The following is a 115,343-nucleotide window of genomic DNA, read 5'->3' on the forward strand; positions in this document are numbered from 1 at the left end:
TTCAAGACTTTGAAATATTGCCCTCAATTCCCCAGCCGATTTGGGTCAATTGAAGATGCCAGGGTGTTTTGCCAGGATTTCTTTGAATATTACAATAAAGAGCATCATCATTCTGGGATCGGATTGGTAACTCCTGAGCAACTTCACTATGGATTAGCACAAGACGTTTATGACCGGCGTTGTATTATTCTTGAAAATGCTTTTAAGAAAAATCCTGAACGATTCAGAAAGAAAAAACCCCTACCACCGGCTTTACCGGATGCGGCTTGGATCAATAAACCAAAACAGGAAAAAATTGATGTGATTAGAGCTTAATTTATTGCAAATGGTGTCTCATTTCTATTGACACATTCCGTCAATGCTTTAAGTATTTCAACTAAGGTATAGGTTTTTCCGCTTCCGGCACCACCACTTAATAGAAAATTTTTACCTTGTTTTATTAATTCAATGACCTGTTGGGCTTCTATACTATTTTTTGAAAAATTCAATTTTTTCTCAACCATTCCAGCCCCTCTTTGATATATTCAGGTGTTTGCCAATTTGAAAACTCCATTCCATTTTCTGTTAAACTGTTTAATAATATTTCAATGGCAAGAGAGGGCTTACTACCGACCGCCTTTTCTGAAAAAATAAAGGCGTCCACTTCAGGATCATCTTCAATGTATTTATCAAACCATTTTTTAGTTAAAGATGGGAATAATGAGGCATCCTCACCGAGCAAAGTTTTATTCAAATTGAAGAAGGAATCTTCAAAGCTGCGACCATGATATCCGTTTTCATTCGTTTGATAAACTAATAAAAGAGAACCATTTTCATCAGACTGCCAGCACCCTTCTGACTTTTTGAGCGTTTTTTTGTTAATCGTTAAGTCTTTGAAAAACTGCAATTCGTCAGTTGGCTTTCCATGAAAGAATAAAAGAGAATTATTGGTTGTCTTTTGTGCTTTGTCATTATCAGGTCGGCATTTGATTTCTTCGGTCTTTACGTTTCCATTACCATATTTTTTAGGAGTTTCACCATCCTCTTCATACTGAACTTCATCATACGAACTGTCGATATCAGTGATAATTAAAGTTTTTACCCCAATAAAAGATATAAACCTCTCGAAGGTCTGAGAATGAGCGCCAACCTCCACAATCGATATATTTTGAGATAACAATGGAACATAATCACTCTCACTATCTTCCTGATCGACCTTTTTCATCATTGCAGGTATCAAAATTCTTTCAGTATCACCTTCTATGAGGATCACTTTATCAGCAAAAAAGAGTTCTGCTCTATTCAGAGTAAGATACTGTTTAAGAAATTTAAAATGCTGTTTATATAATTTATCTTCATCATCATTTTTAGAACTGTACTCGTCTTTAAGAGATTTTAAGTTTTTGGATTCAACTTCATTGGTCTCAATACTTTTTTTCAAGAATTTAACATCATCAAAATCACATTCCGCAACAATGTGCGAAGAGTGAGTACTGATAGCTGTTTGTAATTGAATTTCAACACCATCATCTCGCATGCGACTTTCTTTTAATAACGATTTGATGTTTTTAATAAAAATATATTGCATTTGAGGATGCGTGTGGGCTTCTGGTTCTTCAATAAATAGTAAGTTTATTGCAGCCGGTTTTTCCTGGGGGGATCGTCTGAAGTCACTAAGCAAAACCTCAATATCAAAAATCATGCTTATCAAGTTCATATATCCTAAACCATTATAATGTTCAGGTAGATCATAATTTTCATGTGAATAAAGGACTGTAGTATTCCCTTCTAACAATTCTCGGTGTTGAAGAGTAGATGCTATTTTTATATCGGTCTCATTTTCTTTAATGCCGCCGAATTTGGCAACTTTAGCAAGTAAAGAAGCAAACATACTGCCATATATACTGCTCAGATCTTTGTCAGTATCACGTAATTTTTTCTTGAAGTCATCAACAGCGTTTTCCTGATCATCGTTTTTTGATGTTTTTCGATATATACGTGATGTTTGTGCAGAAAGTGTTTTGTCATTATCCTTATTCGTAACATTACGTTTTGCACTAATAAATCTAAATGATATCACGTCTTTTAAATTAATGCCGTCCTTCACTAAATCTGTGAAAATTTCCTCATTTTCAAAAGATAGGCTTCTCTTTTTGATAGGATCAAAATATTTTGTTTGGTTCTCACTGAGGAATGCAATGGGATCATTACTATATTTTTCTTTATCCTTCTGATAGGCAGACTTCATATCAATTAATTTTGAGTAGCTAATATTATACTCAAAAGATAAGATGATATTATCATCTTTAGGGTCTAAGCTCATTATCAAAGAGCTAACTTGCGACAAATCATCTAAGTCATCATATTTTATGAAAATCTTAAGACTAATACCTATCGGGACATAGTCTTTTTCGCTTGCGAGTTCTTTGCTCCCTTGTATCAATTCTGCTAATTGCTTTTTTAGCTCGACATTGAAATCATTGATGGTAATTTTTTTATTATCCGAAGCGTTTATGAATTTATCTAACGCAGTAAGAATTGATGTTTTGCCTGTGTTATTTTTACCAATGATTAATGAAATTTCTTTCTCTAAATCCAGTGAGAACTTTTTCAACAACCTGAAATTTTTAATTTCAATCTTATCTATCTTCATAAATGCTATCCTTTGGTTTTTACATCAACCTTATACTAGGAGGGTTACAGAATTTTACTGTGGGTCTGCATCAATAATTAGTGTCTTATTCCCTTGCTCTGCGAGAACAAGTAAATGTACAGATCTGGATATCATGTAAAAATGGATGGTATCCTACTCAAACCGATTGAAAACTTTGACCGTAATTCAGTACTAATATTTATGATAGATGTAAAGAAATATTCAAATAAAATTATCAAAAGTTTTTCTTATTACGCTGCACTTGTCACAGCAGACAATTATCACAAATTCCAGCACCCAGAAAAAAAAGCACAGACAGATTAATGGAGGCAAAGGCAAACGGCAGATTCCATTTGCCGGATTTAATTACCATTATTGAAACAAGCAAAGGAATCATAACGGCATTCAACCCGGAAAGATTTGATAACAAAGGATTTTTTATGGAGCCGTTCAGCAAAAACAGCAGGATTGCAAGGCTGTAGAGGCTTGTCCAGATCAGGATTTGCAGCTTTATTTCGTTTGGAGAAAAGATTTTTGTAAAACAGGGGAACCGGTTGTAACCGGCCATTCCGGATGGGGACGGTTTGGTTTTTAACAGAATGATGAAAAAATGAGGTATCTGCCATAGTCCCATAACCACCATGATCATCAGGATATGGGGATCAGACAAAGGCTTTCCTGCGGCAGCCCATCCGATCAGCAGCGGAAGCATGCCGCACAGGGTTCCGGGAACAATGGCCAGCAAAGATTGTTTTTTTAAAGGGGTATACAGACCATTGTAAGCGATCACGGCCATGCCCCCCCAGAAAAAACAAAAAAGTCCTGTAAACAGCAAAAGTCCCAAAAGCCCGAACCCGATCATCACTATGGCAATAAATGCTGCATGTAAGACGGGTACTTTTTTTTGGGGCAAGCTTCTGCGGCGTGTTCTGAAAAAAAATCCATCATATACCCTGTCCTGGATATTGTTCAAAACAGCAGATCCACAGGCCAGTACCAGCACTAAAATGCCTACCAAAAGCGACTCAAAGGAAAAACTTTGACAGGCCATAACATGGCCGAACACGGCGGAAAGACCGATATAGAGACACAGATGCAGTTTAAACAATTCCAGGTAATGCGTTATCGCATGAAAGGAACCTGAACCCCCTGCCTGCACAACCAGGTCGGTTTTGTTACCACTCATCTTCCTGGTTGACCCATTTTTCATATTCTTCTTGAGAAACCACCCGGACCACCCCTGTCATGTCGGAATGGCCCGTGCCGCAAAACTCGGTACACTGGAAAAAGTATTCCCCTGTCTTTTCCGGCAAAAACCAGGCATAGGTATGAAGACCTTTCACCGCATCCACCTTGACCCTGAAGGCGGGAATAAAAATGCTGTGGATCACATCAGCCGAGGTAATGTTTAATTTCACGGGCGTGTTCACCGGCACCACGATTTCGCTTTCCGTCTCTTTGTCGTTGGGATAATAAAACAGCCATGAAAATGACTGGCCGATCACTTCTATTTCAAGGGCGCCTTCGGGAACATTTCTCAAGCCGGTATAGGATCTCCACCCGGACACAAACATGGACAGTGCGATAATGGTAGGCAGGACAATCCAGACCGTTTCCAAGAGCAGATTTCCACGAATATCCGACGGGCTTGGATGTTTGCTGCGCCGATACCGGATCACAAACCAGATCATCACAAGGGTGATGGCAAACAAAAAAACAAACGAAAAACCGATAATAAAATAAAAAGACCGGTCCACCAAAGCAACCGGATTTACAATATCATTCATCTCCACCTCATCTGAATGCAACATCCCAGAATGTAAAACTGATCATGATGCCGAGAAAAAAAATAGTTCCGAGAAAAGAAAGTAAAAGTACCCTGCCTTCAAATTTCATGTGCATGAAAAAAAGCAGCACAAAGGACGCTTTGACGGATGCAATCAAAAGGGTGATCCAGACATTGAGCTTTCCCAGATCCATAAAAGACACGGCCACAGTGATACCGGTAAACATCAATAATACCAGAAGAACATTAAAAAGCGTTTTATATTCAAAAAAATGCTGTAACGGTTTATTTTCCATGGACTGTCTCCTGTATAATCTTCCAAATAACGGCCATGTCAGATTGATCTGCCACAACAAGAGATGAAAGAGATTGATTCCAACAGATTATAAGTTCTTTCATATAAAACGTCATAATCGCTTCCTAAATCACCAAATAAAATAAAGGAAAAATAAAAATCCAGATCAAATCCACCAGATGCCAGTAAAGCCCTGAATTTTCAAGCATGGCAAACCGGTCATGAGTAATTTTTTTTCTTATAACCATCACAAGACTGATCAACAAAAGTGTCATGCCGATAACAATATGAACACCGTGCAGCCCTGTTATCACATAATAAAGCCCGAAAAACATATTCTGACCGGGAGGACCATCCACCAATTTTTCCGAATTGGGAAAAATTCCATATTCTATTTTGTGACTCCATTCAAAATACTTGTTGACCAGAAATACAAGGCCGCACAAAAGGGCCGTCAAAATCCCGGCCATGACCCATTTTTTTTCTTTTTTTTGAATCGCCGTAATGGATGCTGCCACGGCAAAACTTGAAACCAGCAAAATGACGGTATTTACAACGCCGAAAAGGCGGTTCAATTCTTTGCCGCCATCCACAAAATCACTGGTGTACCTTGCAAAATATACGGCATACAGAACAAAAAGGCCGCCAAAAAGGATGATCTCCGTATAAAGGAAAAGCCACATGCCCAGCTTTTTACCGGATTCATCAAGAGAAGAGGACATTTATGCTCCTTTATTTTTCATTTCATTTTTTTCATTCTTTTCATTTTTTTTGGGAGGCATATCGTTCCACAACCCCTGTAAAATCATAGGGGTAAGCCAACACCTCGGGTTCTGTTATAAAGTTATGAAGCGGCGGCGGAGAGGGTGTCTGCCACTCAAGAGTTGTGCCTCCCCATGGATCAGAAACCGCATCCCGTTGTTTTCTAAAGGAAAGCATCAGGTTGGTCATCATTAAAAAGATCCCGATAATCATGAAAAAAGCACCAAATCCTGCAAAAAAATTACCGGTTGCATATTGCGGCAGATAATCAAAATAGCGCCTGGGCATTCCCTGCAGCCCCAGAATGAACATGGGCACATAGTGAAGCACAAACCCGCCCGTAACAAGGATGGCACCGATATAGGCCCGTTTAAAATCATACATGCGCCCGAACATTTTGGGCCACCAATAATGCAGTGCTGCGAAAAATGCAAACCCGGTTCCGCCGAACATGGTGAAATGGAAATGGGCCACCACAAAATGGGTATCATGGACATGAATATCTGTTCCGGCGGCTCCCAGGACAAGGCCGGTCAACCCGCCCACTGAAAACAGATAAATAAAGCATAAGGCTAAAAACAGGGGCGGTGCCATCTGTATCGAACCTTTATACAGGGTGGACACCCATGAAAACACCTTGATGGCCGAAGGGATTGCCACCACAAAAGTCAGCAGAGAAAATACGAAAATAGCCGTATCGCTCATCCCGCTGGTATACATATGATGAGCCCAGACAAGGGAGCCTGCAATGGCAATGGCCATGGAGGAAGCCACAATGGCTTTGTATCCGAATATGGATTTGCGTGAAAACACGGGAATAATTTCCGAGATAACCCCCATACCAGGCAGGATCATGATATAAACAGCCGGATGGGAATACATCCAGAACAGGTGCTGGTATAAAATCGGGTCCCCTCCCCTGTACGGATCAAAAAGCCCTACTCCGACATAACGTTCAATGATTACCAGCAACAGTGTGATGGAAACCACGGGCGTTGCCAGCAGCTGAACCCAGGATGTGGCATACAAGGTCCAGGTGAACAAAGGGATCTGCATCCAGCCCATATCTTTTCTTTTCATCTTGTGTACTGTGGTGATAAAATTCAAGCCCGTTAGCATGGAGGCCATCCCCAGGACAAATGCGGCAAAAACCGCCGTGGAAACATTGGTGTTGGTTGAAATGGAGAACGGCACATAAAAGGTCCATCCAGTGTCGGCAAATCCGTCTGAAAAAAGAGATATGATGGCAATGGCCCCGCCGCTCATATACAGATACCAGGACAAAAGATTCAGTTTTGGAAAAAAAACGTCATCAGTTCCGATCTGCATGGGCAAAAAAAAATTTCCAAAAATAGCAGGTATACCAGGAATGATGAACAGAAAAATCATGATAACCCCGTGAAGGGTAAACATTGAATTGTATATTTCAGAGCCTATAACCGTTTCACCGGGAAACATGAGTTCCAGACGAAGAAGCCCCCCCAAAAGGACGGCCAGCAAAAACCAGAAAAGGATTGAAAACATATACATCAATCCAATGCGCTTGTGATCAGTTGTGATCAGCCAGGACCACACACCCTTATACCTTGCCGGTGAAGGGGTTTCAAAAAAAGATGTTGCACCTTCCATAAACTCCTCACAAACTCTTACGAATTTTCATTTTTAAATACTGTTTTATCTTTTTTACTCTTGTCTCTTTTTGACGGATACAGCAAAAATATAATAAATCCAAGCACAAGTATCAGGATAGCTGTTCCAACAATCCGAAACATCTTAAAAACATAGGTCTTCTTCTGGGGGTCATAATCAAAACAAAATGACAACACACCTCTTTTGATTGAAATACCGGGTTCTCCCCTGTCGGCTTCGCTGATTGCCATCCCAAGATCAAAAGGCAAAAAATTGGGTCCGTACAGATACCGGATAATTTTCCCGTCCTTAGCAAGAACCACAAGCACGGAGGGATGGACATAAAAATGGGGTTTTGTCTTGATAAAATAATATCCCAGGGAATCGGTCAGTTTATGGATATTCTCATTATCCCCGGTCAGATAAAACCAGTTTTCCAGGGGAAAATCCCGTTTTATCAGGTTGCTGTAATTTGTTTTGGCGATATTTGCATGTGTATGATCTTCATCATCGGCAAAACCCAGGGTAACCACATTAAATTCCTTGCCCGGTATCTGATCCACAAAGTTCAGGGCATTTGCCAGGTCTGCCTGCAAAAAATCACAGACAGAGGGGCACATAAAATAAACTGGAAGCAATACAACCGGCTTGTCAAAAATAGTTTCAAGCTTGATCGGATTGCCATTATCATCTTTAAAACGGGTGTCCAGGGCCGCATATTTCCCCAATTGTTCTTCAACCTTAATCTGCTGGGTGAGTGCGGGTTCCTGTTTTTCGGTTTCCATGACCATTTGGGTGTGATCATGAATGCTTTGATCAGGTTCTCCCTCGCCGACCATTACATCCTGACGGGGTGTTGCCGTCCCGTGATCAGGATGCATTTGCTCGTGATTGGTTTCTGCCTGAGCCACCGGCAAAAAGGTCAGCCAGACGGCCAGAAAAAAGGCAAAAAATATGGGGCTGGATCTTACGGGTATCATTTAATCTTCTTGTTTTCACCAGTTGAAAAATTAATTTCATAAATGGTACGAAAGGGATGGCGGTTTCTGAAAGAATCTTTTCCCGCACCATAAGCCAGCATCACTTTTGTTGTTCCTTCCTGTTTAATGGGTTTATCATAGGCGTCACCCGTATCCAGGGGCAATGAAAATGAAATGGTTGTGATCCCGTCTGCTTCTGAGCCTGCAGGATTCAGTACATCATTTTTCCCTCCCATTTCCTCATCACTTTTGTGCCCTCTTTTCCTGTTGCCATAATGATCTTCAACTTTGAACTTACCCTCCTTGACCGCGCCAATAATAATATTGGCTCCCTGCATGGCCTTTTCCGGATCAAATCCAACCGCTACCCAGCCGGTTGTCTTTGCTGACATTTGGACATGGATCTGTTCTCCTTCAATGGTCCATGAAAATTGCATATCTTTTACTTCAAGGGTATGCTGGTAGTCCATTGCGTACAACGGCAACAAACTTAAAAAAAATACAGTTGCCGCAATTGAAATAATAAAATAATTTTTCGTCATGAGTATTACTCCTTATTATCCATATTGAAGTTCACCGCCTGAAAATCCAAGACCGACGGCCAAAAAAACGATAACAATATAAAAAAGCGTCTTTTTATCAAACTTAGGGTTTTCAGGATCATCTGTAATGACAATAATCGCAAGGACAACAGTCAGAATAACTGCAAGAATCATTTTCAAAACAATCAAAAATTCCCACTGCCCCATATAGGTATGCTGCCAGTCCAGGTAACCTGTAAAAGCGGTTGGAAACACCCCTAAAAGCCCTAACACAACACAATGATACCCCGTTTTTGCCAGAAATCTCAATTTGGGCAGAAAAGAGGCCAGCCGGAAAATGACCGCTCCCATTACCATTCCCATGGGAATATGAGTTAATGCAGGATGAAGAGGATGAGTGAATCCGATTTTGTTTAGAAACTCAAAAATAATTTCCGTCATGTTGTCACCTTTGATTTTAGTTTCTCAATATTAAAGACAAATCAAATCCCGTATCAGGATTTTATTTTATCTTCGGTATTTGCTTTTTTCGATAAATAAAAATAGTTTTTGTCTGCGCTTAAGAACACCCACACTGTGTCGGGCTGTTCTTAAAAGATACGTTTAAGGAAGAAACAAGTCAAGGAAATTAACCGTTTCAAAAGAGAAATTTCCAACAGAAAAAACATTAATCATACATAACTTTTTTTATTGACAACTCATAATATGGCGACTGCTTTTTTTATATTTTAAGCATTACTCTTTTATTTTCCTGTATTTTGAAATCTGCCTGGAAACAGCTACAAGTTCACCATGGGTATTCCACAATTCCCCGTCTTCCTCCACAAGACCGCCACTGACAAAACGGCTTTTAAATATGCCTTTCAATATCTGGGTATCGGGAACTTTCCTGATATTAACGGATAACTCAATGGTAGGAACCCATGTCGAAGGACCAAATTTTGCAAAAACCGGAGGCGGATAGGTATCGGCAAACAATAAAATTGCCGGGATATCAATTTTACGCTTCTCTTTAAAGCGGACCCACCCCTTGAATTCAGATCGCCCGGAACGCTCTCCTGTAAGCCATCCCGCACAGGACGGGTCCAGCCTCAGGTCAACATTGTCAAACAATGCATTGTCCGGCGTCACCGGAACCTGGAAACATTCTTCAAAAGAGGCTATGACCGGCGGACCGGTTTCATATTCGCACAAGACATCTTCGTTAACATCCGAAGAAAATGTCCCCATGGCACGAATTTTTTCCTTCCCCTGCTGTACCAGCCTGACCATGAGTCTTGTAAAATTACCGGATTCAAAAATAACCTCAACATGAGCCAATGCCTTTCCTGGAACGCATTTTGAAATATAGTTTGCCGTAATGACGGGAGTGGCCTTTTGAGTGGAACAATGTTCCATGGCCCTTGCAATCACGGCCATAAGATATCCCCCATTTAACGTACTGCCGGCAATATTCCATTTATCCGACAAGGTTAGAGCAAAAACCTTGGGCCCCGTATCCACCATTTCCAGATCCCTGTCAAACACATGCAGATTTTTCTTGATCATATTATCTTCCAATCAGTATCTCTTTTTTTCTTTAGCACTTGAATTATTAAAAAATTATGAAATAATCATCCCCAAATTAAATATAGCAAGGTACATACATTAAAATGTATTTGGGTTCAATAAATTACCATTTATATGGGAGTAACAATTAATTTTATTTATGATGACAACTTCATTAATTGAAACATTAGGGCTAAAACATCAGGGGCTTATCAGCATTATCGGCGCAGGCGGGAAAACCACCCTGATGTTCCGGCTGGCAAGAGAACTTGCGGATTCCGGCAAAACCGTTCTGACAACAACCACCACCAAAATTTTCATGCCCGGCCCGGACACGTCACCGAAAACCATCATAGCCGGTTCCATTGAAGAACTGATTAAAAAATCAAAATCCGGGCTTAACCGCCACTCTCATTTCTCAGCAGGAAGCAGTCATGATCCTGGCTCTGGAAAATTGAACGGATTTGATCCGGACATCATTGATCAATTGCGGCAGACCAACCTTTTTGACTGGATTATTGTTGAAGCGGACGGTGCCAAACGAAAACCCATGAAAGCCACAGACACACATGAACCCGTGATCCCAACTGCCACAACCCACCTGGTTCTTGTCACAGGGCTTGATGCGGTAGGCCTCCCCCTGGACGAAAACCATGTTCACAGGGCAAACTTATTTTCCAATAACACAGGACTTTGCATGGGAGCCGCCATTGATGAACAGGCCATTGCAACATCCATTGCCATTGAGATAAACAAAGCCGGGGCTTTGGGATGCCCTCAGGTAATGATTGTCTTCCTCAATAAAGCCGATACCCCGGACCGAATAGATGCAGGCCGGAAAATCGGGATGCTTTTGCAGGATAAGACCCAGCTTGACAGAATTATTACAGCCGCACTAAAAGACAATAACCCTGTAAAAGACTGCTTGCCCCCATCAAATAAAAAAAAGGAAAAAAAATAATGGGAAAAAACTTATATCTAAAAGCCTATGACCTGCTTTCATCCGGGAAAAAAATTATCCTTGCCAGAACCATTCGGCGTTCTGGATCAACTCCCAGGGATGTGGGGTCCATGTGCATCATTACGGAAGACGGCGACCTTATCGGAACGGTTGGCGGCGGACTTCTGGAATACAAGGTACAGCAAAAGGCCAAGACCCTGTTAAAGGAAAAAGAATCATTCGTCTACCAGTTTCGCCTGAGCGGTGAGGATCTGGCAGCCGGCGGCATGATCTGCGGAGGAGATGTTGACCTTTACCTGGAACCGCTTTTCCCGGAAAACACTGGCATGGTATCCTTATATAAAGCCATACAGGAACACATTATAAAAAATCGACCTGGCATACTGGTGACCCGGATTAAAGACGGCATACCTGCAATTGATACCGAAGCAAGGCTGTTTTTGGAAACGGACGGCCAAACCCTTGGGAGCATTTCCGGATTGAATCCAAAGCAATTGGCCTTTGACAAAAATATCCCCTATGAACTGATCTCTTCCGGAGACAAAGGGGAGGCTTTTTTTGTGGAAAAAATTGCCCTCAAGCCCCAGGTCTTTATTTTCGGGGCAGGTCACGTCTCGTTGTTTGTGGCGCAATTGGCAAAAATGGTGGGGTTCAGCATCACCGTAATTGATGACAGGCCCGAGTTTGCCAATGAACAACGATTCCCTGAAGCGGATAATATCCTTGTCACGGATCTGAACCAGGCATTTGAACAACTGGAAATTTCTCCGACTTCATATATCCTGATTATCACGCGGGGCCACCTCCATGACAAGGTTGTCCTGCAGCAGGCTCTTTCCACTGCTGCAGGCTATATCGGCATGATCGGCAGTAAAAAGAAGAAAAACACCATATACAAAGCACTGATGGAGGAGGGGTTTTCCAAAGAGCAACTTGAAACGGTTTATTCCCCCATTGGCCTTGAGATCAACGCGGAAACCCCTGAAGAAATTGCCGTCAGCATTGTGGGAGAACTGATTAAAAAACGGGCACCCAAAAAAAAGGCAAAGCAACTTATTTTATGAGTGGCCCGGACAAAAAAATTTCCGGGATCATCCTGGCTGCAGGATCTGCCTCCCGCATGGGAAAAACCAAGCAGCTGCTCCCATTTGGAGAAACCACTCTCCTGGGCCGGGTGATCCAAAATGCCCGGGACTCCCGGCTGCATGAAATCATTGTTGTACTGGGTCACAATGCTGGCAAAATAAGCCGGAGCATTGATTTTGAAGGGACCAGAGTCACCCGGAATACGGCCTATGCCAATGGGCAGAGTACATCCCTTATCAAGGGAGTCGAAGCGGTCTCGTCTGACTGTGATGCCGCCATGTTCCTTCTGGCTGACCAGCCCCTTGTAACTGCCGCCATTATCAACAGACTGGCTGATGCCTTTGAAACCGGCACCGCCCCGATTGTCATCCCCTATTGCAACGGCAAACGGGGCAACCCGGTCATTATTGCCAGGCCGCTGTTTTATCGCCTGGCATCATTATCCGCAGACACCGGGGCAAGGGTCTTGTTTGAAGAATTTAAAGACGTCATATTAAAAGTATCGGTTCCTGACAAGGCCATTCTGGTTGACGTGGATACACCGGCTGATTATCAAACCTTAATATCAAAAAAATGAACATCCAAATCCGAACCACCCGGTGAGACCCAACAACGCTATTTATTGCGGGCAAACCCGGATAAAAGACCAGGTCTGTCCGTAGCAGTTATTTTGACCCAAAAGAGACATCAAGGATATCTTCCACACAAGAGTCACCTTCCAGAATGGCATCCATTTTCCCATAAGCTGCCGGCAGAAGGGTATGAATAAAAAACCTGGCCGATTCAATCTGGCCTGCATAAAAGGCTGCATCCTTATTTTTCTCAGCTTTTGCGGCAACCGCTTTCTTTTCAAGACTGCCAACTTTTTCAACAAGCCTGGGTGCGGCAACAGATGCCCGCCACAAATGCATCCATGCAAAGGTTACATCCCCTGTCACCTCAAGGAAGGGATGAGCAAAGGCATAGGCATTCAGAACTTTCTCGGACCTGGCTCTCTGTCCGATTTTTTGAGCAAGTGCTTCAAGCCTGGATACGGCATGGTCAACTTTTTCAACCAGTGCTTCAATACCCTCAATTGCTTTTGCCTCTTCAATGGTCTTTCTCATCTGGTCAATAAAGTATTTAAAACTTTTGCCTTTGTTCATGCCAAGTTTTCTGCCGATAAGATCCATAGCCTGGATGCCGTTGGTGCCTTCGTAAATCATAAAAATCCTTGAATCCCTCATCAGCTGTTCAACCGGGTATTCACTGATATAACCATAGCCGCCATAGACCTGGACGCCATGGGAGCATACTTCCAGGGCCTTGTCCGTGACATACCCTTTTACAACGGGGGTCAACACTTCAATCAATGCACTGGTATCTGCCCTGAGCCGTTCATCATCCGTGATGCGGACAATGTCGGAACATTTGCCATAATAATAGATCAACGACCGCATCCCTTCCGTGTAAACCTTCATGTTCAACAGCTGGCGTTTCACATCGGGATGCCGAATAATGGTTACATTTTTTGCAGCCGGGTCTTTGCCAGCAAGCAGATATTTTCCCTGAACCCTGTTCCGGGAATAATCAAGGGCATACATATACGCGGCAGACGCCACGGCAAACCCCTGCATGCCGACAAAGGCACGCGCTTCATTCATCATCCGGAACATGGCCGCCATGCCTTTGTTCTCTTCTCCCAGGAGGGTGCCTATACATTCGCCTTTTTCTCCCAGAGAAAGAGAGGCTGTGGCATTGCCGTGAATGCCCATTTTATGTTCCAGGCCCGTACACACGATATTGTTGAAATCCCCCAGATTGCCGTCGTCATTGACATGGTATTTGGGAACCAGGAACAGTGAGATCCCCCTGGTGCCGGCAGGTGCGCCGTCAATCCTGGCCAAAACCGGATGAATAATATTCTCGCACAGATCATGGTCGCCGGCTGAGATAAAAATTTTTGATCCCTGGATGGAATAGGTGCCGTCCGCTTTTTTCGTTGCCGTGGTGGTCAAGGCCCCGACGTCTGATCCTGCCTCGGATTCGGTCAAAAGCATTGTGCCGCCCCAGACACCGGCAAACATTTTTTTCATGTACCGCTTTTTCTGGTCTTCAGTGCCAAAGGCTTCCACCAGCTTTGCCGCACCGTGGGTCATGCCGTAATAGAGCATGAATGCTGAGTTGGCACCCACCATGTATTCCAGGGCAGCACACCCGACAAGTTTCGGCATTCCCTGCCCCCCGACCTCGGGGTCGTCACACATGGCAAGCCATTCGCCTTCACAATAGAGGTTCCAGGCCCGTTTAAAGGATTCGGGCACCGTTACCTTTCCGTTTTCAAGTTTACATCCGATCTCATCCCCGTCCTTAAAAGTGGGAAGAATTTCTTTTATGGCCAGGTTCCTTGCCTCGGAAACGATCAGGTCTATTGTCTTTTTGTTGAATTCATCAAATGATTCATGGTCCACCATCCCGATCTGTTCATGCAGGACAAAATCAACATCCCGTCTGTCAGCGATAAGCTGTGCCATATGTTTTACTCCTTTTATATAATTTTATATGAAAGAACTTCTAACCTGCTGGAATTAGATCTCTTTCATTTTTTTATTGTGGCAGCTTGATCTGCCATGGCCGTTATTACCAGTTTATTTTGGACGCCTGGTCAGAATATTTTACGATAACAAACAGTTACAATTTATCCACCTGAGTTCGTCCTGTGGTGTACCCCTGAGTAATGGCCCCTCCCGGTCCCGGCAAGGGCCGTTACCCAGACAATTGATTTATGTGGTTTCGATTTCAACCACCACTTTTTTTGAAGCCTTGAATTTACTTTCCAAAAAGATATGCAGCACAACACCTACCCCAAGGCCCCATGCAGCCCCATGCATTGCAAGGACAACCGCCATGGTGCCGGCCACACCCAGTTCCAATGGCTCCTTGATCTGCTTGAATGCTGTAATGATGCACAGATATCCGGTAACTACCATGGTCAAAGAAAGTCCAAGGGGCAGAAACGGCTTGAAAAAGCTGACAAGGGGCAAGATGAACAAGGCGATGAATCCTGAAATCCAAAAGGTCCCGCTGCCGCTGAAAATTGAATCCATGGCTTTCCGGCCATGGCGATACCGGTCGGCAACGGTTGCCGTAACGGCAGTCCAGATGGGACCGGCAAGGCCCGGATAAGGCGCAAAAAAAGCATGGAGCAGGTTTCTCATGCCGGTTACCAGATGAATTCTGTCAATATCAATCTCCACCTTTTCATCAGGCCGGCTTTCTTCACAGCTTGCCTTAACCAGAGCCGTCCCCACGATCACATCTCCAAAGGCAATGATATATGCAATAATTGCTGTGGGAATTGCTTTGATAAACATGTCAGCGCTGGGAAAACCCACTGTAAAGGGAAGATATGCCCACATCTGTCTGAAATGCGGGATGGTGATTCCCCATTCAATATCCGGTATGGGATATTCATTGACCAGGATACCGATAAATATGGCAAGTACCATGGCAGGCACCATGCCGTACTTACCCAACATTTGTGCGATTTTATTTTTATTTTTCAATTTTAAAAAGGATACCGAAAAGAGCATATAAAAACAGATCAAACTGCCCAGGCCGATGGCAATGGGCGTTTTGGGAATGCGACCACCCAGTTTCAATTCTCCCATATAAGCGGCAACACCGGCTCCCAGAAGAATTCCCGCCTTGATGGAGGCAGGAACCTTTGTCACCACTTTACTGCTGAGTCTGGTGATTCCCAACAAAAGGAAAATGGCTGCCACAAGAAGCTGAAGGGCAACCAGGGCCTGAATCGCTTCAGGCCCCGGTGTAAATTGCCCCAGATAGAGGAGAACCACAGGAATAGCAGGGGTAATCCAGCCCGGCACCATAGAGACACCCAGAAAAGCCGGCATCATAAAACCAATCCCGCAGACAAAAGTATAGGCAAGCGCGATCTCATAGGGAAGGCCCAGGTATTTTTGCAAAAGCGGTATCATTGCAAGACTTACAACAAAAAGAATAAGGGCCTGTACAAATTCCACCGGCTCCCATCGATAATGAACAAGGGGCAGTCTTATTTTGAAAGGACCAAAGGGCCAGTAAGGTTGTTCTTCACCATTTTGGCGTTTATAAATGGACATGTTGACTTCCTTTCTAATCTTTAAAATAGAATATTTGCTTCAAATCTGCAGCAGGACTGCTAATTCACCATGCGATCATGGCCCTCCCATTCCTTTTCCCGAAGTTTGAATTTCTGAGTCTTGCCGGTAGCGGTTTTCGGCAATTCTCCGAATTCAACGTATTTTGGTGCTTTAAACCGTGCCAGTTTTGTTCTGCAAAATTCAATAATATCCTCTGCAGCAGGCTGGGTTCCGTTCTGCAGTGCAATAAAGGCCTTGGGCACTTCGCCCCATTTCGGATCCGGCACAGGAATCACAGCCACCTCAAGAACGTCGGGATGGGTGAACAGAACATTTTCTATTTCAACGGTTGAAATATTTTCCCCGCCGCTGATAATGATATCTTTTTGGCGGTCCATGATCTGAATGTAATTATCCGGATGCATTACAGCCAGATCCCCGCTGTGAAACCAGCCTCCCCGGAATGCATCATTGGTAGACTCAATATCTTTGTAATACCCCAACATGACATTGTTGCCCCGCATGACGATTTCGCCCATTGTTTTCCCATCCCTTGGAACAGGTTCCATTGTTTCAGAGTCTACAACATCCATATGTTGAGCAACAATATACGGAACGCCCTGGCGTGCTTTAAGCCGGGCTTTTTCAAAGGGATCAAGGTCATCCCACCTGGGTTGCCAGCGGCAGATACTGTGAGGCCCAAATACTTCTGTGAGACCATAGCTCTGGAGAATATTTGCGCCAATACTCTCCATGTTCTGAATGACCGTGGGTGCCGGTGGTGCCCCGGCTGTCATGATTTCAAGGTTGCCTGACAGCGTTAACCGGTTTTCCCTGGCATAGGCCGACATTGAGATAAGAATGGTGGGAGCGGCACACAGATGGGTGATCCCCTTAGAATCAATAATATTGTAAATTTCTTCCGGGACCACTTTGCGCAGACACACATGGGTGGCTCCCATAGCAGTTATGGCCCAGGTGAAACACCACCCGTTGCAGTGAAACATGGGAAGTGTCCAGAGATAAACGGAGTCGGGGCTGATCTTGAACTCAAGCAGCTCACCAATGGCATTCAAATATGCCCCGCGGTGATGATACATAACTCCTTTTGGCTGTCCGGTTGTTCCGCTGGTGTAGTTGATGGTTATGACATCTCTCTCATCGGTTACAGCAAGTTCAACTGGTTCCTCTGACCCGGAAGCAAGGAAGGTTTCATAATCCGGTCCATCAAGGGGCTTTGAATCGTCAAGATCACAGATATTGACATAAGTGCCAACCTTGGGCAGCGAAGACGAAATAGAGGCAACCGTGCTGCCGAACTCATTGTCCGCAAACACAGCCTTTGCATCTGAGTGATCAATAATATAGGCGATTTCATTGGCAGACAACCTGATATTGATGGATACCAGGACCGCCCCGATCAGGGGAACAGCATAATGGGCCTCCAGCATGGGCGGGGTATTGGGGCAGATGAATGCAACTTTGTCACCCTTGCCTATATTGTTTTTTTTCAGGGCATTGGCCAGGCGAAATACCCTTTCCTGGAATTGGGCATAGGTGAAGTGCCGGTCCCCATAAATCACTGCCGCCTTGTTGGGATAAACCTCGACACTGCGGCTGAGAAATTTCACCGGACTCAGCAAATCATAATTTACACTCTGCTCAGGCATTTTTGTTCCTCCTTGTACCTTTTTGTTGTCAATAAACAATGGTCGCTAAACCTTAATCAGGATTTGAATATAATTTAGCAATAAGGCATAAGGGTTTCAATCGGTCAACAGCGGATAATCATACTGCCGATAATCTTAGGCGGGATAGGTTTAGAACCTAGAAAAGTTATTTTTCCATTTTCCGGGACCAGTGGACGGCGGATTTGACAAGCTCTGTGTAGTGTTTGAGGTTCAGCTTTGTTTTGATATTCTCGCGATGGGTGCCGATGGTTTTGATGCTTAAATTCAACCGAGCAGCAATCTCCTTTGAATCAAGACCGTCTCCGATAAGACGGAATACTTCGAGTTCCCGGTTGGTTAAAATGTCCAGGGAAATTTTTTCGCCGGCCGTCTTGCGGGAAACCAGCCGGCTGAATATCTTGTCCTTAATCTTTTGACTTGCATAAATCTCACCTGACAGCACCTGGCGAATGGCCTTGACAACATGGCTGATGGCCTTCTGCTTCATGATATATCCGCGGGCACCGGCCATCAGCGCCCTTTCTGCATAAAGGGTTTCGTCATACATAGAAAGCACCAGTACCGGCAGATCCGGATATTCCCTGTTGATGTCCTCCACAAGGTCGATCCCGTTACTCTCCTTGAGCGAAATATCAACAATAACAAGATCGGGACAATGGTGTTTAATGGCGGTCCATGCTTTGTCTGCGGTATCTTCACTGGTGCTGACCGTCAAATCAGGTTCCCTGCCGATCAGTTCTGTCATGCCAAGGCAAAAAACAGGATGATCATCCACAATCATTATTTTAAAGGTGTTTTCAAGTTCCATCAGACGATTTCCTCCTTTTGAGCATTTGACAAGGTATTTTTGATGTAAACATGCACCATGGTTCCGTTCTGCCCGGTTTCAATATCAAACCTCGCATCAATAATTTTTGCACGATATGCCATTATCTGCAACCCCATGCCATGCTGAATGCCTGTATTCTTTATCCCCCTGCCGTTATCTTTGATACACATATGGATTAATTCATTTTCCCTGGACAAGCAGAGTTCAATCCTTCCTGCGTCTGAATGTTTTACGGCATTGGTTACCGCCTCCCTGGCAATATAATAAAGATGGGTGGCCACACTATTATCCTGAAACACCACGGTTTTGTCCACATCAAACCTGAACTTTATCCCGGAAGCGTGTCCCAGAGTATCGGCTATTTCCTCAAGTGAGGCCTGGAGGCCGTGGGAAACCAGGTGGACGGGACACAAGCCCCTTGCCAGGGACCGGGCCTTGCCAATGGCATCCTCGATCAACACCAAGATTTTATCTGCAAGGCCTTCGCCCGCATGGCCCTGGACGGCCAGATCGCCTTTTAATACCGTGGCCAGACCTGCGATGCCGATCAGGTGAGGGCACAGATCATCATGGAGATCCTGTCCGATTTTCCGGCGCTCCCGGTCCCCCACATGAATCAACTGCTTTTCCAGCTGTTTTGATTTGGTGATATCCCTGAGAATGATGATACTGCCGGACGGATTCCCTTTTCGATCCCTGGTAATGGCACCACTTATACTGACATCAACCGTGTGGCCCTGTTTTGAATACCGCCGGGTTTCTACATTATTGATGGCATTACCTGAAATAACCTGATTTATCATTATTTTTGTTTCGTTCCAATTATCTTCAGGCACATAATGACCCATTCTCTTTCCGACACATTCCTCAAGGGACCATCCAAAGACCCTGGTAAATGCCGGGTTGATATAAATAACATTGCCTTTCATATCATAGGTAACAATGGGGTCTGCCGCCGCCTCCATCAACAGGAAATACCTTTCCTGGCTTTTCCTTTGCGCCTCTTGGGCAATGCGCCGCTCCTGGATCTGGTTCTGCAGGCTCTGGTGATAGGTTTCCAGCCGGTCCATGAACCGGTTAAAATAAACCACCAGCTGCCCGACTTCGCCTGTGGAATCATTTTTCATTCGGGCCGTAAAGTCGCCCTCTCTTACACAGTCAAACCGCCCCATCAATTCGCGCAGGGGATTTGTGATGGATGAGCTGATCTTGAATGTAATTGCCAGCATGAGCAAAAAAAAAGCAATGGAAACGCCAAAAATAAAATTACGGATGGTATCAAGTGGGCTGTAAAACTCATCCAGGTAACACGAAGACGCAACAATCCACTGATATTCATCAATATAATTGAACATAACCATCTTCTGCCTGGCTTTGGGTTCATCAGGATTTTTCCAATAATAAACGGATTTTCCCTTTTTACGTTTCATCATATCTTCGAGATACTTGTTGGGAAGCTCTTCTGCATCAAAAATATTGATGCCCTGAAGTTTTGGATGGATAACGGCGGTTCCCCTGCTGTCAATCACAAAGGAATACCCTGTTTTTCCAAATTTAAGGGAAAGTATGCTTTTACGAAAATCCTCCACATTTACCAGCTTGGTAAATTCAGTACGATAAGCACTGGCGGAAATAATCCAGTCCCAGGGTTCAAAATACACCATATAAAGGGCCTTTGGCCGGGGAACGGTTTCTCCCGGATTCTTCCATTCATATTCCAGGTATCCCTGAGGAGACCTCATTTGCCGGGATACAAAATCATGGTGGGCAACATTGGAACCGATCAGGGTGGGCTGCGGATGGACTACTACCATGCCATTGCTGTTCACACCATAAATATATCCTGATGTGCCGATTGTCTGGCAGAGCATCAATTCAGATGCCCTCTCTTTGGCCTCAGCTTCACTGATCCTGTTGTCCAGGGCCTGATTGTAGAGACTGCGAACGATTTCTTCATTTTTTTCAGCAACGGCTCTTAAATGATTTTTTATGGAAACCGTCACAGATGTTTTTACCAGGTTGAAAATCATCTGGGTCGTATTGTTCAGTTCGCTTTCAATGCTTGTCTCTATATTATTTCTTACGAATACATAAATAAAAAGGCTGCATAACAGCATGGAGAGGAAAAAAACAATGGAAAAACTGACAAGAAATTTATAGCGGATCTCAAGAGACTTGAACAAAGACCTCATTGCCTTGAGACGGTTATTGATTGTTTTCAGTAACCGGCTGTACAGATGCAGCATATTCACATTATAACCCCATTAAAAATTATTCATTCATAATGATACGGACACAATAAGCGCCCTCTCCTTTACTTATGAATGGTAAGCTGGGGAAAGGGAATTTCCCATTTATTCAGGGTGCAGGCATCCACGCACCAGCGCTGGATGGCCCTGGACAACCGCTGGTACAAAGGGGCCATATCACCTTTAAAATCCGCAATCACAACCATGTCAAGGGATGATCCGCCAGCCTGACAAAACTCCACCTTTAGATTCAACAGGCTCTTTTTGTACCCTTCCGCATCAATTTGGGTCTCAATATATGATTTTAAAATTTCAAGTATACTTCCTGTGGATTCTTTCTGAAGATCATAGCTGATGCCGAAAGGGATTTTAAGCCTGAAATTGACAGAGATGTTCAATGGGGACAATGCCAGAAAATCGCTCGTCTGGTAGGTTTTATGGGAACCGCCCCGCTGAACCAGTTCCACCATCTCGTGAGAGAGACTTGTAACAACCCCCCTGGTGCCGTCGGAAAGAATAACCCAGTCGCTTCGTTTACAGGGAAACCATGGTTCTTTTTTATGAAACGGCCTGGAGGTTTTACCAAGAAGCTCTTCAATGGGCAGACGAAGCTTGACCCCAAGATAGGGATTTTCAAGCTCACTGAAAACATTGATGCTCTTTACAAGCCAGGGCACGCCATGATGAACCATGCGCTCGCCTTCCCTGACAGCGCCGATATTCAGCATAAGCCGACTCTGGTGCCAGTACTGGGGAAGGGTATGTTTGGCAGCCCAGCCCACTCCCATGATAAAGATAATGGTTAAACTGAGCAACACCCAGTCTTCCACCACATAAAAAACAAACACAAGGACAAACAGGGTTAAAAACAAGGCAAATATTTTAAAGAAAAGATTTAATACCCGGACATGAAAAGGCCTGTATTTGGCCGTATATCCGGGAACAAACCGTACCAAAGCCCTGGAAGATAAGCGTAAAAACAAAACCACCCCCAGGCATGCCATCACAGCAATAAACAGGAATAATCCCCGGGTGCGAAAAAAATTCTTCACAGAGGTCCGGGAGGTTTCAATAATGGATTTTTCTTCGCTCTCCATTTCAGCCAAACGCATGCTCACGATTTCCAGTTTATTCTGAATCTGATTTTCAACCCCCTTCCATTCCGGCAGCAGCTTTTTTAATTTGTTTTTCATTTCCCTGTTTTCCGACCGGGATATCAGAGTGTTAATATTGCCCACTGCCTGCTGGGCAACCGGTAACAGATTCTGGTAATAGGAAAGCTCATCCTTTAATTTTGTTTTATATCTTGCCTTAACCGTCAAACGCTTGATTTCTTTAATACCGGGCTCAACCAGACCAACCAACTCATTTTTCCAATCAAACTCTTCGACTTTTTTTTCAGCAAACAGCCCGACATCTATGCCTGTGGCAATCCGCTCAAAATCCACGGTATAATCATTGAGCTGCTTGTCAAGTTTTTTCAATTCAAAAATCAACGATTCTTTTTCAGTATCTGAACTGCTTTTTTTCAGGACTTTGTTTTTCTCATTTATCCGCTGATTCAGACCTTTTTTCAATTCTGTAATAGAGTGAAGCATTTTCAAAGAGGTTTCATTCTTGTCCAGTTCCGGCTGGGGTTTCAGTGCTTGTTGCTCCAGATTTGAAGAGGGTTCATCAGCTTTGGTATCCTCGGGCAGCGTGGTCTCAACGGCAAGAACCGCACTGCAAGAACAAAAATACAAAAAAAGAACCATAAAAATAAAACGGTGAATCATAAATAACCTCTCGAAATTAAAGTATTTATCGTTTACAAACTCAATTGTCTTTTATGAGTTTCAAGCCGATTCAGCATCTGTTTTATGCTGTAATTGGCTCCAGCCAAGCGTTTTCTGACTTTTATAACCCTTATAAGGTTTAAGAATGATATTCAAGTCAAAACTGTGTATTTAAAAATTCTATCGTGAGCAAACCTGGATTAAAAACCAAGTCTGCCCTTTGCAGTTTACATGAAAGAACTTCTAAATTATTGGAATCAGATCTCTTTGTTTTTGTAATATCCACATACCGTGATATCAAACGTTTAAAGTTTTTATCGATGTTTGAATTATGTCAAACATCTTTTCTATCCAGTAATCATGTTCAGGTTTCATTAAACAGGATCTAAGACATGCAAGATCATCACTATCCCATTGGATGTCACAATGATGACTTGCGATTGATTGTGGAATATTTACCAAAGCCAGATGAAGATTTAATTGGGCAGCCTTTTGAAAAAACCTTCTGTTTCGCTTAGAAATCTCTTTGGAAGAAACCCCTTTCAGGCTCCAGACAATAATATCAAGGTCTGGTTTAAAAAAGGTGAAAAATTCATCAGCACTGTTTATCAGCTCAAATAATTTAATCGCGGCATGTCTTGATTTCTCAAGATTTTTTGCAAACTCACCGCCTTTTTTCATTGGGAAATATTGCTGAGTGGCCCATAAAGCCACGGAAGATGCCCCTGCCCTTGAACATTCAAGGCTGATTTCCCCAAGATGAAGTTCATCTGATGTAAAATAGGTATAAGGTGACTCATGCTTGTAAAATTTCCCAACATGAGGATCTTTGAACAAGATACAGCCGCATCCATAGGGCTGGAGGCCGTGTTTGTGAGGGTCCACGACAATTGAATCTGCTTTATGCATTTGCTCAAATGCCAAAGTGGTTTCTGCGGACAAATTTGTTGCCAGTTTAAAATATCCGCCGTAGGCTGCATCGATATGGATTCTGAATTTATATTGTTTTTGCAGGTCAAGAATTTTCGTTAACGGATCAATTTTTCCACATCCTGTTGTCCCCATTGTCACAACGACTGTTCCGACATCAAAATCTTTTAAAATTTTTTCCAGGGCAACCGTATCCATGACACCATCATGATCAGCAGGAACCGGTTTAAAAGCAATTTTTAAAACATCACATATTCTATTATGAGTATAATGGGCCTGTTCGGAAGCCACAATGACTTTTCCGGGATTCATTTTTTCACAAATCCAGAGTGCTTCAAGGTTGGCAAAGGTGCCTCCGCTGGTCAAATGACCGAGAAAATCATCCCACCCAAACATATAGGCAATGTTTGAGACCGCTTCTTTTTCTAATTTTGAACTGGCGATTCCCCCGTCAATGGCATGATTATTGGGATTCATCAACATTGCCAGGGTATAGGACAACAAGGCAACCGGATGAGGTGGTTTCAGCATCTGGCCTGCATACAAGGGGTGATGATAAGGGTAGTTGCTTTTTAATTTTTCAGCAACCAGGTTCAAAATAGTATTGATTTTTCCCATATCTTTTTCTTGCTCAAAACAAGGCAGGTGATCAAAACCTGACAACAATTGAGTCATTGCCTCGTGAAGATGTATGATCAATTCTTTTTCCATTTTTATCTCTCCGGCTTGAATTCATTGTCCATGGTTTCTTCTATTGTTTGGAAGCCACTATGTTTTTTAATTCTATGTTTAAAATAAATCCTTTGAATAGTAAAGACTCTTAAATCATGGAAATTATCTTGGCTTAAATGCAAGAGTATAACCCCTAAATTTAGGGCTTGACTTGGCCGGTTTATTCCCATAAATGAATTAAAATAATGTTAAACCTGTTCAATTTTTTGCATTACGAATTAAACAAAATGGATACATAAATGAATAAAAATACTGATACCTTTCAGATAGATCCTCCGGCAAATCCTCCGAAAGATGATTTCACCATCCGATGTCCAAGACTTGGACATCAGATCAATTTTTCCTATTGCCGGTCTGAAAATAGCGGAGATCCCTGTTTTAAAACCCTTGATTGCTGGTATCCCCATTTTGATGTTCACGCCTACCTCAAAAACAGCTTAAAAAAAGATGAATTCAAAAAAATCTTCTTAAACAAGGCAAAACCAAAAGTCCTGTCATTGTTTGAATTAATTGAACAGGCAAAAAAAAGGAAAGAAAAGCAGGATTAATCTTTTTAAATCAGACAACCATCCATTTAAAAAAAACAAACTATGAGCAGGACTGATAGGATGTGAATGGCATTTAAATAATGGCTGACCCTGCCGCCTTTGTTATACCGGAGACAGGGTCATAAAATTTTCATTTTACCATAATGTTCTATTTTACACTGTCAAAGGCTTTTTTGAATCCATCAAAAGATCCGGTAATGGTTTTGTCCGGAACTGCATACGAAAGCCTGAAATGGCCTGGGCCGCCAAACGCTGTTCCCGGGACTGCAAGAATATTATTTTCCTGTAATATGCCCGCAAACTTAATATCATCCTCAATGGGACTTTTGGGAAACAGGTAAAAAGCACCCTCTGGCACATCAAATTCATACCCGGCAGCTTGAAGTCCTTCACAGAACATATCACGACGTCTTTTATAAATACCGATATCCACAGAAACGCCCTGAAGTTGTCCCACGACCTGCTGAAAAAGTGCAGGTGCATTCACATACATCATGGTATTTGCCACTCCTGCCGCTCCTGCAATCATTGCTGCGTCCTCGGCTTTAGGATGAATGGCAAGATACCCGATTCGCTCTCCAGCCAGAGAGAGCTCCTTGGAATAAGAAGTCAGAACAATGGTATGAGGATAAACATCAAAAACAGACGGCACATCAACACCATAAGAAATCTTTCTATACGGCTCATCTGAAATCAGATAAATCCGTTTTCCAAACTTTTCGCTGGCAGCGTCTAACACCTTTCCCAACCCCAAAAGTTCTGCTTTGTTATATACGATACCGGTTGGATTGTTTGGAGAATTTATCAACATAACCCTTGTCTTTTCAGTAATGGCAGCCTGAATCGCATCCAAATCCAGATGAAAATCAGATTGAGAGGCAACGGTTTTTAAATTTGCACCGACCACAAAGGCATACTGGTTATACCCTACGAAATAAGGTGCTGGCACCAGGATATCCTCACCCGGATTCATCAGGGCCCGCAACACATCATTCAAGGCCCCTGCCGCACCCGCCGTCATGACAACCAGATCAGATGTCAGTCCCACCTCATATTCTTTATTCAGGTAATCGGCAACGGCCTGGCGAACATGAGGATAGCCCGGATTTGGCATATATCCATGAGATATTGCCTCGTTGTTAATCAAATTTAGCAGGGTTTCTTTAACAACTGCGGGTGGGGGAACATCGGGATTCCCAAGAGAGAAGTCAAATACATTATCTGCACCGTATTTTTCTCTCATCCGTATCCCTTCTTCAAACATTTTCCGGATCATAGATGCTGATTCAACCATTTTAACCATTTTATCTGCAATAGGCATTTGATTTTCCTCCGAAATTAAAATTAAAAGCTATACCATACATCAAATTTTTTAAGATGCAAACACTCCTTTAAAAAAGGTATTGCTTTTTTTCAAAGCCGCTCTTTCATTTCAAAAACATATTGAGACCTTAGATAGTCTTTCCAGCCCTTTCCTGCGTGATATCCATATTACATGCCTTTGCCTCCTGTCGGAATCTTCAGGCCTTAGCCATAGCGACACATATTCAAAAAACTCCATTTGCTTTTTTCTTTAATTTGACAGTCATCTGTAATGAGAACAAGGAAAAATACAATCGCTGAGTCAGACTAAAAAAAAGAGTGAATCTGACACAGGGGAATATAGACCTTAAAAAGACTTCCTTTTCCAGGCTCACTGGAAAAATCAATACCCCCCCCATATTTTTTTACGATACTTGAAATAACGGATAGCCCTAAGCCAGTGCCATTTTTCTTGGTTGTAAAACAAGGGTCAAATATCTTATCTTTAATGGCACTGTCTATACCATACCCGGTATCAGCAACACTTAAGCATGCATAAATACCTGGATTCAAGATCAATTTTCCTGAAAAATTCCTGGCAACTTCAATTTCTTTGAGTGTGACATCAAGAATCCCGCCATCCTTTCCCATGGCATGACAGGCATTGGTAATCAGATTCATGACAATCTGATAAACATGGATGGGATCTGCTAAAATCTTTCCACACTCATTATCAATGGACTGAATCACCTTAATTCCAGTTGACATGCTCGAGCGGCTCAATTTTAATATTTCCCGAATAATGGGCTGAATTTTTACAGGACTGGCCTCAAGGGATGAGGTATGAGTGAAACTGAGAATCTGTTTCACAAGACTGCATGCCCTTTTTGCACCGTTAAGAACATTCTCAAGGGTTTCCAGGCGTTTCCTGTCATTGGCCGTATCATCTATGAGTAACTCAAGATTACCGATTATGGGGTGAAGAATATTGTTAAAATCGTGAACAATACCACTGGAAAGATTACCAATGACTTCCATTTTCTGTGCTTGCAGAAGCTGATGTTGCAATTTTGATTTTTCCAGTTCAACATGTTTCAAATCGTTTATATCCGTAATCATCAACCCCAAAGGACTGCCGCAGGAGCAAAATTCCTCATCCATCATAAAATTTACCCGGACCCAGACAAGGGATTGTTTTTTTTTCAGCCGAATATCGAAAGGTTTAAAAACAGTACCAAAAAGGCTTTCTTTGTCTATCTTAATTTTTTTTTTATCTTCCTTGTAAATATAATCAATAAAATTTGTATTGATCAAATGGCGTTTTTCAACACTCAGCATTTTAACTGCAGCCTGATTGGCAATTTTAACAACTCCTTTTTCATTAAGTGCCACATAGGCTAAAGGAAGAGAATCATAAAACATGGATTGGCCATCTCTGAGAAAATCAAAATAATCCGGCATTACATGAACACTTTCATATAAATCAGAACCATGAATAGGATCATCATATATTATCCTTTCAGACGCTTTCCCAAATATTTTTTTGTTCTTTTTTTCTGAAGTAAAATTTTCCAATAGCTTTATGTCCATTATATTATTCTTAAAATAAGTCCGCCTGTCTGACATTTTCAATTAAGAATCTGCCCGGAGGAGATGTAAACCTTTAGACTAATCGCCCTGTTTTTTTCTTTATGCACGACCTTTTACAAGCCCGTCTTTTCAAAACACCTGCATTGAAGGCAATGATTGTGCCAGATCACAACAAGACACAAAAACCTATTAACAATCTTAATTTATTAGCAAAAACATACATACGAAAACCAGTCCGCCACCCGGTGGATTTAAAAGGAATGCACATATTTCAGGGCTTGTTTGTGAGATTAAGGGATAAAAACAGCATAAGTATTTTAAATTTATATATAAAAAGTAGTGCCTGTAAACAAAGACAATTTGCACACTAATATGTGCAAATTGTCTCAAAGCATATCCCCACAAGGCTAAAAACAATACCCAAAACAACAAGAATTCTATTTTTTTATTTTTACCTTTTCGTCTGCACAGAGCCATGTGCATTTTTTAGGAATTATTTTTCAAACTCAGAATAAAAACTAGAGCAATAATCCTTTTATTTCAAATAGTTGTAAAATTATTTTCCAAGAAAAAAATGAGTGGTCCCTGCCTTGCTCTTAATTAAGTTCAACATGATGAACGTTGCACAAAACAATTAACCAACAAAAGGAGATCTAAAATGAAAGAATTAATGGTAAAAGTATTTGTAATTGGTGTTTTGCTTGCTGGATATGCAATGCCTGTTCTTGCTTCTGGTGGCGGCGGTCCCGGCTAATATTTAAAGGAAAGACATCCCTTCATCAAAAAAAAACACGGTTAAATTTGAACCGTGTTTTTTTGTTTCTTATCAATAAGCTTTGGCTTAGAAAAAACCTTGGGTTTCATTTTTGTACTGAGCTTGAAATACTTGCATTCCCCCTCCCCATATGGTAATTTTTTTCTCCTTTAAACCATTGTTAATTAGGAAGAAAAAAATGAATATGTCAGGCCTGTTTTCAATCTTTTGTGTCCCCTTTTTTTTCTTGAACCTAATTTTTCTGCCAGGCTGCACCAACCAAGACAAAAAAGAACAGACACAAAGTGCCTTATCATCATCAGTACCCATCCAGGGTGGTATTTATCGGGCTTCTTTGCGAAGCAACCCGCCCACTCTTGATCCTGCACTTGTTCAAGACAACTATGGAGAAACGATTGTCCACCAGATTTTTGACGGTCTTGTCCGGTATGATTCCTATCTGTCGGTTTTACCGGCCCTGGCTGAAACCTGGCAAGTCAAAGAAGACGGCAAGGTGTACCAGTTTAAACTGAAAAAAACCGCCCGGTTTCACAACCTTGATCCTGTTACCTCCCAAGATGTCATTTTTTCTTTTAAAAGGCTTTTACGGGCGGAACACCCTTCTGCAGTGCTGCCACATCTGCTTAAAATTGTCGGTGCAAAAGAATACAGAGCAGGAACCCTGGAAAATATTCCGGGGTTAAAAATAGAAAATGAACAAATTTTCACTGTACACCTTCGAGAATCCCATGTGCCTTTTTTAACTGCCCTGGGCATGTACCAGGCATCAATTGTTTCACAAAAAGAGGTAATCCTGCTCAAAGAAGACTTTGGAAAAAATCCCGTGGGAAGCGGCCCCTTCAGCTTTATATCCTGGGAAGAAGGCAAATCAATTCAACTTAAGCGATTTGAAGAGTATTATGCCGAACCTGCTTTTCTGGATGAAATTCACTATAAAATTTATCCAGGAGGACAGGACCCCATTATATTCGCTGATTTTCAAAACAACAATCTTGAAGAGATGGAAGTCTACGGGGACGTTAAAAAAAAACTGTCAGAAAATAAAGAGCTTCAATGGTTTCACAGGCCTTCCCTGAGCCTCTTTTTTTACGGCATGAACCTGAAACATCCAAATCTTGCAAACCCAGACCTTCGAAAAGCTCTTTCCATAGCTGTTGACCGCAAGGCATTGGTCAATCAAGTCTACAAAGGCCAGTTTGACATCGCAACAAATATTTTACCCTTGGGCATGCCTGGGCGTACTCCTTTGAGCCAGATGGAGGACAACAACCCTGACTTGGCCCGGCAACATTTGAAACAGGCGTTTAGCACAACCTTAGATAAGCAACCTGAACTGGAGATCGTTTCCGCTATACAAACCCCCAGGGTAGAACAGGAGATAACAATCATAAAAAACGCTTGGAGCAAACTGGGTATTAAAATCAGGGCAAAATACATCACTGACTGGGAAGAATTCGAAACCTATTTAAATTCAGATGCTGTTCAGATTTACCGGTATGTCTGGTTTGCCGACATGCCCGATCCTGACAGTTTTTTATATTCTCTTTTTGCCTCTGAATCACCCACCAATTTCATGAACTTAGAGGATAAAAATATAGACCGGATGCTGTTGGCTGCCAGGGCAATCGTGGACCCTGTTGAACGGGCTGGCATGTACCAGAAAACCGAAGCTGCCATCATGGAGTCTGCTCCCCTGATCCCGCTTTTTTACATGAGTGTGGACCGGGTATACCAGCCCTATGTCAAATCCGTGAACGTAAGTGCCCTGGGAGCCCATAACCTGCAACTCAACAAAATATGGCTGGACAAACACCATCAAAATGACTGAATACAATCAACAAAAAGAACTATACCCGGTAGAACAAAACCATGGCGCACCCAGCAGGAAAAAGCAAACCTTAAAAAAAAAACGCTTTGTTTCCCTGCGCTACAGGTTTATTCTTATCACCTCAATTATGCTTCTGGTGTTGCTGGGGACTCTTGCCGCAGTCCTGGCAGTACTCCAGACTCGAACCATTCGGGGCAGAATTGAAAAACAGGGTATGGCCATTGCAAAAAACCTTGCCGCAATATCAATTGACCACCTGGTTACATATAATTATGTTGCCTTGGAAAAACTTGCAAACCAGGCCGTCAATAATCCTGAAATCATTTATGTAATTGTCCATGACAAAGAAGGAAAAGTGGCTGGTTACAGCCGGCGACCCGATCTGCAGAACCGTTATATGGCAGATGATATCAGCCGGAATGCCATTGCGGCGACAATACCCCTGATAAGTGTCAGGGGTACTGAATCCGGCACCACCCCGGTCATGGATGTGGCTGTGCCGGTTTATATTTCCAATGACCAGGACCGGTGGGGAACCATACGGGTCTGCCTGTCCCTTGATCTGATGTATCAGCAGATCCGTCAAACCCTGTGGAGTATTCTCATTGTGGGGTCTGTGGCCCTTGCCATTGGCATCTTGATATCCAACTGGGCGGCCCAGCGAGTCACCAGACCCCTGGGAACCCTTGTAAATGCAACTGTTGAAGCGGCTCAAGGCAATTTAGATCAAAAACTTTCCATCCGCACCCGGGATGAAGTTGAGATTCTGGCCGATAATTTTTCCGTTATGATACGGGAAATCCTGGCCCATAAACAGCAGTTGGAACACCAGATCAACGAAATAAAACAATTGCAGCAATATGCGGAAAAAATATTGGCCACAATGACAGACGGGCTTTTGGCTGTTGATATGAAGGGAATTGTCACAGCCGTCAATCCGGCTGCCCATGCTATTTTGAGCATTCCCCTGGACCATGCTGCAAAAGACCGCCATGTTTTAAAACTTTTTGATAAAAATAACCCGTTTGCAGCCTATATTCAAGACTCCCTTGAAAATCCTTCCGCCAGAAACCAGCGGGAAATACACCTGCAAAACGGCAAAGAGACCAGGATAATCCTGGCAGGTGCCGGGGTTCTCCAGTCGGATAAAAAAATGCCCCGGCAGATCATATTCAACATTAACGACATTACTGATCTTAAACAGCTTGAGGCTGAAATCCGCCAGAACCAGCGGCTTGCAGACTTAGGAACCCTGGCGGCCGGGATGGCCCACGAAATCAGGAACCCCTTATCCGCCATAAAAACCTATGTGGCGCTGCTGCCGAAAAAGATTGAAAAACCAGGATTTTTAGAAAAATTCCAGAGAACCGTTCCCAGGGAAATCAACCGGTTAAACACCCTCACTGAAGAACTTTTGGAACTGTCAAGGCCCCCTAAATACAATTTTAATCAGACAGATATTAGCCAATTGCTCAGGCAATGCATTGAATTGCTGGAAGCGGATTTTACAGATAGGGGCATCGACTGCCAAAGCGACTTTGCACATGACCTGCCTCAAATCATGGCAGATGCAGACCAGCTTGAAAAAGTATTTATTAATCTCATGCAAAATGGTGCCCAAGCCATGCAAGATGGCGGGATAATGATAATTCATGCATCCTTTAAAGACAACCTGTTGGCAATAGATTTCAGAGATACAGGGCATGGATTTTCTTCCGAACTTGCAGAAAACATTTTTAATCCATTTTTTACAACCAAGGCCAAGGGAACAGGACTGGGGCTGGCCATCACCCATAAGGTGATCTCTGAACACGGAGGTCAGATAAAGGCAAAAAGCCAACAAGGAAAGGGCTGCTGTTTTTCAATCAGCCTGCCCAGGGGAACCCATTAGAGATCATCCTGGTTTCGTGTAAGATTTAAGGATTTCATTTTCTGAATAAGGGTATTTCTGTGAATACCCAGAAGACTTGCAGCCAGGGTCTGGTTCCATCTGCAGTTCTTAAGTGCCCTGAGAATATAAAGACGTTCAAAGGACTGCCGTGCCTGGACAAGCCCCTTGTTTTCCCTGGCCCCTTTTTCCGCACCTTGTGTGGGGTCTCCATGCAACAAAAGGTCAAAAGGCAGATCTTTTTCATCGATAAATTGATTTTCAGGCCCCAGCACTACCATCCGTTCGACAAGATTTTCCAGTTCACGGATATTTCCGGGCCATGGGTAGGCCTCCAGAACAATAATTGCATCCGGGGTAAAGCCTTTGACACTTTTATTCATCCGGCGGTTGAATCTGTCCAGAAAAAAATCCGCCAGAAGCGGTACATCCCCTTTGCGGCTGCGAAGAGGCGGCAGCAATATCGGAACCACATTTAGCCTGAAATACAGATCATCCCTGAACGTACCTTCCTTAACCATCTCATCCAGACTGGTATTGGTGGCGGCAATAATTCGAACATCCACTTTAATTGTACGATGGTTGCCAACCCGTGCAAATTCCCTTTCCTGAATAAATCTCAACAACTTTGCCTGGAATTCGGATTTAAGGCTGGAGATTTCATCCAGAAAAATCGTACCTTGATGAGCAAACTCAAATTTACCAATGGTCTGTTTATGGGCGCCGGTGAAAGCGCCTTTTTCATGACCGAACAACTCGGCTTCCATGAGTTCTGCCGGTATGGCAGCACAATTAATGGCAACAAAAGGTTTGTCATGACGAGGACTTGCATTGTGAACAGCCTTTGCAATCAATTCTTTTCCGGTTCCACTCTCTCCTGTGATCAGGACACTGCTTGACGTATCGGCGACTTTTGACACCAGATCAAGTACCGCAGTCATTTTTTTTGATTTGCTGACGATGGTGTCTCTCCATGAACCTGATGCAGCCTGGGCCCTGTGAAAACTGATTTCTTTTATAAGACTTCTATTTTGCAGAACCTTTTTGAGCCTGTTCAATATGATTTCATGATCAAATGGTTTTGTAATATAATCATAGGCACCGAGTTTGATGGAATCCGTGGCTTCCTGGGCACGGTCCACGGCGGAAATCATGATAATATCCAGCACCTTGTCATGGACCTTGAGACGTCTTAGGGTTTCAATCCCGTCTATTTCCGGCATGATAATATCCAGGAAAACAAGGTCAAACACCTGGTTTTTAACCATTTCAACGGCTTTTAGTCCGTTGTCCACGCAGACAACATCATAATCATCCTCAAGGATCTCTCTTAAGGCATCCCTTATGGCTTCATCATCATCCACCACCAGAATCCGCGCCGGCATCACAACCCCGTTGTTCTCGGTCAAAACTATACTATCCTTTCTATAGTCCCATCACCCCACCCATACTCAAGGGCTGTCATTTCACCATCCGAATACTGCAAATTCCTTTTTTTAGCATAAGTGCAAAGGATTTTTCAACGGTATGCCATACCCGGGCAAATCATCCCTCAGGATGTTAAAATTTCTTAAGAAGAAACATTTTCCATGATCCAGAATTTTTTATTTCAAACCAAGATTATCAAAAAAATTTTGATGTTTCATGCGGTATAATTTTTTATCCTCCTTAACCAGATAAAAAAAATTTTTATTATTATCATCACAGCACTCAAACAGACCGGTATAATCTTTCTGGTCTGTGATATCACAAATCCTGGAAACATCATCATTAAATTTTTTGCATACCGCAAACCAGTCTTCCTCTTTGGCATCTTTTTTAAAGGTTATTTTTTTTGAAGCCTTTTCAAATTCCACCTGAATAGATTTCATAGTTTTTCCTCCCAACATATATGAAATTTGAATAACTGCCACGGGCAGATTTGGTATTTCATTTAAGATCTGCCCACGACAAAGATTAAAAGTCTCTGTATGATTTTTTAAGATTTTCATATAAAAAAAATAAAACTGACTGGAACAATCCTAACAAAAGACAATAGAGGAAGTAAAATAAAAAAATAATGCGGTCAATAATATTAATTTAAGCGCCTGTTTTAAAATTATTCCCCAGAGGATTAAATGGGCTAATTTCAGCAAATTCATATCTATATCAGAGCAGAATCCTACCTGTTCAGTGGGGTTTCCGGCACAATGTGGTATTTTAAAAACCGACTCTAACAAAAACGAAACTTTATACAATATATAAAAAATATTGATTAAAATTAAAAGCCATTTAACTCTTGACTTTTACAGATGTTCCTATATTATATTTTGACTTGCGCTGCTGTATGTAAAGCGCAAAGGTTTCATCCGAAAGGTGTATATTCCCCCCAACTATGGAAGTGGCATTACCCCCAAAGTTAGAAACTGGAATTTTTTATTTTTTATTACAGGAGATTGCCAATATGGCTACTGGTATCGTAAAATGGTTTAACGACTCAAAAGGTTTTGGATTTATTGAACAGGAAAATGGAAAAGATGTATTCGTACATCATAGCGGCATCAATGCAACAGGATTTAAATCCCTTAATGAAGGGGATCGTGTTTCATTTGATGTTGAAGAAGGACAAAAAGGCCCTGCTGCAACAAATGTAACCGTTCTATAGTTAACCGTTTTATTTGCTCTGACAAAGTCATTTTGGTGACTTGAAAAAATAAAGACCCTTGACAGTATTCTGTTAAGGGTTTTTTTTGCTTTTACACCTCTGTTTCATGTACTCACTTATAATATTACCCGATAACCTTGTGAATGATATTAAGCGCATGGTCTATATCTTCTTTTTTTACCACCAGTGGCGGAGCAAACCTGATAATGTTACCATGTGTCTCTTTGCAAAGAATGCCATTGTCTTTCAAACTTTCACAATAGTTTCTTGCGTTTATCTTGTCAGGAATAAATTCAAGCCCAATCATCAGCCCCCTGCCCCGAACTTCTTTTATCAAAGGATTTTTCAGCATTTTTAATCCACTTAAAAAATAATCTCCCATGACAGCGGAATTTTCAATCATATTTTCTTTTATCAATACTTTAAGAGCAGCAACTGCAACAGCGCAGGCCAAAGGATTTCCGCCAAATGTACTGCCGTGTTCACCCGGATTGAGTACATCCATAATCTGTGTATTGGACAAAACAGCAGACACCGGATAAAGCCCGCCTGACAATGCCTTGCCGATAAGGGTCATGTCAGCCTCAATGCCTTCATGCTCTTCGGCCAGCAATTTGCCTGTGCGGCCAAGTCCCGTCTGAATTTCATCAAGAATCAGAACAATATTATTATCATCACAGATCTGCCTGACATCTTTTAAATAGCCTTTGGGAGGAATGATAACACCAGCTTCTCCCTGGATGGGTTCAACCATAAATGCAATGGTATTTTCGTTAATGGCATTTTTCAATGCGGTTGCATCACCAAACGGGATGCTTTTAAATCCCGGGGTAAAAGGCCCGAAACCATCTCTTGCACAAGGGTCTGAACTGAAGCTAATAATGGTAATAGTCCTGCCGTGAAAATTATTATCACAGACAATTATCTGAGCTTTATTTTCAGCAATGCCTTTGATTTTATACCCCCATTTTCGAACAGTCTTGATCGCTGTCTCCACAGCTTCGGCACCACTGTTCATGGGCAGCACCTTATGAGAATTGGTCAGTTCGCATACGGTTTTGTAAAACAAACCCAATTGATCATTTCTAAAGGCCCTTGATGTCAAAGAAAGTTTGCCTGCCTGATCGGTCAATGCCTTGACAATCTCAGGATGACAATGCCCCTGATTCACTGCAGAATAAGCAGACAGGCAATCCATGTAACGATTACCATCCACATCCCATACCCAGATGCCTTCTCCCCTGTTTAAAACAACATCCAGGGGTTTATAGTTTTTTGCTCCCAGCTTTCGCTCAATTTCAAGATAATCCATATTTTTTCATCCTATTCCGTATTAAATCAAAAACTCAATTTTCGAGCTTAAGCGCTGGCAAACCCCGACAAATTTTGCCGACGCTGAAAGTTGAGTCAAAAATCATCTGTTTTATCAGCAACCCCAATCCTTTGGCAGCATACCTTATAACGATGATTAAGGAAATTGAATAAACGATTGTATACAGTTTAAAATTTATCGAAAAAAATCATGTCATCTTCCACGCCGAGATCGTAAAGCATATTGATAATGGCATTGATCATGGGGGGCGGACCGCAAAGGTAATATTCTATTTGCGTGGGATCTTCGTGTTTGCACAGATAGGACTCGCACAGATGGGTGTGGATAAACCCTGTCATGCCTGTCCATCGGTCTTCTTCATCCGGGCTTGAAAGCGCAACATGATAAGCAAAATTATCATGCCGCTGTTCAAGACCTTTGAAAACATCATCATAAAACATCTCTTTTAAGGATCTGGCTCCATACCAAAAAGATATGTTTCGTTTGGTATGAATTCCGTCCAGCTGATGAAGAATATGGCTTCTTAAAGGAGCCATACCTGCACCGCCGCCGACAAAACACATCTCATTGTCCGTCTCCTTTGCCATAAAATCGCCGTATGGACCACTGACCGTTAACTTGTCCCCGGGTTTCAGACCAAAAACATATGAAGAGCCAAACCCGGGAGGGATGCCTTCCGTACCCGGCGGTGGTGTTGCAATTCTGACATTCATCATCATTATTTCATTATCATGGGGAGGATTGGCCAGAGAGTAAGCCCTGAATCCCTGTTTAATACCCTTTGCAGTTAGTTCCAGGAAATTATATTTTTTCCATTCACTCACATATTTGCTTTCAATATGAAAATCCTTGAAAGTCAAGTCATACTCGGGCACGTCAATCTGGACATAGGCACCAGCCTTGAAATCAATGGGGATTTCGGGTTTAATGACCAGCTCTTTGATAAAGGTGGCTACATTATTATTTGAAATGACCGTGGCATCCACTTTTTTAATGCCGAATATGGACTCGGGCACTTTAATTTTAAGATTATTCTTTATTTTCAACTGGCAGGACAAGCGCTTTCCGGCAAGCTTGTCTTTCCTTGTCAGGTGGGCCAACTCCGTGGGAAGAATACTGCCCCCGCCGTCAGTGACCTCACACTTGCACATGCCACAGGAGCCTGAGCCGCCACAGGCTGACGGCAAAAAAATCTCTTTTTGGGACAAAGCAGATAAAAGTGACGGGTTACCTGAAATCTTGATTGGCTCATCTGTATTGTCATTAATTGTGATTTCAAACTCACCCTTGCTGGTCACTTTTGATTCAACAAATAGCAGCACAGAGACAAGAATAAAAATAACACCTGAAAAAACCAATATGCTTAAAAAATACAACACTTTTCGCCCTCCTTTTTCGCCCTGTCTGCTAAAGGGTGATCCCTGAAAACATCATAAAAGTCATGGCCATGAGTCCAGCAATAATCATGGTGATGCCGAATCCGTCAAGCCCTTTGGGAACATCTGAGTATTTGACCTTGTTTCTGATAGCGGCCATTGAGACAATGGCCAGCATCCAGCCGGTTCCCGAACCTGCCCCGAATACAATTGATTCTACAAAAGTATAATTTCTTTCCACCATGAACAACGAGGTTCCAAGGATGGCACAATTCACTGCGATCAAAGGCAAAAACACTCCCAGGGTGACGTAAAGCAGTGGAGAATACTTGTCGATTATCATCTCAACAGCCTGAACAAATGCGGCAATAACGGCAATAAAGGTGATAAATTTTAAAAAACTCAAGTCAAGATCGGGAAAACCTGCCCATGCCAATGCGCCAGGGGCCAGAAGCCCGTGATAAACAATCCAGTTAATGGGGCTTGTCAGCGTCAAAACAAAAATAACTGCAAATCCAAGGCCTGTTGCGGTATCAACATTCTTTGAAACCGCGATAAAAGAACACATCCCCAGAAAATAAGCCAGAAGAATATTACCGATAAATACGGAATTGATAAACAGACTGAATAGATCACCCATAGCTGATTCCTACCTTTCTTCCTTTGATATTCCGGGCAGACTGTTTTTCAGCCATACCAGCAAACCGATAATAAAAAAAGCACCGGGTGCCAGCACCATCAAACCCATGTTCTGATATCCGGCATCAAATATGAATTGCGGAATAACATTGAATCCGAAAAATTTACCCGACCCTAAAAGCTCTCTTAAAAACGCTACACAGACAAGAACCAGGCTGTAGCCCAGTCCGTTTCCAAGCCCGTCAACAAAAGAATCAAACGGTTTATTGGCAAGGGCAAACGACTCTGCTCTTCCAAGAACAATACAATTGGTAATGATAAGCCCTACAAAAATCGACAATTGCTTGGAAATATCATAGAAAAAAGCCTTCAAAATCTGATCGGTGACAATAACAAGGGACGCAATAATGGCAAGCTCTGCAATGATCCTGATATTGGACGGAATTTTTTTTCTTAAAAGAGAAATCAGCAGGCTCGAAAAGGCTGTGACCAGTGTCAAGGCAATTCCCATGACAATAGAAGTCGACATTTTGACGGTAACGGCAAGTGCGGAACAAATACCTAATATCTGGTAGCCAACTGGATTCTCCTTCCATATGCCTTTTGCCAGGATTTCCTTATAGTTTGTTTTTTCTTCCGACATTGATACTATCCTTTTGAGTTATTTTAGATCCTTTGGGTTCATATCCTTTGGGTTTGTATTTTCCGATTGCGCGTCTTTTTTGGCTTTAAGCTGTCTTTGCCTGAAGGTAATGGATACGGGATCATAAGAAACCAGGGTCTTTTTTATGCCTTCCGACAAATATTTACCGGTCAGCGTCGCCCCTGAAATCCCATCCACATAATGCTCCTGCAGATCCCTTGGAAGATCTTGCGCCTTTCCTTTGGCAATACCCACGGAAACAAATTGATTCTGCGCGTTTAATATTTTTTTGCCTTTAAAATTTTTCCTGAACCATGCGCTTTCTATCTCGCCGCCAAGGCCTGGAGTTTCCGAATGGCTGAAAACCGAAAATCCCGACACGGTTCGGCCATCGGTTTCAAAGGCAAGATATCCTTGTATTTTTCCCCATAACCCCCGGGTGTTGATGGGAAGGATATAGCCCTTTATCGCCTCGTTATCCACATAAAGATACAGGCTCAAGGAATTTGAAACATAAGTTTCAATGATCTGTCCTTGTTTGTCCACCATAACCTCTTTGATGTGGGCATCATAAAGACTGTTGATCTTTTCTTTAGAGATTTTTTTTGTGCCGATCAAATCAACGGATTTAAGGATATTGGTTTTTCGATCCAGTTCCATGTTGACCATTTGAAATCCTTTTAACCCGACTGCGGCAGCCGTGATCATCAGACTGCAGATGACAGAAAGCAGCAGGGCAAACAAAATAACATTCTTTTTGCTGTTTTTATCTGTTTTCTCAGACATTTGGTATCCTTTTTGATGCAATATATTTAATCACGATATGATCCAGCAAAGGAGCAAACACATTCATAAAAATAATGGCAAGCATTATGCCTTCGACAAATGCCGGATTGGCAACCCTTATGGTAACGGTCAAAAAACCGATAAGAAATCCGAATATCCATCTTCCAGGATTCGTGCCGGGCGCACTGACAGGGTCTGTGGCCATAAACGAGATACCGAAAAGAAATCCGCCTGCACAAAGATGGTACAGCGGACCGGCATCAGCCCAGGAATTACTGCCTCCCGGAATCAAATGAAAAATAACGGCTGTCACAATTAATCCGGCAATGCCGCCTATAATAATTCTAAAGTTGGCAATCCTGGTGATGATAAGAAACAGGGCACCGACAAGACAGCATGCAGCTGACGTTCCGCCGATACTTCCCGGTATCAGGCCCCAGAAAAGACTGGATAATGTGTATCCTGAACCAGCCAGAGCAGTTGTTATTTTTTCACCTTCCGGGGCTAAAATTGCCAGGGGGGTCGCCCTGCTGATACCATCTACAGAATTTGCAGCCGCCACCCAGACATCACCGGAAATGGAGATTGGGTATGAAAAATACAAAAAAGCTCTCCCGGTCAAGGCTGGATTTAATATGTTCCTGCCTGTACCGCCAAAAACCTCTTTGCCGATCACAACACCGAATGAAATCCCTAATGCCACCTGCCATAAAGGAATGGTGGCCGGCAGGGTCAGTGGAAACAAAAGCCCAGTTACAAGAAGCCCTTCACTGATCGAATGCTTGCGGATGGAAGCAAACAGGGTCTCCCAGAAAAATCCCACAGCATAACTGACAAGGATAATGGGAACTACATATCGGGCTCCTAAAAGAAACGCATGGAGAATTGTGTAGGATTCTCCGTTGGCAATACCGATCTGATACCCTGTATTGTACATACCAAACAAGGTGACCGGAAGCAGGGACAAAATAACAAAACTCATATACCGTTTCAGGTCAAGGCTGTCCCTGACAAACGGCGTATGCTTGTTTTTGGATGACGGTAAAAAAAAGAAGGTTTTTGTGGCATCAAAAAGCGGTTCCAGCCGGTTGAATTTTCCCGAACCTGTAAAATGCTTTGCGCTGGAATCTATCAGTTTTCTTAACGGATTCATAACCTATTGTTTATCCTTGTAATGAGAGTCCATTCCATCGGACAAAATTTTTGTCAATTCTATTTTTGAGGGACAGGCATAGGAACACAGGCCACACCGGCAGCAATCCAGAAGCCCGTAACTCAAGGCATCTTCAATATCATCGCTCATCAAAGCCTTCATGATAAAATTGGGCATCAGGTCAACCGGACAGATTTTGGTGCAATACCCGCAATTAATACAGGCTCTTTGCTCACCATGAAGGGTGCAGTCAAGATCTTTAGGAGTACGGGTCAGACAGGATAAAAATGTTTTGGACACCGTGGGTTTGGTTAACCCGGGTTGAATAAACCCTAAGAACTGCTCTTTTTGAGGGTCAGGAATAAGGTTCAAGGTAGTGTCAAAAAAACCAATGTGGGATTGGGGATCAACTGATCTGCCGTTGAACCGGCCCGTTGTTATAATATTGTTATCCTCTATGCGCCCCACAAGATTTTTAACGGATGTACCCTGACGAATAATGATATGGGGTTTTTTATCCTTTGGCCGGGTAACGGTTACCACCCTTTTAACAGGATATGTACCGGTTAAAAGAAATTTTACCACCAGTATAAGGTGTTCTGCTGAAATGCACCAGGAAAGGTTATCTTCTTGGGATGTTTTCAAATGATAAAGAACCACACCCGGATCCCATGCAGGATAAAAATCGGGAACCGTATGGGTGATATGTTTTTTAAATCCATTCAATCTTTCCAGGCTGCTTTGCCTTGAAGTCACTATGATCTGTTTTGAAAACCGTTTTAAAAGTTTTATACCCAGTTCAAAGGTGGCTGTTTCATTTTCAAGCACCGCCCAAGGCTCAGGGGAAAAAGGATCATTCCCGTTTAAAGAAACAATAATCATGGGTGGTTCATTGGTTTGACCGGCTGTATCTTTTGAGGGAAATTCCCGGAAACACTGCCAGAGACCGCCTTGCTGAAGCTGCTCTATGATTTGGGGTATACCAATTTTTTGAATACTATCTGAAGACAAGGGGTCAAACCGGATAAACTCATCTTTTTTTTCAAGACAAATGACAACTTCTTTTAATCGCCGTCTTTCCCCGAAAACAATCTGCTTGACAGTTCCTGTTCCAGGTGACACATAAACAACACTCGTATTGCGTTTATCGCAAAAAAGTGGCGTCCCTGTTTTTACAGGATCATTTTCCTTTACCAGAAGTTTTGGACGGATATACGGGATATCCATTGCTGATACAGCTATGGTTTCAGGTTCCGGCATATGAATAATACTCAGATCCGGTATCCCGGCAAGCTGTGTTTTAAATCCTTTTGAGAGTTTGATATGTTTCATGAATCAGAATTCCGTTAATAAAAAATTACGTGATTGTAAAATGATTCACCATTTTGTACTATTTGAAACGATGCAATGCCGGAATGTTGCAGTCACAACCTCTGACGCAGCCGTAAAACTTGATCTATAATCCGGACACCTTAGTTTGACAGCCATTTCAACATCCTTATCCCGACCGATTGGGCGACATGGATTTTAATTTAGCACAAATGACTTCAGGGTACAATCCGAATAATGCATGTACAGATCCGGCATTAATTTTTAATCTTGATTTTCCCCTTAAGGTTTTATAAAAAAGTCTTACAATTTCACACAAAGATTTTCAATCTTTGTTGTAGGCAAATCTTAAATAAAATATCGGATCTGCCCGTAGCCGTCATTAAAAAATGATGGCTTATTATTTTTTGAAACAATTAGCCCAAAAAGGATTAAAATTATAATGAATCAAGCTGTATTAAAACAATTATTTACACAAGATTATCTTGACACGCTTCTACCAAAAGAAACCAGTGACAAGTTTTTTGAGGCACTTTATGGGGATGCATCAGATGGTGCATATGATATCCGGCTTGAATTCATCTCTGCCCATAACAAACGGATTGTTTTAGCATTCAACCTTATCAAGAGACCTGGAAAATGCCTGGTGTGCAGCCTTACATACGGTCTTCCCAATGTTTTTATCCGCCATCCTTTGATCAATATAAAGGGTATGATAAAAAAAATTGAAGACAAAGGAATTAAGATAAAAAACTGGCAATTGGGCGATACTGAAGAAAACAGCAACTCACTTCATATCATCCCTTTTTTTCTGGACATGGAATAACGATCATTTTTTGACAAAAAAAGCCGGAACTGTGATGCACAGATCCGGCTTTTTTTTATACAGTGTAACCCTGTTGATTTGTGACAGGATTTTTTTCAGGCTTTGGGCAGTTTGGGAAATTGTTTTGTGATAATTTTATTCCATTCATCCAACTGAGGTTTCACCTGTTTGAACAGTGAACCTACATTTCCTTTAATGGTTATTTTATCAATGGTATCACCCTGGGCAATGCTGTCCACAACTTTCTGGTCTTCATCACTTTCAACCACACCAAACACCGTGTGCATGCCGTCAAGATGAGGAGTTGGGCCATGAGTGATAAAAAACTGGCTGCCGTTTGTTCCAGGACCTGCATTTGCCATTGAAAGAATGCCGGGTTTGTCATGCTTGAGGTCTTTTTTAAATTCATCTTTAAATTTATAACCAGGATCACCCATTCCTGTTCCGTATGGGCATCCACCCTGGATCATGAAGTCGGCAATAACACGATGAAATTTAAGGCCGTTATAATATTCTCTTTTTGCAAGATTTGCAAAGTTACTGCAGGTAAGGGGGGTCTGGTCGGCAAATAATTTTATATTTATCGTACCTTTGCTTGTTTCCATAATCGCTGTTAAGTCAGGCATATTTTCTCCTTTTTAATAACTGCCACAGGCAAATCCGGTTTTTTATTTAAGATTTGCCTGCAACGAAAATTGAAAGTCTTCTTATGATTTTTTCAAGACTTTCTTATAAAAAAATAAATCTGGCTGAAAATTAAGGATTTGTTTTTGTTTGTCAAATAAAAAAAGAGCGAATTAACCGGACAGGCGAATCCTCCTGCATCTTGTTGCAGTTTTTAAAAAGAACTTTAAAACTTTTGCTAAACGCATAAACTAATCATCAAAAACAATATATGTTATTATATATTTCTATAATTACGACTTAAATGATTTATATTATCAATTTGCTAAATCCAAAGCTTTTTTATATTCAAACGAGGATATTAATGTGCAACATACTGGCTGTGCCATTCAAACGAAAGAATTTGGCAGGCCACACAATTTTAACGGAGAAAAAAATGCGCCACTTTCCCAAAAGACACTGAGTGTTTGAAAAAAGCACTGCCCGTGCCTGGCAGATGCAATTGTGTTTTGGGGAAGCTGTGACTGCCTTCTGATCCATATTCGGCATACAATTGGTTCCCCCCTTACAGGTTCATGGGTTTTAAATTGAATTTAATTCATCCTTGGAGGGATATATTATGCTGGATATACTGCAACTCAATAAAAATAATAATGGAATCAGGCAAAAGGTCAAAGAACTGATCCCTGACGGCAATTTAAGTGCCTGCCTGACCTGTGGTGCCTGCTCAAGCGGCTGTCCTGCCACGGGCCTGATGAGTATGGACCCCAGAAAATTTTTGCGTATGGCTGTTTTAGGCATGGATACAGAACTGGAACGCCATCCCTGGTTATGGGCTTGCACCATGTGCAACCGGTGCTATGATGTCTGCCCCATGAAACTCAACATTCCCCAGCTTGTTTTTTACCTGCGCTCCCAGTGGCCCAGGCAAGAGCGGCCAAAAGGAATTTTAGCCTCCTGCGATCACCATATCAATTCAGGGGGCGGTGCCATGGGTGTTCCGCTTGAGGATTTTAAATTCACCGTGGATGACTTGGCCGAAGAGTGCCGGGAGCAGGAAGGATTTGAAGATCTTGAGGTGAATATCGACCGGGAAGGCGCCTATTTTGCCCTGAACCAGAACTCAAGAGAGCCTGTAACAGAACCGGACGAACTGCTCCCCTTATGGAAAATCCTTCACAAAGCAGGTGCTGACTGGACCTATTACTCAGAGTACTGGGGCGGTGAAAATTATTGCATGTTTCTTGCCGATGACCCGTCCTGGGAAAAAATCATCCGTGCCCAGGCTGAACATATCGACAACCTGGGGTGCAAAGTCTTTGTAAACACCGAGTGCGGACATTCCTTTTATGCTGTCTGGAGCGGACTTCAACGCTTTAACATCCCCCACAAATTCGAATTTCGACACATTGTTGAATACTATGCCCAATGGATTAGGGAAGGCAAACTTGATGTCAATTCAGACTGGAACAAAACCGGCATCAAATTTACGGCCCAGGACCCGTGTAATGTGGTGAGAAAATCCCTTGGCGACCGATTTGCAGATGACTTGAGATTTGTTGTCAAACAAGTTGTGGGAGAAGAAAATTTTGTTGAAATGATGCCGGGCAAATCCAACAACTACTGCTGCGGTGGCGGTGGCGGTGCCCTACAGGCCGGATATACCGATGAGCGAAGGCAATACGGAAGAACAAAATTCGAGCAGATCATGGCAACAGGTGCCACTTATGTGGTTACCCCCTGCCATAATTGTCATGCACAGATTGAAGACTTAGCCCATGCCCATGACGGAAACTACCACACGGTTCACTTGTGGACCCTGATCTGTCTTTCCATGGGGATTCTTGGTGAAAACGAACGAATCTATCTGGGACCTGACCTGGCAGAATACGGACTGTAAAAACAAAAAACAATTTTTCCAAGGAGAATTTCATATGAACTCCAAACATCCCCTTGGGTCGGTCCTTGTTGCCGGAGGCGGCATTGCCGGAATCCAGGCCGCCCTTGACCTTGCCGACTCGGGATTTTATGTATACATGGTTGAACAAAGCCCTGCCATAGGCGGGGTCATGGCCCAACTGGACAAAACCTTTCCCACTAACGACTGTTCCATGTGCATCATGTCACCCAAGCTTGTGGAAGTGGGAAGGCATATCAATATCGAACTTGTCACTCTGGCATCCATTCTGGATATCCGCGGTGAAAAAGGCGATTTTATGGTGGATATCTTCCAGAAAGCCAGGTATGTCGACATGGACAAATGCTTGGGCTGCGGTGCCTGCGTGGAAAAGTGCCCCAAAAAAGTGGACGACATTTACAACGAAGGGCTGATCAAACGCAAGGCGATTTATGTTCCTTATGCCCAGGCTGTCCCGTTGAAATATGTTATTGATCCTGAGAACTGCATCAAACTGACCCGGGATAAATGCGGTAACTGCGAGAAAGTCTGCCCGGCGGATGCCATCAATTATGAAGACACGGACAAGACCCATACCATCAATGTGGGTTCTGTGATACTGGCACCCGGTTTTAAACCTTTTCATCCGCAAGATTCTCTTGTTTATGGATGGGCTGCCTCAAAAAATGTGGTGACCTCCCTTGAATTTGAGCGCCTGCTTTCAGCATCCGGCCCCAACCAGGGCCACATTGTGCGCATGTCCGACCACGAAACCCCAAAAAGCATTGCCTGGCTGCAATGTGTTGGGTCCCGTGACGTCAATCAATGCGATAATGCACATTGTTCATCTGTTTGCTGCATGTATGCCATCAAGCAGGCCATCATCGCCAAAGAGCATGACCCGGCATTATCATGCACCATTTTCTATATGGACATGCGAACCCACGGCAAAGGATTTGAGGCCTGCTTCAATGAAGCAAAAGACAAGCATGATATCCGGTTTGTCCGTTGCAGGGTCCATTCGGTCAACCAGTCCCTGGACAACCCAATGCAAACACTTGTCTATTTTGATGATGAAACAGGCGAATTATCAAGAGAAGAAGTGGATATAGTCGTCTTGTCCGTGGGCATGGAAATTGATAAGAAAACCAAAACCTTTGCCGAAAAAATCGGAATTGAACTTACCGACCAGGGATTTTGCAAAACCCAATCTTTTACTCCCACTGCCACAAGCCGGGACGGTATTTATGTGTGCGGGGCCTTCCAGGGGCCCAAAGACATTCCGCAATCAGTGATCGAAGCCGGTTCAGCCGCCCTGTGTGCCGGAACTGCCGTGTCCGAAGCCCGGGGCAGCCTTGTGAAAACCATTGAAGAAATCCCGGAAAGGGATATCACAGGTGAGGTGCCCAGAATCGGTGTATTTGTCTGCCATTGCGGCATTAATATAAGCGGCGTGGTGGATGTACCTGCTGTTCGGGACTATGCTGCTGCCCTGCCCTTTGTGGAATTTGCCGATGACAACCTTTATTCCTGCTCACAGGACGCTCAGGAGATTATCTCCGGTATCATCCGGGACAAAAATCTTAACCGGGTGGTCGTGGCCGCCTGCAGCCCCAGAACCCATGAACCGCTTTTCCAGGAGACACTTGCCTGTGCAGGCTTGAACAAATACCTGTTTGAAATGGTGAACATCAGGAACCACAACTCCTGGGTTCACAAAGATAACCCTGAGCAAGCAACCCAAAAAGCCATGGACAGCGTTGCAATGGCCGTATCCAAGGTGGCGCTTTTTACGCCACTCAAAGAAGAAAGCCTTTCCATCAACAAAGGGCTTCTGGTCATTGGCGGCGGTATTTCCGGCATGACGGCAGCATTGTCCATGGCAAACCAGGGCTTTAGCGTGGATCTTGTGGAAAAAGAAAACCGGCTGGGAGGACAAGCCCTCCATATTTTTAAAACCTCAACCGGTGCTGATGTTCAAGAGGCTTTAGAGACCATGCGTTGTTCCGTTATGACCCATACAAATATTCAAGTACACCTTGAAACCCAGTTGTCCGAAGTCAAGGGCTTTGTGGGAAATTTTACAACCACGTTGACCACGGATTCAGGCGAAACCGTTGTGGAACACGGAGCCGCCATAATTGCCACAGGAGCGGCCGAATACAAACCCGACGAATACATGTACAAAAAAGATCCCAGAGTAATGACCGGTCTGGAGCTGGACAACGGAATCATGCAGGAAAATCCCTGCATCATGACTGCAAAAACAGCGGTATTCATCCAATGCGTGGGATCAAGACAACCGGACAGGCCCTATTGTTCAAGGATATGCTGCACCCATTCCATTACATCCGCTCTTCATTTAAAACAAATCAACCCAAAAATGGACGTATATGTTCTGTACAGGGATATCCGCACCTATGGCGAAAAGGAACTGCTATACCAGGAGGCCAGAGAAAAAGGCGTTATTTTTATCCGGTATGATCAGAACAACAAACCCATGGTCACAAAAGGCGGCAAACACCTTGATATTGTTGTAACCGACCACATCCTCAAATCCCCTGTTCTGATCAAAACCGATCTTCTGGTATTAGCCAGTGCTGTTGTGTCCCGCCGGGACGACGCCCTTGCACAAATGTTCAAGGTGCCCATGGACAGTGACGGTTTTTTTGCAGAAGCCCATGTCAAACTGGCCCCGTCAAATTTTGCCGTGGACGGGGTATTTTTGTGCGGGCTTGCCCATTATCCCAAACCCATTGACGAATCCATTGCCCAGGCCCAGGCAGCTGCTGCCGGAGTAAGCCGGCTTTTTGCCAAAACACAGATCAAAACCCTTGGCAACACCGCTGCCGTAGACACAACCATCTGTAGTTCCTGCGGAGTCTGCATTGAGGTGTGCCCCTACAATGCCCCCTTCTTTATTGAAGAAGGTCGGGACCAGGGAAAAGCCGCTGTAAATTCCGTGCTTTGCAAAGGATGCGGAGTGTGTGTGGCCTCCTGCCGCTCGGGAGCTGCAGGGCTCAAGGGATTTGAAGAAGAACAGATCATGGCCATGATTGATCATGCCTTTTAACCGGAGCTATTAATATGAAAGAATTTGAACCCAAAATCATCACTTTTCTGTGCAACTGGTGCAGCTATGGCGCTGCCGACTTAGCCGGTGTCAGCCGGTTCCAATACCCCGCTAACATGAGAATCGTCAGGGTTCCCTGCTCCGGCCGGGTATCTGCAAAAATGATCCTCCATGCAATCCGCAACGGTGCGGACGGCGTCTGGATATCAGGATGCCATCCAGGAGACTGCCACTATATTGAAGGCAACTATTATGCCCGGCGCAAATTTACCCTGCTCAAGGAACTGCTGGAATATACCGGACTTGAACCCGGACGGCTGCAGTTTTCATGGATTTCCTCGGCCGAAGGAGTCAAGTTTGCAGACATAGCCCGGCAGGTGATTGAAGAGATCACACAATTAGGCCCTGCCTGCCACCTTGTCAAAACACTTCCCGAGGTGGCCTGATGAACAAGATAACCCAGAATATCAGAACCCTGGCAAAACAATTGCTGGAAGAAAAAACCGTGGACAGTGTCATCGGATTTCAACAGGCAAGTCTTGCCCACATGACCCGGCCTTTTATGGCAAAAACCATTGAAGACGCTCAAGAGCTTGTGTTTAACTGCAACTGCCGCATGAACCTGACCAACTATCTTTCCGGCTTGAAAAACAAGGTAGGTATTGTTGTCAAAGGGTGTGACAGCAGAAACCTGGTCACCCAGCTTATTGAAAACAGAATCAACAGGGATCAGGTGTATATCATCGGAGTTCCATGCACCGGGCTTGCAGATAAAACAAAGCTGCTCAATACGGCAAAAGGCCTGGATATCGTATCTGTGGAAGATGACGATGATACCATTGTGATAAAAACAGACAATTGTTCAATGTCCATTGAGAAAGAAGAGATACTGCAAGACAATTGCAGAACATGTATCCGGCACAACCCGGTTATCCATGATGTACTGGCAGGCCCGGCTGTCCCGGAATCCGAAATTCAAGACCGGTTCAAAGATGTCGAAAAAATTGAAGCTTTAAACCCTGATGATAAAAAAGCATTTTTTACAGATTTGCTTGATACTTGTATCCGCTGTTATGCATGCCGGGACGCATGCCCCCTGTGCTATTGTCCCACCTGTTTTGTGGATGAATCCCGGCCCCAGTGGGTGGGCAAGACAACAGACCCTGTGGATACACGGACCTATCATCTGGTCAGGGCCTTTCACGACGCCGGTCGGTGTACGGACTGCGGGGCCTGTGAAGCAGCGTGCCCCATGAATATCCCCATACGAGTCTTTACCCGGAAAACCATAAAAGACTGTGTTCAGTATTTCGGGGTTGAGGCTGGCATGGATGAAACACTGCGGCCTGCGCTGGACAAATTCAGCCTGGAAGATCCGCAACCTTTCATCCGGTGACGGATTTTTACATCTACAGTCTTGCCAAGACTTTAGAACCATATCAGACATAAAGGATATATCATGGAAATGATCAGCATACATAAAACCAACCTGGCAGAAGCCATGGCCAAAGCCCAGGAGACCTATACCCTTGCAGGCCCGGTAGCAACCCTGCACGGCTATACTTTCAGAGAGCTTGAAAAAGGCGAACCCCCGGATTTTAACTATACCCATACCTATTTATCCCCAAAGGCAGTTGTTTTTCCCCAATCCGAACTTTTGTTCCATTTCAAAGGAACAAGCATGGGGAATATACCTGCCGGTCTGTCCCAGCCGTCCATAAATTCCCCTTCCAGGGCGGCTGTGGGCATCCGGCCCTATGACGCCAAAGCTATCAGGATGCTGGCGTACAATTTTGACACAACTGAATTTCAAGACCCCTATTTTATGAACCATTATAAAAACCTGACCCTTGTGGGGCTGGCTGAAAACAATCCAGACCCTGCCAATTTCAGCACCAGCTGTGGAACAGGCCCTTTTGATGAAACGTATCTGGATATTTTGCTGGTGGATACAGGAGATGAGTTTACAGGAAAAATCCTTACCCCAAAAGGCAAAACCTTTGCCGATACCGCCGGTTTCACACCGGCAGATCCGGGCATGGCTGAAACAATCAATGCATTAAAACACGAGGCCGAGGCAAAAATTGCATCCAATCCGGCCTTTTTACCCCAAAAAGTCATGGAAAATTTAAAAACCATTGCAAACTTAGAAACCCTGGATCTTTACAATGCACCGATATGGGAAGATCTGGCCTTTGGTTGCATCAACTGCAGCACCTGCACCTTTGTCTGCCCGACCTGCTGGTGCTTTGACATTCAAGATGAGACAGACGGTCAAGAAGGTGTCCGCATCAAACTGTGGGATTCGTGCATGTCCGATCTTTATTCAACCCATGCTTCAGGCCACAATCCAAGGGAAAAGGGGTGGCAGCGCTTTAGAAACCGATTCATGCACAAACTCAAATATTTTCCCGACAAATACGGCCATGGAGTTATGTGCGTGGGATGTGGCAGGTGTATCAGTTCCTGCCCTGCCGGTATTGACATCAGAACCATAAGTCAAACCCTGAACCAGCTGGAGGCGGTCAAGTGAAAAATCCATACAAACCTTTTCCGGTAAAAATAGAAGACATTAAAACAGAAACCCATGACAGGTCCCTGAAAACTTTTACTTTTATCTTTGATCACAAAGAAGATGAAAACGCCTTTTCCTATACACCCGGTCAGTTTGCCATGCTGTCCATCCCCTGTGTGGGAGAAATCCCCATCGGCATTGCCTCGGCTCCCTGCGAACAAGGTGCAGTAAAATTCACCGTGTTTAAGACCGGAAAGGTAACCTCTTTTTTGCACAACATGAAAAAAGGGGATGAGATGGGCATTCGTGGTCCCTTTGGCAATGGGTTTCCCTTAAAAGAGATGAAAGACAAAAACCTGCTTATCATCGGCGGAGGCTTTGCTTTCACCACGCTGAGATCCTTGATAAAAACCCTGCTTCAACCCGGTGTACGCAAAGATTTCAATCAGATTGACGTGGTCTATGGAGCAAGAAATCCTGGCATGCTGCTTTACAGGGAGGAGCTTGCGGACTGGAACAAAAGAGATGATATTCACATGCATATCACAGTGGACACAACAGATGATGAAAACTGGCCGTACCATACCGGTTTTATCCCGACGGTTGTGCAAGAATGTGTTCCGAGAAATGACAATAACACCATGGCCATAGTCTGCGGCCCGCCGGTCATGATCAAATTCACCCGACCGGTTCTCACAGACCTTGATTACAGTGATGAGGAGATTCTCATGAGTCTTGAAAACAGGATGAAATGCGGAATCGGAATGTGCGGCAGGTGCAACATAGGCAAAGAACTGGTGTGCAAGGACGGCCCTGTTTTCACACTTGAACAAATAAACCGGACACCCGGAGAATTTTAATCCAATTGAACAGACAAACAAACAAAATTAAAAGGCTGTTTGCCCTTTTAACAAATCAAAGGAGATACTCGATATGATCACAGTCAGCAAATCAGCACAAGAACAGGTAAGTGCATATTTCAAAAACAACCAACAAGATCCCCAGCCGATAAGAATTTTTGTTACAAGTACCTGCAGCGGCCAATCGCTTTCCATGGCCCTGGATAAGGTAACCCCGGAAGATTCGGTTTTCACACATAAAGGGGTGGATTACATAATGGAAACATCGCTTCTGGAACAGGCCAAACCGGTTGAAGTAGAGTATACGGGAACAGGCTTTAACATTACTTCAAAACTTGAATTAGCCGGTGGCTGCGGATCTTGCGGCAGCAGCGGCTCCTGCTGCGAATAAACCGTAAAAGGGGAAAATCATGATCGCAAATATACGGGTACATTCAAAAGTGGAAAAAGCCATACAACAGATGGCAAATCAGGACAATGCACCGAAAATAGCCGCCTTAAGAGCCCAAAAAATTATCGATACCCTGATCAAAGGCTGCCGTATCTCCCATGTTGGAAAATTTTCCAGAAAAAAGGATCTGCGGATAAAAAACGTGTTCAAATTCAACCTTGGAAAAGGGTATCGGCTGGTAAGCATCAAAGAGCAGGATATCTTGTATATTCTGTTTATCGGTGACCATGACCAGTGCGATCGGTGGCTTGACACATACAGAAAAAAAAGGCCCCATAAAATACCTATTCCCTTAAACATATATGGTGTTTCAAGTCTGAATAAAAATAACCCTAAAAAACTTGATTACCAGGATATAAAACATGATGATGCAAAATATTTACCTGAAATCACACAAGAAGATCTTCGAAAAGTATTCTGCGGCATTGTAAGTAATTCCTGATTCTGAATACGATAAAAAAATCAAAACCAGGCATTGGCAACACAATGCCTGGTATCGTACCCCAATCAATTTAAAAAATGGTGAACTATGGAAAACATATCAGTTAAAAAAAATTTTGGCGACGTAATGGTCGTTGGCGGAGGAATCAGCGGGATTCAGGCATCTCTTGATCTTGCCACTTCAGGATATAAAGTGTACCTGGTTGAAAAGTCACCCACCATCGGCGGCAAGATGGCCCAGTTAGACAAAACCTTTCCCACCAATGACTGCTCCATGTGCATTGAATCTCCCAAGTTCCTTGAATGCAAACGCCATCCCAACATAGAAATCATGACCTTGACTGAAATTAAAAATGTTGAGGGAAATGCAGGAGATTTTAAGATAACGCTGATCAAAAAACCCAGATACGTTGATGAGGACAAATGCACGGGTTGCACAAGTTGTACGGAATATTGTCCGGTTGAAGTTTCAGACCCTTTTAATCAGAACATATCAAAAAACAAAGCTGTTCATATGTTCTTTGCCCAGGCAATTCCCCTTACTCCTTATATAGATGAAAAATGTGTTTACCTTGACGGTGAACGGTGTACCATCTGCCTTGGAATCTGTAAAAATGACGCCCTGGATTTTAACCAGGCACCTGAGACCATAGAAGTCCATACAGGAGCCATCGTTCTGGCCTTGGGCATTGAGCCTTTTGACCCCATGCTCAAAAACGATTACGGATATGGAATAATGCAGAATGTGGTAACCAGCCTTGACTATGAGCGGCTGTTATGCGCCACAGGGCCTTATGAAGGAGAAATCCTGCGCGCTTCCGACAAAAAACATCCCCACAAAATTGCCTGGATTCACTGCGTTGGTTCCAGACGGGTCACCCCCGGCGACAACAGCTATTGTTCCGCAGTCTGCTGCACCTACACACAAAAGCAGGTGATTTTAACCAAAGACCATGATGCAAAAGCTGAATGCACAATATTCCACAATGATATCCGATCCTACAGCAAAGGGTTTGAACGGTTCTACCAGAGAACGGAAGATCTTCCAGGGATTCGCTTTATCAGAAGTTATGTATCTGTTGGAAGAGAAATCCCGGAAAGCAAAAATGTAACTCTCAGATACGCAACGACCGAGGATGGCGTTAAAGAAGAGGAATTTGATATGGTGGTATTGTCTGTGGGGCTTGAGCCGCCTGCAGATTATAAGTATCTGGCAGACAAATTCGGCATTGAACTCAATGCCCACGGATTCTGCAAAATAAATCCTGCCAACCCCATTGAAACCACCAGGCCGGGCATTTTTGTAAGCGGAGCTTTTCAGGGTCCCATGGATATCCCTGAATCGGTTTTCACCGCCAGCGGGGCCTGTTCCCAGTGCGGAGAACTGCTGTCCTACAGAAAAGGCCGGCTGTCCAAAGAAAGGATATATCCGGAAGAAAGGGATATCACGGGAGAAGAGCTTAAGATTGGGGTTTTTGTATGCCATTGCGGTGCCAACATCGGCAGAATTGTCAATGTCCCTTCAGTGGTTGAGTATGCCCTGACCCTGCCCAATGTTGTCTATGCCCAGGAACAGCTCTTTTCATGTGCAACAAATTCCGCCCAGGAAATAACGGACATGATAAAAGAAAAAAACCTCAACCGTGTAATCGTGGCTGCCTGCACCCCCAGAACCCATGAACCTGTATTCCGGGACACTTTGAGGGAAGGCGGAATCAATCAATATCTTTACGACATGGTAAACATAAGAGAACATTGCTCATGGGTACACTCTAAAGAGCCGGAAGAAGCCACTCAAAAAGCAAAGGATTTACTTCGGATGTCCGTATCACGGACCAAACACCTGGAACCGTTAAAGGAATTTGATCTGCCGGTCAACAAGGCGGCAATAGTTGTGGGCGGCGGTCTGGCTGGCATGACCGGTTCTCTTAGTCTTGCCAACCAGGGGTTTGAGGTTCACTTGCTGGAAAAGGACTCCCAATTGGGGGGAATGGCCCGGCGTCTTCACACCACCATTGATGGAATGGATGTTCAAGCCTATATGAATGATCTGATACATCAGGTTTATCAAAATCCCGGAATCCATGTGTCCCATGAGACTGTCATCAAGGATGTTGAGGGGTATGTGGGCAATTTTGTCACCACAGTGGAAACAGAAGGCAGAATTAAAACCATCAAACATGGTGCAGCAATCCTTGCCACAGGTGCGGCCGAATACAAGCCTGACGAATACCTTTATGGACAAAACGACCAGGTACTCACCCAGCTGGATCTGGAAGAAAATATTTTTAAAAACGATGAGCGGCTTACCAATGCCGAAAGCCTTGTGATGATACAATGCGTGGGCTGCAGAAACCAGGAACGAAATTACTGCTCCCGGATATGCTGTACCCATGCAATAAAAAACGCCTTAAAATTAAAAGAAATAAACCCTGAAATGCAGATCTATATTCTGTTCAGGGATATGCGAACATATGGATTTAATGAAGATTACTACAGGGAAGCGGCTCAAAAAGATATACGGTTCATCCGTTATACTCAAAATGACAAACCCGTGGTGGAAGCTGTGGATCAAAGCGGTCGGCCTGTTTTAAGAGTAACCGTTCCAGATCCTGTTTTAGGCCGGCAAATTGAATTGGACGCAGACCTGCTTGTTCTGTCCGCTGCTGTTATCCCCCCGGCAGACATTGAGGATGTCTCCAAATTATTCAAGGTGGCGTTAAGCCCGGAGGGATTTTACCAGGAAGCCCATGTAAAATTAAGACCTGTTGACTTTGCCGCAGAAGGCGTTTTTCTTTGCGGTGCAGCCCATTATCCCAAGCATATATCCGAATCCATTAACCAGGCATATGGCGCAGCCGGGCGGGCTGCAGTGCTTCTCTCACAAGACACGGTCACGGCATCCGGTTCTGTTTGCGAGGTGGATGAAGACAAATGTATCTCCTGCGGAGCATGCATCACAGCCTGTACCTATGGTGCCATACAATTTCATGACACCCCGAAAGGCAAAAAGGCCGAGGTTATTCCTGTTCTGTGCAAAGGGGACGGTCTGTGTAATGCAAAATGTCCTGTGGATGCGATCTTTCTAAAACATTATACTGATGAGGAAATTTTGCATCAGGTTGATGCGCTGTTTTCAGATCCTGAGCTGACAATTGCCTGACAAAACCGCAATCAGCCATTCCAACTAAAACAGGCAAACTCAAACATGCAAACTCAAAAAAAGAAAAGGACTTCAAAATGAATAAACAAAAAAATGCTACGCCCAGGATAGTCGGTTTTTTATGTAATTGGTGTTGTTACGGAGGAGCGGATCTTTGCGGGGTATCCCGGTTTCAATACCCTCCTTATCTGAGGGTTGTACGATTAATGTGTTCCGGCAGAGTCGATCTGAAATTTATACTACGGGCATTTTCCAATGGATCAGACGGAGTGTTTGTAGGTGGTTGCCATTTGAATGACTGCCATTATAATCCCGAGGGCAATTATGATGCATTAATCATGTCCAAAATATGCATAAAGCTATTGGAACATATAGGGATCAACCCTGAAAGATTCAGGCTTGAATGGGTATCTGCAGGTGAAGGAATCCGTTTTGCAGATATCATGAATGAATTCAGCCGCAAGATAAAGCAATTAGGGCCTCTTGGCACAAGCGAAGGAATGGACAAAAAAGAACTGGCATTTAAACTCGAAGCTGTTGGAAAAATGATTCCATACATTAAACTTTGGGAAAGAGAGCGCCTGAGAATACCTGTCAGAAGTGAAGAAGCATATGATAATTTTTTTGCCGGCAAAGATCTGGACAGATTGTTTGATGAAACAATTGCAGACAAACTGGCAGTCAGCCAGATCATGCTGCTTTTAAAAGACACTCCCCTTTCAACAAACGATATCAGTGAAAAATTGCGCCTTAATCCATCCGAGATATCCCGGCACATGATCAATTCATCACGGCATGGCATGGTAAAATATGATACGGCAAGCAAATGTTACGCGCTGGCACGAACTTAAATTCGCGATGTTTGATCTTTTTTTAAAAAAAGTTGTTTTTTTTATTACCAGGGAAATAATATTAATGGACTAAAAAACAAGAAAGGATTAAAGGCATGACAACAAACCCGGATTTCATTTCACCTTGTGGTCTTTATTAAGGCTACACAGGATGTCATCAATGCGATGAATTTCCCTGCCAATATATTGATAATTTTTCAATGGCTGTTGGAAAAAAAGTAATTTTACGATCTGTCCCTTATAGAAGAAAGTTTGGTACTGAGAAATGGGTTCAAGATGAAGAGACCCGCTATTTTTGTCCCGATTGTGGCAACAAAGTTTTTCGGGGGGTTGTAAAATGCAACCAGTGCAAAGCTAACCTTAATTTGGATTAATACTTTGCATATTGCTGTTTTTTTCAAAAAAATGATTATATAACTTCAAAGGGAGCGGTCTGGTTCTGAAGATGTTTCAGCAGTTTGATCTGCCATGGCAATTAGTGACTTTTGGAATAATTATACAATTAATTGAGAACAGTTAGAACCTTTTTGGTTCTGGCTTGTCCAGGTTAGGTTACACTCAATTAATACTGTTAACAAAACCATTATAATCCAGCAGATCGATCAGAAGAAATTTTATATTTTTTAAGTATCCTGTTATCAGCTTCTTTAACTGCATGGCTGTTAAGGATGATTTTAAATCCTTTGATATCTTCAATTACATGATAGTCACCATTCCAGGTTTCAAAAGCTGATACCAGGTCTTCCATGACATTAATTTTTTTGCCGTTTACCTTTGAGATGATTCCATTAATAAATTCATGGTAGCCAACATTTACTTCATCTGCCAGAACCTGCACCAGCAGAACAACCTCTTTTCTGTCCTGCCGCTGTTCTTCATTATAAAAAAGATTCAGCAACTCTGTTGGTGCATTCAAATAAAAGTTATTTGCTCCACCGTATTCATAAAGATAATTCAAGGATAACACTTCAAAAACCAGTCCGCCTATGATGTAAAACCTTGGTTCAGTTTCATATTGTCTGTAGGGGACAAGCCTACAGCAGTGAAGAGGTTTTGATAAAATCAAATTTATGTTAATCCGTTTTCCTTTTCTTAGCACCAATAGCGAAATTTTTTCGTTAATTTGTTTTTGTTGCAGTGCAAATCCAAGATAGGTCCGTTCCCCTTTTCTAAATTCGATCGTGCCGTCATTTTCAATATTATAATGATCAATTTTCAACAGGACATCTTCTGACTCAAGGATTCCTAAAGCCGGGGAATCAGGGAAAATTGAATTCACCAGAACCCCTGTGTCGGACTGTTGCATCTGATAATGGTTTCTCATGTCGGAATTTTCAAGTTTCTGCATGGAGACACCTAATTCCGGTATTCCGTCAAGTCGACCATCAACAATATCCTCTAAAAACCGTTTGATCCCCGGCACTGGAATCATGTAACCGATATTCTCTATTTGTTCACCAAAGGCATTTTGAAAAGCGATTCCAACAATTTTTCCATTTTTGATAACAGGCCCACCGCTGTTGCCGGGGTTGATGGAGGCATCAAGCTGGCATGCAAGCAGATAAGCTCCACTGTGTTTGTATTCTTTATGCTCGATTCTTGAAATAACCCCCCTGGTTATGGAAAGTTTATCTCCGCCTTCAGGGAATCCATAAGCAAAAACCTCTTCTTTGATTCTGGAAAATTCACCAAATTCAAGGGGGGTAATTTCATTGAAAAAAGTTTTGTCCTTAATCCGAAGTAACGCCAGGTCACTTTTATGATCAATGATATCAACAACAGCTGTGTAACGTTTGGCCTGACCTGATTTTCGTACCTGCAAAAAAGTATTGTTACAGACTACATGGGCATTGGTGAGAATTCGGTTCCCTTTTATAATAACGCCGGACCCGTGACGTGATTGCAGCCCTTTCATCTGCCATGGTTCGTGATAATTGTATTCATTATATACGACATAAATTTTAACCACAGTATCTTTTTCCTCAGCATGTGTTATCCCTACAGTAATCAATAAGAATAAACAAAAATAGGCAAAGGCTTTTCTAAAAAAGGCATAGTATATTTTCTTCATGGATACAACAAACCTATAGCAATGGCAAAAACGGAATGCTTTTAACTGCAACGGGCAAATCTGATATTTTATTCATATTTGCCCAAAACAAAAATTGAAAGCCTATGTGTAAATTTTTTAAGACTTTCATACAAAAAAAATGAAAGGAATAATAAAATAAAAAGTTAATGAATTTAAAGACCGATAAAAGCCCATTATTTCATGCTGGTGAAAGTTTTTTTAAGATTATTTGTAAATATAACAGACTCCTTATCTTTAGAATACTTAAAAAAACGACTGTAAACGGTTTTTGTTTCGCCCGTGGCAGTATCTATAACAAAAGCCCCTACCAGTGAGCCATTATCAATGGGTGTTGCCCATGAAGACAGTTGAAACCGACCGTAATTTGGAGGTGGTGGTGCTTGGGTAGAACCGAGAAACAAAAGGAGGATGAGAACAGCAAAAACCCCCATAAAAAAGAATTTTGTTTGATGATTTATATATATTTTCATAAAAACAGTCCTGTTTGAAAAATTTGGTTTGATATGGTTTCAGCTATTTTTTAACCTGGGAAAAATCGTCTTCCTGGGCACCAACGCCTTGAACTTCAATAAATTCTTGATCAATGCCCAAATTCCTGCCAAGAATGGTAGAGGCTTCTGTAACGTTGAGTTTCATATTTATAAAAGCATCTCCGGTTTCTTCCCAACCGTAATCCACAACTTCTGCCAGGTATAATGTCGCCAGCAATTTTGTTTTGATGATATCGGATTTTAACAGGTAATTTTCAACACTGGTTTTTGATTCCACCTTCATTCCAACCAATCGCCTTGTAAGTTCTCTGTATCCGTCTATTTCGGCAGCCCTCAACGCAGCAAGGGGGCTGGCGTTTGCCGGGGTTGAGGTGCCGTATCCAACTCGCCTGAAAATTTTGTTCTGCAAATTCATTTCGTCACCGTCAATATTGGTGATAGAACTGAGTTGTACGCTTGCATCTACTTTGGCAATATCTTTTTTTGAATCATATTCTATGTTCTCGTATTTTATTCCGCTGATAAACGCCTCTGTTTTTGATTCGGTAACACTTTCATAATTTGCAGCTACCATGTTTTCAACCGATTCCGTAGCACGGATTTTAAGACCGTAAATAGCTTCCACCAAAGCTCTGGATGCTTGCATTTTTGCTGCCATAATGCTCATCAGTCGTTTGTTTCCAGAGAATGCTGTGGGAACACAAACAAAAATAATTAAAATAAGTGTCAATGCAACACTAAAAATTTTTTTTTCTGTACTCATTGTTTAATGCCTCGATAATCATTTAAGGGTTTCGGGGGGTCTTAATCTTTTTTTGTCCGAAGGTATTATTTCTATGTTTTTCTCAAGAATGGTAATATTGGGTCCTGTTTTTTCATTTTCAATAACGGTTGCCTTGAATTTTATTTTGCCGGATTTCGGAATTTTGATCTCCTGATTAATGATAACTTTGTTGAGAGTATTGAGTTCCTCAACTCTTTCTTCAACATGTTGCTTATTACCTCCCCAGACATCAGAGGTAATACAACATGTTATAGCCGAGAAATTCACCATGACGGCAAGAATCAGGAATAAAAATTTTTGTTTACCACTCTTCATCGCTTATCATCCTGCCTATTCCTGTCGTTTTTTGCCTCTTCTTTGCTTGGGCGGTTGGAGCGGCAGCAGCTTGGGAGCTTTTGTCAGGCTGTTTTGATACAGTAGGTGCAACTGATGCTTCTGGTGCTTTGTAACTGGCTGTTTCCTGTTCCTGAACAGGAGCGCTGGCTGTTGCCACTTCATCCTGTGAATCGGACTGCTGTTCCACCAGTATTTGAGTGTTCAGAAGATTTCGCCTGGCCAGCGTTCTTTCATCAATTGGAATTCCCGTATAAATCGTTATAAAGGTATCCAAATCAATTGTTTTGCTGCCCACGGCAAAAGAAGGGGAAAGCTTTTGAAGAGCTATAATTGTTGGATTGTCTAATTGCCCGGAGAATTTTAGATCATTGCCATAGAGAAACATCCATTGCTGAACCGTAGAAATACGCTCTTCATCGTTCAAGCTGTAATAGTATCGCTTGATCTGTTTTGTCACCACAGGATCGGGATCTGAATCATCTCCAAGGAGTTTCCAATAGGGAAGGACAAGATATTTTCCAATCATCTGTATCATGCTGACTTCTACCAGAACACGAACGGCAGCGTGGCGCCCTTGAACTTTTTTAATAGATCCTTTTCTTCCAAAGGTTGGACCAAATAAGGTAATTCCCAATTCTTTTTCCCTCAACGCCTTATGGACTTCCATGCTGTTCACTGTATTCATTCTTGGAATGCCGGCAAGAGTTTTAAAGTCCAGCATATTAAAATCCAATGTAATTCTTGCAGTCCCTTCTTTTCCGCTGTTACCGTAATCAAAGCCTACGGTGTTGGCGGGTGTCCAACTAGGAGCATTGGTAAAAGACGCTTCAGCACCGATATCGGTTCCATCTCCACGGGTAGTGAGTCCCCTGTCAAATTCAGTAATTCCACCGCTGACAACAACTTCCGGAATAAGCTTTCCTTCAAAATTAGAGTAACCCGTGACATTCATGTTTTGGATATAAGCAGGATCATAAGGAATATAGAGTACATTTCCCCCGATTGAATTCAGTGTGCTTTTAAGAATTTCCGTTATATCACGGGGGATTTCACCACCAGTTGATCCTGATGTGCCTGTATTGTCTCCAACCGGATCGCTTTGAATCCTAAGTTCCCCTGTAGCATAAATTTCTGTCATCAATCCTAATTCGTTAAGGGTTTCCGTATACGAGGTGAGCTTTACTTCGGGTTGTGATTGCTTGAGTGTAACATCAACTTTTGCAGGGTCAACCGATACGCAGGAAAACATTGAAAAGCAAACACAACTCAAAAACAATCGGCAAACTAATTTATAACAGAATTTAGCATTCATCTTTGTCATAGTCGATCCTTGGTTTTTTAATTCTCTCATTCTCTTAAGTCAAAACGCTATTCGGCAATCAGTGTTTTATCACCCTTGCTTTCATCAATAATAATAATGTCGCCCTTAACATTGCTGCCAGCCCCCATAACAACACTATTCATATTGGCATCTCCGCTTCCGGATGAGGTTCCGTTAGCTCCACCGCTTTTTTGGCGGACAAGGGCCCTGCTTTTTGCATTCATTTTAATAAAATTTATATTTCTGTCTTTTTTACCAAGCTCATCCCATTTGTTTATGGAATCATCCGTATAACTTGACATCCCATCATCAAGATCATTGCACCATGCATTGCCGGCAAATAATACAAGAGACAACAAAAGAAAGATAAAAATGCATATATTTTTCATGGTTAATAGTTCTCCCTGTTAAGTGTTATATAACCCTATTATATGTGCGAATAAATTTATCATTTCCGTTCCGGGATGACACATGTCTGAATATAACATGTGTCATCCCCGTATATGGCAAATTACAAGGTTATTCGATTTCAACAGATCCCATGTTGGCGGTATTGCCTTGTCCAATGGCAATGTTAGCTGCATCTTTTACATTGGACTGGTTGATAACAGCACCCTTAACAGCGGAATTGTTAATGTTTACAGATCCCATATTAGCAGTATTGCCTTGTCCGATGGCAATGTTAGCTGCATTTTTCACATTGGATTTATTAATAACAGCGCCTTTCACAGCGGATTGTTCAATATTCACGGAACCCATGTTGGCTTTATTGCCTTGTCCAATGGCAATATTAGCTGAATCTTTTACATTGGATTGATTGATGACAGCACCTTTTACCGCAGATTGTTCAATATTCACGGATCCCATGTTGGCTTTATTACCTTGTCCGATGGCAATGTTAGCTGCATTTTTCACATTGGATTGATTGATGACGGCACCCCTTATCGCAGATTTTTCAATATTCACGGAACCCATGTTGGCTTTATTACCTTGTCCGATGGCAATGTTAGCTGCATCTTTTACATTGGATTTATTAATAACAGCACCTTTTACAGCAGACTGTTCAATGTTCACGGTTCCCATATTGGCTTTATTGCTTTGCCCAATGGCGATGTTGGCTGCATTTTTAACATTGGATTGATTGATGACGGCACCTTTTACAGATGAATTTTTGATTTTTACAGATCCCATGTTGGCTTTATTGTCTTGTCCAATGGCAATGTTAGCTGCATCTTTTACATTGGATTTATTAATAACAGCACCTTTTACATTTGAACCGGCAAAGGATATACTTGTCAGAACAAACAACCCGAAAATAGTTAACGCAATAATCTTTTTCATGATGATTCGCCTCTCCTTAAATTTTTAAATTGAAAATAATTACTTTTACCATTCTTATTTATATGCTATGTGCTATGTGCTTATAATATAAATTAATGAGAAATTGCAAATAAAATTTATGAGGAATTTCAAACGACAACGATGAAACAACATACAATTTTAGCCATATATGCCTTTTCGGTGATCCTGTTGACAGTTTGGTGTTCTATTTTTTTTATCCAAGACTGTGCATTTGCCATGAATATAGTCATCAACAAAGATTTTGTTGACATGAACTGGAGTGATGGTGAAATTTCTTCAGAGACAACCAAGGATTGTATTGTGGGGAACGGCTTGCTGAAAAAAGAGAACCGAGACCTGTCGTTTTTTAACAAAATCAATGTCAACGGGACTTTTGATGTTAACATTGGATTACAAAAAAAACAGTCAGTTGAAATTTTATGTGATGAGAATCTTCTTTCCCAAATATCCACTCGGGTTTCAGATGGCGGTTTGCACATTAATACCATAAAATCAGTTTGTCCCAAATCCGGATTGACAATTAATATTTTCTTGCCAAATCTTGAATCCCTCAATTGTAGTGGAACCAATGGCATTGTTGTTGAAAACATGAATAATGATCATTTTTTTCTCAAACTGGATGGCGCAAATGATGTCCGTATCTCCGGAAAAACGCACCAATTTAACATCGAAATTCTGGGGGTCGGAGATCTTCATGCAAATCGTTTGCAGGCTGAAGCCGTTACCATAGAGTCACAAGGCTCAAGCGATGCCTACGTTTATGCTTCAAAAAGGCTGCAGGTAACTTTGATGGGTGCAGGGGATATTTATTACTATGGGGAACCGTTGCAGATCGATTCCCGGATTGAGGGTGTGGGGGATCTGATAAATGGTGAGTAAGGCAAACATGAGACTGTTTTGTGTATTGGTCATAACAATTGTGGTGATACCATTGCAACTGTGGGCAGGAGAAAGGGTGACTGCTAAAGGTATGAGTTTTTTTGAAGAGGGCAAAGAGGCCATAGCCAGAGAAAAAGCCGTGGATGAGGCCAAAAGGGCAGCTCTTCAAAAGGTTATGGGAAGTTATATTAATTCAATGACTGTTGTTGATAATTTTCAACTGCATGAAGATAGAATTATCAGCCATTCGTCAGGATATGTTAAAAATATTACCGTGATTGATGAAAAAAAAAGCAGACTGGGAACCCTTGAAATTACTATCCAAGCTGATGTTGAGTCCGCCGACGTTAAGGATGACTTGCAACGGTTTCAAGATATGTTGAGTTGGCAGCGCAATCCAAGGATCAGTATTGTTGTTCAACCTGGTACTTTAAAAAAATATTTGCCGGCTGCAACTAAAGCTGCCAACATCTTGACGGGCAAGCTTCAGCAAGCGGGCTTTAAGGTGCTTAAATTTTCTGAACAAACCCGGAACAAGGTAGGGCTGCTGGTGGGACTTACACTTGAACAATCCGTAAAGACATCAGACTATCAGGGAATTTCGATTTCATTGAATGAAATAGGTTTGACGGCTGATATGTTCAGACCTGGAGATCAGGAAATTCTTGCTTCGTCAAGCGCCATCCGGTCCATTCCAGGTGAAAACAGCCTTACTGTCCTTGATAAAGGTGCCCGGCAGTGCATTGATGCCATTTGGAAAGAATTAAAAGACAAATTGCTGCTGCAGTATGAAAAAGAACTTTACAATGATCGCGATATTTATCTGACATTGAAAAATCTAAAATCGCAATCCAAAGCCATTGAAATCCCTGAAATTTTAAAAGCCGGTATTACAGGGGTTAAGGGGTGTTCTCTTTTAACATTCGACGGAAAAAAAGGTGAATATAACCTGCAGTTTCGCGGACGTCCCGAGCATTTTATCAATGAGCTTGAGATGTCCTATTTTCAAAATACAGGTTTTCAGTCAAAAATTGAAACATATACGGGAAACAGTATTGTATTATTAATGTTAAATTAGTTTTTGGAGGTATCCATGGGCAGGAAGATTAATCGTTATAAACTCATTTTTGCAGGTCTTATTACAATTTTTATTCTCGGTTGTCAAACCGGTTCAAAGCATTATGAGTCAGCAATGCAATTAAATGAGGCGGGTAATTACAGCAATGCAATTGCTTATTTGGAAGAAGCTATAAAGCTTGAACCGAATAATCAAAAATACATTGCAGCTCTTGCAAATATTAAAAACAGCCGAGTAGATATTCATCTTTCAAAAGCCATGACCTTGCTGGACGCTTTACCTCTTACCATAAATTCCCTGTCAGAAGCAAAAACCGCAATATCAAAAGCCCTGGAAATAGATTCTGAAAATAATAAAGTGAAAAGTATTTCAAAAAAATACTCTAACTTAGAAGCATCATTTTACAAGGAAATTAAAGCAGAATATCAAACCATAAAACAGAACATGGCTTCAAATGCATGGGATTCAGCTTATTTTAATCTGCAGCAGCTGCAAAGCAGATTTCCTTCTTATGAGGATACTTTCCAGTTAATGTCAATAACTATAGATAAAGGTGCTGAATATTTTTATAAAATAGCTAAAGACAGCCTTGTTAAGAATAATCTTTCCAAAGCCATTGACAATGCCAATAAGGCCATTGCTTTGAATATGGATTATGCCCCGGCCAGGGATATTCTTGATCTGGCCAGGGAGAGAGATAATTTAAAATATTTTGTGCGCAAAGGGGCTAAAGCCGCATCTATAAAAAACTGGGATGCTGCCATTTCCTATTATAAACGCGCCCGTGAATACGAGCCTGACAATAAGGAATTGGAACAGCTGGTTGATCAGGTTTATGTTCTTGCGTCGAAATATTATATTCAAAAGGCTGGTCAGGACATTGATCATGGATATTTATTGAGGGGGCTTGAAAGTTATGAAAAAGCCATGGAATATGCCCCTTCAAAGGATAATTATTCCCTTAAAAGTTTTCGTCAACGATTTTCACAACTGGCCGGCAATGCCGCCAACATGTTTCAGAGTCAGGGAAATTTTGGTTCTGCATGGTATTGGTATAAAAAAATAGAAAACATGAATAAAAATTATCCTGATATTTTTTATTCAATACAAAAAATGGAAGATGAAATCAATGCCAGGATTAAAAAAGCCATTGCCGTTTTTGACTTTGGCAGTCCGTCAGATTACAAAGATGCCGGGGTTATTGTTGCAAATAATTTAATTACCTATCTTTTTAATTCGGCAAGCAAGGATATAAAGATTCTTGAGAGGGAAAACCTAAAATCAATACTGGAAGAGATGAAGCTTGGTCAAGTAGGTGTGGTTAATCCCGATTCTGCACAGGAAATGGGAAAAGTTTACGGTATTAACGTCGCCATCATGGGAAGTGTTTTACTGTATAACGTGGAATCATACCAGACAACAGGCAAAAAAACCGTAAGGTATAAAACCGGTACAAAGATTATTGATAATATTGATTATTTAAACTGGCAGGCAAAAAATCCGGTACCGTCAAAAGAACAGATAGCCACAGCTCCTCCGGCCAAGATAATCGAGGATGTTTTTACGCAAAAAGATTATGAAGTATCACAGCATAAAAAAAATGGCTTTGTTCAATTGTCATTTAGAATTGTTGATGTTGCAACCGGTGAAAATATTAAAGTAGATACCATTGAAGTTAAGAAAGAAATTGTTGATGAAGGCAGTGCAGGGCTGGCTGAGGCAAATATCAAGTATGATCCCCTTGAAATTACTACAGATATAGACCTGCTGCAGGATCTTACAAATACGGCAGTCTCCGAGTTGGGCCGGGAGGCTTTGAAACCCTTGCAGTATATGGAAAAAATTTATTTTGACACCGGCGAGAATTTTTTAAAACGGCGCAACACCATTGACGCAATTGAAAATTACATCAATGCGATTTTTGATGAAAAAATGAAAATGATTTCCGGTTCACCCATCACTGCTGAATCAAACAGTAAAATTCATGATATCTTTTATAATTTTAAAATCTCTGAAGGGTAATCATAGAAATGCATTTGATTAAAAAAAGAGCCTCCTGTTTTTTTCTGACCGTTTTACTGTTGAATTCTGTGGGAATATCTTGTGCATTCTCAGAACAAAGTGCCCTTGCAATTTTTAATTTAAAAGCAGCCAGCATTGATGCCATGGGTTATAATAATGAGATAATATATAATTTAATCTCAGCCCTTGACAAGGAAGGGTCGATCACTGTTATGCCGATGCGTGAAATGCAGGAAATGCTTTTTAAAAATGGTGTTTCACAAAGTGATGACAATTCCCTGGTTTTAAAGGCAGGGAAAGTTTTAGGCGTCAGATATATCTTTTTTGGCAGTGTTGAAAAAAAGAAGTCAGATACTGTTATTCATTCTGTTTTTAAACTAATGGATCTTCATTCAGGAAGGATTGTATTGAATGAGAAGGCTGATATTGTAGGAAGGGACGGTATTCGAACCAGGATGTCACTACTTGCCAAAAATATCGGCTCTGTTATAAAAAAAAACATGAGCAGTGTTTCCGGACCCGTATCATTGGATTATTCTTCCACCTCACTTGACATACCGACTGTTACCATTTCAAATATCAGTGCAAAACCATCCCGAAAAGGTATTCTATTGTCCTGGAGTCATGATCCTTCAACAGAAAATATTACTGGTTACCATATTTATCGTTCGGAAAATGCTTCTGGGCCGTTTCAGTTCATAGGAAAAGAAATTAAAACAGAATTTAATGATGAAACCGTTGCAAAGGACAAAGAGTATTTTTACCGAATCGGCCTGTTATTATCTTCAGGCAAAGAAATCAGGAATAAAAAGGTTGCCATGGGGATAAAAACTTCCAAAGCAATGCCGTTTTCTCCTTTGATTATCAAAAAAACAGGGTTTGCCCAAAGAACCGTGATTGAATTTATTCCTTCAATATTAAATTCTCAGGGAAAATTTACAATCAAACACTATAAAATGTACAGAAAAAAGGGAACCGGTGAATGGAAGCTTATCAAAACCATCAATAAAAAAAATTCCACGATGAATTACAATTATACTGTGGAGGATACCGTTGGCTTAAAAGACAATACGACTTATATCTATGCGGTGTCCAGTATTGCTGATAATCTGGTTGAAAGTGATCTTTCAGTTCCTGTTGAAATAAAGACCATGGAATCTCCTGAACTTTTCCTTGTGAAGGATAATTTGTTAAGACGCATTGATCTTTCATGGAGGCATGTAAAAGGTGCAAAAGCTTACATCCTCTACAGGAAAACAGGTGATGAAAACTGGAAACAAATAGATAAAATTGACTGTAATAAGCCCTGCACATATCAAGACAAGAAAAATAGTATTGATGGCGCCGTGTATCAATACAGATTGACTGCATTTGATGGCGTGGGGCAAACTTCTCCATTTAATGAAGTACAAGGTACTACCAAGGCGTTGATTGATTTTCCACAAAATTTTAAAGCGCTGGACGGACTTGTAAAGCAGGTGAAGCTGACATGGGACAGTGTTAAAGACAAAGATGTCGGAGGGTACACCATCTATAGAAAAACTGCTGGTGAAACTTTTGAAAGGATCGCTGAGCTAAAGGGTTATAAAACCAATAATTATCTGGATAAAAAATCAGGGCTGCAAAAACTTTTGGATGGAACCGAATACACCTATTACATCACAACCTTTAATTTGTTCAAAGTTGAAGGCAAACCTTCTGAAACAATAAGTGCCCGGACAAAATCAATACCGCAAAAGATAAGGGGGATTTCCGTGAAGGGACAAAACGATTCAATTGTTCTTCAGTGGGAAAAAAATTTTGAGCCGGATATAAAGCATTATACTATTTTGCGAAAAAAAGGTAATATGACCTGGATCAAAATAAAAGAAGTCGGATCCGAAATACTGGAATATATTGATCGTGATTTAAAACCAGGGCTTGAATATCAATATTCGATTTTTGCAACGGATAATGATAACTTAAAAGGTGATTGCTGTGAAAGCCGTAAGATTTTAAGCCCTTTACTCTATGATAATTAAACTATCAAAGGTTTGATATGAAAAAAACTGTCAGCTTGATTTTTTGTTTTTTATTGATCAGTTCTTCCCTGGCGTTATCCGCAGATTTAAATTCAAAAACATCCGATAAAACCGGAAATTATGAATTGTATAATGGGGTGTACCACTCCGCATTGATTCAAAAGAACCAGTCAACCAAGTTTTTAGAACAAAAGCTTTTCAGACTTAATACTACAACCGGAGAAACATGGATGCTCATTGATGTTATGAAAGGTGGGGCGGATATTAAGTACTGGAAAAAAATTACAGATGGATATCCTGTGGACAAAAAGTGATTTTTTAAAATCAATTATTGGATTTGTTTTCCGGACAAGAGGGTCATTATGAGAATTCTTGTTGTTGAAGATGATAAAAAAATTGCGGAATTTGTCCAAAAAGGACTCAAATCATCAGGATTTGCAGTGGATCATGCCACAACAGGAAGCCAGGGGTTTGAAATGGGGTTTGATGAACCCTATGATGCCATGATCGTTGATATAATGCTGCCGAAAATGGATGGCATCTCCCTGATAAAAAAGTTACGGGAACAAAAAAATAATACGCCTGTAATTATTTTGAGTGCCAGGGACAGGGTGGATGACAGGGTGAATGGCCTTCAAGCCGGCGCTGATGATTATCTTACCAAACCATTTGCTTTTTCAGAACTTCTTGCAAGGATACAAGCCCTTATCAGGCGTGCGGGAAATATTGCGGATCCAGTGAATCTTTCCTATGCTGATTTAAGCATTGATATCCTGAAGCGTCAGGTAAAAAGAGATAACAAGCCCATAGAAGTGCAGCCTCTTGAGTTTTCTCTTCTGGAATATTTGCTGCGCAACAAAGAACGGGTGGTTTCAAAAACCATGATCATGGAACATGTCTGGAACTATAATTTTGATCCCATGACCAATGTTGTTGAAGCAAGAATCTGCAGGCTGAGAGATAAAATTGATAAAAACTTTGAACCCAAATTGATTCATACGGTAAGAGGTGCGGGTTATGTACTCAAAGTTTAATGTTGTATAATATTTTTAACACAATAGCATTTAGATTAACTCTCTGGTTTACAGGAATCTTCAGTATCTGTTCCAGCTTTGCGTTTGTTTTATTTTATTTTCTTGCCACGCAAACCCTTCAGACTCAAATTGATCAGGAATTGTTGGATAATGCTGCTAAATTTTCTGCTGTTATTCGCAGAAACGGGTTGATGGGTGCAAGAGAGCTTGCTGTTGTAGAAGCCCAGGCAGCCGGTGAAAAAATGATCTTTTTCAGACTTGTCTATCCAACCGGTGAAGTCTTTGCCTCTTCTCATATGTCTTATTGGAAACATGTGCATGTCAGCAAACATGTGTTACAACGTCTTATCTCAAATAAAGATAATGTTTTTGAAACAGTCCGTGTTCCATCAACCCCCAAAAAAGCCAGAATCCTTTATAGCTATGTTGCAGTAAATGCCATTTTACAAACCGGAATTGCTATGGATTCTTACATTACGTTTTTATCGGCCTTTAAAAAGGTTTTTATCGGTGCAATGGGGTTTATCATTATTTTTTCTGCAATTTCCGGCTGGCTTCTGGTTCGAAAAGCCTTGTCCGGTGTAACGGCCATCACAAAAACCGCTCAAAATATTACCGGCAAAAACCTTGATGCCCGGGTAAAAGGAACCGGCAATAAGGATGAGCTGGATCACCTGGTAACAACCTTTAATTCAATGCTTGACAGAATAGAGGAGCTTGTAAAAAGCATCAGGGAGATGAGTGATAATATTGCCCATGATTTAAAAAGTCCGATTACGAGAATCAGGGGATTTGCCGAACTAACACTGATTCATGAGGAAAATCTGGAAGACTACCGGATCATGGCCGCCAATACGATTGAAGAAACCGACCGTCTGTTGGATATGATCAATACAATGCTGGTGATTTCAAGGGCTGAGGCCGGGGAGGAGGATTTTGAGTTTAAGATAACCAATCTTTCGCTAATGGTTAAAGAGGCCTGTGATCTGTTTGCTCCCCTTGCAGAAGACAAGCATATGAAATTTTCTCAAATCATCCAGGATCAGATCTGTATTGTTGCAGATATTAAGATGCTGCAAAGAGCATTTTCCAACCTGTTGGACAATGCCATTAAATATACTCCTGAATATGGAAAAATAACTGTTGTCACAGCTTTAAAAAATAATGATGTGTCCATAAAAATCGAGGACACAGGAATCGGTATTGCACCTGAATATGTTGAAAAAATATTTGAAAGATTCTACAGGGCAGAGTCCTCCCGAACAAGTGCCGGAACCGGCTTAGGGCTAAGCCTTGCCAGGACAATTGTCCGCCAGCATAAAGGCGATATTAGGGTTAAAAGCCGCCAGGGAAAAGGCGCTGTTTTCGAGATAAGATTACCATTTAATAATCTTAGGGTCATTTAATCGTCATATTTATGTGTTATTATTACAACTCAGTGGGAGAAATATTGATGTTAATAATTCAAGGGAGGGTATTATGAAACAGATAAATAAATTATTGATTGCTGTTATTGTGTTTGGCTTGTTAAATACGCCGGTAATGGCTAAAAACAGTCATTCAAATATCAGAATGGTGCCCGCAAGTTTCTCAGAACTTGCCAAACAGGCAAAACCGGGTGTTGTAAACATACAGACTGTTAAAAACATTGAAGGTGGCGGAAGGGTTTATAAACATTTTTTCGGCCAGCCATTTGGTGGAAACAGAGATATGTTTGATGAATTTTTTGCTCCTTTTTTTAATCAAAGACCGGAAAACAGAAAAGAAAGCAGTCTTGGTTCAGGTTTTATTATCAGTAAAGACGGTTATATTGTAACCAATAATCATGTGATTAAAGATGCGGATAAAATAAAAGTTATTTTGCATGATAAAACCGAATATGATGCAATAATCATAGGGACTGATCCAATGACTGATCTGGCGCTCATTAAAATCAAAGCAGAGAATTTAATGCCCTTAACATTTGGAAGTTCCCTGGAAGCTGAAGTCGGGTCATGGGTGGTGGCTATCGGCAGTCCATTCGGTTTGGAACAAACTGTAACTGCTGGGATTATCAGTGCAAAAGGAAGAATTCTCGGCTCCGGGCCATATGACGATTTTATTCAGACTGATGCTTCCATTAATCCGGGGAATTCAGGTGGGCCATTACTGAACCTTGATGGTGAAGTCATCGGGATCAATACAGCAATTATCAAATCCGGCCAGGGCATCGGGTTTGCAATTCCATCGGATCTGGCTACGGGTGTCATTGATCAACTGACGGAACAAAAAACAGTTTCACGGGGCTGGATGGGGGTTGCGATTCAGAATGTCACGAAACAACTGGCAGAATATTATGGCATCAAAGAAACCAAAGGAGTATATGTTGCAAAAGTATATGATGGTGATCCAGCAGATAATGCAGGGATCAAAGTCGGTGATGTTATTTTTCAAATCAATGATAAAAAAATTGAATCCTCCCGGGATTTGACCCTGACAATTGCTGCATCATCTGTCGGTGAAACGGTTAAAGTCAAGCTGATACGCGATGGTAAAGAAAAAATGATCAAAGTTAAACTTGGCAAAAGACCCGAACAAGATCCTGACAAAGCAAAAATAATGGATGAGTATGATTCGTTTGGATTCTCGTTGAAACAGATGGATTCAGATATGGCAAAAAAATTGGGTTATCCTGAAGATATCAAAGGACTTGTTGTGACGGACATAGAATCCGGCAGCCAGGCCTCAAAAACATCTGTCCGTCGTGGAGACCTGCTCATGGAAGTTAATCGCTACAAAATTGACACCATTGAAGACTATACTCAGTATTTAAAAAAAATAGCTACAGGAAGGACTGTTCATCTGCTATTCAGAAGAGGTAACAGTCATGTCTTTGTTGTGAGTTTTGAAAAATCATAGCTTAGCCATACAAATGGTCTTTTATTTAACGGCATTCCTTCCTTTATGATGGTCGGAATGCCGCAGATAATCGCATATAGAAAAGAAAGAAACGAGTATTGCAAACATATTGGGAATGAGGTGTTTGCCTTTGAAAAAACCGGACTGATATGCCATAATTCAAAAATATTAAATTTCAACAAATCGGATGACACATTGATATTATTTTTAAAAGATCTTATTAAACAGGCAGGCGCTATCTGCATTAAAGAGCAATCGCTTTTAAAACCGGCTGATGTAAAATTTAAAAACAAAAAAGACCTGGTAACCATTACCGATAAAAGGGTGGAAGACTTTATTGTCAAAAAGATCAGGACAAAATATCCTTCACACGATGTCTTGGGTGAGGAAACAGGCAAAACAAATTTTTCTTCAGATTATCTATGGATCATTGACCCCATAGACGGAACCACCTCCTTTTTCCATCAACAACCGTTTTACTCTGTCAGTATAGCCGTACAATATAAGGATCAAACCATTTGTGGTGCAGTTTATGCGCCACGTCTGGATGAATTATTTTATGCAGACAAAGACAAAGGTGCTTTCTTAAATGATAATCCAATCTATGTTTCAAAAACAGACCGGCTGATTAATTGTGTTATGGCAACAGGATTTGCATGCTTGAGGGCAAATCTTGAAAAAAACAACCTTGAATATTTCAACAGGATTGTTCCCCAATTAAGAGATATTCGACGGTATGGTTCTGCAGCCATTGATCTTTGCTATGTGGCATGCGGCAGGCTTGACGGATTTTGGGAAATGAATTTAAATGTTTATGATATTGCAGCAGGGGTTTTTATTGTTGAACAAGCAGGCGGAAAAATCTGTGATTTCAAAGGCGAGTTTAATTTTCCCGAACAGGGGATCGTGGCAACAAACAAATACATACAAAATAAGTTACTTGAAAATTTCAAATAAATCCATACCTTGTGAAAAACAATATGCTATAAAAAATGCTTTATCACTGGAGAACCATGACCGTTTTATTTTCATTTATTTTTATTTCCAGCCTTATTTTAGGATTTGTTTATGGGTGGTTAAAGCACTTTTCAGGATTTCAATTGCTTATCCCTGTAATTATTGGAGGATTCTTCGGAAGTTGCATGGTTGCAATCGTATTCACTTATCTGTATTTTACCCATATTGAAATAGGCAAAGAAAAAATTGAAAAATAAAATTGACCCATCTAAAAAAAAGAAACAAACAAAATGACAATTCAATGGTTTCCAGGACATATGCTTGAAACGGAAAACCTGCTTAAAAAAGTCATATCTAAAGTGGACGCTGTTTTAGAAATTTTAGATGCCAGACTGCCGCAGGCAAGTGCCAACCCGTTCGTGAATAAAATCTGCAAAGGCAAATTCAGATTAAAAGTGTTGAATAAAAATGATCTTGCAGACCCTGAACAAACAAAATTATGGCTTGATTATTTTGAAACAGAAAAAAAGGTTCCTGCCGTTTCCATCTGTGGGACTCAAAAATCCCAAACCTATGCTGCATTAAATTATTGTGTGAGTCAAATTAACAGAAACAGGGCTAGAAAATTGAAAGTAATGGTGTTAGGTATCCCCAACACAGGCAAATCAACTATTTTGAATTCTCTGGCAGGCAAAAAAATTGCAAAAACCGGAAATGTACCTGCAATCACACGACACCAGCAACGAACCAGCTTAAACAATAACATAGATATCTATGATACACCCGGAATATTATGGCCGGTGATAGAGCCAAAGCAAAAAGCATATATCCTTGCAGCAAGCGGTGCAATATCTGATACAGCCATTGATTATACAGACATTGCATTTTTTGCAGCCACGCTTTTAATAAAAAAATATCCTGATTTATTGATGTCGCGTTATCCTTTTCTGGAAACTTTGCCAGAGGATGAACTCATACTGATTGAAAAAATCGGTTCTGCTAAAGGATGTTTGAAAAAAGGCGGTATGGTGAATTTACAAAAAGCCTCCGAGGTATTAATCCGTGAACTTCGGGCCGGTAAAATAGGAAAAATAAGTTTTGAAACACCAAAGGATATTGAATTATGACAATGAAACCCATAAAAAACAATTATCTAATGATTTCGGTCCTTTTAAAATGCTTTTTATCCATATTCATCCTTTTATCATATTCATCACATGTGTGGGCAAATATTGAAAAACCCATCAAACCGAAATTTGAACACGCTTCTCAATGCATTAAAATCGTACGGACACTTGAACGATATCATTATCTTGAAAAAAAACTTGATGATAATATGTCATCAATTATTTTTGACCGATACTTGAAGCGGCTTGATCCCGGCAAATTATTATTCACCCTGAAAGATATTCAATCATTAAAAAAATATCAATTCCGGCTGGATGATGACCTGAAAAGAGGGAACCTGAATATTGCTTTCAAAATATTTAATTTATACATGGAGCGTTCCAGACAAAGACTGGAATACATTTCTTCCATGATACCAACATGGGAAAAAGATTTTGATTTCAGCAAAAACGACTCCATGATCATAGACAATGATGTGCGCAAATGGGAACCCAACAGCAAAACCCTTTTTTCTTTGTGGAAAAATGATCTGAAAAATCATATTATTACGATGATCCTGGATGATCAGGAAAACGATTCAATCACTCAAACGCTTGATAAAATATATTCAAGCCGTCTCAAACGATTATTGCAAACAAACTCAAATGATATTTTTCAAATTTTCATGAATAGTGTTACCATGGCTTTTGATCCTCATACGCAATTTTTTCCTCCCAGGGCTTCCGAGGATTTCGATATTCACATGAGTTTATCGCTTGAAGGTATTGGCGCGGTTCTTCAAAACGAATATGAATATACCAAAGTTGTACGCTTAATCCCCAAAGGACCGGCTGACAAATCAAATTTACTCATGCCCGGTGATAAAATCATTGGTGTGGGCCAGGGAAAAACAGGGGAAATTAAAGACACCATAGGACAACGCATTGATGATGTTGTCAAACTGATCAGAGGCCCCAGGAACACATTGGTAAGACTGAAAATCATACCTGCTAAAAAAAGCAATTCAACCCGGACAATTCAAATAAAAAGAGATCAGGTTAAATTAGAAGAACAATCTGCAAAAAAAAATATCATAACCCTTAATCACAACAATCTCCCCTTGAAAATCGGTGTGATTGAAATTCCCAATTTTTATATTGATTTTAATGCGTATCACAGGGGGGATAAAGACTATAAAAGCACAACAAAAGACGTTAAAAAATTACTTATCGAACTAAAGAACGAAAACATTGACGGATTAATCATTGATTTGCGTGACAATGGCGGCGGTTCCTTAAAAGAAGCCAATGAACTGACCGGACTTTTTCTGAAGTCAGGCCCAACAGTACAAATTAAGACAAAATACAGGATTACACGATTATATGATGATGATCCAACCATTGAATATTCCGGCCCTCTTATCGTATTAATCAATCGAATGAGTGCATCGGCTTCCGAGATTTTTGCCGGTGCCATTAAAGATTATAATCGGGGCGTGATTGTCGGCACAAGAAGCTTTGGCAAGGGAACTGTTCAGGAATTACAGCCACTTGGAAATGGCAAATTAAAACTTACCAGTGCAAAATTTTATAGAGTTTCAGGCAAAAGCACTCAAAATCTTGGGATTGTACCGGATTTGAGTTATCCGCAACTCTATAAGATTGAAGATACGGGAGAAAGCTCTTTAGAAGGTGCCCTCCCATGGGATACAACAATCAAAACCTCATATAAAGCCTATAGGTCGCTTCAATTAATGAATAAGAAACTGGATACCGGTTACCAGGAAAGATCGCTTAAAGACCCAGGTTTAACTTATCTTAAAAAAAGAATCGAAATTGCATCAAAAATAAATTCCCAGCCCTCCGTCTCATTAAACCTGGATGCCCGAAAATCAGAAAAAAAACTATTCGAGCAATCAGAACTCGACATTGAAAACAATTATTTGAGGTCTATAGGCAAAGCGCCGATAGAAAAATTAGATCCTGAAACTACAAAGATAAATGACTTCAAAGAAATCCTGATGAATCAAACCCATCTTGTACTGGCGGATTTTATTGAGCTTTCCCATGATTTTGATTTTTCATGGTAATTGTTATATCTTGATAATTATAAAATGATTTACTACACTCACAAGAGTTGACATTAACCAGAATAGATTAAAGGAGAAATAATGGCAAAAGCCAGTGCCAGGCACATACTCGTAAAAGATGAGGAGTTTTGCAAAGAACTTATTGATAAAATAAAGAATGGTGAGGACTTCGGACAATTGGCCAAAGAACATTCAAAATGTCCTTCCGGAAGAAATGGGGGAGATCTGGGAGAATTTGGCCCAGGCCAAATGGTTCCTGAATTTGATACGGTAGTTTTCAATGAAGAAATCGGCATACCTCATGGACCTGTTAAAACAAATTTTGGATTTCACATTGTTGAAATCACAAGCCGCAGCTGACAGACTATAAAAAACCGAACGGCCCAGGGTTTATGTTAACCTGTGCCGTTCGATTAATCCGTATAATGATAACTTCTCTGAAAATTGGAATTAAAAGACCGGTTTTTTACGGCATTGTCTTAATTCTTGTTCTATTATTCTCCTCTCTTTTTACAGTTAACCGAGTCATCAATACCTTTTATATTAAAAATAAAATATCTTCTTTCATATATCAAAAAACAGGCACCCGGATTGATGGTTCCAGATTTTTTATTACCGTCTTTCCACAACCAAGCCTGACCATAGATAAGTTTAGTTTCAATGCCGACAATAAAACTGATATCAACATTAAATTATTAAAATTAAATTTCAACAGCCAGGCGATTTTTCGCGGTAAAATCAATATCAGCCAGATCATAATCAGTCAGCCTGAAATTAAAATCAGCACTCCCCAAAAAAATCACTCCATGATACCAATTGATTTTTCGGTTTCAACACATACTCAAAAATTAAAAAAAATCTTTGATTTTTTACCCGAACACCAGAATGATGTCGAAATTACGTTCAATAATTTCTCATCTTCTTATTTTAGAAGGATGGATGGATCAGTCTATCTGTCAAAAAAAGACGACACCATTTTACGAATAACCATAAAAGATATCCGATTCAAGGCTTCTGGAATTTATAACGCCTCTTTTGACCAAAACATTAATGTGGATTCAATTGAGCTTGATCAGTTAAAAACTATTTTAACGCTTAATTCAAAGGATGAAATCCAAGGACAATGTAACTTCATTGCCCCAAAAATAAAGTCAAAAAACAAAAAGATCCTTTTGGATTCAGACTTTATCGAGTCGGTTTTTAAATTGTCTGATAATTTTTATCAAATTGATATCCCTTCGTTCAAACTCAATTATCCTAATGGGTCTGTGGCAATTTATTTTGCAAACGATCAAATCAAAAAAAAATCAAACATACACTTTATTGGAACCAATATTCATATCAATAAGGCAAAAGAGATGTCATTATTGTTTTTCAAAAACAATAAGATCACCCGAAGTTTGTTTCAAATTCTGAATAACGGCAGAATTCCCAAAATTGATGTCTCGTTTCAAGGCAATGGCTTTAAAGATCTTTTTACCGGGAACCACTTAAAACTTAAAGGAACGATTGACAACGGTCTGGTAAATATTCCGAAAACAAATTTGGTTGCCTCACATGTGTTTGGGGATGCCCATATTCAAAATGGCATTCTGGATATCAATACAAACAAAGCAGTTATTCAAAGTTCAGTCATTGAAAAAGGACGTCTCAGCGTCGACCTTTTAAATTATGAGGATCATCCGTTTCAAGGAGAGTTTTTACTTGACGTTGATCTTACAATGATGCCCCAAACCTTGATATCCCTTTTACCCAACACACTATTGGCCAAAGAATTATCAATGGTTCATGATGTAAAGGGGCGATCAAAAGCCAAATTAAATCTTTCTTTGGAAACAATATCCCATGCTCTCAAGGTTCAAATCACTACAGCTGATTTTTCTGTCACAGGCAATTATGATCGGATTCCAGGTGTTATTGCCCTTGAAAACTTAAGGTTTGAATATAAACCTGATAACATACGCCTCAATGGTCTCACAGGGATGATAAACAACAGCAGGATTTATGATCTGAATACGGTGCTTGATTTTAAGGATCAAGCAAGGATAAGCATCCGGTCAGGCTCTGGTATAATCAACCTGGAATCAATGATCCCCTGGTTGATGTCCTATAAAAAAACCAGAGAGATGCTTTCTTGTGTCAAAAACGGAGGCGGTAAGCTACAAATCACCTCAATGGATCTATCCGGCCCCATATTAAAACCGGACCAATGGAAATATAATATTACCGGTAACGGTTTTGGAATTGATATCACAACACAGTGGAATCAGGACCAAATAGAAAACCTGTCCTGCCAATTTCAGGTATCGGATAATTTTTTAAATTTAAAAAAAATTCAAGCGACAATAAGAAACCTGTCGTGGATGGAACACTTTATTAAAAAAAAACATTTTGATAGTATTTTGGTTCCATTTGATTTGGAAAACGGCTATTTTCATACCGACACAAAGCAATCTTTTTTCAAAAGTAATCTTAACTTCACGACAGGACCTAAACTCTATATTGATCTAAAAGGTAAAACCCTTGATTTATCGGCCTTAAATACCATTACGTTTCTTGAAGAAGGAGTCTCAAACGCTTGTATAACGTTTAATCACAATACAGAAAAGCCCTTGTTTGATTTTAATGGGATTTTAAATACAACAACATTAAACAAAATTGTTATACCGGACAGTTACTGGGCAAAAAAAATCAATACCCTAACTAAAGGGCAACCCACATTAATACATACGGATAAAAATTCCAATTTACACATCATCACCCGGCAAATAAATCTAAATTCACCCCTGTCTCACTTCGGGACATTCCCGTTATACAATCGTCTGTTACCAGCCAAGCCAATTTATTTTAAAGCAGATAGACTGGTTACTGAGAAACTGACCTTTACACAAATCGACACCAAGGTTTCTTTTGAAAAAGAACATTTACACATCAACTTGAACACCGCTTTCTTATGTGATTTAAATACAAAAGGGTATATTAATTTAAAACAAGAGTGCATCGAAGGTGCCTTTTCGTTTGAGGCCCATAACAAGGCCAATATTCAAGATCTATTGACCTGTCTTTTTCAAAAAAATGACTTGATTGATGGTCGGTATTCTTTAACCGGTAATATTCTATCAAATAGTCCTTCAAAAGACTTATTAAATCAATTAACCGGTTCATTCAAATTAATCGCTGAACAAGGACGCATTTACAAATGGACACTTCTTTCAAGAATTCTTTCTGTTTTAAATGTTTCAAAACTTTTCAAAGGGAATATACCCAATGTTACACAAACAGGGTTTGCGTATAAAAATATTTCCATTGAAGCTGATATCAAAGACAGCAGGATTCACCTGACCAAAGCCATAATTGACGGGAAAGATATGTTGCTGATATTCAATGGGTGGATTGACCCTGCAAAAGATCAAATGGATCTGACCTGTCTTGTTGCTCCGTTTAAAACAGTTGATCTTATTGTTGAAAAAATTCCTGTTATCAATACGCTTCTTGGCGGACGGCTCATATCAGTTCCGTTAAAAGCCACTGGAAAACTTTTTGATCCTGTTGTTACCCTTTTACATCCGTCTGCAGTGAGTGACGGCCTTATCAATATAATGTCCAATATTTTAAACACTCCTGTCAAATTATTGGATAAACTATCCAAAGAGTGATCATGAAAATAATGGATTCATTTTCCAATAATACTAAAAAAATCGGACCTCCTTTAAATATGGCGATAAAATACTTAGCCTATCAACCGAGAACTGTTTATGAAATACAAGAATACCTTAAAAAAAAAGGGATCAATGAAGATTTTATAAAAAAAATTATTGAAATTTTATTGGAAAAAAAATATTTAGATGACAGGTATTTCGCAAAATTTTTTATAGAAACCAAGGCAAAACACAAACCAAAATCGAAATTCGCATTTCGATATGAACTCAAAAAAAAAGGGATCAACCCGTCAATCATTGACGCTGTTTTAACGCACTATGATGATCAGGATCTGGCATTAAAGTCGGTAAGACCAAAAATAAAAACATGGCACAGACTTGATAATAAAACATTTAAAAAAAAGATGATGAATTTTTTGCGGTACAGAGGGTTTAATTATGATATATGCCTGGCAACGCTGACCCATTTTATAGAATCAAGAGACTGAATGAAAGAGAGCCAAAATGGAAATTAAATTTATTGCTGTAGGCGGAACCATCGACAAAGTATATTTTGATTCGTTAAGCAGATATGAAATAGGAGAATCCAATATTAATGATATTTTAAAAGATGGAAGGATAAATTTTAAATACAAGGTGTCTTCCATATTAAAAAAAGATTCTCTTGATATGACGGATCAAGACCGGTTAATCATCCATCAAGCAGTACAAGCCGAAATTAATGACAAAATCATCATTACCCACGGCACTGACACCATGATTGAAACAGCAAAAGTGCTGGCCGACATTAAAAACAAGGTCATCGTCCTGACCGGTGCCATGGAGCCTGCAAAATTCAAATCCAGCGATGCAATTTTCAACATCGGTTTTGCTGTTGCCGCAGTTCAAACCTTACCCCATGGGGTTTATCTTGCCATTAGCGGCAAAATTTTTACACCTGATAATGTAATGAAAAACAGGATCTTAAAACAATTTGAGGAAAAAATGTAATTTTATAAGAAATAAAATACATACTTTTATAACTAATTTTTCCAAAAATGCATAAAAATTTAAATTACCTTTTGTATCAAGAATAAAACAAAATCCCATCACACTGCCCTGAAAAAAGCCAAAAACAAACTTTGATAAGCTTATTTTTTCTATCCCATATAAAATTTTTTCATACGATTTATCATACAGTCAACCAATGTATTTAAATGGCACAATTTATGCTCTAATTAATTTAAGAAATTTAAAGAAAAATTTAATATAGCTATAGCTATGAAAAAAGAGGATGCTTTTTGTGGGCAGAAAAAGAACCATTGATAGACGAAAAAACAAAAGATACAAGGCTGAAGAAGGTGCTTACGCAGCCATAAGCCCAAATTCCAAAAAATTAGGACAGATAATTGATATCAGTATGGGCGGTCTTACATTCAAATATATTGATACAAATGCGGATGATAATGAGAATGAAAATCTTCCGGAAGAAAAGATCTTTTTAAGCAGCATGGGATATTATGTAGGCGATCTTCCTTTTAAGATTGTTTTAGACTATGAAATAAAAAATGCACCCTCATTCAGTTCAATGAAAATCAGAAAAATGCATGTACAGTTTACCGACCTAAGTTTTAAACAGCTTTTTGATCTGGATTATTACCTTAGAAATAATGTTTCCGGACAAATAAAGAAGCTGCCCCCGCAATACAAATCTTAATTCATATAACAATTGCCTTCCTCTTATAAATCCATTTAAAAATCAATTTTTATTGCTTATGAGTTTCCTGTTTAATGTAAATTATAGCGCTTCTATTGTTATTCAGATATTTTTTTGCAAGCAATATCAAATCATCCCTGGTGATGGATTTGTAGTCATCCGTCATATTCCCGGACCAATCAAATTTTTGTGGATAATTTGAAGAATTGGCCATGACGGAATTTAACCAGTAAGAATTAGTTTTTCTAAGAACTTTCAGATGATTTATAACCGGTTTTAAGGCAAGATCCATCTCTTTTTTTGAAATACCGTTTGCGGTTACGGCATTAATAATATCTTTAATTTTATTGAAAACGAATTGATGACTATCATTTTTTACACTGACAACCATATGCAGTATGCCATAGCCATTAAAGCTCATCGAGGGATCATTATACACATAAGGAGAATATGTTTCACCAAGTTCCTCTCTTATAACGATTCTCAATCTTTCTGAAAGAACTCTGGATAAAACAGATAGCCTGCGAGTTTGCCTGATATTCCAAAAATCATCCGTTGGGAATGCGACATGAACAACGCCTGTATCAATTTTTGTATCCATTTTCAGTTCAAGATGTTCACCTTCCGGGAAATATATTTTACCTGTATTGATTGATTTAATAGGAAAACTTTGTCTTTTTTGAATCGCTCCAATATAGGTTGAAGCAAGATTTATTATATTTTCAACATCAAAATCTCCAATAATGGATATTTCAACCGGTGAACTTTTAAAATATGAGGTCAACCAATCTTTAATATCATTCAGGGTATACTGATTAATCGTCACGGGCCGGGGCAACCCAAACCGGGTATCGTTTCCGGCAAGAAAAAGATCTCCTGTTGTCCGCATAATGCCTTCAGGTGTTCGTATGCGGCTGTCATACTGCTGTTGATACCTGGTTTTCGCTATATCCAGAGCTTCAACCCTGAATCCTGGATCATTAAGATAATGATAGATGAGTTGAAAAACAAGTTCAGCTTCTTTAGGGTTAGCAGACCCGGATAAAGAAAAATAATTTTCATTGATCTTGAATCCCATCGTGACCTCTTTGCCGGCCAGGGCTTGGTCCAACTCATCCGTATCAAGCTTTCCTAATCCGCCTGACTGAAGCACACGCTCAGTAAGTAAGGATAAACCCGGTTTTGAAACAGGCACTGATTTTTTTCCCTGGCCAAAACAAACCTTAAAAAGAATTTCATTTTTTTTAAAATCTGTTTTTTTTAAATTTAATCGAATATTGTTTTTAAAATCAATAACCGTGATACCAAGATCTTTAACATTATCTTGCCTTGACTTGATGCCGTGTTTAGAAAACGGCAATTCAAGATATGGGAATTTCTTGGATTCAGGATCTTTATACAGTGTAATTTTATCGTTGTAACTGTTCTTATAAACATCAAGAATGTTTGCTTCAGGTGCCTGCGTATCTATATGGGCATTGCCTGATACAAGCACAAGCCGGTGATCTTTTGCCCATGTCTCTTTTAGCGCGTTATGGGCATCCTGTAATGAAATTGATTCAATATAGGGCTTTAAAAAATCCATTCTCTGTTTCGGAGATAACAGCAATCTTTTTTGATTTATAGCTGTCAAAATTTTTCTGGAAAGATCAGGACTTTTTTGTGATTCTGCAAGATTTTGCTGTTTTTCAAGCGAGGAAATGAAATCCGCCTTGACTCTATCCAGCTCCGTTTGCGTAAAACCAAATAAAAGACCCTGTCTCAAGGTTTTTTCAATCTGATGAAGACCCTGTTTCCACCTATCGGGTTGACAAACTGCACTAATGGCTGATAGTGACAGGTGACGCAAATATTTTCCTGAAAAAACAGATGCTTCTGAAAAATCTGCCGTTTGCTTGCTGACCATTCTCGATAATCGATTCTGCAATATGGAATCTGCTATATGGTTTAACGTTCTTTTTTTCAGGAGATCCGGGGTTTGTGTTTCAAAAGGTTCCCAGGAAATTGTTTCAATTGTGATATCAGTACTGCCGGCTTCGGGCTCATAATGATAAAAAGATTTTACCCCTTTATGTTCTTCCCATTTGGTTAATAAAGAATGTTTCAAAAAAAAAGTGCGGGGTTTGAGTTTGGAAAATCTTTTGGTTATCATGGAAAGAACCGTTTGCCTGTCAAAGTCACCCACAACAATCAACACCATATTATCAGGCCGATACCACTGGTCATAATATGCGTTCAACAATTTTCGATCTGCTTTTTTTATGACACTGTCGATCCCAATTGGTAATCTTTCAGAAAACAATGAACCCGGCAGTTCAAATGCCAGTTTTTTTTTAAAGGTACGGTACGATACCGAGTCTCGTTCCCTTTTTTCCGCCATAATAATGCCGCGTTCACGATCAATTTCAGCATCCAAAAGCAGTGCCCCCTTTGCATAGTCCTGTATGACGACAAAGGCATCATCCATTTGCTGATAGTCTGCGCTGGGCAAAGACAGATCATAAACCGTATTAAAAAAAGAAGTATGGGCATTGGCATCCGAGCCGAAATCCATACCAATAGATTGGAAATATTCAATTAATTCACCTGGCTTATAATGTTCTGACCCGTTAAACAACATATGTTCCAGATAATGGGCAACACCTTGTTGCTCATTTGTCTCATGCATGGAGCCGGCAAAAACATTCAGATGAACGTTAACCCTGTCTTCTGGTTTGGAATTCTCCATGAGGATATATTGGAATCCATTGGAGAGTACTCCATAAACAATTGCAGGATCAGTTTGCATGCTGTTATCGGGATCAATAACAATATGTCTGGGGGTAACACACGAAGCTAAAAATAAAAATCCTAAAACAATAATTTTAAGAGTACTATTGCGCCTTATCACGATACCCTTTAATTCAAAAATTCAGGATCATAATTGATTTCACACTGTTTTTTTAATTCAGCCACCCATGCCTGAAACGATTGGGCCTGTTTTCTCCAGATAATTTCATCTTTTACACTGTTAATATTTTCTGAAATTTCAGATTCTTCGGGTAATTGTCGTTCTTTTAAACCGATAATACAAAAACCGCCTGAAGTTTTAATTATTTCAGGATAAATTGTGTTATTATTATTCAATGAAAAACTTGCCTGGATAAATTCAGGAGAATTACCTACTCCTTCGACATTGCCGTTTCTTATAAATAATTCCGTGGATTTAATGTTTAGTTTATGGTCATTCGCCAACTTATCCAATATTTTTTTTACCGATTTTTCTGTATCCAGTACTTTGGTGTCTGATTTTTTTATCTCAAGGGCTTTGGTGAGATACAACTGAGCATCTTCTTTTGCCCGTGCTGTTTGCATTTTTGTCTTAAGCGCTTTTCGAACCCTGTCTTTTACAATATCAAGTTCCTGAACAACAGGATCAATCTTTTTAACCACCTTGATCAAATAATAAGAGTCACCAAATTGTTTTACATCACTGATATCACCCAGAGGAAGCTCAAAAGCAGCCCTTGCAAAGCCTTTATTATCAGCCATATTAACCCCTTCTCCAAGGATACTGAACTCTTTGGTTGTAATGATGTTTTGCTTGGCGATAAGGGCGACCTGTTCTAAATCGTCTCCGTCAATCACGGCATCAAATGCTTCCCCGGCTTTATCGTAAGTTAAATTCTGCAGTTTTTGTTGTTTCAGCTCTTTTTTGATTTTTTCCGAACTCTGGGCCAACGTTTTAGTGGAAGCATCAAATTTGGCTATGATTTTAATGATATGCCAGCCAAATCGAGTTCGCACAGGAGTACTTATTTCACCGGCCTTCATAGCAAAGGCCTTGTCAGCAAAAGGTTTCACCATACTTTGTTTTTCAAACACACCCAGGTATCCTCCGTTCTCTTTTGAAGGCCCTTCTGAATATTGTTTTGCAAGCTGTTCAAAATCCTGTCCTTCATCAACAGCCTTCACATATATTTCCCGGGCTCTTTTTTCTGTTGCCTTAACAACTTCTTCTTCGGCATCTTCATTGACTTTAATTAAAATATGCCTGGCTTCAATTTTTTGTGGTATTTTAAATTGTTCCTGGTGTTGTTCGTAATACTCTTTAATATCGGATTCTGTGACACTTACAGTATCTTTATAATCTTCAGGAGAAAATTTCAAATACACTGCCTTGATTTTAGGCTCAGATTTATATTGATCTTTATTTTCGATATAAGACGCTTTGACCTGGTCTTCATCCGGGTTAATATCGGAATAGCCTTTAGGATCAAACAGCAGATAATCAACTGCAATTTTTGTATTTTGAAATAAATACCAGTTCCTTGCTTCAAGGTCTGATACATTCACCGCACTCAGCACCATATCTTTAATCTTTTGCTGTCTAATTGAATTGATTTGAAGTTCTTCAAAAATTTCAGGATTCAAAGAATTCAAACTTAAGACTTTTTTATACTGATCTAAATCAAATTTCCCATCTTTTTGAAATGCTTTAATTGAAAGCAGAATTTCTTGAAGTTCTTTATCAGAAACATTAATCTTTAGTTTGTCGGCCTGGGCTAAAATTATTTTTTGTTCAATTAATGAATCAAGCGCCTGTTGTTTTACATTAAGTGCTTTCAGAATATCATCATTTAAATTTTTTCCAAATCTTGCCCGCATTTGATCAACAATCGACTTATATGCCTGCTGATACTCCTTTATGGTAATCGGGTCATCATTGATAGTTGCAATTGAATCATTTCTTTTTGTTCCGAATGATCCCACACCGAGAAACACAAACACGATAACAATGATCCCAAGAAATAATTTAATGATCCAGTTTCCGGTATTTTCACGCAAGTAACGCAGCATCAATATTCTCCTTAACTCTCCTGTAAAATAAAACTCATTATGATTAAACAAAATGTATTATAGTAGCTTTTCATAAAAGCCTGTGTCAAGATTATTATTAAATGAAGAATCCCTGCCAGGATGGCAGGGATTTTAAAAGAACCCGGAAAATATTATAAATTACATTGCCTTCATCAATAAAACAAAAATAATAATGCGAACTTTTTACCTGGACTGGCTTCAGGTATGTTTTTTCCGGTTTTCTTATTGTGCAAGGGTTTGTATGAAGAACAAGACTCCATGGCCAAAATAATATGAACAAGACCGAAGTGCGATTACCCCGGTCTTTTCTGTAAAAAATATAATTGATATCCTTTTGCATTAGTGGCTTTTGGAATCATTATACAATTGATTGAAACTGTTAAAACCTTCTTTGTTCTGACTTGTCCAGGTCAGGTTTTATATTTTATACAGGATTAAAAATCATCAAACGACTCATTTTCATCAAAGGGTATAATTTGATTCGATTTTATTTCTTGTTTACTGGTAGCCGTTATTTTGTTTTGATTTAAGCCAATAGAATGAGATTTATAAGAAAAGGAGGGTGCTTTTTTTTTGTTTATCAAAACATTTGTCCTGTCTTCTTTGCCGCTCACCAAAAGAACAAGATCAGCCACATAATCCCTTAGTTGTTCTGCCTGGGAACTCATCTCTTCTGATGCGGAAGCGGATTCTTCAGCATTGGTGGCATTTTGTTGAACCACTTTGTCCATTTCGTAAATAGCGTTATTGACCTGATCAATTCCATCAGACTGGTCTCTGGATGCTTCTGAAATTTCAACAACCAGATCACCAACCTTACTGCTGATTTCAGCCACATCCCTAAAAGAATCGCTGGTTTTTAAAACTATTGCTGATCCATCGCTGATTTTTTTTACAGTATCTTTAATCAACTCTGCCGTATCTTTTGCAGCATTAGCAGCCCGCATGGCAAGATTTCTGACCTCATCTGCAACGACGGCGAATCCTGCTCCGGCTTCGCCTGCACGAGCAGCCTCAACGGCAGCATTCAATGCCAGAAGATTTGTCTGAAATGCAATTTCATCAATTGTTTTGATGATCTTGGAAGTTTCTTCACTTGCTTTTGAAATATCATTCATGGAAAGAGTAAGTTGTTTCATTGATTCATTTGCCTCAGTAACGACATGATTTGCCTGTTTCATGAGACGGTCGGCATTGCTTGAATTTTCAGCATTTTTCTTTGTCATTGAAGACATCTCTTCTATTGATGCAGAAGTTTCTTCAATAGAGGATGCCTGCTGGGAAGAGCCCTCTGCAAGGGACTGGCTGGCAGAGGATACCTGAATCGAAGCTGATGCAACCTGGTTAGCCCCTTCTTCCATTCCGTTGATAATCCTGTTGATTGGATTCACAATTGACTGTGTAATTAAGAATATTATTGCTGCAATAATAATAACGCAAACAACACCGATAATAATGCTTGTGTTACGCATCTGATAAACCGGAGCAAAAATTTCAGCATTGTCTGCTGTTGACGCAACTATCCAACCCAAATTCGGTTCTTCTGCAAATGCAACTGTTTTATTAACACCTTCAAAGCTATAGTTTATCAGCCCTTTTTTTTGTTTCAGCATTTGGCGGCCGAAATCATATTGACTTATATCCAGTGTTAATATCTTTGATTTATCCGGATGGGCCAGTATAATTCCCTCATTACTGCTGATATATGCATATCCTGTTTCTCCGACTTTTTCGGAATCAACAAATTCTTTTGTAAAGTGATTCAGGTTAATGGCTCCAAAAAGCACACCTACTATGGTGTTGTTTTGTTTGACCGGAGAAGAGATGCAAAAGACCGGATTTCCTGAAACCTTGCTTTTTATTACCTCTGAAACCGATATATTTCCTGATAAAGCTTCTTTAAAGTAACTTCGATTTGAGACATTCATTGATCCTATCATGCCGGTTTCAGATGACGCTATAATAATGCCTCCGGGATCAGCTATGGATATAAGTTCAAAAAACGTATTGTTCCTTTTGATTTTTTCCAAACGACGGTTTGCTGTGCTTTGTATGCTTTCATCTTTTGATGATGGGTTTGAAGCATCTGCGAATATAGTTTCTTCACTGAAATTATTTAGATCATTTTTCCGTTCCATGATCCAATTGCCAACTTGCTTTGAAATTGAACCGGATACATATTCCAGCTGGCTTGCAATGGAATTTTCCAGGGCCTTGCTGGATTTCATGTATGAAAGAACCGACATCAAAATCAAACAAAGTATGGTTGTTGTCACAGTTGGAAGAAGGAATTTGTACTTTAAGCTGAGTTTCATGAGGAATTTCCTTTAATTTGTTTTGATAACTGTTATTTTAACTATTTCATTTAACTTTTTTACTCAACTTTTGGACTTAAGCTTTAGTGGACGGGTTCAGGCTTGTTTTATTGTAATCTTTATTAAAATATCATCAAACCTGCAAACAAAGTGCAATAATGCACGCCTGACTCCATCTGAATTTTGCCAACTCAGAAAGTTGAGTTTTTATTAACATTAGTCATTAATTTTCATAATCGGCAGTAAATATAAAATTGTTTATATCTCAGGTTGTTATACAACTTGTCCAATCGGGTAGGGTGTAACAAACATATGACTGCCTTGAAAATGTAAATAAATTAAACTCCTTTTATATTATACTGTTGCAAGAGACGGTAAATATGACCTCTTGAAAGCCCGGATATCCGGCAGGTTTCCTTAATGTTTCCTTGTGTGACCGATATCAGATTCTGAATATATGCATGTTTTGTGTTTTCAATATGATCTTTTAGCTTTGGGATGCTGCCGATTTTTTTTTTGTTTGGAAAAAAAGATGGAGTGTTTTTGTTGGCTTTGTTTTGAGCTTTGATTTTATTTCTGATGTTAACTGCCCGAATATTTTCGGGTAGGTGATGGGGGAAAAGTGTGGTGCCGTCACCTGCCTCGCTGAAGACCAGATCTATTGTATTGATAAGTTCCCGGACATTTCCAGGCCATTCATAAAATTTAAGTTCTTCTGAAAATTCCCTGGACATTGTACAATTTTTTCCGGAAAGATCTTTTTTGCTATTGAGATGATGTTGGGCAAGAGTGATGATATCTTCTTTGCGGTCTTTTAATGGAGGCAGGTGAATATTCATGGAAAATAATCTAAAAAAAAGGTCTTCTCGGAATTTGTTTTGTTTCACCATGGCTGCTATATCACGATGTGTTGCACAAATCAGCCTGAAGTCACTTTTAACTTCTTTTTTGCTGCCAATGGGTCTGAATATTTTTTCCTGAAGTACTCTGAGAAATTTTTTTTGAACATCTAAAGGGAGTTCACCCACTTCATCCAGGAACAAGGTTCCCTTATCAGCCATTTCCATTAAGCCTGTTTTATCAGAATCAGCCCCTGTGAATGCACCTTTTGAATGACCAAAGAGTGTGTTTTCAACAAGATGTTCAGGTAACGAGGCACAGTCAACAACCACAAATTCTTCATGGGATCGTTTACTGTTGTCATGGATGGCCCTGGAAAAAAGCTCTTTACCGGTTCCTGTCTCTCCTGTGATCAGGACAGGAAGATCATTATGGGCAGCCGTTGAAATTTTATCCAGACAGTTTGAGATTAATCTGCTTTTGCCAATAATAGCTGTACAGTTAATAGGTTTTTCCGGGCTTTTTGCCTGTTTTTGCCTGCGATATTCTAATGCTCTTTCTAAAGCAAATTTAAAATTTCTATGGGATTCTCTTTTTGAAATATAATCCCAAGCGTTAGACCGCATTGCCAACTCTGCACCGTCAATATCTTCATCCGCCGTAATAATAATGATTTCCGGAGCCAGTGGGAGCTGTTTTATGATTTCTATAGCGTCCAGGCCATTGCCGTCCGGCAAATTTACATCCAGAAAAACAATATCAATATATTCAGAAATTATTTTATCCAGTCCCTCTTTCAAAGTCAGTTGATAAGATGCGGTATAACCCATTCTATTAAAAACTTTGGATAAAAGTTTACATATCTGTTCGTCATCATCTATGATTAATACGTTAGGCATAATTTTTTTTTATCTAATAAAAATGAATTAATCTCAAGAGTTTTTTAATCTCCCGATATTTCAAAAAGTTAGTATTATTTGCTTTCATCTAAAACAGACCTTATCGTTTCTGTAAATTTCGATTTGATAATAGGCTTAAACAGCAGTCCTTTTACTCCGATTGACCTGGCTTTTTCCGGACTTATCTGTTCGCTGAACCCGGTACAGATGATGACGGGAAAACCGGGAATGGTATCCATAATTTTATGTGCAAGCAGATCCCCTGTCATGTCCGGCATTGTCATATCCGTAATAACCAAATCAAACCGGTCAGGATTTGCGCTTATAAGCTCTACCGCCTTCAGGCTGCTATCTTGTGTCTCTACTTTATATCCTAGCCGTTCAAGCATTGTTTTTTCAAGCCTTAAAACCTGATGTTCATCATCCACCAGAAGGATTCTTTCATTTCCCCGGGCATGAATCAATTTTTCTGCTTGAGGGTCAGAGATGAATCTTTGTTTGAGAGCAGGAATATACACATCAAAGGTGCTGCCCTCACCCGGGCTGCTTGTTACCTTGATTTCCCCTTTGCAGCTTTTTACAATCCCCTGGACAACAGACAGTCCTATTCCTGTTCCCTTTCCCTTGGATTTTGTAGTAAAATAAGGATCAAATATTTTTTCTAAAGTCATTTTGTCCATACCTGTTCCGGTATCACTGACAGAAAGCCAGATAAAAGGTTCAACGAAGGGTTTGCCACAAGGAATGAATTTTTCATGGAAGAGATCCGTTTTTTCTGAATTTTTAAGCTTTATGGTCAATGTTCCTCTTGAATCTTGTATGGCATGGTAGGCATTGGTAATTAAATTCATGGCCACCTGATGGATCTGTGTCGGATCAGCCAGAATCATAAGGCAATCAGGATCAATCTCTTTTTTGATTTTTATTGATGTCGGAATGGTTGAGCGGATCAGTTTTATCACTTCCTTGATAATTAAATCCGGTTTTAACGGCCTTACCTTTTGATCTGTCTGGCGGCTGAATGTCAGTATCTGTTTCACAAGATCTTTTGCCCGTCTTGCCCCGATTAAGATTTCATTTACACTTTCCTTATACTGACTGTCCTGTGGAAAGTCTTCAACCAGCATTTCCGCATACCCGATAATTGGAAAAAGGATGTTGTTGAAGTCATGGGCAATGCCGCCTGCCAGCGAACCAATTGCCTCAACCTTCTGAAGTTGTTGAAGTTGTTTTTCCAGCTCTTTTCTTTCATGTTCCGCTTTTTTCTGATGAATTAAAATCATTACATTTGTAATCAATGCTTCAATTTGTTTTACGTCTTCTTTGGTATACTCATCGGGTTTGTTTGCCACGACTGTAATAAGCTCAATACCATCTTTCCCAACGGTTGGGACTGAAAGAAATCGTTTTATCCTCACATGGCCTTCGGGCAATCCTGATTTTTCTTCATGTTTTGCCGCATAATCATTTATGATGAGAGGTGCTTTTTTTTTGATTGATTTTGACCAGAAACCAGCAGTTTTGACGGGAAATTTAATTGGGTTATCAGTTACATTGCACTCAATCATTACTTCCGGAGAAATCGAATATAGAGTCATTTCACTTTCATCATGATTTAAAAATCCGATATAAGCATATGGACTATGGGTAATGTTTTCAATCTCCGCCAATGCATAATCACATATTGTTTTTAGAGTTTCATTACCCATGCTGGCGATTTTCCAAAGTGCTTCCAGCCTTATTCTTAATTCTTGTTCATTTTTTTGTTTTTTGATAAGTTCTAGTTCTGCCAGTTTGCGTTTGGTAATATCTTCTGTTATCGACAATAATTGGGGTTTACCCTCAAAAGTTATGATGACACCACTATACAGGCCATAAAATATACTCCCGTCTTTTTTATGAAAAACAACCTCTAAGGCATTAACCTCTCCTTGCGTTGTCAATAGCTGCTTTAGATGGTTTCGATCATCAACTGATATAAATCCCAAATCAGATGAGGTGGTTCCGATGGTTTCTTCCCTGGTGTATCCCGTGATCCTGATAAAATTTTCATTTACATCTATAAATTTGCCTTCATCTATCGTGGTGATACCCATGCAAATTGGACTTTTATGAAATATTTTAAAAAATTTTGGGGATGCATTGGACAGATTCTTTTTATGTTCCAATCCTTTGGAAGCTGTTTTTTTAACCGTTTTTTGTAGTTTTTCAGAAACCAGGGCTCCGGCGCAAATACCAAAAGTGATACCTCCATAAGCAGCAGCAAGTCCGACCAAAATGACTCTGCCATCCATCAAAATTACCGGCAGTATGTCAATATACGTCATCACGCCGATCCCGGCGACGACTGCGAACAAGGCCCCCATGGCCATATTTTGAAAGATTGGTATTGTGGATTGGAAATGAGACCGTAAAAATCCGAATAAAAAAGAAAAAGAAAAAAATAACAAAATATTTGGAGCAAGACATTTAAATAAGGCACTCATAACATCCATGATGTTGTCCAGTCTAAAATAATCTATTCAACAAATTAGAATTGTTTTTGTGATTAAAACTATAACTTGTTTGAATTCTAATTAGAGTGTTTTCTCTTATCACTAATTCTATTTATTAGAAATAAAAATTGTAAAAATATAAATTTGATAGCCGAAAGGCCGGATATGAAAATCCTTATCCATGCTAAAAAAAAAGATGAAAATAGCAAAGAGACCTTGGATAAGCGAATCATTCAAATGGTGCTGGATGTTGCCATAAGACATGATTTTCCAAGCATCCGTGTACTGAATGCTTTTTTCTCCTAATGGAGCAGTATTCAAATCGACTAAATCCTTATTGATCTGTCAGGCATAAATGTCCGCTGTTTACATTAGTAATAAGGACCCAAAAAAACTTTGAGGCATATTTTGAAACCGATAAACTTCAAAACAAGGCAAGAAGTCTTATTTTTGTGACAGTCTCATTTTTGCGACAAACCCTAAAGACCAACATATAATCAATAATTTCAATAAATTAACAACCCATAAGATAAGCTATGATATAAATTGTCATATTTTTGTGACAATTTATCAGGTTTGTCAAATTTTGTAACCGATTGAAATAAATCAAAATTTCTATCTGATCACTTTGGCACGGGAATTGAATTAATGTAAATTAGTTTTAGTTGGTTTTAAATTGATTTAAATAATTATTGATAAAATCAAAGTTTAAGTAGAGTTCAACAATCAACATAAAAGAGACCTATGGATAAAATACTTATTCAATAAAACGCAATATAAACATTAAACAGGAGAAAGAACTTGTGGAATCACCGGGCAGTTCAAATCAAGACAATTTAAATCAAACAATTCAGACAACAATCATGAAAACAGGCAAATATCTAACCTTTAACCTTGTGGAGGAAGAATACGGCATTGGTATTCTTAAAGTCAAAGAAATCATAGGGATGATGCCGATCACTTCAGTCCCCCGAACGCCTAGTTTTGTCAAGGGTGTTATTAATTTAAGGGGAAAAGTGATTCCCGTTATTGATCTTAGATTAAAATTCGGCATGGACTCCATACCATATTCAGACCGGACATGTATTATTGTTGTCGAAGTTGATTCAAATGACATGACTGTTCAAATCGGTATAGTTGTGGATTCCGTTTCTGAAGTATTAAATATTAGTGAAGCAGAGATAGAAGAAACCCCGGCCTTTGGAACCAAACTTGATACCACTTATATAATGGGCATGGCAAAGACACAAGGTGGTGTAAAAATTCTTCTGGATATTGATCATGTATTGTCAAATGAAGAATTAATGGGGCTTAAAAAAACTGTCTGATCATTTTTTCAGATCACAAAACAAATTGAAAAAGGAAAAATAAAGATGAAAAAATTTGGCATTGGGATAAAAATTGCTTTGGGATTTGGTCTGCTAATCGCAATTTCATGCATACTTGGAATGATGGCCATTTGGAATATGCATAATGTACAGAATCAAAGCACTATACTGGCCCATGAGTATGTCCCTGAAGTTGATGTCGCGGTAAAAATAAGAGAAGCTGCCAATCAAGTAATGTTCGCAATGAGAGGGTATGGATTTACAGAGGATGAAAAATTTTATAAAAATGCCCAAAAAGCGACGATATCCTTAGAAAATGCTTTAGCAAAAGGCCGCGACCTTGAGGCACAGTCTCCTAATTTAAAAAAGCTAAAAGGTCAGCTTGAAGCTGCCACTCAAGCGTTTGATGAATATAAAAAACTCATTTCTCAAACAGTTGATTTTAATTCTGAATTGGCAAAAAACAGAGACACTCTTAATTCATCTGCTGAAAAATACATGAAAAACTGTGCGCAATTTCTGGACGGACAGAATACGGCATTCAAAAAAAACCTGACCGAACGTCAAAATAAAATCACAATTGTCACGGATGTTGTCGAGTTGGGAGCCCTTGCCAGGATTAACAATTTCAAGGCCCAGGTGTCAAAAGATATGCAACTCATGAAAAAAGCTGCAAATCAGATCCTTGAAACAAACAAAAAATTAGAAACCATAAAACCAATCACCCGGAAACCTGAAAATATCAAACAAATAAATACCATTCAAACCCATGCAAAAAACTATGCTGAAGCCATGGAAGGATATATCAAAACAAATGAGACAAGATATCGCCGGGACATGGATGCGGCTGCCGGTCAATATACCGAAAATTGTGAAGCATTCCTGAAAAGCCAGCACAATGCACTGACAAGAGAAATGCTGGAACGCCAAACAAAAATCAATTTAGCCAATGATATTATTGATCTTGGTAATATTACACGGGTAGGAGTTTTTAAATCCCAGGCATTGCGCAGTCCCAGTGTAATGGAAGATGCATTAAAAAATTTTCAAAAAATTGATGAAAAATTTAACAGTCTTCAAAAGATCACCCGAGATGAAGTTGATCTGAAACGGATTAAAGAGGTAAGTACCGCCGGGAACAATTATCAAACTGCAATGAAGGATTTTCTTAACAACTGGCTTGAATTGCAGCAATTGGCAAACAAAAGAACGGTTGCCGGACTATCGGTTATTGAAGCCTGCAAGACAACTACTGATGCAGGACTGCAGGCAACGGACAAAGTTGCAAAAGACACGGTCTCTTCTCTTGATAATGCGTCGACAATGATGATCGTTGGCTTTATTGCGGCTCTTATGGTCGGTATAGTATCTGCTTTTTTTATCATCCGAGGCATTACACGCCCTGTTAACAATATCACCAAAGGCATGAATGAAGGATCTAACCAGGTTGCTTCTGCCGCAATTCAGGTGTCTTCTGCCAGCCAATCACTTGCAGAAGGCGCTTCTCAACAGGCCGCAGCCATAGAAGAAACCTCTTCATCCATGGAAGAGATGGCTTCCATGACAAAGAAAAATGCTGAAAATGCATCCCAGGCCGATAATCTCATGAAAGAGGCCGGTCAGTTTGTAAAACGCTCCAATAACTCCATGGCGAAACTGATACACTCCATGGAAGATATCTCAAGTGCCAGCGAAGAAACGTCCAAAATCATCAAAACCATCGATGAAATCGCTTTTCAGACAAACCTGCTGGCCTTGAATGCAGCTGTTGAGGCTGCCAGGGCCGGAGAAGCAGGGGCCGGGTTTGCCGTTGTGGCCGATGAAGTCAGAAATCTTGCCATGAGGGCTGCGGATGCAGCCAAGAATACGGCTGAACTCATCGAAGGAACGGTAAAAAAAGTAAATGACGGCTCCGAACTGGTGTCCACGACAAATGAAGCCTTCAGCCAGGTAGCTAAAGCTGCAGCCAAGGTAGGGGATCTTGTCACGGAAATATCAGAAGCATCCAAGGAGCAGTCCAATGGGATTGAACAGGTGAACAATGCCATTGCGGAAATGGATAAAGTCGTTCAGCAGAATGCCTCAACTGCCGAGGAATCCGCATCAGCAGCTGAAGAGATGAGCGCCCAGGCAGAACAACTCAGGGATTATGTTGGTGACCTTGTTATGCTGGTAACCGGTGATAAAGACCAGACTATTGCGTTGCCGGACAAAAAACGGGTAAAAGCCATTTCTTATACATCGAATACAATCAATGCAAAAAAAAGCAAACGCATTGGTCATAATCCAAAAGAAATAAGGCCTGAACAGGTTATAACATTTGATGAAGAGAATGCGTTTGAAAATTTTTAATTCTGTACAGCAAACAAAAAGGCAGGTATTGCCTGCCCTTTTAACTTTTAAATTTATGGTATTATAAATTATCGGGTTGTGACCATGAAAGGAAAGGATATGCACATCAAGCAACGTACTGATGAATTAACTGAAACGTTATCTATTCCATCATTTGAGGAGCTTTTTGATATCTCAAAGATACAGGATGCATTTACCAGACCTAAAGGATTATCAAATTGTATTCAATCCGATGCCGTGCTTGGAAAATCACACAAAAAAAAACCTTCAATCCGGCACTGCTTGAATACCGGACTATGGAATCCAGATACAGGTATCAATATCGATGAAAACCATATTGCCAAATGGCTGACTGATCAAATCAAGAATGATCACACACACAAAACAAAAATAATGGCATGTGTGAAACGAGTTGGGGCTGATCAGGAAGAATTTAAAAAGGCACTTGAAAAAGTCACCATAATGCCGTTGGAGCAGTTTGAACAAGTTAGCGAGTCCTTGTTTTTAATTACAGATCAATTATCAGAATTGGCCTGTCAAAAATCAGAACTAAAAAAAATTGTCTTAAAGCAAAAGCAAGCTGAAGATCAATTAAAGGTGTATAAAAACCATCTTGAAGAACGGACTGCTGAATTAGAAAAGGCCAATCAACTCCTGAAAAAAGAAATTGCTCATGCAAAAAAGATAGAAAAAGAACTGAAACAAAAAAATGAATATCTGTCCGTACTTCATGATACATCTCTTGGAATGTTCAGCCGGCTGGATTTATCGAAACTCTTAAACTCTATTATTAAAAGAGCATCCGATTTAACTCAAATACCGGATGGGTTCATACAAATTTATCACCCCTTGGAAAATATTCTGGAGATCAAGTCTGGCTGCGGCAAGTATGCAGGATTAATCGGCAAAACCTTAAAGACTGGTGAAGGTCTTTCCGGAAAAGTGTTGGAAACCGGGGAATCCATACTATTAAACGATTATCAAAACTGGATAGGAAAAACGTCTGATCCTCAGTTTGATTTTGCCACATCAATTATCGGAGTCCCCTTAACATCAGGATCAAATATCGAAGGAACCATTGGGCTAAGTCATCATGTAAACGGCAAAAAAATAGGGTCTGAAACCATCTTAATTCTGGAGCATTTTGCCGAACTTGCCTCCATTGCAATTGATAACGCAAATTTGTTTAAAAACATAAAAAAAGAGCTTGAACAAAAAACAATTCTTGAAAGCGAACGTCAGGAGATGGAATCAATGCTGAGGCAATCTCAAAAGATGGAGGCCATTGGTACGCTGGCAGGCGGCATTGCCCATGATTTTAATAATATCTTATTTCCAGTCATTGGGTTTGCCCAGATGATTGATCAAGACCTGCCATACGGCAACCCCATAAAAAGTCAAATCAAAGGAATTTTAAACGGGGCCTGCCGTGCAAAAGAACTTGTTCAGCAAATTTTAACATTCAGCAGGCAGACAGACAAAGAATATCAACCCCTCAGAGTACAGTTAATCATAAAAGAACTTTTAAAGTTATCAAGGTCAACCCTGCCTGCCAGCATAAAAATTTCCAATGATATTCCAAATGATGTGGGTATGATCATGGCAGATCCGACCCAGATTCATCAAATTGTAATGAACTTGATCACCAACGCTTTGCATGCAATGGAGGAAAACGGCGGAGAGCTGACGGTTAAACTCAGAGAAGTTGATTTTGAAAAAAATACGGTTCCTTCACCGGATCTTGCACCTGGTTCATACATTTGCCTTGAAGTAACCGACACGGGTATCGGGATGGATGAAATCACAGTAAAAAGAATTTTTGAACCTTATTTTACAACCAAGGAAAAAGGCAAGGGAACAGGTTTAGGGCTTGCCGTGATTCACGGCATTGTAAAAGATTATCACGGGAAAATTATTGTTCAAAGCTCCCCTGATAACGGCACCTCTTTTTTTGTTTACCTCCCCTGCCTTCACAACCCAAGAAATCAAATTGTTCACAATATTCAACCAAGCCATAAACTCAATGGCAATGAACGTCTTCTTGTCGTTGATGATGAAATCCCTATCACTATCATGCTTAAAAAGATACTGAGCTATTTTGGTTACCAGGTCAGTTCTTACAGCAACAGCATTGAGGCCCTTGAGGCATTTCGCAATTCTCCTGAAAAATATGACATGGTAATAACGGATATGACCATGCCGAATCTCACAGGAGAAAAACTTATCATGGAATTAAAAAAAATACAGCCCGCCATTCCCGTAATATTATGTACCGGATTCAGCAAAAAAATAGCAGACGGCAGAACGATTAATGTTAAACCGAATAAAATCCTTATGAAACCTGTATTAAAAGACGACCTGCTAACAAGCATCAGGGAAATTTTCGACAGCAGTACAGGTACGGCAATGGAGAAAATTCAATACCATGCGTCATGAATTTGAATCTATTCTTTGTTATTTAAATAAGACACACGGATTTGATTTTTCTGCAAACCGCTATTCCTCACTTGAACGGAAAATAAACAACAGAACTGCATTTTTAAAAATCATGGATGCTCAAAGCTACATCAGGTATGTTGAAGCGCATCCTGAAGAATTAATTACCCTGATAGACCTTTTAACCATAAACGTCAGCCGGTTTTTCCGTAATACCCTGACCTTTGAACTGATTGCAAAAAAGATGCTGCCGGCCATGATTGCAGAAAAAATAAAAACCAATGACCCCTGTCTCAGGGTCTGGTCTGCTGGCTGTGCCGAGGGCGAAGAACCTTATTCCATAGCAATTCTGATAAATGAAATCATGGAAAAAGAAAAAAATGAATTTGATATCAATATTTTTGCAACTGATATTAATAAAAAAATATTACAAAAAGCCCGGGAAGGCATCTATCATTTTGATCAGATTAAAGATATTAAGCATGGACTATTATGCAAATATTTTACCATTAAGGATGACACCTATATCTTGAGTCCAAAAATAAAAAAAATGGTCGATTTTTCTTTTTATAATGTTATTGATCCCAAGACATATGTCCCACCGGAAAGTGTGTTTGGAAACTTTGACCTGGTTCTGTGCAGGAACCTGCTGATCTATTTTAAGGCAAAACGTCAGTCTATTATTTTTGACAAGCTGATTCGATCCCTCTCGCAAAAAGGCTGCCTTGTATTGGGCAAGGCGGAAAAACTGCCTGTCAAATTTAAAAAATATTTTTCCAAAGAGAATAATTATGGTCATATTCATCTAAAATATTCCTAAACAAAAGATATTTCAGAATGCATTAAAGGAGCCTCAATAATGAATCTACTGAACAATCTCACCATTAAAGCCAGGATGCTCCTGGCCTCTGCCGTGATGGTCGTTCTGTTTATTGTGTCGGGTATGGTATCAATACACCAAATAAGGGTATTGGGCCAACTGACATCAACATTATACAATCACCCCCTTAAAGTCTCAAATGCGGCACTCAAGGCCAAGGCAGGAATCATAAGCATGCACAGAAGCATGAAAGATCTGTCAACCGCTCCAACCCCACTGGAAATATCCCGGGCAAGTCACATCGTACAAACAGAAGAAAAAAAAGTGTTTCAGGAACTTTTTACCATTAAATCACTTATACTGGGACAGGAAGGAAAAAAACTGGTTGAAGAAACCATAGAATTATTTGCAGGATGGAAACCCATCAGATTAGAAGTAGGAGAAATGGTTTTTGCCGGAGATACGAATGGTGCCAACAGGATAACCCGTGGAAAAGGAGCCGATTATGTTGCCCGTCTTGAAAGAAAAATGTCAAACCTTACATTCTGTGCCTTTAACAATGCCGAAGCGTTCATGAAAGAGTCCCAAAAAATTGAAAATACCATATTAAAAAAAGCGGTTTTTTTTATTTTTATTCTGATTCTAATCGTTTTGACCATTAGCTTTTTTATCGTTACAAGTATTGTATCAAGCCTGTCAGACTTAAAAGATACGATGATAAAAATCACGGAAACAGGAAAACTTATAAAAGCTGCGATCAAAGGAAACAATGAAATCACGGAAATGTCCAAACACTTTAACGGGCTTGTTGAAAGGCTCAAAGGCCAATTTTGGCATAGCGAAGGCCGCAACAGCCTGAACCGTGAGCTGTCAGGAGAGCTGACCTATAACCGGATATTGATCCAAAGCATAGAATATACTGCCCGATATGTGGATGCCTGCGCCGGGGCGCTTTATATTTTCGATAAAAAAAAGGCGGTGTGCGAACTCAAATCTTCTTATGCACTTGTTGAAACCAAACAATTTTCCAAAAAATTTAAGTTTGGGGAAGGCATTGTCGGCCAGGTGGCATTGGAAAAAAAACCTATTCTGCTGAAAAACATTACCCGGCAGGATGCCCTGGGACAATCCGGAACATTGTGCGAAACGCCTTCAAGCATATTTGTCCTACCCCTTTTTTATGAAGAAACTCTGCACGGGGTTCTTGAAATCGCATCCTTTGAAGAAATAAGCCGGATAAAAAAAGAATTTTTAATGTCAGCTTCTAAAATCATTTCCGTGGTTTTGCATACTGCCTCCCAGAAAGAGCAGATAAAAAGTCTTTTGGAAATATCCCAGGATGCCAATGAAAAATTACAGGTACAGGCTGAAGAATTGCAGGCACAAACCGAAGAATTGCAGGCCATGAATGAAGAATCCCGGCAACAGTCAGAAGAACTCAGAGAGCAAAACCTTGAATTAGAAGCGCAGCAGCAGCAGTTGGAGGAAGCCAGTCGCCTGAAAAGTGAATTTTTATCCAATATGAGCCATGAACTCAGGACGCCTTTAAATTCGGTCAATGCATTATCCCGTGTATTAATTTTGCAGGCAAAGGAAAAGCTTTCCAGGGAAGAAGTCAATTTTCTTGAAATTATTGAACGCAACGGAAAACATTTATTATCTCTTATTAATGATATCCTTGACCTTTCCAAAATTGAGGCAGGGAAAATGGACATCAGCTTGAACCATTTTTCCATAAAAAACCTTATTGAAAATATCATAGAAGGAGTAGAACCCCTTGCAAGGGAAAAAAAATTAAAATTACTAAAAAAGCTGCCTGAAAATCTTCCTGAAATGGAAAGTGATGAGTCAAGAATCTTTCAAATATTGCAAAATATCGTGGCAAATGGGATAAAATTTACTGCGCAAGGCAGCGTGATGATATCTGCCGAAAAGAATAATGATAATATCTGTATAAAAGTAAAAGATACGGGAATCGGCATGTCAGATGCAGATATCATACATATTTTTGATGAGTTCCGTCAGGTTGATGGCGCTTCAACCCGAAAATTTGAAGGTACTGGACTGGGGCTTGCCATTGCCAACAAAGCCGCCAAAATGTTAGGCGGCAGTATCAGTGTAAAGAGTGCAAAAGGTCGGGGCTCAACCTTTACCATAAACCTTCCAGTCAAGTATGCGGAAGCAAAAAATATCATGGACTCCATAGAACCATCTGCTGCCACACCAATTGTAAAAACAGGTATCAAAGCAGACAAAGCCTTTAAAATACAAGGCCAAGGCAGCTTTACACATAAAAATCAAAGACCAAACATACACATGGTCAATGACATAAAAGCTCAACCTAAAGATGTAAACCACCATAAAATTCTTTTAGTGGAGGACAATGATGCCGCAATCATTCAGGTTAAAAAAGCATTAGAAACCATTGGACTGACTGTAAATGTAACCCGAGGCGGGCAACAGGCGCTTGAATATATGGCGAATACGATTCCCGACGGGATTATCCTGGATTTGATGATGCCGAACATTGACGGTTTCAAGGTTCTTGAGAGCATCAGGGGAACCCAAAAGACAAAAAACATACCTGTTTTAATTTTAACGGCAAAAGATTTGACAAAACAGGATTTAAAACGGCTCAGTTCCAATAATATTCAGCAACTTGTACAAAAAGGGGACGTTGACAGGGAAGACCTTCTGCATAAAGTAAACCTTATGTTTGAAGATAGTTGTGCGCCCTTAATTGCAAAAGAGGAACTTACCCCTGAAAATTTTACAACTGACGATTTTACAGATGATGTATTCTGTTCTTTAGAAAAGACACAGAATGTGCCTGTAATTCTTGTGGTGGAAGATAATCTTGATAATATGACAACCATCAAGGCTATCATTCGTGGAGAAAAGACCATAATAGAAGAGGCTTTTGACGGCGAACAGGGATTAAACAAAGCAATGCAATTAATTCCTGATTTAATTTTATTGGATATTTCATTACCAAACATAAATGGGTTAACAGTGGTTAAGAAATTAAAAAACAATGCAAAGACAAAACATATTCCGGTTATTGCCCTGACAGCCCAGGCCATGAAAGGAGATAAGGAAGACATAATCCGGGCGGGTTGCGATGATTACCTTGCAAAACCCATTGATCCGGAACAACTTCTGAAAAAAATCAAAAAACGGCTTTCAAAAACAAATAAGGAGATCGCATGAGCAAGGTATTAGCTATAGATGATAACCCGGATAATTTAATATCTGTGAAAGCATTACTGAGATTATTTATTTCCGACTGTGAAATTATCACTGCAACATCCGGTAGAGAAGGAATACGAAAAGCGATATCAGACCAGCCGGATACCATCCTTCTGGATATTCACATGCCTGAAATGGATGGATTTGAGGTGTGCCGCAAATTAAAGATTTTACCTAAAACCGCCAACATACCCGTTGTGATGCTGACCGCTGTCAAAACCAACACTGAGAACAGGATCAAAGCCCTGGAACTGGGTGCTGATGCTTTTTTGACCAAGCCGATCAATGAAGCGGAACTGGCAGCCCAGGTAAAAGCCATGCTTCGAATTAAAAAAGCTGAAGACATTTTGCGCAAAGAAAAAAAACAGCTTGAAGAGATCGTTCAGCAACGAGTGAATGAACTTGTCATTACAAATGAACAACTGCGAATAGAAATTTTGGAAAGAAAAAAAGCTGCGCTTGAAAAAGAAAAATTTGAGAAACAACTTCAACAAGCCCAGAAAATGGAGGCAGTTGGTGCATTGGCAGGTGGAATTGCCCATGATTTCAACAATATCTTGTTCCCATTAATCGGATTTGCAGAACTCTTAAAAGAAGATATTCCCCCCTCAAGCAATCTTAACGAATCAGTGGATGAAATACTGCACGCTGCCTCCCGGGCAAAGGATCTGATAAAACAGATTCTGTCGTTCAGCCGTCAAATGGACCAGGTAACAACGCAGACAAAAATTCAAACTATTTTAAAAGAAGCCACAAAGCTTTCAAAATCCATCATCCCTTCTACAATAACAATTACACAGGACATTGACAACAATTGCAAACCTGTTTTAGCGGACCCTACACAAGTACACCAATTAATCATGAATCTTGTAACCAACGCTTTTCATGCCATGCAGGATTCCGGAGGCATTTTGTCTGTAATCCTGAAAGAAAGGCCGTTCACTGCCTCCCCCCTTTCAGGCAGAAATATTTCTCCAAAACGGTTTGTCTGCTTAACCATTAAAGATACCGGTGTGGGTATGGATAAAAGTATTTTAAACAAAATTTTTGACCCCTACTTTACGACCAAAGGATTAAACAAGGGTACAGGGCTTGGATTATCTGTTGTCCACGGTATTGTGAAAAAATTAAAAGGAGAGATTATCGTCAATAGCATACCAGGTAAAGGAACTGTATTTGACATTTATTTGCCGGTTTATCAAAAAGAAAGCACTGATACTTTAGAATTCCCTAAACAGGCATTGCCAAAAGGAGAAGAAAGAATCTTACTTGTTGATGATGAGGCACCTGTTATCAAAATTGAAACCCAAATGCTGGAACGGTTGGGATATCATGTCATCTCAAAAAAAAATTCTTATGAAGCTCTCTCATTATTTTCATCACAACCTGATAATTTTGATGTAATCATAACTGATATGACCATGCCGGGATTAACAGGCAAGCAATTGTCCCAAAAAATACTTGATATAAACCCAAACATTCCCATTATCATGTGTACCGGATTTAGTGATAAAATAGACCAAAATTCTGCAGAAAAAATGGGTATCAAAGCTTTATTAAAAAAACCGATCCTATTATCTGATTTGGCCTATACAGTCAAAAACATTCTAAAAAAGACCAAAACCTGTGCGGCATAATAAAACCAAATTTTTAATGGGGATTTTGCTTTTCATTGGCCTTTATATTGTCAGTGCAAAAAATTATCTGTTGTTCCATACTCTGGCCGAGCTTTTTTCAATCGCCGTCATCCTTGGAATGTTCACGCTTATCTGGTATTCACGGTTTACCATTAAAAATACGGCCTTGGTATCTTTAGGAATCGCTTATCTGTTTGTTGGAAGTATTGATCTTTTCCACACACTTTCCTATCAAGGGATGGGAATCATCGATAAAAGCTGGGGAGCCAACCCTGCAACCCAGCTTTGGGTTGCAGGAAGACTTATGGAAAGCATCAGTTTGCTCTTGTTTTTACTTTTCTTTAAAAAGAAAATAAACATACCACTGATTGCAGGAATTTACTTTCTGATCACAATCGTCATACTGACCGCTGTTTTTTCGTTGAAAATTTTTCCGGATTGCTACATTGAAGGTATCGGACTTACTCCATTTAAAAAGACAACTGAATACATTATCTGCATCATCCTCATCTGCACATCAGGCTTGCTTTATAAAAAGAAAAAAAATTTTGCTCCTGATATATATGTGCTTTTTACCGGATCATTGATTTTAACCGTTTGTGCTGAATTGTCATTTACATTTTATATCAGTGTGTATGACTTTTTCAATCTGATGGGCCATTATTTTAAAATCATTTCATTTTTTCTGATTTATCTTGTTTTTGTGAGATCAGGATTAATGTCTGCAGACCAGGCATTGATAGAAAGTGAAAATCATTACAGAAAACTTTTTGAAGGATCAAATGACGGGATTATTCTGTTTGATTTTAACGGCAACATAATGCGGGGCAATTCAAAGATACAGGAGGTTCTGGGATACTCTGAAAAAGAATTTTGTCATATGCAGATCAAAAACATTCATCCTTCATCTGAATGGGACATATCCGACAAACAGATGAAAAATGTAATTGATCAAGGCAAAACAAAATTTGAGTCCAAATATCTAAAAAAGGATGGGACCATTATTGATATTGAGGTCAGCGGAAGCGTTATTGATCGAAAAAAGAACCTGATCTTAGGTATTTTCAGGGATATCACGGATCGCAAAACAGCGCAAAAAAAACTATGGGAATCAAATGAACTTTTTAAAAAAGTATTTAACAGTCAAATTGATGCCATATTTGTATTTACTGCGGGAATGCTTAGGATTGCTGTTGATTGTAACAAAGCTGCAACTGAACTTTTCGGGTATACGAAAAAAGAAATTATCAACAAACCCGCCGGCAAATTTCATGTAAACGAATCTTATTTTAAAAATTTTGAACATCAATTATATTCCGAGACAAACAAAACAGGCGTTTTTCAACTCCATGACTATTGTATGAAGAAAAAAGACGGAACGATCTTTCCCACAGAACATACGGTTCTGGAAATAAAAAACGATTCAGGCAAAAGAACCGGATGGATAAGTATTGTCAAAGACCTTACCGAACAAAAAAAGATGCTGGAAGAAAAAGCCATTTTGGAGACAAAACTTCAACACGCTCAAAAAATGGAGGCAATTGGTACTTTGGCAGGAGGTATTGCCCATGATTTTAATAATATCCTTTTCCCTTTGATCGGTTTTGCGGAAATATTAAAAGAAGATATTCCCAAAGAAAGCCCTTTACAGGAATTAACCGACGAAATCATGACAGCATCGCTTCGGGCCAGGGATCTTGTAAAACAGATCCTGACCTTCAGCCATCAAATGAATCAGGAGATTACCCCCTTAAAAGTGCAATTAATTTTAAAGGAGGTGATAAAACTGACAAGTAACATATTCCCTTCAACCATAAATATTGAGATGGATATTGACGATACCTGCAAAAAAATTCTGGCAGATCCGACCCAGATCCATCAACTCACCATGAATCTGATTACAAACGCTTATCATGCCATGCAGTCATGCGGCGGCACCTTATTTATATCATTGAAGCCGGTAAAATTTAAATACGACACAATCCCGACTGCTGATTTTTTACCGGGTGATTATATCTGTTTGAGTATTGAAGATACCGGTTCAGGGATAAAAGAAGAAATTATGGATAAAATTTTTGACCCCTATTTTACAACCAAAGGTGTCGACAAAGGAACTGGACTTGGATTATCCGTTGTTCATGGAATCATAAAACAGTATAAAGGCGAAATTATGGTTGACAGTATACCGGAAAAAGGAACCTGTTTTAAAATTTATCTGCCTGTAATTGAAGAAACAGAAGAAACAATTGTTAAACCAATACCCAGAGATTTACCCAAAGGGACGGAACGTGTTCTTTTGATTGATGATGAACCCCCTGTTTTAAAAATAGAAAAAACAATGCTTCAGCGGCTGGGATACCATGTCGTGACGGAAAGCAACTCAGCAAAAGCCATAGACTTATTTAAAACCCAATCTGACACCTTTGATCTGGTTATTACAGACATGACCATGCCGGGAATCACAGGCGATATGCTGTCTAAAGAAATAATAAAAATAAAACCGGCGATCCCGATTATTATCTGCACCGGGTTCAGCGAAATCATCACTGCACAAAAAGCCCGTGAAATCGGAATAAAAGAATTCTTAAAAAAACCGGTTGTCCTGTCTGATCTGGCCCTTTCCGTGAGAAATGCTTTAGAACAAAAATAAAAAGCTAAAAAAACTCAAGACAATTCATCTAAAAAGATATCAAGTGCCAACGCATATCGCGACGAAAAAAATTTTACCAGGATATGCCGGAATTGTAACCTTTTTGTAACCCCCCTGTGCTATTAAAATAGTACTGCCTCGGGCAGATATGATATTTCAACTGCCAAGAGCAGACGTGGTATTTCATCTTTTAAAATCGGGTATTTTTCAAAAACTGATGCAATAACGGAAAGATTCTTAATTCTACAATTTTCAAGGAGGCTTTTTCGATGAAACTCAACAGACGAGACTTTATCAAAATTTCAGGAGCCACTGCTGCCGGAGTTGCCGTCAGCGGTCTGGGATTTGATCTTTCACAGGTCAAATCCCATGCCGGCCTGCTGAAAACCCAGTATGCCAAGGAAAGCACAACCATCTGCTGCTATTGTGCAGTGGGATGCGGTGCCATTGTCCACACCAGCAAACGGGGGGACGGCAGGGTTATCAATATTGAAGGTGACCCTGACCATGTCATCAACCGGGGGGCTTTGTGTTCCAAAGGCTCATCTTTGAAACAACTCACGGAAAATGAAAACCGCCTGACCGAGCCCATGTACCGGGCACCCTACTCAAACAAATGGCAGACCGTTTCCTGGGACTGGGCCCTGAACACCATTGCCAACAGGGTCAAACAAACCAGGGATATGACTTTTGAAAAAACCAATGCAAAAGGTCAGACCGTCAACAGGACAACCCGTATCGCTTCTTTAGGATCGGCAGCCATGGATAATGAGGAATGCTGGATCTATCAGGCCTTGATGCGATCATTGGGCCTTGTCTATATCGAACACCAGGCCAGGATCTGACATAGCGCAACTGTAGCGGCTCTGGCAGAGTCGTTCGGACGCGGTGCAATGACAAACCACTGGATTGATATCAAAAACAGTGACTGTATTCTCATCATGGGCAGCAATGCTGCTGAAAACCACCCTGTCGCTTTTAAATATGTCACCCAGGCCATGGAAAACGGAGCAAAACTGATCAATGTTGACCCGAGATTCACACGGACATCTTCAAAGGCGGATATCTATACCGCCTTAAGATCCGGGACAGATATTGCCTTTCTGGGCGGCATGATCAAATACATTTTAGACAACGACCTTTACAACAAAGAATATACGGCAGCCTACACCAATGCCCCCTTTATTGTGGGAAAATCCTACGGATTTAAAGACGGGCTGTTTTCAGGGTATACAAAGAATGAACAAGGCCCTGCCCTGGGAAGTTACGACAAATCCAAATGGGCTTTTGAAATGGACAACAACAAGGTTCCTAAAATGGACCGAACTCTGAGTCACAAGCGATGTGTGTTCCAGCTTTTGAAAACCCACTACAGCCGGTATGACATTGATACGGTCTCCAAAGTTACCGGAACCTCAAAAGAAGATCTTTTAACTGTCTACAAAACCTATGCACAAACAGGAAAAACCGGGACAGCCGGAACCATCATGTATGCCATGGGATGGACCCAGCATACTGTCGGGACCCAGAACATCCGTACCATGGCCATAATCCAGCTGCTGCTGGGCAACATGGGTGTTGCAGGCGGAGGTGTAAACGCCTTAAGGGGAGAATCCAATGTTCAGGGATCTACGGATCACTGCCTGCTGTGGCATATCTGGCCGGGGTATCTTAAAACCCCGCAGGCTTCCAATGACAGCCTTGAGGCCTACAATGACAAATGGACGCCCAAAAGCAATGATCCCTTGTCCGCAAACTGGTGGAGCAATTATCCCAAGTATTCGGTGAGCCTTCTCAAATCATTCTTTGGAGAAGCCGCCACAAAATCCAACCAGTTTGGTTACAACTGGCTGCCCAAAGTTGATGACGGTGCTGTATACTCCTGGTTTGATCTGTTTGATGCCATGTATAAAGAAGAGATCAAAGGTTTTTTTGCCTGGGGCCAGAACCCTGCATGTTCAGGCTCAAATGCCTCAAAAATCAGGAAAGCCATGGAAAATCTGGACTGGATGGTCAATGTCAATCTGTTTGATAACGAGACAGGTTCTTTCTGGAACGGCCCGGGTACAACTCCTTCTAAAATCAAAACAGAAGTATTCATGCTTCCGGCAGCGGTTTCCGTTGAAAAAGAAGGAAGCATCACCAATTCCGGCCGCTGGATGCAATGGCGGTATCAAGGCCCCAAGCCTCTTGGTGACAGCCGTCCTGACGGAGATATCATTGTTGAACTGGGTCATCGCATCAAAAATGCATACAAAAAATCAGGCGGTGTATTTGAAGAACCCATCGTGAATTTAAAATGGGATTATGACACCAACGGCGTTTATGATCCCCATAAAGCAGCCAAACAAATCAACGGGTATTTTATAAAAGACACGACCATTAAAGGCAAAAAATTCAAAAAAGGCACCCTGGTCCCCAGCTTTGCCTTTCTACAGGCAGACGGATCAACATCTTCAGGCAACTGGCTGTATTGCAACTCATATACGGAAAAAGGAAATATGTCCGCCAGAAAAAGCCAAAAGGACGCACCCAACAATATCGGACTTTATCCCGAATTTGCATGGTGCTGGCCGGTGAACAGGAGAATCATCTACAACAGGGCCTCGGTTGATCCCAAGGGACGTCCCTGGGACGAAAAAAACTGGGTCATTAAATTTGCCGGCGATGAAAAAGGCGGCAAATATGTTTCCCAAAAATGGATTGGAGATGTGCCTGACGGCGGCTGGTATCCCCTTGAAAACCCGGACGGCTCCAAACGCTCTGATTCCAAACTGCCTTTTATCATGCAAAAACATGGTCATGGACAGATCTTTGGCCCTGGAAGGGCTGACGGTCCTTTTCCCGAACATTACGAACCCCTTGAATGCCCGGTGGAAAAAAATTATTTCAGTTCCAGAATGGTCAGCCCCACGGCAGCGGTTTACAGCACAAAGGCGGATACTCATGCCACCTGTGACCCAAGATTTCCGTTCGTTGGCACCACCTACCGGGTTTCAGAACATTGGCAGACAGGGCTCATGACCCGGCCCCAGGAGTGGCTCATGGAACTGCAGCCAAATATGTTTGTGGAAATGAGTGAAGAACTGGCCAAGCTTCGGGGAATTAAAAACGGGGAGAGGGTAAAGGTCTCAAGTGCCAGGGCAAGCGTTGAGTGTACAGCCATGGTGACCAAGAGATTCAGACCCTTTAAAATCGGATATTCGACTGTACACCAGGTGGGAATTCCCTGGCATTATGGCTGGCGATGGCCGTCCACAGGGACGGAAGAAAGCGCTAACCTTCTGACGCCTCCGGCCGGGGATCCAAACACCAGGATTCCGGAAACCAAGGCCTTTATGGTCAATGTGACAAAACTTTAAAGGAGGTGATGACGATATGTCTAAATCAATTTTTATAGATACAAGCATCTGTTCTGCCTGCAGGGCATGCCAGGTCGCCTGCAAGCAATGGCATGATCTTCCTGCTGAAAAAACAGTCAACAGGGGAACCTTTCAAAACCCGGAAGATCTCTCTTTTTCTACTTACAAACTTGTCAGAATGAATGAAGAGATGATTAACGGGCGCCTTGAATGGCTGTTTTTTCCGGATCAGTGCCGGCATTGTGTGGATGCCCCCTGTCTTGAAACCGCATTTGATGAGACAGCCATCTATCGAGACCCTGCAACCGGAGCAATTTTATATACAAAAAACAGCATAAAGCTTGATGCCGAGGAAATCATTGGATCATGCCCCTATAATATTCCCAGAAAAGCCGGGGACGGCACCCTTGCAAAATGCGACATGTGCAATGACCGGGTTCATAACGGCCTGAAACCAGCCTGTGTAACTGCCTGCCCCACAGGGGCCATGATGTTTGGGGAAAGAGAAGAAATTCTTGAATTTGCCCAAAAAAGACTGGGTAAAGTAAAACAAAAATTCCCAAAAGCCATGCTTTTGAATCCAGATGAGGTGAATGTGATCTATCTGGTTGCGTTTGCTCCGAATCTTTACTCTGACTATGCCGTGGCAAGTGCAAACCGAGGCGGTTTAAGCCGCAGTGTCGCCCTTCGAAAAATGATGGGGCCTTTTGCCCGAATGATGAGGGTTTGAATTGATGATGCTTGTTTAAACCGCTGATAAAAATCTAACCGGCTGAAATTTTTATTATGCCCGGGAGAACCTTAAAAAAGATTTCCCGGGCCTTTTCCCAACTACCACGGGCAGACCCGGCCATTTTTTATAATAATCTGGTCACCCTGGTTTGCCCACAATACCCTAAAGGGCTGAAACCAAAACATGAAAGTGCTGTTTGGATTTTTCAAGACTGTCATATAAAAAGGAAACGGACATGATAACCATAGAACAGTTGAAACACTCTTCCGACCTGATCAAAAAAACAAGGCCTGCTTACCAGCCGATTCTTGACTTTTACAGCCAGGTTTTTATCGCCCAGGAGCAAAGCCGTCAGGATATTGTGTTACCCCCTGTCGTGATTGATCAGGATCTGCTGAAAATAAAACAAACAAATAAAATGCCGTTAATTGATCAGTCAGAATTTTTAATTGATTCAAAAGCAGCCGGACAATTGTTTGATAACATCTGCGACCTTGCTGTTGACTTTGCACCAAAACTGTCAGCCAATGCCAAATTCCTGAAAAAAATAGATCTGGCACACTCCTATCATCTGAACACACTTTTTTCTGTTATCCTGAATAACCAGAGTTCAACCCTGCATGATCTGTCAAGGCTTTGGAATATACCCGAACATGAACTTATATTTTTCGGGTATAGCGCTATTGCCCCAAGTATCTGGATTTGCGCAGAACAGCTTGAAGCCTATCTGATTGATATGCCGGACCCTCCGAAAGGGTACTGCCCCATCTGTGGCAATTATCCGGATATGGCCTTTCTGGACAAGACGGGCAAACGGCATTTAAAATGTTGCTTTTGCGACCATGAATGGGAAACAAAACGCATGGGGTGTGCTTTTTGTGAAAACAACGACAATAATATGCAGCATTATTTTTTCAATGATCAGGAAAAAGAGTATCGGGTAAACCTGTGTGACCATTGTCACAATTATATTAAGTTAGTTGATTTAAGACAAATGGACCGCACATTTTATCCAAAACTTGAGCAGGTCACCACACTTCACCTTGACATGAAAGCCAGGGAAAACGGATATACAAGTTACGGAGTACTATCCAATGATGGATCTAATTAAGCATTTTTTGTTAATAAAAACCGCCTTTAAATGTCAGTTGATTATATTTTTCCTGTTATCATGGGGGCTTATTTTTCCCGGGCAGGGAGGCTGTAGGGCTATGGACAAAACACTTGATTTCACCCTACCCTCCCCGACAAATGAGACTCACAGGATCTATCTTGGACTGTTGAATGACAATCGGTTTTCCCTGGGACAAATCAAAGCGGAGATTGTCATCATTGAAATTTTTTCCATGTATTGTCCAATATGCCAGCGTGAAGCAGACAATGTGAATACCATGTTTAATCTGATTCAAAACAGCCCTGTGCTGAAACAAAAAGTCAAATTGCTGGGCATTGGCTCAGGCAATTCAACATTTGAAGTTGATTTTTTTAAAAACAGATATTCCATTGAATTTCCCCTTTTCAGTGATCCTGACTTTTCCATTCATAAAAAAATTGGCGAGGTCCGAACCCCCCATTTTTTTGGGGTAAAGATAGAAGCAAATGGAGAACATACCATTTTTTACTCTCAATCCGGTGAGGTATCTGATCCTGAAAAATTTCTCAAAACCCTTTTAACAGATTCAGGTTTAAAACAACAGCCATGAACAGTAAAAAAACATTCATTGTTGGTATCCTTATCTTGCTTATCGGGTATAGTACATCCGCCAACACAGGGTCTGTAGCCTATGGAAATAAAATCTACGACCCTGGAAAATTAAAACCCGTGGACAGCCGGTTAAAGGTAAAAATTGGAGACAAAGCTCCTGATTTTGTATTACCCTCCATCGCAGGAAAACCAGTGCGCTTGAGCAGCTTTCAGGGGAAAAAAAACCTGATGCTGACCTTTATTCCTGCGGCCTGGACCCCGGTCTGCTCAGATCAATGGCCCGGATACAATATTGCACAGGATTTGTTTGAACAATATGATACACACCTGCTGGGGATCAGTGCAGATAATCTGCCCACCCTTTTTGCCTGGACCCGGGAAATGGGAGGACTCTGGTTTGAAGTATTGTCGGACTTCTGGCCCCACGGTGATGTCAGCAGTGCCTATGGAGTGTTAAGAACAGACGGGATGTCGGAACGGGCTATTTTCCTGATTGACAAAAAAGGAATCATCCGGTTTATTTATGTGGATGATATTAATCGCCGCCCTGATCTGGGAATGATTGTAAACCAACTAAAAAAACTCACTTTTTAAAGCGAATTTTCCCCATACCCGGCAAAACAAACTGGATGGCAGTGTCCTCAATGGTTCCTTCAATAACCCCGCCGGACCTGGTATGCAGGCGTATCTTGTTTCGGTGCAGGTCCCAGCGGAATGCGGCATTGTCAGTGTCAATGGACCAGAACCCCT

92 protein-coding genes (1 of these 92 running past the window's edge) are annotated in these 115,343 nt (G+C 40.7%); 49 read left to right on the forward strand and 43 right to left on the reverse strand.

The genetic code is table 11. From position 1 onward, the window contains the following. A partial coding sequence (locus BLT94_RS12460; RefSeq protein WP_139169026.1) for an integrase core domain-containing protein occupies positions 1–315 on the forward strand: 315 nt, incomplete at its 5' end. Here BLT94_RS12460 and BLT94_RS12465 read toward each other — a convergent pair. The 11 genes from BLT94_RS12465 to BLT94_RS12515 form a co-directional block, all read right to left on the reverse strand. Beyond that, positions 312–503, reverse strand: coding sequence for an AAA family ATPase (locus BLT94_RS12465; protein WP_092234628.1), 192 nt, complete (start codon positions 501–503; stop codon positions 312–314). The genes BLT94_RS12460 and BLT94_RS12465 overlap by 4 nt on opposite strands. After that, positions 485–2,632: an ATP-dependent nuclease gene (locus BLT94_RS12470; protein WP_092234631.1), complete on the reverse strand. Its 2,148-nt coding sequence runs from the start codon at positions 2,630–2,632 to the stop codon at positions 485–487. Before BLT94_RS12470 ends, BLT94_RS12465 begins: the two co-directional genes overlap by 19 nt. A 265-nt stretch (positions 2,633–2,897) precedes the next feature. Continuing rightward, the gene (locus BLT94_RS12475) at positions 2,898–3,818 is read right to left on the reverse strand and encodes a UbiA family prenyltransferase (protein ID WP_175530347.1); all 921 of its coding nucleotides are present in this window, start codon (positions 3,816–3,818) and stop codon (positions 2,898–2,900) included. Next, on the reverse strand, positions 3,808–4,419 hold the full coding sequence (coxB, locus tag BLT94_RS12480; protein ID WP_092234637.1) for a cytochrome c oxidase subunit II: 612 nt from the start codon (positions 4,417–4,419) through the stop codon (positions 3,808–3,810). Before coxB ends, BLT94_RS12475 begins: the two co-directional genes overlap by 11 nt. 7 nt (positions 4,420–4,426) lie before the next feature. Beyond that, positions 4,427–4,714 carry a cytochrome C oxidase subunit IV family protein gene (locus tag BLT94_RS12485; RefSeq protein WP_014957035.1) on the reverse strand — a complete coding sequence of 96 codons (288 nt, stop codon included), beginning with the start codon at positions 4,712–4,714 and terminating at the stop codon, positions 4,427–4,429. Positions 4,715–4,838: 124 nt separating this feature from the next. Then, complete coding sequence (locus BLT94_RS12490; protein WP_092234640.1) at positions 4,839–5,435, reverse strand: cytochrome c oxidase subunit 3 family protein; 597 nt, start codon at positions 5,433–5,435, stop codon at positions 4,839–4,841. Positions 5,436–5,475: 40 nt separating this feature from the next. Next, entirely contained in the window at positions 5,476–7,104 is a 1,629-nt protein-coding gene (locus BLT94_RS12495; RefSeq protein WP_092234643.1) for a cytochrome c oxidase subunit I, read from the reverse strand. 17 nt (positions 7,105–7,121) lie between these two features. After that, positions 7,122–8,084, reverse strand: a complete 963-nt coding sequence (locus BLT94_RS12500; RefSeq protein ID WP_014957032.1) for an SCO family protein — start codon at positions 8,082–8,084, stop codon at positions 7,122–7,124. Beyond that, positions 8,081–8,626, reverse strand: coding sequence for a DOMON domain-containing protein (locus BLT94_RS12505; RefSeq protein ID WP_014957031.1), 546 nt, complete (start codon positions 8,624–8,626; stop codon positions 8,081–8,083). The genes BLT94_RS12500 and BLT94_RS12505 overlap by 4 nt, the downstream gene beginning before the upstream one ends. 15 nt (positions 8,627–8,641) lie before the next feature. After that, complete coding sequence (locus BLT94_RS12510) at positions 8,642–9,067, reverse strand: DUF2231 domain-containing protein (protein ID WP_014957030.1); 426 nt, start codon at positions 9,065–9,067, stop codon at positions 8,642–8,644. A gap of 294 nt (positions 9,068–9,361) precedes the next feature. Further along, on the reverse strand, positions 9,362–10,174 hold the full coding sequence (locus BLT94_RS12515; RefSeq protein ID WP_092234646.1) for a thioesterase family protein: 813 nt from the start codon (positions 10,172–10,174) through the stop codon (positions 9,362–9,364). A 160-nt stretch (positions 10,175–10,334) separates the two neighbouring features. On the opposite strand from BLT94_RS12515, the gene yqeC reads away from it, so the two are divergent. Genes yqeC through BLT94_RS12530 form a run of 3 tightly spaced genes read left to right on the forward strand, consistent with a single transcriptional unit; the run spans position 10,335 to position 12,798 of the window. After that, the gene (gene yqeC, locus BLT94_RS12520) at positions 10,335–11,135 is read left to right on the forward strand and encodes a selenium cofactor biosynthesis protein YqeC (protein WP_092234649.1); all 801 of its coding nucleotides are present in this window, start codon (positions 10,335–10,337) and stop codon (positions 11,133–11,135) included. Further along, on the forward strand, positions 11,135–12,199 hold the full coding sequence (locus BLT94_RS12525; RefSeq protein WP_014957027.1) for an XdhC family aldehyde oxidoreductase maturation factor: 1,065 nt from the start codon (positions 11,135–11,137) through the stop codon (positions 12,197–12,199). Before yqeC ends, BLT94_RS12525 begins: the two co-directional genes overlap by 1 nt. Next, positions 12,196–12,798: a nucleotidyltransferase family protein gene (locus BLT94_RS12530; protein WP_092234652.1), complete on the forward strand. Its 603-nt coding sequence runs from the start codon at positions 12,196–12,198 to the stop codon at positions 12,796–12,798. The genes BLT94_RS12525 and BLT94_RS12530 overlap by 4 nt, the downstream gene beginning before the upstream one ends. An 88-nt stretch (positions 12,799–12,886) precedes the next feature. Here BLT94_RS12530 and BLT94_RS12535 read toward each other — a convergent pair whose 3' ends face one another. The 7 genes from BLT94_RS12535 to BLT94_RS12565 all read right to left on the reverse strand — a co-directional run bounded on the left by BLT94_RS12535 (position 12,887) and on the right by BLT94_RS12565 (position 24,530). After that, entirely contained in the window at positions 12,887–14,734 is a 1,848-nt protein-coding gene (locus tag BLT94_RS12535) for an acyl-CoA dehydrogenase (RefSeq protein ID WP_092234655.1), read from the reverse strand. 249 nt (positions 14,735–14,983) lie between these two features. Continuing rightward, positions 14,984–16,345, reverse strand: coding sequence for a xanthine/uracil/vitamin C permease (locus BLT94_RS12540; protein ID WP_092234658.1), 1,362 nt, complete (start codon positions 16,343–16,345; stop codon positions 14,984–14,986). A gap of 59 nt (positions 16,346–16,404) precedes the next feature. Beyond that, on the reverse strand, positions 16,405–18,015 hold the full coding sequence (locus BLT94_RS12545) for an acyl--CoA ligase family protein (RefSeq protein WP_014957023.1): 1,611 nt from the start codon (positions 18,013–18,015) through the stop codon (positions 16,405–16,407). 166 nt (positions 18,016–18,181) lie between these two features. Beyond that, entirely contained in the window at positions 18,182–18,844 is a 663-nt protein-coding gene (locus BLT94_RS12550) for a response regulator transcription factor (protein WP_014957022.1), read from the reverse strand. Continuing rightward, a complete protein-coding gene (locus BLT94_RS12555) occupies positions 18,844–21,111 on the reverse strand; it encodes a cache domain-containing protein (protein WP_092234661.1) in 2,268 nt (755 codons plus the stop codon). The genes BLT94_RS12550 and BLT94_RS12555 overlap by 1 nt, the downstream gene beginning before the upstream one ends. 68 nt (positions 21,112–21,179) lie before the next feature. Next, on the reverse strand, positions 21,180–22,889 hold the full coding sequence (locus BLT94_RS12560; protein WP_014957020.1) for a hypothetical protein: 1,710 nt from the start codon (positions 22,887–22,889) through the stop codon (positions 21,180–21,182). A 297-nt stretch (positions 22,890–23,186) separates the two neighbouring features. After that, the gene (locus BLT94_RS12565; RefSeq protein WP_092234664.1) at positions 23,187–24,530 is read right to left on the reverse strand and encodes a pyridoxal phosphate-dependent decarboxylase family protein; all 1,344 of its coding nucleotides are present in this window, start codon (positions 24,528–24,530) and stop codon (positions 23,187–23,189) included. Between the two features lie 260 nt (positions 24,531–24,790). On the opposite strand from BLT94_RS12565, the gene BLT94_RS12570 reads away from it, so the two are divergent. Then, entirely contained in the window at positions 24,791–25,099 is a 309-nt protein-coding gene (locus BLT94_RS12570; RefSeq protein ID WP_014957018.1) for a hypothetical protein, read from the forward strand. Positions 25,100–25,247: 148 nt separating this feature from the next. Here the strand turns inward: BLT94_RS12570 and BLT94_RS12575 are convergent, their stop codons facing one another. Both BLT94_RS12575 and BLT94_RS12580 read right to left on the reverse strand, forming a co-directional pair. Next, the gene (locus BLT94_RS12575; protein WP_092234667.1) at positions 25,248–26,420 is read right to left on the reverse strand and encodes a pyridoxal phosphate-dependent aminotransferase; all 1,173 of its coding nucleotides are present in this window, start codon (positions 26,418–26,420) and stop codon (positions 25,248–25,250) included. 308 nt (positions 26,421–26,728) lie between these two features. Then, positions 26,729–27,991, reverse strand: a complete 1,263-nt coding sequence (locus BLT94_RS12580; RefSeq protein ID WP_175530348.1) for a two-component system sensor histidine kinase NtrB — start codon at positions 27,989–27,991, stop codon at positions 26,729–26,731. 953 nt (positions 27,992–28,944) lie between these two features. Between BLT94_RS12580 and BLT94_RS12585 the strand changes: the two genes are divergently transcribed. Both BLT94_RS12585 and BLT94_RS12590 read left to right on the forward strand, forming a co-directional pair. After that, positions 28,945–30,594: an ABC transporter substrate-binding protein gene (locus BLT94_RS12585; protein ID WP_092234673.1), complete on the forward strand. Its 1,650-nt coding sequence runs from the start codon at positions 28,945–28,947 to the stop codon at positions 30,592–30,594. Then, the gene (locus BLT94_RS12590; RefSeq protein WP_245743105.1) at positions 30,587–32,485 is read left to right on the forward strand and encodes a sensor histidine kinase; all 1,899 of its coding nucleotides are present in this window, start codon (positions 30,587–30,589) and stop codon (positions 32,483–32,485) included. Before BLT94_RS12585 ends, BLT94_RS12590 begins: the two co-directional genes overlap by 8 nt. Here BLT94_RS12590 and BLT94_RS12595 read toward each other — a convergent pair. Continuing rightward, positions 32,482–33,891: a sigma-54-dependent transcriptional regulator gene (locus BLT94_RS12595; RefSeq protein ID WP_245743107.1), complete on the reverse strand. Its 1,410-nt coding sequence runs from the start codon at positions 33,889–33,891 to the stop codon at positions 32,482–32,484. The two genes, BLT94_RS12590 and BLT94_RS12595, sit on opposite strands and share 4 nt — an antisense overlap. 195 nt (positions 33,892–34,086) lie before the next feature. Continuing rightward, positions 34,087–34,353, reverse strand: coding sequence for a hypothetical protein (locus tag BLT94_RS12600; protein ID WP_092235121.1), 267 nt, complete (start codon positions 34,351–34,353; stop codon positions 34,087–34,089). Between the two features lie 572 nt (positions 34,354–34,925). On the opposite strand from BLT94_RS12600, the gene BLT94_RS12605 reads away from it, so the two are divergent. Next, positions 34,926–35,126, forward strand: coding sequence for a cold-shock protein (locus BLT94_RS12605; RefSeq protein ID WP_014957010.1), 201 nt, complete (start codon positions 34,926–34,928; stop codon positions 35,124–35,126). A gap of 124 nt (positions 35,127–35,250) precedes the next feature. Here BLT94_RS12605 and rocD read toward each other — a convergent pair whose 3' ends face one another. The 7 genes from rocD to BLT94_RS12640 form a co-directional block, all read right to left on the reverse strand. Next, positions 35,251–36,438 carry an ornithine--oxo-acid transaminase gene (rocD, locus tag BLT94_RS12610; RefSeq protein WP_092234677.1) on the reverse strand — a complete coding sequence of 396 codons (1,188 nt, stop codon included), beginning with the start codon at positions 36,436–36,438 and terminating at the stop codon, positions 35,251–35,253. A 188-nt stretch (positions 36,439–36,626) separates the two neighbouring features. Beyond that, the gene (gene nqrF / locus BLT94_RS12615; RefSeq protein ID WP_092234678.1) at positions 36,627–37,838 is read right to left on the reverse strand and encodes an NADH:ubiquinone reductase (Na(+)-transporting) subunit F; all 1,212 of its coding nucleotides are present in this window, start codon (positions 37,836–37,838) and stop codon (positions 36,627–36,629) included. 28 nt (positions 37,839–37,866) lie between these two features. After that, positions 37,867–38,475, reverse strand: a complete 609-nt coding sequence (nqrE, locus tag BLT94_RS12620) for an NADH:ubiquinone reductase (Na(+)-transporting) subunit E (protein WP_014958239.1) — start codon at positions 38,473–38,475, stop codon at positions 37,867–37,869. 9 nt (positions 38,476–38,484) lie between these two features. Continuing rightward, a complete protein-coding gene (nqrD, locus tag BLT94_RS12625) occupies positions 38,485–39,117 on the reverse strand; it encodes an NADH:ubiquinone reductase (Na(+)-transporting) subunit D (protein WP_092234681.1) in 633 nt (210 codons plus the stop codon). An 18-nt stretch (positions 39,118–39,135) separates the two neighbouring features. Next, positions 39,136–39,903, reverse strand: a complete 768-nt coding sequence (locus BLT94_RS12630) for an FMN-binding protein (RefSeq protein WP_092234684.1) — start codon at positions 39,901–39,903, stop codon at positions 39,136–39,138. Next, positions 39,896–41,056: an NADH:ubiquinone reductase (Na(+)-transporting) subunit B gene (locus BLT94_RS12635; RefSeq protein ID WP_092234686.1), complete on the reverse strand. Its 1,161-nt coding sequence runs from the start codon at positions 41,054–41,056 to the stop codon at positions 39,896–39,898. Before BLT94_RS12635 ends, BLT94_RS12630 begins: the two co-directional genes overlap by 8 nt. Before the next feature lie 3 nt (positions 41,057–41,059). Beyond that, positions 41,060–42,388 carry a 4Fe-4S dicluster domain-containing protein gene (locus tag BLT94_RS12640; RefSeq protein ID WP_092234688.1) on the reverse strand — a complete coding sequence of 443 codons (1,329 nt, stop codon included), beginning with the start codon at positions 42,386–42,388 and terminating at the stop codon, positions 41,060–41,062. A gap of 439 nt (positions 42,389–42,827) precedes the next feature. Between BLT94_RS12640 and BLT94_RS12645 the strand changes: the two genes are divergently transcribed. Continuing rightward, positions 42,828–43,211 carry a pancreas/duodenum homeobox protein 1 gene (locus tag BLT94_RS12645; protein ID WP_092234690.1) on the forward strand — a complete coding sequence of 128 codons (384 nt, stop codon included), beginning with the start codon at positions 42,828–42,830 and terminating at the stop codon, positions 43,209–43,211. A gap of 95 nt (positions 43,212–43,306) precedes the next feature. Here BLT94_RS12645 and BLT94_RS12650 read toward each other — a convergent pair whose 3' ends face one another. Then, entirely contained in the window at positions 43,307–43,837 is a 531-nt protein-coding gene (locus BLT94_RS12650) for a peptidylprolyl isomerase (protein WP_092234692.1), read from the reverse strand. Positions 43,838–44,454: 617 nt separating this feature from the next. On the opposite strand from BLT94_RS12650, the gene BLT94_RS12660 reads away from it, so the two are divergent. From BLT94_RS12660 to BLT94_RS22535, 10 genes are all read left to right on the forward strand, one after another. Beyond that, the gene (locus BLT94_RS12660; RefSeq protein ID WP_092234696.1) at positions 44,455–45,735 is read left to right on the forward strand and encodes a (Fe-S)-binding protein; all 1,281 of its coding nucleotides are present in this window, start codon (positions 44,455–44,457) and stop codon (positions 45,733–45,735) included. A 34-nt stretch (positions 45,736–45,769) separates the two neighbouring features. Next, positions 45,770–48,805 (forward strand): FAD-dependent oxidoreductase, encoded by a 3,036-nt coding sequence (locus BLT94_RS12665; RefSeq protein WP_092234698.1) that lies wholly within the window; start codon positions 45,770–45,772, stop codon positions 48,803–48,805. A 14-nt stretch (positions 48,806–48,819) separates the two neighbouring features. Further along, positions 48,820–49,251 carry a hydrogenase iron-sulfur subunit gene (locus BLT94_RS12670; RefSeq protein WP_092234700.1) on the forward strand — a complete coding sequence of 144 codons (432 nt, stop codon included), beginning with the start codon at positions 48,820–48,822 and terminating at the stop codon, positions 49,249–49,251. Continuing rightward, the gene (locus BLT94_RS12675; RefSeq protein WP_092234702.1) at positions 49,251–50,201 is read left to right on the forward strand and encodes a 4Fe-4S binding protein; all 951 of its coding nucleotides are present in this window, start codon (positions 49,251–49,253) and stop codon (positions 50,199–50,201) included. The genes BLT94_RS12670 and BLT94_RS12675 overlap by 1 nt, the downstream gene beginning before the upstream one ends. A 63-nt stretch (positions 50,202–50,264) precedes the next feature. Then, the gene (locus BLT94_RS12680) at positions 50,265–51,338 is read left to right on the forward strand and encodes a 4Fe-4S dicluster domain-containing protein (protein WP_092234704.1); all 1,074 of its coding nucleotides are present in this window, start codon (positions 50,265–50,267) and stop codon (positions 51,336–51,338) included. Continuing rightward, the gene (locus BLT94_RS12685; RefSeq protein ID WP_092234706.1) at positions 51,335–52,180 is read left to right on the forward strand and encodes an FAD/NAD(P)-binding protein; all 846 of its coding nucleotides are present in this window, start codon (positions 51,335–51,337) and stop codon (positions 52,178–52,180) included. Before BLT94_RS12680 ends, BLT94_RS12685 begins: the two co-directional genes overlap by 4 nt. Before the next feature lie 73 nt (positions 52,181–52,253). Beyond that, positions 52,254–52,571: an IscA/HesB family protein gene (locus BLT94_RS12690; protein WP_092234708.1), complete on the forward strand. Its 318-nt coding sequence runs from the start codon at positions 52,254–52,256 to the stop codon at positions 52,569–52,571. A gap of 19 nt (positions 52,572–52,590) precedes the next feature. After that, entirely contained in the window at positions 52,591–53,073 is a 483-nt protein-coding gene (locus BLT94_RS12695) for a hypothetical protein (RefSeq protein ID WP_014958253.1), read from the forward strand. 87 nt (positions 53,074–53,160) lie between these two features. Further along, positions 53,161–56,235 carry an FAD-dependent oxidoreductase gene (locus BLT94_RS12700; protein ID WP_092234710.1) on the forward strand — a complete coding sequence of 1,025 codons (3,075 nt, stop codon included), beginning with the start codon at positions 53,161–53,163 and terminating at the stop codon, positions 56,233–56,235. A 77-nt stretch (positions 56,236–56,312) separates the two neighbouring features. Beyond that, entirely contained in the window at positions 56,313–57,086 is a 774-nt protein-coding gene (locus tag BLT94_RS22535) for a hydrogenase iron-sulfur subunit (protein WP_092234712.1), read from the forward strand. Positions 57,087–57,669: 583 nt separating this feature from the next. On the opposite strand, the gene BLT94_RS12715 is transcribed toward BLT94_RS22535, so the two are convergent. From BLT94_RS12715 to BLT94_RS12745, 7 genes are all read right to left on the reverse strand, one after another. Next, a complete protein-coding gene (locus BLT94_RS12715) occupies positions 57,670–59,157 on the reverse strand; it encodes a S1C family serine protease (protein WP_092234714.1) in 1,488 nt (495 codons plus the stop codon). A 194-nt stretch (positions 59,158–59,351) separates the two neighbouring features. Next, a complete protein-coding gene (locus tag BLT94_RS12720) occupies positions 59,352–59,648 on the reverse strand; it encodes a hypothetical protein (RefSeq protein WP_092234716.1) in 297 nt (98 codons plus the stop codon). Positions 59,649–59,691: 43 nt separating this feature from the next. Then, on the reverse strand, positions 59,692–60,432 hold the full coding sequence (locus BLT94_RS12725) for a hypothetical protein (RefSeq protein WP_092234718.1): 741 nt from the start codon (positions 60,430–60,432) through the stop codon (positions 59,692–59,694). An 18-nt stretch (positions 60,433–60,450) separates the two neighbouring features. Continuing rightward, on the reverse strand, positions 60,451–60,768 hold the full coding sequence (locus BLT94_RS12730) for a hypothetical protein (RefSeq protein ID WP_092234720.1): 318 nt from the start codon (positions 60,766–60,768) through the stop codon (positions 60,451–60,453). Next, a complete protein-coding gene (locus BLT94_RS12735) occupies positions 60,755–62,110 on the reverse strand; it encodes a hypothetical protein (RefSeq protein WP_092234721.1) in 1,356 nt (451 codons plus the stop codon). Before BLT94_RS12735 ends, BLT94_RS12730 begins: the two co-directional genes overlap by 14 nt. A 47-nt stretch (positions 62,111–62,157) precedes the next feature. After that, a complete protein-coding gene (locus BLT94_RS12740; RefSeq protein ID WP_014958265.1) occupies positions 62,158–62,499 on the reverse strand; it encodes a hypothetical protein in 342 nt (113 codons plus the stop codon). Between the two features lie 130 nt (positions 62,500–62,629). Beyond that, on the reverse strand, positions 62,630–63,451 hold the full coding sequence (locus tag BLT94_RS12745) for a hypothetical protein (protein WP_092234723.1): 822 nt from the start codon (positions 63,449–63,451) through the stop codon (positions 62,630–62,632). 141 nt (positions 63,452–63,592) lie between these two features. On the opposite strand from BLT94_RS12745, the gene BLT94_RS12750 reads away from it, so the two are divergent. The 17 genes from BLT94_RS12750 (at position 63,593) to BLT94_RS12830 (ending at position 82,912) form a co-directional block, all read left to right on the forward strand. Further along, positions 63,593–64,351 carry a head GIN domain-containing protein gene (locus BLT94_RS12750; RefSeq protein WP_092234725.1) on the forward strand — a complete coding sequence of 253 codons (759 nt, stop codon included), beginning with the start codon at positions 63,593–63,595 and terminating at the stop codon, positions 64,349–64,351. Beyond that, on the forward strand, positions 64,341–65,429 hold the full coding sequence (locus tag BLT94_RS12755) for a hypothetical protein (RefSeq protein ID WP_092234727.1): 1,089 nt from the start codon (positions 64,341–64,343) through the stop codon (positions 65,427–65,429). The genes BLT94_RS12750 and BLT94_RS12755 overlap by 11 nt, the downstream gene beginning before the upstream one ends. Positions 65,430–65,444: 15 nt before the next feature. Continuing rightward, positions 65,445–67,451: a CsgG/HfaB family protein gene (locus BLT94_RS12760; RefSeq protein ID WP_092234729.1), complete on the forward strand. Its 2,007-nt coding sequence runs from the start codon at positions 65,445–65,447 to the stop codon at positions 67,449–67,451. A gap of 8 nt (positions 67,452–67,459) precedes the next feature. Then, positions 67,460–69,472, forward strand: coding sequence for a fibronectin type III domain-containing protein (locus BLT94_RS12765; protein ID WP_092234731.1), 2,013 nt, complete (start codon positions 67,460–67,462; stop codon positions 69,470–69,472). 17 nt (positions 69,473–69,489) lie between these two features. Beyond that, positions 69,490–69,786 carry a hypothetical protein gene (locus tag BLT94_RS12770; RefSeq protein WP_092234733.1) on the forward strand — a complete coding sequence of 99 codons (297 nt, stop codon included), beginning with the start codon at positions 69,490–69,492 and terminating at the stop codon, positions 69,784–69,786. 48 nt (positions 69,787–69,834) lie between these two features. After that, entirely contained in the window at positions 69,835–70,506 is a 672-nt protein-coding gene (locus tag BLT94_RS12775) for a response regulator (protein WP_092234735.1), read from the forward strand. Continuing rightward, positions 70,506–71,912: a sensor histidine kinase gene (locus BLT94_RS12780; RefSeq protein ID WP_092234737.1), complete on the forward strand. Its 1,407-nt coding sequence runs from the start codon at positions 70,506–70,508 to the stop codon at positions 71,910–71,912. Before BLT94_RS12775 ends, BLT94_RS12780 begins: the two co-directional genes overlap by 1 nt. A 73-nt stretch (positions 71,913–71,985) precedes the next feature. Then, positions 71,986–73,404, forward strand: coding sequence for a Do family serine endopeptidase (locus BLT94_RS12785; protein ID WP_092234739.1), 1,419 nt, complete (start codon positions 71,986–71,988; stop codon positions 73,402–73,404). Between the two features lie 57 nt (positions 73,405–73,461). Further along, positions 73,462–74,361 carry an inositol monophosphatase family protein gene (locus BLT94_RS12790; RefSeq protein ID WP_092234741.1) on the forward strand — a complete coding sequence of 300 codons (900 nt, stop codon included), beginning with the start codon at positions 73,462–73,464 and terminating at the stop codon, positions 74,359–74,361. 56 nt (positions 74,362–74,417) lie between these two features. Next, the gene (locus BLT94_RS12795; RefSeq protein WP_092234743.1) at positions 74,418–74,618 is read left to right on the forward strand and encodes a hypothetical protein; all 201 of its coding nucleotides are present in this window, start codon (positions 74,418–74,420) and stop codon (positions 74,616–74,618) included. A 33-nt stretch (positions 74,619–74,651) separates the two neighbouring features. Next, a complete protein-coding gene (gene ylqF / locus BLT94_RS12800) occupies positions 74,652–75,488 on the forward strand; it encodes a ribosome biogenesis GTPase YlqF (protein ID WP_092234745.1) in 837 nt (278 codons plus the stop codon). Positions 75,489–75,490: 2 nt separating this feature from the next. Continuing rightward, entirely contained in the window at positions 75,491–77,557 is a 2,067-nt protein-coding gene (locus BLT94_RS12805) for a carboxy terminal-processing peptidase (RefSeq protein ID WP_245743109.1), read from the forward strand. An 81-nt stretch (positions 77,558–77,638) separates the two neighbouring features. After that, complete coding sequence (locus tag BLT94_RS12810; protein WP_092234750.1) at positions 77,639–77,917, forward strand: peptidylprolyl isomerase; 279 nt, start codon at positions 77,639–77,641, stop codon at positions 77,915–77,917. Positions 77,918–77,982: 65 nt separating this feature from the next. Then, complete coding sequence (locus tag BLT94_RS12815) at positions 77,983–81,213, forward strand: YhdP family protein (RefSeq protein ID WP_175530349.1); 3,231 nt, start codon at positions 77,983–77,985, stop codon at positions 81,211–81,213. A gap of 2 nt (positions 81,214–81,215) precedes the next feature. Further along, entirely contained in the window at positions 81,216–81,704 is a 489-nt protein-coding gene (locus tag BLT94_RS12820) for a regulatory protein RecX (protein WP_092234756.1), read from the forward strand. A 16-nt stretch (positions 81,705–81,720) separates the two neighbouring features. Then, complete coding sequence (locus BLT94_RS12825) at positions 81,721–82,206, forward strand: asparaginase domain-containing protein (RefSeq protein ID WP_014958282.1); 486 nt, start codon at positions 81,721–81,723, stop codon at positions 82,204–82,206. Between the two features lie 283 nt (positions 82,207–82,489). Next, a complete protein-coding gene (locus BLT94_RS12830) occupies positions 82,490–82,912 on the forward strand; it encodes a PilZ domain-containing protein (RefSeq protein WP_092234759.1) in 423 nt (140 codons plus the stop codon). A 49-nt stretch (positions 82,913–82,961) separates the two neighbouring features. On the opposite strand, the gene BLT94_RS12835 is transcribed toward BLT94_RS12830, so the two are convergent. The 5 genes from BLT94_RS12835 to BLT94_RS12860 all read right to left on the reverse strand — a co-directional run bounded on the left by BLT94_RS12835 (position 82,962) and on the right by BLT94_RS12860 (position 94,183). Next, the gene (locus BLT94_RS12835; protein WP_092234762.1) at positions 82,962–85,802 is read right to left on the reverse strand and encodes a M16 family metallopeptidase; all 2,841 of its coding nucleotides are present in this window, start codon (positions 85,800–85,802) and stop codon (positions 82,962–82,964) included. Positions 85,803–85,810: 8 nt separating this feature from the next. Beyond that, complete coding sequence (locus BLT94_RS12840) at positions 85,811–87,751, reverse strand: peptidylprolyl isomerase (protein WP_092234764.1); 1,941 nt, start codon at positions 87,749–87,751, stop codon at positions 85,811–85,813. Positions 87,752–88,206: 455 nt separating this feature from the next. Beyond that, complete coding sequence (locus tag BLT94_RS12850) at positions 88,207–90,087, reverse strand: methyl-accepting chemotaxis protein (protein WP_092234770.1); 1,881 nt, start codon at positions 90,085–90,087, stop codon at positions 88,207–88,209. A 338-nt stretch (positions 90,088–90,425) separates the two neighbouring features. After that, positions 90,426–91,826: a sigma-54-dependent transcriptional regulator gene (locus BLT94_RS12855; RefSeq protein WP_092234773.1), complete on the reverse strand. Its 1,401-nt coding sequence runs from the start codon at positions 91,824–91,826 to the stop codon at positions 90,426–90,428. A gap of 74 nt (positions 91,827–91,900) precedes the next feature. Continuing rightward, on the reverse strand, positions 91,901–94,183 hold the full coding sequence (locus tag BLT94_RS12860) for an ATP-binding protein (RefSeq protein WP_175530350.1): 2,283 nt from the start codon (positions 94,181–94,183) through the stop codon (positions 91,901–91,903). A 303-nt stretch (positions 94,184–94,486) separates the two neighbouring features. On the opposite strand from BLT94_RS12860, the gene BLT94_RS22030 reads away from it, so the two are divergent. The 13 genes from BLT94_RS22030 to BLT94_RS12925 all read left to right on the forward strand — a co-directional run bounded on the left by BLT94_RS22030 (position 94,487) and on the right by BLT94_RS12925 (position 115,187). Further along, positions 94,487–94,627 (forward strand): hypothetical protein, encoded by a 141-nt coding sequence (locus BLT94_RS22030; protein WP_175530351.1) that lies wholly within the window; start codon positions 94,487–94,489, stop codon positions 94,625–94,627. A 557-nt stretch (positions 94,628–95,184) separates the two neighbouring features. After that, positions 95,185–95,649, forward strand: coding sequence for a chemotaxis protein CheW (locus BLT94_RS12865; RefSeq protein WP_092235124.1), 465 nt, complete (start codon positions 95,185–95,187; stop codon positions 95,647–95,649). A gap of 45 nt (positions 95,650–95,694) precedes the next feature. Further along, positions 95,695–98,001 carry a methyl-accepting chemotaxis protein gene (locus BLT94_RS12870; RefSeq protein WP_092234779.1) on the forward strand — a complete coding sequence of 769 codons (2,307 nt, stop codon included), beginning with the start codon at positions 95,695–95,697 and terminating at the stop codon, positions 97,999–98,001. Positions 98,002–98,100: 99 nt separating this feature from the next. Continuing rightward, positions 98,101–100,437, forward strand: a complete 2,337-nt coding sequence (locus BLT94_RS12875; protein ID WP_175530352.1) for an ATP-binding protein — start codon at positions 98,101–98,103, stop codon at positions 100,435–100,437. Next, positions 100,427–101,257 carry a CheR family methyltransferase gene (locus BLT94_RS12880; protein WP_092234786.1) on the forward strand — a complete coding sequence of 277 codons (831 nt, stop codon included), beginning with the start codon at positions 100,427–100,429 and terminating at the stop codon, positions 101,255–101,257. Before BLT94_RS12875 ends, BLT94_RS12880 begins: the two co-directional genes overlap by 11 nt. A 39-nt stretch (positions 101,258–101,296) precedes the next feature. Beyond that, entirely contained in the window at positions 101,297–104,467 is a 3,171-nt protein-coding gene (locus tag BLT94_RS12885; protein ID WP_092234789.1) for a response regulator, read from the forward strand. Beyond that, the gene (locus BLT94_RS12890) at positions 104,464–106,143 is read left to right on the forward strand and encodes a response regulator (protein WP_092234792.1); all 1,680 of its coding nucleotides are present in this window, start codon (positions 104,464–104,466) and stop codon (positions 106,141–106,143) included. The genes BLT94_RS12885 and BLT94_RS12890 overlap by 4 nt, the downstream gene beginning before the upstream one ends. Before the next feature lie 25 nt (positions 106,144–106,168). Next, positions 106,169–108,793 carry an MASE3 domain-containing protein gene (locus BLT94_RS12895; RefSeq protein WP_175530353.1) on the forward strand — a complete coding sequence of 875 codons (2,625 nt, stop codon included), beginning with the start codon at positions 106,169–106,171 and terminating at the stop codon, positions 108,791–108,793. 269 nt (positions 108,794–109,062) lie between these two features. Further along, positions 109,063–112,155 (forward strand): formate dehydrogenase-N subunit alpha, encoded by a 3,093-nt coding sequence (gene fdnG / locus BLT94_RS12900; protein WP_014958296.1) that lies wholly within the window; start codon positions 109,063–109,065, stop codon positions 112,153–112,155. A gap of 16 nt (positions 112,156–112,171) precedes the next feature. Next, positions 112,172–112,885: a 4Fe-4S dicluster domain-containing protein gene (locus BLT94_RS12905; protein WP_014958297.1), complete on the forward strand. Its 714-nt coding sequence runs from the start codon at positions 112,172–112,174 to the stop codon at positions 112,883–112,885. A gap of 238 nt (positions 112,886–113,123) precedes the next feature. Continuing rightward, the gene (locus BLT94_RS12915) at positions 113,124–113,999 is read left to right on the forward strand and encodes a formate dehydrogenase accessory protein FdhE (protein WP_092234800.1); all 876 of its coding nucleotides are present in this window, start codon (positions 113,124–113,126) and stop codon (positions 113,997–113,999) included. Positions 114,000–114,099: 100 nt separating this feature from the next. Then, entirely contained in the window at positions 114,100–114,591 is a 492-nt protein-coding gene (locus BLT94_RS12920; RefSeq protein ID WP_092235127.1) for a peroxiredoxin family protein, read from the forward strand. Next, positions 114,588–115,187 (forward strand): peroxiredoxin, encoded by a 600-nt coding sequence (locus BLT94_RS12925; protein WP_014958300.1) that lies wholly within the window; start codon positions 114,588–114,590, stop codon positions 115,185–115,187. The genes BLT94_RS12920 and BLT94_RS12925 overlap by 4 nt, the downstream gene beginning before the upstream one ends. Here the strand turns inward: BLT94_RS12925 and BLT94_RS12930 are convergent. Then, positions 115,177–115,343: the end of a hypothetical protein gene (locus tag BLT94_RS12930; RefSeq protein WP_092234803.1), read on the reverse strand. The gene runs 187 nt beyond the window's last position; only the last 167 of its 354 coding nucleotides appear in the window; its start codon lies off the right edge, out of view; it ends in the stop codon at positions 115,177–115,179. The genes BLT94_RS12925 and BLT94_RS12930 overlap by 11 nt on opposite strands.

The organism is Desulfobacula phenolica (genome assembly GCF_900105645.1).
Taxonomy (GTDB): Bacteria; Desulfobacterota; Desulfobacteria; order Desulfobacterales; family Desulfobacteraceae; genus Desulfobacula; species Desulfobacula toluolica.

What these genes read in the sequence shown, in the direction of transcription:
- BLT94_RS12500 (WP_014957032.1), bottom strand. Translation starts at nt 8,084, where the DNA reads ATGATACCCGTAAGATCCAGCCCCATATTTTTTGCCTTTTTTCTGGCC.
- BLT94_RS12720 (WP_092234716.1), bottom strand. Translation starts at nt 59,648, where the DNA reads ATGAAAATATATATAAATCATCAAACAAAATTCTTTTTTATGGGGGTT.
- BLT94_RS12570 (WP_014957018.1), top strand. Translation starts at nt 24,791, where the DNA reads ATGAATAAAAATACTGATACCTTTCAGATAGATCCTCCGGCAAATCCT.
- BLT94_RS12915 (WP_092234800.1), top strand. Translation starts at nt 113,124, where the DNA reads ATGATAACCATAGAACAGTTGAAACACTCTTCCGACCTGATCAAAAAA.
- BLT94_RS12805 (WP_245743109.1), top strand. Translation starts at nt 75,491, where the DNA reads ATGAAACCCATAAAAAACAATTATCTAATGATTTCGGTCCTTTTAAAA.
- yqeC (WP_092234649.1), top strand. Translation starts at nt 10,335, where the DNA reads ATGATGACAACTTCATTAATTGAAACATTAGGGCTAAAACATCAGGGG.
- BLT94_RS12920 (WP_092235127.1), top strand. Translation starts at nt 114,100, where the DNA reads ATGGACAAAACACTTGATTTCACCCTACCCTCCCCGACAAATGAGACT.
- BLT94_RS12650 (WP_092234692.1), bottom strand. Translation starts at nt 43,837, where the DNA reads ATGCCTGACTTAACAGCGATTATGGAAACAAGCAAAGGTACGATAAAT.
- BLT94_RS12875 (WP_175530352.1), top strand. Translation starts at nt 98,101, where the DNA reads ATGCACATCAAGCAACGTACTGATGAATTAACTGAAACGTTATCTATT.
- BLT94_RS12585 (WP_092234673.1), top strand. Translation starts at nt 28,945, where the DNA reads ATGAATATGTCAGGCCTGTTTTCAATCTTTTGTGTCCCCTTTTTTTTC.
- BLT94_RS12755 (WP_092234727.1), top strand. Translation starts at nt 64,341, where the DNA reads ATGGTGAGTAAGGCAAACATGAGACTGTTTTGTGTATTGGTCATAACA.
- BLT94_RS12825 (WP_014958282.1), top strand. Translation starts at nt 81,721, where the DNA reads ATGGAAATTAAATTTATTGCTGTAGGCGGAACCATCGACAAAGTATAT.
- BLT94_RS12690 (WP_092234708.1), top strand. Translation starts at nt 52,254, where the DNA reads ATGATCACAGTCAGCAAATCAGCACAAGAACAGGTAAGTGCATATTTC.
- BLT94_RS12590 (WP_245743105.1), top strand. Translation starts at nt 30,587, where the DNA reads ATGACTGAATACAATCAACAAAAAGAACTATACCCGGTAGAACAAAAC.
- BLT94_RS12870 (WP_092234779.1), top strand. Translation starts at nt 95,695, where the DNA reads ATGAAAAAATTTGGCATTGGGATAAAAATTGCTTTGGGATTTGGTCTG.
- BLT94_RS12890 (WP_092234792.1), top strand. Translation starts at nt 104,464, where the DNA reads ATGAGCAAGGTATTAGCTATAGATGATAACCCGGATAATTTAATATCT.
- BLT94_RS12505 (WP_014957031.1), bottom strand. Translation starts at nt 8,626, where the DNA reads ATGACGAAAAATTATTTTATTATTTCAATTGCGGCAACTGTATTTTTT.
- BLT94_RS12560 (WP_014957020.1), bottom strand. Translation starts at nt 22,889, where the DNA reads ATGATTCACCGTTTTATTTTTATGGTTCTTTTTTTGTATTTTTGTTCT.
- BLT94_RS12680 (WP_092234704.1), top strand. Translation starts at nt 50,265, where the DNA reads ATGGAAATGATCAGCATACATAAAACCAACCTGGCAGAAGCCATGGCC.
- BLT94_RS22030 (WP_175530351.1), top strand. Translation starts at nt 94,487, where the DNA reads ATGAAAATCCTTATCCATGCTAAAAAAAAAGATGAAAATAGCAAAGAG.
- nqrD (WP_092234681.1), bottom strand. Translation starts at nt 39,117, where the DNA reads ATGTCGGAAGAAAAAACAAACTATAAGGAAATCCTGGCAAAAGGCATA.
- BLT94_RS12470 (WP_092234631.1), bottom strand. Translation starts at nt 2,632, where the DNA reads ATGAAGATAGATAAGATTGAAATTAAAAATTTCAGGTTGTTGAAAAAG.
- BLT94_RS12605 (WP_014957010.1), top strand. Translation starts at nt 34,926, where the DNA reads ATGGCTACTGGTATCGTAAAATGGTTTAACGACTCAAAAGGTTTTGGA.
- BLT94_RS12780 (WP_092234737.1), top strand. Translation starts at nt 70,506, where the DNA reads ATGTTGTATAATATTTTTAACACAATAGCATTTAGATTAACTCTCTGG.
- BLT94_RS12550 (WP_014957022.1), bottom strand. Translation starts at nt 18,844, where the DNA reads ATGGAACTTGAAAACACCTTTAAAATAATGATTGTGGATGATCATCCT.
- BLT94_RS12885 (WP_092234789.1), top strand. Translation starts at nt 101,297, where the DNA reads ATGAATCTACTGAACAATCTCACCATTAAAGCCAGGATGCTCCTGGCC.
- BLT94_RS12795 (WP_092234743.1), top strand. Translation starts at nt 74,418, where the DNA reads ATGACCGTTTTATTTTCATTTATTTTTATTTCCAGCCTTATTTTAGGA.
- BLT94_RS12745 (WP_092234723.1), bottom strand. Translation starts at nt 63,451, where the DNA reads ATGAAAAAGATTATTGCGTTAACTATTTTCGGGTTGTTTGTTCTGACA.
- BLT94_RS12515 (WP_092234646.1), bottom strand. Translation starts at nt 10,174, where the DNA reads ATGATCAAGAAAAATCTGCATGTGTTTGACAGGGATCTGGAAATGGTG.
- BLT94_RS12660 (WP_092234696.1), top strand. Translation starts at nt 44,455, where the DNA reads ATGCTGGATATACTGCAACTCAATAAAAATAATAATGGAATCAGGCAA.
- BLT94_RS12575 (WP_092234667.1), bottom strand. Translation starts at nt 26,420, where the DNA reads ATGCCTATTGCAGATAAAATGGTTAAAATGGTTGAATCAGCATCTATG.
- nqrE (WP_014958239.1), bottom strand. Translation starts at nt 38,475, where the DNA reads ATGGGTGATCTATTCAGTCTGTTTATCAATTCCGTATTTATCGGTAAT.
- BLT94_RS12725 (WP_092234718.1), bottom strand. Translation starts at nt 60,432, where the DNA reads ATGAGTACAGAAAAAAAAATTTTTAGTGTTGCATTGACACTTATTTTA.
- BLT94_RS12730 (WP_092234720.1), bottom strand. Translation starts at nt 60,768, where the DNA reads ATGAAGAGTGGTAAACAAAAATTTTTATTCCTGATTCTTGCCGTCATG.
- BLT94_RS12495 (WP_092234643.1), bottom strand. Translation starts at nt 7,104, where the DNA reads ATGGAAGGTGCAACATCTTTTTTTGAAACCCCTTCACCGGCAAGGTAT.
- BLT94_RS12645 (WP_092234690.1), top strand. Translation starts at nt 42,828, where the DNA reads ATGAATCAAGCTGTATTAAAACAATTATTTACACAAGATTATCTTGAC.
- BLT94_RS12535 (WP_092234655.1), bottom strand. Translation starts at nt 14,734, where the DNA reads ATGGCACAGCTTATCGCTGACAGACGGGATGTTGATTTTGTCCTGCAT.
- BLT94_RS12760 (WP_092234729.1), top strand. Translation starts at nt 65,445, where the DNA reads ATGGGCAGGAAGATTAATCGTTATAAACTCATTTTTGCAGGTCTTATT.
- BLT94_RS12545 (WP_014957023.1), bottom strand. Translation starts at nt 18,015, where the DNA reads ATGCCTGAGCAGAGTGTAAATTATGATTTGCTGAGTCCGGTGAAATTT.
- BLT94_RS12840 (WP_092234764.1), bottom strand. Translation starts at nt 87,751, where the DNA reads ATGCTGCGTTACTTGCGTGAAAATACCGGAAACTGGATCATTAAATTA.
- BLT94_RS12815 (WP_175530349.1), top strand. Translation starts at nt 77,983, where the DNA reads ATGATAACTTCTCTGAAAATTGGAATTAAAAGACCGGTTTTTTACGGC.
- BLT94_RS12490 (WP_092234640.1), bottom strand. Translation starts at nt 5,435, where the DNA reads ATGTCCTCTTCTCTTGATGAATCCGGTAAAAAGCTGGGCATGTGGCTT.
- BLT94_RS12830 (WP_092234759.1), top strand. Translation starts at nt 82,490, where the DNA reads ATGCTTTTTGTGGGCAGAAAAAGAACCATTGATAGACGAAAAAACAAA.
- BLT94_RS12820 (WP_092234756.1), top strand. Translation starts at nt 81,216, where the DNA reads ATGAAAATAATGGATTCATTTTCCAATAATACTAAAAAAATCGGACCT.
- BLT94_RS12465 (WP_092234628.1), bottom strand. Translation starts at nt 503, where the DNA reads ATGGTTGAGAAAAAATTGAATTTTTCAAAAAATAGTATAGAAGCCCAA.
- rocD (WP_092234677.1), bottom strand. Translation starts at nt 36,438, where the DNA reads ATGGATTATCTTGAAATTGAGCGAAAGCTGGGAGCAAAAAACTATAAA.
- BLT94_RS12880 (WP_092234786.1), top strand. Translation starts at nt 100,427, where the DNA reads ATGCGTCATGAATTTGAATCTATTCTTTGTTATTTAAATAAGACACAC.
- BLT94_RS12865 (WP_092235124.1), top strand. Translation starts at nt 95,185, where the DNA reads ATGAAAACAGGCAAATATCTAACCTTTAACCTTGTGGAGGAAGAATAC.
- BLT94_RS12600 (WP_092235121.1), bottom strand. Translation starts at nt 34,353, where the DNA reads ATGAAATCTATTCAGGTGGAATTTGAAAAGGCTTCAAAAAAAATAACC.
- BLT94_RS12475 (WP_175530347.1), bottom strand. Translation starts at nt 3,818, where the DNA reads ATGAGTGGTAACAAAACCGACCTGGTTGTGCAGGCAGGGGGTTCAGGT.
- ylqF (WP_092234745.1), top strand. Translation starts at nt 74,652, where the DNA reads ATGACAATTCAATGGTTTCCAGGACATATGCTTGAAACGGAAAACCTG.
- BLT94_RS12510 (WP_014957030.1), bottom strand. Translation starts at nt 9,067, where the DNA reads ATGACGGAAATTATTTTTGAGTTTCTAAACAAAATCGGATTCACTCAT.
- coxB (WP_092234637.1), bottom strand. Translation starts at nt 4,419, where the DNA reads ATGAATGATATTGTAAATCCGGTTGCTTTGGTGGACCGGTCTTTTTAT.
- BLT94_RS12670 (WP_092234700.1), top strand. Translation starts at nt 48,820, where the DNA reads ATGAAAGAATTTGAACCCAAAATCATCACTTTTCTGTGCAACTGGTGC.
- BLT94_RS12750 (WP_092234725.1), top strand. Translation starts at nt 63,593, where the DNA reads ATGAAACAACATACAATTTTAGCCATATATGCCTTTTCGGTGATCCTG.
- BLT94_RS12855 (WP_092234773.1), bottom strand. Translation starts at nt 91,826, where the DNA reads ATGCCTAACGTATTAATCATAGATGATGACGAACAGATATGTAAACTT.
- BLT94_RS12785 (WP_092234739.1), top strand. Translation starts at nt 71,986, where the DNA reads ATGAAACAGATAAATAAATTATTGATTGCTGTTATTGTGTTTGGCTTG.
- BLT94_RS12765 (WP_092234731.1), top strand. Translation starts at nt 67,460, where the DNA reads ATGCATTTGATTAAAAAAAGAGCCTCCTGTTTTTTTCTGACCGTTTTA.
- BLT94_RS12630 (WP_092234684.1), bottom strand. Translation starts at nt 39,903, where the DNA reads ATGTCTGAGAAAACAGATAAAAACAGCAAAAAGAATGTTATTTTGTTT.
- BLT94_RS12640 (WP_092234688.1), bottom strand. Translation starts at nt 42,388, where the DNA reads ATGAAACATATCAAACTCTCAAAAGGATTTAAAACACAGCTTGCCGGG.
- BLT94_RS12485 (WP_014957035.1), bottom strand. Translation starts at nt 4,714, where the DNA reads ATGGAAAATAAACCGTTACAGCATTTTTTTGAATATAAAACGCTTTTT.
- BLT94_RS12810 (WP_092234750.1), top strand. Translation starts at nt 77,639, where the DNA reads ATGGCAAAAGCCAGTGCCAGGCACATACTCGTAAAAGATGAGGAGTTT.
- BLT94_RS12740 (WP_014958265.1), bottom strand. Translation starts at nt 62,499, where the DNA reads ATGAAAAATATATGCATTTTTATCTTTCTTTTGTTGTCTCTTGTATTA.
- BLT94_RS12905 (WP_014958297.1), top strand. Translation starts at nt 112,172, where the DNA reads ATGTCTAAATCAATTTTTATAGATACAAGCATCTGTTCTGCCTGCAGG.
- BLT94_RS12675 (WP_092234702.1), top strand. Translation starts at nt 49,251, where the DNA reads ATGAACAAGATAACCCAGAATATCAGAACCCTGGCAAAACAATTGCTG.
- BLT94_RS12540 (WP_092234658.1), bottom strand. Translation starts at nt 16,345, where the DNA reads ATGTCCATTTATAAACGCCAAAATGGTGAAGAACAACCTTACTGGCCC.
- BLT94_RS12735 (WP_092234721.1), bottom strand. Translation starts at nt 62,110, where the DNA reads ATGACAAAGATGAATGCTAAATTCTGTTATAAATTAGTTTGCCGATTG.
- BLT94_RS12525 (WP_014957027.1), top strand. Translation starts at nt 11,135, where the DNA reads ATGGGAAAAAACTTATATCTAAAAGCCTATGACCTGCTTTCATCCGGG.
- BLT94_RS12555 (WP_092234661.1), bottom strand. Translation starts at nt 21,111, where the DNA reads ATGCTGCATCTGTACAGCCGGTTACTGAAAACAATCAATAACCGTCTC.
- BLT94_RS12700 (WP_092234710.1), top strand. Translation starts at nt 53,161, where the DNA reads ATGGAAAACATATCAGTTAAAAAAAATTTTGGCGACGTAATGGTCGTT.
- BLT94_RS12715 (WP_092234714.1), bottom strand. Translation starts at nt 59,157, where the DNA reads ATGAAGAAAATATACTATGCCTTTTTTAGAAAAGCCTTTGCCTATTTT.
- BLT94_RS12665 (WP_092234698.1), top strand. Translation starts at nt 45,770, where the DNA reads ATGAACTCCAAACATCCCCTTGGGTCGGTCCTTGTTGCCGGAGGCGGC.
- BLT94_RS12925 (WP_014958300.1), top strand. Translation starts at nt 114,588, where the DNA reads ATGAACAGTAAAAAAACATTCATTGTTGGTATCCTTATCTTGCTTATC.
- BLT94_RS12530 (WP_092234652.1), top strand. Translation starts at nt 12,196, where the DNA reads ATGAGTGGCCCGGACAAAAAAATTTCCGGGATCATCCTGGCTGCAGGA.
- BLT94_RS12770 (WP_092234733.1), top strand. Translation starts at nt 69,490, where the DNA reads ATGAAAAAAACTGTCAGCTTGATTTTTTGTTTTTTATTGATCAGTTCT.
- BLT94_RS12580 (WP_175530348.1), bottom strand. Translation starts at nt 27,991, where the DNA reads ATGGACATAAAGCTATTGGAAAATTTTACTTCAGAAAAAAAGAACAAA.
- BLT94_RS12635 (WP_092234686.1), bottom strand. Translation starts at nt 41,056, where the DNA reads ATGAATCCGTTAAGAAAACTGATAGATTCCAGCGCAAAGCATTTTACA.
- BLT94_RS12790 (WP_092234741.1), top strand. Translation starts at nt 73,462, where the DNA reads ATGCCGCAGATAATCGCATATAGAAAAGAAAGAAACGAGTATTGCAAA.
- BLT94_RS12850 (WP_092234770.1), bottom strand. Translation starts at nt 90,087, where the DNA reads ATGAAACTCAGCTTAAAGTACAAATTCCTTCTTCCAACTGTGACAACA.
- BLT94_RS12775 (WP_092234735.1), top strand. Translation starts at nt 69,835, where the DNA reads ATGAGAATTCTTGTTGTTGAAGATGATAAAAAAATTGCGGAATTTGTC.
- BLT94_RS12565 (WP_092234664.1), bottom strand. Translation starts at nt 24,530, where the DNA reads ATGGAAAAAGAATTGATCATACATCTTCACGAGGCAATGACTCAATTG.
- BLT94_RS22535 (WP_092234712.1), top strand. Translation starts at nt 56,313, where the DNA reads ATGAATAAACAAAAAAATGCTACGCCCAGGATAGTCGGTTTTTTATGT.
- BLT94_RS12695 (WP_014958253.1), top strand. Translation starts at nt 52,591, where the DNA reads ATGATCGCAAATATACGGGTACATTCAAAAGTGGAAAAAGCCATACAA.